Origin of the sequence: uncultured Desulfovibrio sp. (assembly GCF_949282365.1) — a bacterium.
GTDB lineage: Bacteria > Desulfobacterota > Desulfovibrionia > Desulfovibrionales > Desulfovibrionaceae > Desulfovibrio.
Window position 1 is genome coordinate 1 of the sequence record NZ_CASDOY010000002.1, and the last position, 113,810, is coordinate 113,810.

At 66.2% G+C, this 113,810-nt stretch carries 95 protein-coding genes and 12 tRNA genes (1 of these 107 running past the window's edge); 38 read left to right on the top strand and 69 right to left on the bottom strand.

Annotated elements, in window-relative coordinates:
• Positions 1–648: 648 nt before the first annotated feature.
• From Q1X76_RS01045 to Q1X76_RS01060, 4 genes are read right to left on the bottom strand one after another with little or no spacing between them, the layout of a single operon-like run.
• A complete protein-coding gene (locus tag Q1X76_RS01045; RefSeq protein WP_300717519.1) occupies positions 649–1,842 on the bottom strand; it encodes a hypothetical protein in 1,194 nt (397 codons plus the stop codon).
• Positions 1,843–1,895: 53 nt separating this feature from the next.
• Positions 1,896–5,243: a VWA domain-containing protein gene (locus Q1X76_RS01050; RefSeq protein ID WP_300717520.1), complete on the bottom strand. Its 3,348-nt coding sequence runs from the start codon at positions 5,241–5,243 to the stop codon at positions 1,896–1,898.
• Entirely contained in the window at positions 5,221–5,889 is a 669-nt protein-coding gene (locus Q1X76_RS01055) for a VCBS domain-containing protein (protein WP_300717521.1), read from the bottom strand. Before Q1X76_RS01055 ends, Q1X76_RS01050 begins: the two co-directional genes overlap by 23 nt.
• Positions 5,890–5,899: 10 nt before the next feature.
• Positions 5,900–7,561, bottom strand: coding sequence for a VCBS domain-containing protein (locus Q1X76_RS01060; protein ID WP_300717522.1), 1,662 nt, complete (start codon positions 7,559–7,561; stop codon positions 5,900–5,902).
• Between the two features lie 838 nt (positions 7,562–8,399).
• Here Q1X76_RS01060 and Q1X76_RS01065 point away from each other — a divergent pair.
• The 6 genes from Q1X76_RS01065 to Q1X76_RS01090 all read left to right on the top strand — a co-directional run bounded on the left by Q1X76_RS01065 (position 8,400) and on the right by Q1X76_RS01090 (position 16,665).
• Positions 8,400–8,543 (top strand): hypothetical protein, encoded by a 144-nt coding sequence (locus Q1X76_RS01065; protein WP_300717523.1) that lies wholly within the window; start codon positions 8,400–8,402, stop codon positions 8,541–8,543.
• A gap of 145 nt (positions 8,544–8,688) precedes the next feature.
• On the top strand, positions 8,689–9,966 hold the full coding sequence (locus tag Q1X76_RS01070; protein ID WP_300717524.1) for an ADP-ribosylglycohydrolase family protein: 1,278 nt from the start codon (positions 8,689–8,691) through the stop codon (positions 9,964–9,966).
• 97 nt (positions 9,967–10,063) lie between these two features.
• Positions 10,064–10,519, top strand: coding sequence for a hypothetical protein (locus Q1X76_RS01075; RefSeq protein WP_300717525.1), 456 nt, complete (start codon positions 10,064–10,066; stop codon positions 10,517–10,519).
• Positions 10,520–10,909: 390 nt separating this feature from the next.
• A complete protein-coding gene (gene ilvA / locus Q1X76_RS01080; protein ID WP_300717526.1) occupies positions 10,910–12,451 on the top strand; it encodes a threonine ammonia-lyase, biosynthetic in 1,542 nt (513 codons plus the stop codon).
• A gap of 644 nt (positions 12,452–13,095) precedes the next feature.
• Positions 13,096–15,255, top strand: coding sequence for a bifunctional (p)ppGpp synthetase/guanosine-3',5'-bis(diphosphate) 3'-pyrophosphohydrolase (locus Q1X76_RS01085; RefSeq protein WP_300717527.1), 2,160 nt, complete (start codon positions 13,096–13,098; stop codon positions 15,253–15,255).
• A gap of 651 nt (positions 15,256–15,906) precedes the next feature.
• On the top strand, positions 15,907–16,665 hold the full coding sequence (locus Q1X76_RS01090) for a carboxymuconolactone decarboxylase family protein (protein WP_300717528.1): 759 nt from the start codon (positions 15,907–15,909) through the stop codon (positions 16,663–16,665).
• Between the two features lie 101 nt (positions 16,666–16,766).
• On the opposite strand, the gene Q1X76_RS01095 is transcribed toward Q1X76_RS01090, so the two are convergent.
• Positions 16,767–17,702, bottom strand: coding sequence for an AraC family transcriptional regulator (locus Q1X76_RS01095; protein ID WP_300717529.1), 936 nt, complete (start codon positions 17,700–17,702; stop codon positions 16,767–16,769).
• A gap of 638 nt (positions 17,703–18,340) precedes the next feature.
• Here Q1X76_RS01095 and Q1X76_RS01100 point away from each other — a divergent pair.
• The gene (locus tag Q1X76_RS01100; RefSeq protein WP_300717530.1) at positions 18,341–18,751 is read left to right on the top strand and encodes a cupin domain-containing protein; all 411 of its coding nucleotides are present in this window, start codon (positions 18,341–18,343) and stop codon (positions 18,749–18,751) included.
• 380 nt (positions 18,752–19,131) lie between these two features.
• On the opposite strand, the gene Q1X76_RS01105 is transcribed toward Q1X76_RS01100, so the two are convergent.
• Positions 19,132–20,652, bottom strand: a complete 1,521-nt coding sequence (locus tag Q1X76_RS01105; protein ID WP_300717531.1) for an outer membrane homotrimeric porin — start codon at positions 20,650–20,652, stop codon at positions 19,132–19,134.
• Positions 20,653–20,693: 41 nt separating this feature from the next.
• A complete protein-coding gene (locus tag Q1X76_RS01110; protein WP_300717532.1) occupies positions 20,694–21,131 on the bottom strand; it encodes a squalene cyclase in 438 nt (145 codons plus the stop codon).
• Between the two features lie 547 nt (positions 21,132–21,678).
• Here Q1X76_RS01110 and Q1X76_RS01115 point away from each other — a divergent pair.
• The 3 genes from Q1X76_RS01115 to Q1X76_RS01125 all read left to right on the top strand — a co-directional run bounded on the left by Q1X76_RS01115 (position 21,679) and on the right by Q1X76_RS01125 (position 25,573).
• The gene (locus Q1X76_RS01115; protein WP_300717533.1) at positions 21,679–22,683 is read left to right on the top strand and encodes a DMT family transporter; all 1,005 of its coding nucleotides are present in this window, start codon (positions 21,679–21,681) and stop codon (positions 22,681–22,683) included.
• Positions 22,684–22,716: 33 nt separating this feature from the next.
• A complete protein-coding gene (locus Q1X76_RS01120) occupies positions 22,717–24,354 on the top strand; it encodes a hypothetical protein (RefSeq protein ID WP_300717534.1) in 1,638 nt (545 codons plus the stop codon).
• A 73-nt stretch (positions 24,355–24,427) separates the two neighbouring features.
• Positions 24,428–25,573 carry a glycosyltransferase family 2 protein gene (locus Q1X76_RS01125; protein WP_300717535.1) on the top strand — a complete coding sequence of 382 codons (1,146 nt, stop codon included), beginning with the start codon at positions 24,428–24,430 and terminating at the stop codon, positions 25,571–25,573.
• Here Q1X76_RS01125 and Q1X76_RS01130 read toward each other — a convergent pair.
• Complete coding sequence (locus Q1X76_RS01130; protein WP_300717536.1) at positions 25,570–25,962, bottom strand: GtrA family protein; 393 nt, start codon at positions 25,960–25,962, stop codon at positions 25,570–25,572. The genes Q1X76_RS01125 and Q1X76_RS01130 overlap by 4 nt on opposite strands.
• 185 nt (positions 25,963–26,147) lie before the next feature.
• On the opposite strand from Q1X76_RS01130, the gene Q1X76_RS01135 reads away from it, so the two are divergent.
• Positions 26,148–27,233: a glycosyltransferase family protein gene (locus Q1X76_RS01135; protein WP_300717537.1), complete on the top strand. Its 1,086-nt coding sequence runs from the start codon at positions 26,148–26,150 to the stop codon at positions 27,231–27,233.
• Between the two features lie 120 nt (positions 27,234–27,353).
• Here Q1X76_RS01135 and Q1X76_RS01140 read toward each other — a convergent pair whose 3' ends face one another.
• The 17 genes from Q1X76_RS01140 to Q1X76_RS01220 all read right to left on the bottom strand — a co-directional run bounded on the left by Q1X76_RS01140 (position 27,354) and on the right by Q1X76_RS01220 (position 45,323).
• Positions 27,354–28,013, bottom strand: a complete 660-nt coding sequence (locus tag Q1X76_RS01140) for a hypothetical protein (RefSeq protein ID WP_300717538.1) — start codon at positions 28,011–28,013, stop codon at positions 27,354–27,356.
• Between the two features lie 253 nt (positions 28,014–28,266).
• Complete coding sequence (locus Q1X76_RS01145; protein WP_300717539.1) at positions 28,267–28,971, bottom strand: ABC transporter ATP-binding protein; 705 nt, start codon at positions 28,969–28,971, stop codon at positions 28,267–28,269.
• A complete protein-coding gene (locus Q1X76_RS01150) occupies positions 28,964–29,752 on the bottom strand; it encodes an ABC transporter ATP-binding protein (protein ID WP_300717540.1) in 789 nt (262 codons plus the stop codon). The genes Q1X76_RS01145 and Q1X76_RS01150 overlap by 8 nt, the downstream gene beginning before the upstream one ends.
• Positions 29,749–30,981, bottom strand: coding sequence for a branched-chain amino acid ABC transporter permease (locus Q1X76_RS01155; protein WP_300717609.1), 1,233 nt, complete (start codon positions 30,979–30,981; stop codon positions 29,749–29,751). The genes Q1X76_RS01150 and Q1X76_RS01155 overlap by 4 nt, the downstream gene beginning before the upstream one ends.
• A gap of 9 nt (positions 30,982–30,990) precedes the next feature.
• Complete coding sequence (locus tag Q1X76_RS01160; RefSeq protein ID WP_300717541.1) at positions 30,991–31,899, bottom strand: branched-chain amino acid ABC transporter permease LivH; 909 nt, start codon at positions 31,897–31,899, stop codon at positions 30,991–30,993.
• Positions 31,900–31,985: 86 nt separating this feature from the next.
• Positions 31,986–33,116 carry a branched-chain amino acid ABC transporter substrate-binding protein gene (locus Q1X76_RS01165; protein WP_300717542.1) on the bottom strand — a complete coding sequence of 377 codons (1,131 nt, stop codon included), beginning with the start codon at positions 33,114–33,116 and terminating at the stop codon, positions 31,986–31,988.
• Positions 33,117–33,336: 220 nt separating this feature from the next.
• Positions 33,337–34,692: a ribosome biogenesis GTPase Der gene (gene der / locus Q1X76_RS01170; protein WP_300717543.1), complete on the bottom strand. Its 1,356-nt coding sequence runs from the start codon at positions 34,690–34,692 to the stop codon at positions 33,337–33,339.
• 410 nt (positions 34,693–35,102) lie between these two features.
• Positions 35,103–36,245 (bottom strand): response regulator, encoded by a 1,143-nt coding sequence (locus Q1X76_RS01175; protein ID WP_300717544.1) that lies wholly within the window; start codon positions 36,243–36,245, stop codon positions 35,103–35,105.
• Positions 36,246–36,355: 110 nt separating this feature from the next.
• Positions 36,356–36,829 carry a response regulator gene (locus Q1X76_RS01180; RefSeq protein WP_300717545.1) on the bottom strand — a complete coding sequence of 158 codons (474 nt, stop codon included), beginning with the start codon at positions 36,827–36,829 and terminating at the stop codon, positions 36,356–36,358.
• Positions 36,830–36,870: 41 nt separating this feature from the next.
• Complete coding sequence (locus tag Q1X76_RS01185) at positions 36,871–37,527, bottom strand: sensor histidine kinase (RefSeq protein WP_300717546.1); 657 nt, start codon at positions 37,525–37,527, stop codon at positions 36,871–36,873.
• 2 nt (positions 37,528–37,529) lie between these two features.
• Positions 37,530–37,940 carry a response regulator gene (locus Q1X76_RS01190; protein WP_300717547.1) on the bottom strand — a complete coding sequence of 137 codons (411 nt, stop codon included), beginning with the start codon at positions 37,938–37,940 and terminating at the stop codon, positions 37,530–37,532.
• A 1-nt stretch (position 37,941) separates the two neighbouring features.
• Positions 37,942–39,663, bottom strand: coding sequence for a PAS domain-containing sensor histidine kinase (locus Q1X76_RS01195; RefSeq protein ID WP_300717548.1), 1,722 nt, complete (start codon positions 39,661–39,663; stop codon positions 37,942–37,944).
• A 40-nt stretch (positions 39,664–39,703) separates the two neighbouring features.
• Positions 39,704–40,123: a DUF1634 domain-containing protein gene (locus Q1X76_RS01200; protein ID WP_300717549.1), complete on the bottom strand. Its 420-nt coding sequence runs from the start codon at positions 40,121–40,123 to the stop codon at positions 39,704–39,706.
• Positions 40,124–40,150: 27 nt separating this feature from the next.
• Positions 40,151–41,239 carry a sulfite exporter TauE/SafE family protein gene (locus tag Q1X76_RS01205; protein WP_300717550.1) on the bottom strand — a complete coding sequence of 363 codons (1,089 nt, stop codon included), beginning with the start codon at positions 41,237–41,239 and terminating at the stop codon, positions 40,151–40,153.
• Between the two features lie 741 nt (positions 41,240–41,980).
• The gene (locus Q1X76_RS01210) at positions 41,981–43,333 is read right to left on the bottom strand and encodes a sodium:alanine symporter family protein (protein WP_300717551.1); all 1,353 of its coding nucleotides are present in this window, start codon (positions 43,331–43,333) and stop codon (positions 41,981–41,983) included.
• Between the two features lie 562 nt (positions 43,334–43,895).
• On the bottom strand, positions 43,896–45,152 hold the full coding sequence (locus Q1X76_RS01215; RefSeq protein WP_300717552.1) for a competence/damage-inducible protein A: 1,257 nt from the start codon (positions 45,150–45,152) through the stop codon (positions 43,896–43,898).
• Between the two features lie 30 nt (positions 45,153–45,182).
• Entirely contained in the window at positions 45,183–45,323 is a 141-nt protein-coding gene (locus tag Q1X76_RS01220) for a hypothetical protein (RefSeq protein ID WP_300717553.1), read from the bottom strand.
• 292 nt (positions 45,324–45,615) lie between these two features.
• Here Q1X76_RS01220 and Q1X76_RS01225 point away from each other — a divergent pair, with 292 nt between their 5' ends.
• Both Q1X76_RS01225 and Q1X76_RS01230 read left to right on the top strand, forming a co-directional pair.
• Positions 45,616–47,307, top strand: coding sequence for a sensor domain-containing diguanylate cyclase (locus tag Q1X76_RS01225; protein ID WP_300717554.1), 1,692 nt, complete (start codon positions 45,616–45,618; stop codon positions 47,305–47,307).
• Positions 47,297–48,307: an RluA family pseudouridine synthase gene (locus Q1X76_RS01230; RefSeq protein WP_300717555.1), complete on the top strand. Its 1,011-nt coding sequence runs from the start codon at positions 47,297–47,299 to the stop codon at positions 48,305–48,307. The genes Q1X76_RS01225 and Q1X76_RS01230 overlap by 11 nt, the downstream gene beginning before the upstream one ends.
• 343 nt (positions 48,308–48,650) lie before the next feature.
• Here the strand turns inward: Q1X76_RS01230 and Q1X76_RS01235 are convergent, their stop codons facing one another.
• From Q1X76_RS01235 to Q1X76_RS01260, 6 genes are all read right to left on the bottom strand, one after another.
• Positions 48,651–49,046 (bottom strand): PaaI family thioesterase, encoded by a 396-nt coding sequence (locus tag Q1X76_RS01235; protein ID WP_300717556.1) that lies wholly within the window; start codon positions 49,044–49,046, stop codon positions 48,651–48,653.
• Positions 49,047–49,132: 86 nt separating this feature from the next.
• The gene (locus Q1X76_RS01240; protein WP_300717557.1) at positions 49,133–50,029 is read right to left on the bottom strand and encodes a Tim44-like domain-containing protein; all 897 of its coding nucleotides are present in this window, start codon (positions 50,027–50,029) and stop codon (positions 49,133–49,135) included.
• A gap of 158 nt (positions 50,030–50,187) precedes the next feature.
• Positions 50,188–51,252, bottom strand: coding sequence for a DUF4198 domain-containing protein (locus Q1X76_RS01245; RefSeq protein ID WP_300717558.1), 1,065 nt, complete (start codon positions 51,250–51,252; stop codon positions 50,188–50,190).
• Positions 51,253–51,565: 313 nt separating this feature from the next.
• Positions 51,566–52,393 (bottom strand): ComF family protein, encoded by an 828-nt coding sequence (locus tag Q1X76_RS01250; protein WP_300717559.1) that lies wholly within the window; start codon positions 52,391–52,393, stop codon positions 51,566–51,568.
• Positions 52,380–52,979, bottom strand: a complete 600-nt coding sequence (locus Q1X76_RS01255) for a flavodoxin family protein (RefSeq protein ID WP_300717560.1) — start codon at positions 52,977–52,979, stop codon at positions 52,380–52,382. The genes Q1X76_RS01250 and Q1X76_RS01255 overlap by 14 nt, the downstream gene beginning before the upstream one ends.
• On the bottom strand, positions 52,979–53,602 hold the full coding sequence (locus Q1X76_RS01260; RefSeq protein WP_300717561.1) for an MBL fold metallo-hydrolase: 624 nt from the start codon (positions 53,600–53,602) through the stop codon (positions 52,979–52,981). The genes Q1X76_RS01255 and Q1X76_RS01260 overlap by 1 nt, the downstream gene beginning before the upstream one ends.
• Positions 53,603–53,805: 203 nt before the next feature.
• Here Q1X76_RS01260 and Q1X76_RS01265 point away from each other — a divergent pair, with 203 nt between their 5' ends.
• The gene (locus Q1X76_RS01265; protein ID WP_300717562.1) at positions 53,806–56,259 is read left to right on the top strand and encodes a diguanylate cyclase; all 2,454 of its coding nucleotides are present in this window, start codon (positions 53,806–53,808) and stop codon (positions 56,257–56,259) included.
• A gap of 738 nt (positions 56,260–56,997) precedes the next feature.
• Here Q1X76_RS01265 and Q1X76_RS01270 read toward each other — a convergent pair.
• Both Q1X76_RS01270 and Q1X76_RS01275 read right to left on the bottom strand, forming a co-directional pair.
• Entirely contained in the window at positions 56,998–57,492 is a 495-nt protein-coding gene (locus tag Q1X76_RS01270) for a protoporphyrinogen oxidase (RefSeq protein ID WP_300717563.1), read from the bottom strand.
• Between the two features lie 68 nt (positions 57,493–57,560).
• The gene (locus Q1X76_RS01275) at positions 57,561–58,496 is read right to left on the bottom strand and encodes a hypothetical protein (RefSeq protein ID WP_300717564.1); all 936 of its coding nucleotides are present in this window, start codon (positions 58,494–58,496) and stop codon (positions 57,561–57,563) included.
• Between the two features lie 477 nt (positions 58,497–58,973).
• On the opposite strand from Q1X76_RS01275, the gene Q1X76_RS01280 reads away from it, so the two are divergent.
• The 3 genes from Q1X76_RS01280 (at position 58,974) to queE (ending at position 60,849) form a co-directional block, all read left to right on the top strand.
• The gene (locus Q1X76_RS01280; RefSeq protein WP_300717565.1) at positions 58,974–59,555 is read left to right on the top strand and encodes a manganese efflux pump MntP family protein; all 582 of its coding nucleotides are present in this window, start codon (positions 58,974–58,976) and stop codon (positions 59,553–59,555) included.
• 200 nt (positions 59,556–59,755) lie between these two features.
• Complete coding sequence (locus Q1X76_RS01285) at positions 59,756–60,172, top strand: 6-carboxytetrahydropterin synthase (protein WP_300717566.1); 417 nt, start codon at positions 59,756–59,758, stop codon at positions 60,170–60,172.
• Positions 60,172–60,849, top strand: a complete 678-nt coding sequence (gene queE / locus Q1X76_RS01290; protein WP_300717567.1) for a 7-carboxy-7-deazaguanine synthase QueE — start codon at positions 60,172–60,174, stop codon at positions 60,847–60,849. The genes Q1X76_RS01285 and queE overlap by 1 nt, the downstream gene beginning before the upstream one ends.
• Positions 60,850–61,297: 448 nt before the next feature.
• On the opposite strand, the gene Q1X76_RS01295 is transcribed toward queE, so the two are convergent.
• The 9 genes from Q1X76_RS01295 to Q1X76_RS01335 form a co-directional block, all read right to left on the bottom strand.
• On the bottom strand, positions 61,298–61,951 hold the full coding sequence (locus Q1X76_RS01295) for a GntR family transcriptional regulator (RefSeq protein ID WP_300717568.1): 654 nt from the start codon (positions 61,949–61,951) through the stop codon (positions 61,298–61,300).
• Between the two features lie 229 nt (positions 61,952–62,180).
• Positions 62,181–62,255 (bottom strand) — tRNA-Gly (locus Q1X76_RS01300).
• A gap of 56 nt (positions 62,256–62,311) precedes the next feature.
• Positions 62,312–62,386: transfer RNA gene (locus Q1X76_RS01305), tRNA-Gly, on the bottom strand.
• Positions 62,387–62,403: 17 nt separating this feature from the next.
• A tRNA-Gly gene (locus tag Q1X76_RS01310) sits at positions 62,404–62,478 on the bottom strand.
• 31 nt (positions 62,479–62,509) lie between these two features.
• A tRNA-Cys gene (locus Q1X76_RS01315) sits at positions 62,510–62,584 on the bottom strand.
• Positions 62,585–62,592: 8 nt separating this feature from the next.
• Positions 62,593–62,667 (bottom strand) — tRNA-Gly (locus Q1X76_RS01320).
• A gap of 33 nt (positions 62,668–62,700) precedes the next feature.
• Positions 62,701–62,775 (bottom strand) — tRNA-Cys (locus tag Q1X76_RS01325).
• 9 nt (positions 62,776–62,784) lie between these two features.
• Positions 62,785–62,859: transfer RNA gene (locus Q1X76_RS01330), tRNA-Gly, on the bottom strand.
• Positions 62,860–62,966: 107 nt separating this feature from the next.
• Positions 62,967–64,271 (bottom strand): phenylacetate--CoA ligase, encoded by a 1,305-nt coding sequence (locus Q1X76_RS01335; protein WP_300717569.1) that lies wholly within the window; start codon positions 64,269–64,271, stop codon positions 62,967–62,969.
• A 188-nt stretch (positions 64,272–64,459) separates the two neighbouring features.
• Here Q1X76_RS01335 and rsfS point away from each other — a divergent pair, with 188 nt between their 5' ends.
• The 4 genes from rsfS (at position 64,460) to Q1X76_RS01355 (ending at position 68,138) form a co-directional block, all read left to right on the top strand.
• Positions 64,460–64,852: a ribosome silencing factor gene (rsfS, locus tag Q1X76_RS01340; RefSeq protein WP_300717570.1), complete on the top strand. Its 393-nt coding sequence runs from the start codon at positions 64,460–64,462 to the stop codon at positions 64,850–64,852.
• Positions 64,849–66,384: a 2,3-bisphosphoglycerate-independent phosphoglycerate mutase gene (gpmI, locus tag Q1X76_RS01345; protein WP_300717571.1), complete on the top strand. Its 1,536-nt coding sequence runs from the start codon at positions 64,849–64,851 to the stop codon at positions 66,382–66,384. The genes rsfS and gpmI overlap by 4 nt, the downstream gene beginning before the upstream one ends.
• Complete coding sequence (locus Q1X76_RS01350; protein ID WP_300717572.1) at positions 66,374–66,616, top strand: hypothetical protein; 243 nt, start codon at positions 66,374–66,376, stop codon at positions 66,614–66,616. The genes gpmI and Q1X76_RS01350 overlap by 11 nt, the downstream gene beginning before the upstream one ends.
• A 106-nt stretch (positions 66,617–66,722) precedes the next feature.
• Positions 66,723–68,138, top strand: a complete 1,416-nt coding sequence (locus Q1X76_RS01355) for a mannose-1-phosphate guanylyltransferase/mannose-6-phosphate isomerase (RefSeq protein WP_300717573.1) — start codon at positions 66,723–66,725, stop codon at positions 68,136–68,138.
• Between the two features lie 453 nt (positions 68,139–68,591).
• Here Q1X76_RS01355 and rpoC read toward each other — a convergent pair whose 3' ends face one another.
• Positions 68,592–72,761, bottom strand: coding sequence for a DNA-directed RNA polymerase subunit beta' (gene rpoC, locus Q1X76_RS01360; protein ID WP_300717574.1), 4,170 nt, complete (start codon positions 72,759–72,761; stop codon positions 68,592–68,594).
• Positions 72,762–72,875: 114 nt separating this feature from the next.
• The gene (gene rpoB, locus Q1X76_RS01365) at positions 72,876–77,012 is read right to left on the bottom strand and encodes a DNA-directed RNA polymerase subunit beta (protein WP_300717575.1); all 4,137 of its coding nucleotides are present in this window, start codon (positions 77,010–77,012) and stop codon (positions 72,876–72,878) included.
• A 252-nt stretch (positions 77,013–77,264) separates the two neighbouring features.
• Here rpoB and Q1X76_RS01370 point away from each other — a divergent pair, with 252 nt between their 5' ends.
• Positions 77,265–77,537 (top strand): hypothetical protein, encoded by a 273-nt coding sequence (locus Q1X76_RS01370; protein ID WP_300717576.1) that lies wholly within the window; start codon positions 77,265–77,267, stop codon positions 77,535–77,537.
• A 521-nt stretch (positions 77,538–78,058) separates the two neighbouring features.
• Here the strand turns inward: Q1X76_RS01370 and rplL are convergent.
• The 13 genes from rplL to Q1X76_RS01435 form a co-directional block, all read right to left on the bottom strand.
• Positions 78,059–78,445, bottom strand: a complete 387-nt coding sequence (gene rplL / locus Q1X76_RS01375) for a 50S ribosomal protein L7/L12 (protein WP_006003610.1) — start codon at positions 78,443–78,445, stop codon at positions 78,059–78,061.
• Between the two features lie 60 nt (positions 78,446–78,505).
• On the bottom strand, positions 78,506–79,030 hold the full coding sequence (gene rplJ / locus Q1X76_RS01380) for a 50S ribosomal protein L10 (protein WP_072334092.1): 525 nt from the start codon (positions 79,028–79,030) through the stop codon (positions 78,506–78,508).
• A gap of 187 nt (positions 79,031–79,217) precedes the next feature.
• Entirely contained in the window at positions 79,218–79,925 is a 708-nt protein-coding gene (gene rplA, locus Q1X76_RS01385; RefSeq protein ID WP_072334089.1) for a 50S ribosomal protein L1, read from the bottom strand.
• Positions 79,926–80,035: 110 nt separating this feature from the next.
• Entirely contained in the window at positions 80,036–80,458 is a 423-nt protein-coding gene (gene rplK / locus Q1X76_RS01390) for a 50S ribosomal protein L11 (RefSeq protein WP_300717577.1), read from the bottom strand.
• A gap of 50 nt (positions 80,459–80,508) precedes the next feature.
• The gene (gene nusG / locus Q1X76_RS01395; protein WP_300717578.1) at positions 80,509–81,084 is read right to left on the bottom strand and encodes a transcription termination/antitermination protein NusG; all 576 of its coding nucleotides are present in this window, start codon (positions 81,082–81,084) and stop codon (positions 80,509–80,511) included.
• Between the two features lie 8 nt (positions 81,085–81,092).
• Positions 81,093–81,329, bottom strand: a complete 237-nt coding sequence (gene secE, locus Q1X76_RS01400; RefSeq protein WP_300717579.1) for a preprotein translocase subunit SecE — start codon at positions 81,327–81,329, stop codon at positions 81,093–81,095.
• Positions 81,330–81,352: 23 nt separating this feature from the next.
• A tRNA-Trp gene (locus Q1X76_RS01405) sits at positions 81,353–81,429 on the bottom strand.
• Between the two features lie 45 nt (positions 81,430–81,474).
• Positions 81,475–81,624 (bottom strand): 50S ribosomal protein L33, encoded by a 150-nt coding sequence (rpmG, locus tag Q1X76_RS01410; protein WP_072334080.1) that lies wholly within the window; start codon positions 81,622–81,624, stop codon positions 81,475–81,477.
• 4 nt (positions 81,625–81,628) lie between these two features.
• Complete coding sequence (tuf, locus tag Q1X76_RS01415; RefSeq protein ID WP_300717580.1) at positions 81,629–82,822, bottom strand: elongation factor Tu; 1,194 nt, start codon at positions 82,820–82,822, stop codon at positions 81,629–81,631.
• Between the two features lie 172 nt (positions 82,823–82,994).
• Positions 82,995–83,070 (bottom strand) — tRNA-Gly (locus tag Q1X76_RS01420).
• 142 nt (positions 83,071–83,212) lie between these two features.
• Positions 83,213–83,298 (bottom strand) — tRNA-Tyr (locus Q1X76_RS01425).
• Positions 83,299–83,522: 224 nt separating this feature from the next.
• On the bottom strand, positions 83,523–85,043 hold the full coding sequence (locus tag Q1X76_RS01430) for a PqqD family peptide modification chaperone (protein ID WP_300717581.1): 1,521 nt from the start codon (positions 85,041–85,043) through the stop codon (positions 83,523–83,525).
• Between the two features lie 258 nt (positions 85,044–85,301).
• A complete protein-coding gene (locus tag Q1X76_RS01435) occupies positions 85,302–85,700 on the bottom strand; it encodes a hypothetical protein (RefSeq protein WP_300717582.1) in 399 nt (132 codons plus the stop codon).
• A gap of 658 nt (positions 85,701–86,358) precedes the next feature.
• On the opposite strand from Q1X76_RS01435, the gene Q1X76_RS01440 reads away from it, so the two are divergent.
• The 11 genes from Q1X76_RS01440 (at position 86,359) to mutM (ending at position 96,617) form a co-directional block, all read left to right on the top strand.
• A tRNA-Thr gene (locus Q1X76_RS01440) sits at positions 86,359–86,434 on the top strand.
• Between the two features lie 65 nt (positions 86,435–86,499).
• Positions 86,500–88,836: a primosomal protein N' gene (gene priA / locus Q1X76_RS01445; RefSeq protein WP_300717583.1), complete on the top strand. Its 2,337-nt coding sequence runs from the start codon at positions 86,500–86,502 to the stop codon at positions 88,834–88,836.
• Between the two features lie 195 nt (positions 88,837–89,031).
• Positions 89,032–90,291, top strand: a complete 1,260-nt coding sequence (locus Q1X76_RS01450) for an outer membrane protein transport protein (RefSeq protein ID WP_300717584.1) — start codon at positions 89,032–89,034, stop codon at positions 90,289–90,291.
• A 181-nt stretch (positions 90,292–90,472) separates the two neighbouring features.
• Positions 90,473–91,129, top strand: coding sequence for an outer membrane beta-barrel protein (locus Q1X76_RS01455; protein WP_300717585.1), 657 nt, complete (start codon positions 90,473–90,475; stop codon positions 91,127–91,129).
• 51 nt (positions 91,130–91,180) lie between these two features.
• Positions 91,181–91,474, top strand: a complete 294-nt coding sequence (locus Q1X76_RS01460) for a hypothetical protein (protein ID WP_300717586.1) — start codon at positions 91,181–91,183, stop codon at positions 91,472–91,474.
• Between the two features lie 156 nt (positions 91,475–91,630).
• On the top strand, positions 91,631–92,281 hold the full coding sequence (locus Q1X76_RS01465; RefSeq protein WP_300717587.1) for an outer membrane beta-barrel protein: 651 nt from the start codon (positions 91,631–91,633) through the stop codon (positions 92,279–92,281).
• A gap of 269 nt (positions 92,282–92,550) precedes the next feature.
• On the top strand, positions 92,551–94,059 hold the full coding sequence (ffh, locus tag Q1X76_RS01470; RefSeq protein WP_300717588.1) for a signal recognition particle protein: 1,509 nt from the start codon (positions 92,551–92,553) through the stop codon (positions 94,057–94,059).
• A gap of 202 nt (positions 94,060–94,261) precedes the next feature.
• The gene (gene rpsP / locus Q1X76_RS01475) at positions 94,262–94,498 is read left to right on the top strand and encodes a 30S ribosomal protein S16 (RefSeq protein WP_006006425.1); all 237 of its coding nucleotides are present in this window, start codon (positions 94,262–94,264) and stop codon (positions 94,496–94,498) included.
• A 199-nt stretch (positions 94,499–94,697) separates the two neighbouring features.
• Positions 94,698–94,928: a KH domain-containing protein gene (locus Q1X76_RS01480; RefSeq protein ID WP_300717589.1), complete on the top strand. Its 231-nt coding sequence runs from the start codon at positions 94,698–94,700 to the stop codon at positions 94,926–94,928.
• Between the two features lie 6 nt (positions 94,929–94,934).
• On the top strand, positions 94,935–95,468 hold the full coding sequence (gene rimM / locus Q1X76_RS01485) for a ribosome maturation factor RimM (RefSeq protein WP_300717590.1): 534 nt from the start codon (positions 94,935–94,937) through the stop codon (positions 95,466–95,468).
• Between the two features lie 273 nt (positions 95,469–95,741).
• Positions 95,742–96,617 (top strand): bifunctional DNA-formamidopyrimidine glycosylase/DNA-(apurinic or apyrimidinic site) lyase, encoded by an 876-nt coding sequence (gene mutM / locus Q1X76_RS01490; protein ID WP_300717591.1) that lies wholly within the window; start codon positions 95,742–95,744, stop codon positions 96,615–96,617.
• Positions 96,618–97,164: 547 nt separating this feature from the next.
• Here the strand turns inward: mutM and Q1X76_RS01495 are convergent.
• The 12 genes from Q1X76_RS01495 to Q1X76_RS01550 form a co-directional block, all read right to left on the bottom strand.
• Positions 97,165–99,891 (bottom strand): ComEC/Rec2 family competence protein, encoded by a 2,727-nt coding sequence (locus tag Q1X76_RS01495; protein ID WP_300717592.1) that lies wholly within the window; start codon positions 99,889–99,891, stop codon positions 97,165–97,167.
• A gap of 4 nt (positions 99,892–99,895) precedes the next feature.
• Positions 99,896–100,351, bottom strand: a complete 456-nt coding sequence (gene smpB, locus Q1X76_RS01500) for an SsrA-binding protein SmpB (protein WP_300717593.1) — start codon at positions 100,349–100,351, stop codon at positions 99,896–99,898.
• A gap of 3 nt (positions 100,352–100,354) precedes the next feature.
• On the bottom strand, positions 100,355–102,118 hold the full coding sequence (gene ptsP, locus Q1X76_RS01505; protein WP_300717594.1) for a phosphoenolpyruvate--protein phosphotransferase: 1,764 nt from the start codon (positions 102,116–102,118) through the stop codon (positions 100,355–100,357).
• Between the two features lies 1 nt (position 102,119).
• Entirely contained in the window at positions 102,120–102,407 is a 288-nt protein-coding gene (locus Q1X76_RS01510; protein WP_300717595.1) for an HPr family phosphocarrier protein, read from the bottom strand.
• A 238-nt stretch (positions 102,408–102,645) separates the two neighbouring features.
• Complete coding sequence (locus Q1X76_RS01515) at positions 102,646–103,395, bottom strand: PTS system mannose/fructose/sorbose family transporter subunit IID (RefSeq protein WP_300717596.1); 750 nt, start codon at positions 103,393–103,395, stop codon at positions 102,646–102,648.
• 40 nt (positions 103,396–103,435) lie between these two features.
• Complete coding sequence (gene rsmI / locus Q1X76_RS01520; protein WP_300717597.1) at positions 103,436–104,284, bottom strand: 16S rRNA (cytidine(1402)-2'-O)-methyltransferase; 849 nt, start codon at positions 104,282–104,284, stop codon at positions 103,436–103,438.
• The gene (locus tag Q1X76_RS01525) at positions 104,217–104,636 is read right to left on the bottom strand and encodes a YraN family protein (protein WP_300717610.1); all 420 of its coding nucleotides are present in this window, start codon (positions 104,634–104,636) and stop codon (positions 104,217–104,219) included. The genes rsmI and Q1X76_RS01525 overlap by 68 nt, the downstream gene beginning before the upstream one ends.
• Positions 104,637–104,701: 65 nt before the next feature.
• The gene (locus Q1X76_RS01530; protein ID WP_300717598.1) at positions 104,702–105,421 is read right to left on the bottom strand and encodes a ribonuclease HII; all 720 of its coding nucleotides are present in this window, start codon (positions 105,419–105,421) and stop codon (positions 104,702–104,704) included.
• A 143-nt stretch (positions 105,422–105,564) separates the two neighbouring features.
• Positions 105,565–105,912, bottom strand: coding sequence for a 50S ribosomal protein L19 (rplS, locus tag Q1X76_RS01535; RefSeq protein ID WP_006006452.1), 348 nt, complete (start codon positions 105,910–105,912; stop codon positions 105,565–105,567).
• Between the two features lie 61 nt (positions 105,913–105,973).
• Positions 105,974–107,269: a tRNA (guanosine(37)-N1)-methyltransferase TrmD gene (trmD, locus tag Q1X76_RS01540; protein WP_300717599.1), complete on the bottom strand. Its 1,296-nt coding sequence runs from the start codon at positions 107,267–107,269 to the stop codon at positions 105,974–105,976.
• A 193-nt stretch (positions 107,270–107,462) separates the two neighbouring features.
• Positions 107,463–108,062, bottom strand: a complete 600-nt coding sequence (locus Q1X76_RS01545; RefSeq protein WP_300717600.1) for a 4'-phosphopantetheinyl transferase superfamily protein — start codon at positions 108,060–108,062, stop codon at positions 107,463–107,465.
• Between the two features lie 315 nt (positions 108,063–108,377).
• Positions 108,378–108,471 (bottom strand) — tRNA-Sec (locus Q1X76_RS01550).
• Between the two features lie 325 nt (positions 108,472–108,796).
• On the opposite strand from Q1X76_RS01550, the gene ftsH reads away from it, so the two are divergent.
• The 5 genes from ftsH to glmM form a co-directional block, all read left to right on the top strand.
• Positions 108,797–110,761 (top strand): ATP-dependent zinc metalloprotease FtsH, encoded by a 1,965-nt coding sequence (gene ftsH, locus Q1X76_RS01555; RefSeq protein ID WP_300717611.1) that lies wholly within the window; start codon positions 108,797–108,799, stop codon positions 110,759–110,761.
• Positions 110,762–110,849: 88 nt separating this feature from the next.
• Positions 110,850–111,650, top strand: coding sequence for a dihydropteroate synthase (folP, locus tag Q1X76_RS01560; protein WP_300717612.1), 801 nt, complete (start codon positions 110,850–110,852; stop codon positions 111,648–111,650).
• A 162-nt stretch (positions 111,651–111,812) separates the two neighbouring features.
• Positions 111,813–112,547 (top strand): diadenylate cyclase CdaA, encoded by a 735-nt coding sequence (cdaA, locus tag Q1X76_RS01565; protein WP_300717601.1) that lies wholly within the window; start codon positions 111,813–111,815, stop codon positions 112,545–112,547.
• Positions 112,534–113,463, top strand: a complete 930-nt coding sequence (locus Q1X76_RS01570; RefSeq protein ID WP_300717602.1) for a CdaR family protein — start codon at positions 112,534–112,536, stop codon at positions 113,461–113,463. The genes cdaA and Q1X76_RS01570 overlap by 14 nt, the downstream gene beginning before the upstream one ends.
• Before the next feature lie 32 nt (positions 113,464–113,495).
• Positions 113,496–113,810 carry the start of a phosphoglucosamine mutase gene (glmM, locus tag Q1X76_RS01575; RefSeq protein ID WP_300717603.1) on the top strand. 1,038 nt of this gene lie beyond the right edge of the window, so the window shows 315 of its 1,353 coding nt (coding positions 1–315); the start codon lies at positions 113,496–113,498; the stop codon falls past the right edge of the window.

Sequence of the window (113,810 nt, forward strand, 5' to 3'; positions counted from 1 at the left end):
CCGCGACCTTTTGCGCAACGTGCCCGCCATGCTGCCTGCGCAATACGCGCGTCGCGTCCCCGGGCAACGTCCCTGCCGCTTTTGCGCCCCTGCGCCGTCTTGCCGCCGGGAGCGGACGGGCCCGCCGGCCCCTGTTGCCGGGAAGGCGGCGTTTGCGGCATGGCGGCGCGCCCGGCAGGCTGCCGGGCTGGCCGGACGCTCCGGGACAGGGGGCCGGGCCGCAGCTGCTCCATCCCGCCGCGTATGCCATCATTGTTGGCTGATCCTGCCGCGACAGTGTCACCGTTGTTGTCATCAGCTCTGGTCGTCCGGCCTGGTGTGGCGGTCTTTGTGCTGGTGCGGCAGGGGCTTGCGCCCCGGACGGCGGCAGTCCTGATATGGTATATGCAATATCCGTTCCGCACACCGGGGCGTCGCCTTGCGGCGCGGGGCATGGGCCCCTGCCGTCAGGCTGTTCGCCGGTGCCGGGCATGGGGCAGGCTGTCCGTTCCGCAGGGGAAGGCGCGCAGCTTGCCGGATGCGTCCGTCAGGTCCACGGGGTTCGTGCGGCCTGTGCCATGCCCGGGCGCCCGTGGCGTCCGCGCATGGACGCCGGGAAATATGCCTTGTCCCGCATCCGCATCCGGGCTTCGGCCGGCCGCAGGGGCGTCACTCCGCGTCATCATGCGGCGCGGCCGGGGCGGCCTGCCCCTGTTCCCGCTGCCAGGCGGCATGGGCTTGCCGCAACAGCCGCACATGCTGCGGCAGGACGATCTTTCTGTCAAAGCTGTCCAGCACGGTCTGCCGGGCATGCTTGCCGACAGCCTCCAGCAGCGGAGCCTGCGCCAGCAGGGCGGCCTCGGGATGCGGGCCCTGCGCCAGCAGCATGTCCCGGCCCGGCCGCAGCAGGGGGGAGGGCGGCATGTCCGCGGGCAGGAGCACGGCCGTGCCGCAGCTCATGGCTTCCAGCAGGGGAGCCGGGGGCACGTCGCCCCGATGCGGGAAGACCACCAGCCGCGCGGTGCGCAGCAGGGCCCGGTATTCCGCCAGGGAAAGGCCGCCGGGCAGGTGCAGGCGCTCCCGGTGCGGCAGGGCGGCGCAGGCCTCCGCCCAGAGCGGGGCCGGCGTCAGGCTGCCGCAGAGCAAAAAGATGTGGCAGTGCGGCCGCGCTTCCAGCAGTGCCGCCAGCCTGCCGGGCAGCCCGGCATGGGCCAGACTGTGGCTGCCCACGCAAAAAAGCACGCATTCCGCCACCGCTGTGCCCGCGCGCAGGGTCTCCGGCGGCGTAGCCGCCCCCGGGCAGAAAAAGACCGTATCCACGGCATGGGGCAGGTCGGCCCCGCCCGTGAGGCGCAGGCCGGTCAGGCTGGGCTGCCCGGCCGTCAGACTGACGCACAGGTCGCTGTCCAGGGCCTGGCGGCAGTGCAGCAGATGCCGGGCCAGACTGGCCCCCTGGGCCGTGCGGCCCGGCTGTGCCGGCTCCCCGTCGCTCCAGCAGACCCGGAACGCGCGGGGGAAGGCCTCCTGCCAGAACAGGGCCGAGGCCTCCCCGGCGAAGGAGAGCACCATGTCCGGCACAAAGCCGCTTTCGCGCAGGCGGCGGAAGGCCTGCAGGGCCTGCCTGCCCGTCTGCAGGGCCAGGGTCAGGGCCATGCCCGCATCGTTGAAGGCATTTTTGCCCGCCCGCCCGGCGCGGTCGCCCCTGACCGGGGGCAGGACCATATGCCGCACCCCGGGGATGGCGAAATCGCGCTTGCTGTGGATGGAAGCGAAGATCACGTCATTGCCGGGATCGCTTGCCAGCGCGGCGGCCAGGGGCCCGAAGATGCCGGGAAAGACATGGTTGATGAACAGGATGCGCATGACGGCTCCACCGGGAAAAAGCGGAGCGGCCCGGGGACCGCTCCGCTGCAAGGTTACCCGTTGCTGTTTTCCATTTCCGCCTTTGCCACGGCTTCGGCTATGCCATCGGCGCTATCCAGGCTGACACCCACGTCGGCCACCTGCAGGTGCAGGTCGGCGCCGTTGTTGCGGAAGGTGTAGCCGTTGCCGTCTGCATCCTCGCTCCACAGCGCCTGATCCAGCAGGAGGCTTTCCTGCCCATTCGTGCCGGTGCTGATGTGTATGCCGTAGCTCTCGGCCAGCTGGTCGATGCTGGTCAGGCTCAGGGCATCCTTGCCGGTGATGAGCACTTCCACGCCCTTTACGATGGGGCCTTCGCCTTCGCCGGTAGAGTTGCTCAACAGCTTATCCAGCGACAGATTTTCCTGCGTGGACACCATGAAGTCGATGCCGTTGCCGCCGCTGACCAGGTAGTCGGCGCTGTCGTAGACGATGATGTCGTTGCCGGCACCGCCGAAGATGGCATCCACGCCCGCGCCGCCGTCCAGGTAGTCATCACCGCCCATGCCCAGCAGCACGTCGTTGCCGGCGCCGCCGAAGAGCTGGTCGTTGCCGTCGGCATCCGTGCCTTCCACGGATTTGATGAAGGCGTCCAAAGCCGTGCCGGTACCCAGGTCCTTGATGCTCTCGACCGTGACGTCGTCCAGACCTTCAGGCTTGTCATCACCCACCAGCAGGTCGTTGCCCGTACCGCCGTAGATGGTGTCGTTGCCTTCCTGACCGTAGATGGTGTCGTTGCCTTCCTGACCGTAGATGGTATCGGAGGCTTCGCTGCCGGTGATGACGTCATCGCCGCCGCCGCGCCCGGTGAGGCTGTCCAGAGCGACAGTAGCTTCCGAGCCGTCCATGTTCAACACGGTGCCGTCGGCATTCACAAGGTAGAAGCCACCGTTGTCAACGCGGGTCTCGTAGCCCAGCTCCTCGGCATGCTGTATCATGTACTTCACACTATCGTCATGGGTCCAGCCTGCGTAGTCCGTGCCGGTGAGCTTGTCACCGTTCTCTTCCAGCCACTGGAACACTTCCATGCCGGAGCCGTAACCAATGCCCGCTGCCACCAGGGCGGCGTCAATGTTCGAGTTTTGCCTCAGTTCATACTGCAGCCGGTCGGTGTTCAGCACGTCGCCGTAGACGATGACGGACGAGGTGGAATTTTCCGCCGTGATGGAGTCGTTGCCGGTATCGGCCAGATCCGTGGAGGTGATCTCGCTTCCGCCGACAAGCGCCGCCGTCAGATCTTCTTTGTCATTGACCAGATCGCTGTCGCCTTCGACAAGAGACTGATCTCCATACCATCCTGCATCCTTCCAGGCGTTGTCACTGTCTCTCGTCTGATACGGATACATCTCGACGGTCTGGCCGGAGCCGCCCGTATTGTCGATGAGGTCCAGAATGGTCTGTGGATTTTCTTTCAGCGATTCGCTCGTACCTATACCGATGGCATTGACCTTCACGCCGCCTCCGGCCTTCTGAAGGTTCTGAGCCGCTTCAAGCGTTTGCCTGACAGTCTCCTGGTCGCTGTAATTGCTTTCTCCTGCAACCACTGGATTCCCAAACCAGCCCGTCCCATTATAATAGGTCGGCTGACCGTCGGAAATGAAGAAGGCCAGGTTTTCACCGCCGTTGTCGGCATGATCATTGAACCACGCCGTGGCCTTTTCCATGGCGGCTTCGTAGTTGGTACCCTGGTTGTACACAAGCTGGCCGTTGACCCAATCCCAGCCTTCGCTATTCCACGTGAACATCTCGTGCTGCCACTTTTCCAGAATCTGAGCAAAGTTGTCATATACGGCCTGACGCTGCTCATCATTCATATCGGCAGTAATTTGAAGAGTGTCCGATCCTGTCCAAAGCTTGGTTCCGAAGCCCACCAGCTGGATATTCACCGTACCGTCATGGCCCTGAATGGAATTCTGGAAGAAGCTCTCCAGCGCGTCCACCGCCATTTCCATGCGGGAACCTTCCGGATTGATAGAAGCCGTATTTCCCTCACCTGTCTCACGGTCATACTTCATCGAACCCGACAGGTCGAGCATGATGGAGATGTTGTAGCTCTCCCCGGGCTGCACGGTGGTCTGCACGTCCACGCCGCCGCTGTCGCCCGCAGCCACGGTGCCGGCAACGCCCTCGCCGTCGGTGATGACTATGGTGTCGTTGCCGTTATCAATGGAGGAATCGATCGGCGTCTGGTCCATCACTTCCAGAGGCACGTTGACCGTAGTACTGGCAATATCGCCGTCGGCGTCTTCGGTCTTGAAGGCCAGCTCGAACTGGTTGGAAGCGCCAGCATCAGTCTGCACCTGGAACTGTTCATACTGTTCCATGGTCCAGTTGCCGTCCTTGTCCAGCGTGGCGGTAAAGAGCTGCTCGCCGTCCGTCGTCGTGCCGGTCAGGATGGAATCACCGGAAGAACCGGTGCTGAGCGTCAGCGTCACATCTTGCGACTGACCATCCACCAGTACCGTGATGGTGCCGGAGGTGCCGTCTTCACTCAGAGTGTCCACCATGCTGCCGAGGTCGAACTTGGCATGAATGTCCGTATAGGCGGCTGCAAAGCCGTCCGCACCGGACTCAGCCGTCACCGTGCCTTCACTGACGATGAAGGGGTCGTCGCGCTTGGTGATGAAGTCGATGCCCTGGATGGTGAAGTCGCTCTGCTCAGTTGGGAACGCCTCCGTCCTGTTGTCCACCGCGGAGATGACCACCTTGTCGAAGCCGCCCAGCACCACGTCCGAAGAATTGAGGGTGAACTTGCCGTCCGACGAATTGCCCTCCACCAGCGTGCTGCCCACGATCTGACCGTCACGGTAGAAGGTGACCAGAGCCTTTTCAGAGACATGGTCATATTCGGCTTCTTCACCGCCAAGATAGAATGCCCCGAAGTCGATGGTCACGCCGTAGGCCAGCTTGCCGCCGAGGTCGAACACCACGGCTTCACTGGTTGCACCATCCTTGGAAACATTGATTTCCCATTGCTGCTCATCACTGGGACTGCTGACCATGAGTCCCCAGTCCGATGAGGGCTTTTCATGGTTTGGATAAGTGCTGTACTGCAACCAATAGCCAGCATCGGTCTCAAGGCCATTTTCTCCGATTACAGTATTCCCGTTGGCATCTTCGGTATAGGTCACCTTTCCGGCATACATGGTCACGCCGTCCCAGCCCGGAAGATTGGCTCCCTGGTCAATTCTCTGACCTGCATCCGCCTTATCTGTGAATGAGGCCTTCTCACCGTCTTCCAGATTGCCTGCGCCGCTGCCGGGAACCAGCGTGGTAGTACCGGAAGCGGAGATGGTGGGCACGTCGTCCACGATAGTTATGGTCAGGTTGCCGCTGGCCTCATCGCCCGTCGCATCCTTCACGTTGATGGCGATCTCGTCCGTCAGCGTGTTGTTGCCCTGTCCGCGTATAGGTGTAGCTCACCTTGCCGCCGCTGATGTCGGTGATGACCAGGGTCCCTTCACCCGTGTCGATGGACTCTCCGTCTGCCGCGATGTTCGCGTTGCCGTCGGCATCCACCGCAAACTCGTGTCCGCCGATGGTCACCGTCGCCGCTTCGCCGTTCAGCGTCAGCGAGATCTCGCCGCTCGTCGTTTCCTTATCCGTCGAGGCTTCGCTGCCGCCCTCGTCAAGACCGGACTCGTACACCGTGGCCGAGGCATCGCCAGCGCCGGGCACGCTGATGCTCGGCGTGCGCTCATCGCCCGTGATGGTGATGGTCAGCGTCGCTTCCGACGTATCCCCGTCCGTATCCGTGATGGTGTAGGTAAAGGTTTCCGTAACGGTCTCGCCCTTCGGCACGTTCACGCCGGGGGTCAGCTGATAGGTATAGCTGCCGTCCGCCTTCAGCGTCAGCTCGCCGTAGTGGCCCTGCACAGGCTGTCCCAGCACGCCGTCTTCGATGGACGTCACCGTCTTCGTGCCCGGTTCATCCGCGCCGAACAGGTCGTTGGTCAGCACATTACCGTTGTCCGTCGCCCCATTCTGCGCCGCAGCTTCCGTCAGCATGAAGCTGTCGTCATGCGCCGTGGGCACGTCTGATGGTGCCGCTGGCCGGGGTGCCGTCCACGTCCGTCACGGTCACGGCAAGGTCATGGGAAACCTGCGTGTCCGTGGCCTCGGTATTGTGTTCCAGGGTATTGTCGTTCAGCGTGTAGGTAAACTTCAGCTCGCCCGTGGCCGCGTCGAAGCCCGTCACCGTCAGGACGCCTTCATCCGTGGGAACCGTGTTGCTGGTAAGCGCGCCGTTTTCAAACACGGTCACGCCGCCGATGACGATGCTGGCCACGCCGTCAGGCGCGTCGATGTTCATCGAACCTTCGGCCGTGGTGGGCTTCTCGCCGGGGGTGGAGCCGTCCGCAAGGCCGGATTCGTAGACCGTCAAAGTCTCGGAACCGGCTTCGGGGTCACTCGGCGTCACCACAACGCCGTTGTCCACGCCGTTGATGGTGATGGTCACCTTGCCTTCGGCAACGTCGCCATCCGCGTCCGTGTAGGTGTAGGTGAATTCTTCCGTCAGCGTTTCACCGTCGGAAAGGGCCTTTACAGCCTCATTGTCGTTGTCGAGCGTGTAAATATAGGTGCCGTCGGGATTCAGCGTGATGTTACCGTACTGACCGCTCAGGTTCGCATCCCACGCGAAGTCCGCGCCGTCCGCACCGGCCACGGCGTCTGTAAGCGCGTTGCCGAAAACGGGGATAACCTCTCCCCCTTCCGTCAGTTCGTGCTCAAAGCTCTTGATGGTGGGCACGTCGTCGGTGATCTCGACACGGATCACGGCCGAGCCGCTGTCGCCGTCCCTGTCCGTCACCACCACTTCCATTTCGTGGGCGATGGCGTCGTCTTCGCCGCCGGCGTTCTGCTTCGTATGCTCCCGGGTGGGATCCGTCAGCGTATAGGTATAGGTCAGATTCGTGCCGTCGAAGCCCGTCACGTTCAGATGGCCTTCGTCCGTGTTTACGGGGGTGCCCGTGAGCGCGCCGTTCTGCCAGACGACGTCGCCGCCGATGGTGATGGTGGCCACGCCGTCAGGGGCGGAGACGCTCATGCTGCCGGCGGCCGTCGCTTTGCCCCCGCCGCTGCCGTCCGGCAGGGCGGATTCGTCCACCCGCAGCACATCGTGCGGCATGGTCGGCGGAAAATTTTCCCCTCCCTGGACGGGGATGTCCAGATCATCGGGGTCCTGGGCAGGATTGGTGGGCGTCACGGTCACGCCGTGGTCCACGCGGCCGCCGTCGTCATCATACCAGGCGCTGGGGTCCACCATGTCCGTGGCCAGCTGCACGCCGCCGTCAAAGCCGATATCCAGGCGGCCCAGATGGTCGATGCCGTCCAGCAGGCTGCCGTCGCCGTATTCATTGTAACGGCCGCTGCGGGCGGCGCTGCTGGAGGCGGGACCGGCGGCGGGCATCAGGTCTTCGCCCAGAGCGGCGAAGAAGTCCGCACCGGCGATCTCCACGCCGTCCACCTGGAAGGAGGGCATCTCTTCCTTGGAATAGGTGGTGTAGAAATCCTGCAGCTGGATGGATGCGCCGTCCTCGAAGGTCAGCACGAGATTGTCGCCGCTGCGGCTCAGGGTCGCGGCATCGGCCGGGAATTCAAAGACGAAGCGTCCCTCGGGCGCGCTGGGGACGGTCTGGGTGGTACCGGCGGCAGGCTTGGCAAGGCGGATGTCGGCCATGACATGTTCTCCTGGAAAGAGGATGGGAATACACGGGGAAGGCACGCGGTTGATACGGCGACGGGGAACGGGACATACTGTCCCGGGGCTGCCGGATGCGGCGGCTACAGAACGCGCAAGACCCCGTACCGGCAGGGCGCCGGAGTGGGGTCTTGAAGATGCGGAAAGCCGCCACGGCCGGGACGGGCGCAGGGCTCATGGATGCAGCCGGAGAAAGAAGGCATAAAAAATCCCGCTTTTGGATCAGGTTGCGTGCACAAGGCAGATAATGGCATCATCACGCAAGTCCCCGATCCCTGGCAGGAACTCTGCGAACGCTCCCATCTACGAGCGCTCGTTACGACTACCTATAGCCTGTCTTTGCCGGCCTGTCAATGCGTGGATGGCAGGGACGGTGTTGGCGGGGTCGGGGAGCGCTGCCGGCAGGGGCGGTGGACGCTGGGAACGCGCCTCACGCCGCATCACCATCGCGCCCGCTGCCGGCAGGGAGAGAAGTTCATGGCGTTCGGGGCATACTCCACGCCATCGTTGCGTCCGCTGCCGGCAGGGAGAGAAGGGCACGGCGCGCGACAGTGGCCGGGCAAAGGGGCGGGGCCTTGGGAGGGCCGGGCGATGAAGAAGGGCGGCGCGGGGCCTCCTGAAAAACGTGCGTGCGGGCCGAATGGGGCCGGCCGGATGCGGGCGGCGCGGGACAGTGCCGTGCGGCGACCAGGCGGCGGCCCTGCTGCCGCGCATCCCCGGGGCGGCCGGGAAAGTGCGCCCATCCGGCAGGCTCTGGCGGGGACGGGGAGCGCCTGCCCGGCGCGGGATCGTGCGGCATGCGTCCAGGCGATACCGCATGGACAAGAAAAAAATGCTCTTGCCGGACCATGACCAGGATCTGGAACGATGTCCGGCCATCATGGAAGCGTGGCTGCGCGGCAGCCTGTCCATAGCCAGGGCCCATGACCAGGAGGTCGTGCGCTGGCTGTTGGGCCCGTAGGCGCTTTTCCGTGAACCCTCCGCCGGTGTGACCTGCGCGGCGATGGCCGCCGCAGGGGGCACACGGCCGTGCAGCCCGGGCAGCGCGGGCGGTGCCGGGCGCACCGTCCCTGTCATAAACACGTCAAACCGTGAGGAGATGCATCATGCTGGGAGCCATCATCGGTGATATGGTGGGCAGTCCGTACGAGTTCCATCCCTGGCGGGGGGCTGCCGATGCCTTCCCCCTCTTTGTTCCCCGATCCCGCTTCACCGACGATACGGTGATGACCGTGGCCGTGTCCCGTGCCCTGATGGAGCATTACGGCGACGAGGCCGCCTTCCGAGAAGCCTGCATCGACAGTATGCACGACTACGGTCGCGCTTACGGCAAGGCGGGCTACGGGCAGCGCTTTTTCCGCTGGATCCTCACGCGCAGCCGCGAGCCCTACAACAGTTTCGGCAACGGCTCGGCCATGCGCGTCTCGTGCGTGGGCTGGGCCTGCGACACGCTGGAGGAGACGGAGCGCTACGCCACCCTGAGCGCCGCCGTGACGCACGACCATCCCGAAGGCATCAAGGGCGCCCGCGCCACGGCCGCGGCCATCTTCCTGGCCCGCGACGGCGCCAGCCGGGAGGATATCCGCACCTATCTTTCCTGCTGTTGCGGCTATGACATGGACCGTTCGCTGGCCGGAATCAGGGCCGGCTACCGGCATCAGGAAAGCTGCCAGGGATCGGTGCCCGAGGCCGTCATCGCCTTTCTGGAGAGCCACTCCTTCGAGGAGGCCGTACGCAATGCCGTCTGGCTGGGCGGGGACAGCGACACCCAGGCCGCCATCGCGGGCAGCATCGCCGAAGCCTTTTACGGCGGCGTGCCGGAAGATCTGAAGCAGCAGGCCCTGGCCCGTCTCGATGACCGCCTGCGCCTCAATGTGCTCGAGTGGTACCGCTGGCTGGCGGAGCAGCGGGGCATCCGCCTTGACAGCCGGACCGTTCCCGTTCAGGAAGAACGGAGCCCCGTGCACGGGGCAGGGAGGACAGACATGGGAACAGGGCTTCGTGCGGGGCTGCGGGGAGCATGGGAGACCACGGTGACGGAAAGCCTGCTGGCCGCCGGGGTGGGCAGCGGCGAGGTGCGCGTGCTGGCCACGCCCGTGATGATCATGGGCATGGAACGGGCCGCCATGGAGGCGGTGCGCTCCTGCCTGCCCGAAGGCATGACCAGCGTGGGCACCCGTGTGGACGTGAGGCATCTGGCCGCCACGCCCTGCGGCATGAAGGTGCGCTTCGAGGCGCGCCTGACCGGGGTCTCGGCCAACGGACGCGGGCTGCGCTTCGAGGTGGCGGCCTTCGACGAGGCCGGTCCCGTCGGCGAGGGCAGCCACGAGCGCGTGGTGGTGGACAGGGAAAAATTCCAGGCCCGGGCAGAGGCCCGAAGCTGACGGGCTGACGGCCGCCGCCACGCGACGGCGTACGGGAGCGGCGACCGGCAGCGGCCGCCTGCCCCGGGAACACGATCTTTTTTTGCCGAGGTATCTCATGAAATGCTGCGCGGCCCTGCTGGGCTGTTTCCTCCTCCTGCTGGCCCTGCCCGTGGCGGCCTCCCCGCTGGACGGGCACAGTTTCTTCACCGTGGACATCCCCGAGGGCTGGACCGTCGAGGCGCAGAGCAAGGGCTCCGTGACCCTGCTCTCGCCCGATGCCACGGTCATGCTCAGTCTGGTCACGGGCCTCAATGGCACGCGCAGCCGGGCCGATATCGTGGAGGAGTACCGCAAGATGCTGGACGCGGCCGATGTGCGCCCCCGGGCCGATGATGTCTACGAGCTGCGGGGCCATGCCGGGAGCATCCCCATGCGCGGCGTGCTGGCCCTGGGGGCCGACCGGCATGTGCTGGTCCTGCTGGCCGGGCAGGTGGACGATGCCCGGGCGCAGGCCGTGGTGGATTCCCTGGCCCTGAAGGAACAGGCCAAGGCCCCGAAAGCGGGGCAGTGACCGGGCCGGTGCCTGGAGATGGAAGGACCGTCTTTCCTGAGGGGAAGCGGTCTTTTTTATTGTGCGCAGGCGGCGGATGCGGTGCGGATCGCCTTTGCGCTGGCAATGGCCGCCCGGCGCGGACACCGCCGCGGGCCTGCGGCGCCCGTCGCGCCGGGGCCGGAAGCCGGGCAGGGGCGCATCCTGTTGCGGACGGGGTGCCGTATCCGTCCCGGGGACTTTCCCCGGGGGATGTGCGTCCGCCCCGGGGACGGACGCCGCGCCCTTCCTCCCGTCGTGACGGGCCAGGGCGCTCCGCCCTTGTGGGGCGCGTGCAATGGGTATATGCTGACCTGATTCCGCCTGCCTCTGGCGTGGACAGGCGCACCGTTTTTACAAGGGATGTTTTCCATGTCGAATCATAGCGAGTACCTGAACAAGGTGTTGTTGAGCCGGGTCTACGACGTGGCCGTCGAGACCCCGCTGGATGAGGCCGTGAGCCTTTCCCGCCGCCTGGGCAACCGCGTGCTGCTCAAACGGGACGACCTGCAGCCTGTGTTTTCCTTCAAGCTGCGCGGCGCCTACAACAAGATGGCCCGGCTTTCGCCCGAGGAACTGCGCCGCGGCGTCATCGCCGCCTCGGCCGGCAACCACGCCCAGGGCGTGGCCCTGGCCGCCCGCCGTCTGGGCTGCGAAGCCGTCATCGTCATGCCCGTGACCACGCCCGCCATCAAGGTGGATGCCGTGCGCCGTCTGGGCGGGCAGGTGGTGCTTTCCGGCGAGTCCTTCAGCGATGCCTGGCGCCACACCCTGGATCTCATCAAGGAGACCGGCTACGTCTTCATCCCGCCTTTTGACGATCCCGACGTCATTGCCGGGCAGGGCACCATCGGCATGGAAATCCTGCGCCAGCATCCCGATCCCATCCACGCCATCTTCGTGCCCATCGGCGGGGGCGGTCTGGCCGCCGGCGTGGCCGCCTATGTCAAAAACCTGCGCCCCGAGATCCGCGTCATCGGCGTGGAGCCCGTGGATTCCGACGCCATGCGCCGTTCCATCATGGCCGGGCATCGCGTGGAGCTCAAGGACGTGGGCCTGTTCGCCGACGGCGTGGCCGTGAAGCTGGTGGGCGAGGAGACCTTCGCCCTTTGCCGCGACCTGCTGGACGACATCATCACCGTGGAGACGGACGCCATCTGCGGCGCCATCAAGGACATCTTCGAGGATACCCGCGTGGTGGCCGAACCGGCCGGTGCGCTGGCCCTGGCCGGGCTGCGCGCCTACGCCCGCGCGGGCAACCTGCGCGACACCACCCTGGTGGCCGTGGTCAGCGGCGCCAACATGAATTTCGACCGCCTGAGCCATGTGGCCGAGCGCGCCCGCTTCGGGGCCAACCGCGAGGCCCTGCTGGGCGTGACCATCCCCGAGAAGGCGGGCAGCTTCCGCCATCTGGTGCAGACCATCGGCAACCGCAACATCACCGAGCTCTGCACCCGCTTCGCGGACCCGGTCAACGCCCATGTGCTGGTGGGCATCGACATCAAGAACAGCGACGAGGTGGCCGCCGTGGTGGCCGACCTGCAGGCCGAAGGCTTCGGGGCCTGCGACCTCACGGACAACGAACTGGCCAAGCTGCACCTGCGCCACATGGTGGGCGGCAACGCGCCCCAGGTGCAGAACGAGCGCCTGATCCGCTTCTTCTTCCCCGAGCGTCCCGGCGCGCTGCTCAACTTCATGGACGCCATGCGCGTGACCTTCAACTTCACCCTGTTCCAGTACCGTTATCACGGGGCGGACTTCGGCCGCGTGCTGCTGGGCGTGGAAGTGCCGGAGGAATGCCGCGATGACTTCGAGGACTTCCTGATCCGCGTGGAGCGCATGGGCTATCCGCATGTGGACGAGACCGACAACCCGGCCTACAAGATGTTCCTGGGCTGGCATAACGAAAAGTGATGCCGCGTCCGCGTGAGGCGGACCGTACGCTCTTGCCGGGAGGCCGTTCCGCGGGGACGGCCTCCTGCCGTTTCCGGGCCCTGGAGGGCCGTGAAGAAGTCCGGGCGCGGGCCGGGCCCTCTCCGGGAGGGGACGCAGGCCCTTGGGTCGTGGGCGGCTTTCCTGCCGGCTCTGCCGTCCTGACCTGCTGGCGGGCATCGTCCGCACGACAGGGGCCGGAGGCGGCGGCCCTTTCCTGTTGCCCGCATCCGGGCGCGGACGACGCGGCAGGGCGAAGCGCACCGGCCGGTGGCACGAAGGGGGGCCGCGTCCTTTGTTCCCGGCGCGGAGCCCCGCTGCGCAGAGACGGCATGGCCGTCGTCCTTGCGGGTCTTTCCGCGCGGGAGCGGGGCCCGGGATCAGGTGGAGCCGCCCCTGCATCATCGCGGAGGCCGTTCCGCGCGGCGGTGGGGCCCCGGGACGGAAAGGTCCGGGCACAGCTCGCCGGCCTTGCCACAGCGGGCGGTATTTTTCGGGCGGACGGCTTCGCGGCCTTGGGCAACGGCTTTCCGCGCGGGAGCGGGCCGCCGTCATTGACAAGGCGGCGCAGTTGGCCGAACATGAAAAACCGGTATGGTCAACTTTTATCCGTCTGGCAGGGCGCTATGATTCGTATTCAGGAAATTCTCGACAAGGTGGCGGCCAACAACCATGATGCCAATCTGGAGCTGATCCAGAAGGCCTATGTCTTCGCCGCCACAGCCCACGCGGGGCAGACGCGCCTTTCGGGCGAGCCCTATCTGTCCCACCCCTTGGCCGTGGCCTACACCCTGGCCGACATGGGTTTTGACGAGCCGACGGTGGCCGCGGGCCTGCTGCACGATACGGTGGAGGACACCGGCACCACCATCGAGGACATCGACGAAAATTTCGGCGAGGACGTGGCCGACATCGTGGACGGTGTCACCAAGATCAGCATGATCGTCTTCGACAACAAGGAAGAGGCCCAGGCCGAGAACATCCGCAAGATGATCCTGGCCATGAGCCACGACATGCGCGTGCTGATGGTCAAACTGGCCGACCGTCTGCACAACATGAGCACCCTTGATTTCCAGAAGGCCCACAAGCAGCGCCGTATCGCCCAGGAGACCATGGACATCTACGCGCCGCTGGCCAACCGTCTGGGCCTGTACCTGCTCAAGCGGCAGCTGGAAGACCTGAGCTTCAAGTATCTGCGGCCCGACATCTTCAACCAGATCGACCACTGGCTGGATACGCATCAGGTGGTGGAAAAGCAGATCATCGAAAAGGTGGTCTCCCTCATCCGGGACCTGCTGGCCTCCAACGGCCTGGAAGGGGAGGTCTACGGGCGCATCAAGCACAAGTACAGCATCTACAAGAAGATGCAGTCCCAGTCCCTGACCCTGGACGAGATGCACGACATCATGGCCTTCCGCGTGCTGGTCAAGGACATCCGCGACTGTTACGCCGTGCTGGGCCTGGTGCATTCGCAGTGGAAGCCGGTGCACGGGCGCTTCAAGGACTATATCTCCATGCCCAAGGCCAACGGCTACCAGAGCCTGCATACCACGGTCATCGGGCCCGAGGGAGAGCGCATCGAGATCCAGATCCGCACCGAGGAGATGCACCGCCAGGCCGAACACGGCGTGGCCGCGCACTGGCTGTACAAGGAAAAGGGCCGGGTCAATTCCAAGGACCTGGAGCAGTTCTCCTGGCTGCGCGAGATCTTCGAACGCCAGGGCGACGAGGCGGACTCGCGCGAGTTCATGCACTCGCTCAAGCTGGACCTGTTCAAGGACGAGGTCTACGTCTACACCCCGGCCGGCGACGTCAAGGAACTGCCCGAAGGCGCCACCCCCCTGGACTTCGCCTTCCACATCCACAGCAAGGTGGGCCACCATTGCGCCGGGGCCAAGATCAACGGCCGCCTCATGCCGCTGGGCACGCCGCTCAAGAACGGCGATATCGTGGAGATCATCACCGATCCCTCGCGCAACCCCAACCGCGACTGGCTCAAGATCGTCAAGACGGCCCGCGCCCGCAGCCGCATCCAGCGCTATCTGCGCACCGAGGAACGCGCCCACGCCCTGACCCTGGGCCGCGACATGCTGGAAAAGGAAGGCCGCAAGGTCAACCTCAATGTGGGCCGCGCCCTCAAGGAAGGCCAGCTGGCCATCGTGGCCCAGGAAATGAATTTCGAGAACGTGGACGAGCTGGTGGCCGCCGTGGGCTATGCCCACCTCACGCCGCGCCGCGTGCTCAACAAGCTCTACGCCGTGCTGCATCCCGACAATGCCGCCGCGGCGGAACCGGCGCCGCCCACCATCAAGGAAAGCAAGGAAGCGGCCAAGCGCAAGAGCGACGGCGTGGGCATCTCCGGCTGCGACGGGGTGCTCATGCGCTTCGCCAAGTGCTGCAACCCGGTGCCCGGGGACCCCATCATCGGCTATATCAGCCGTGGCATGGGCGTCACCGTCCATCGTGCGGACTGTCCCAACGTGGCCAACATGGAGCCGGAGCGCCTGATCTCCGTGCACTGGGACGGGCAGGAAGAAAAGCCCTACGAGGCCGGCATCTTCATCCTGGCCCAGAACCGCAGCGGCGTGCTGGCCGGTATCGCCCAGCTGCTGGCCCAGCAGGGCATCAACATCACGGCCCTGACCTCGCGGGCCCTGGTGGACGGGCGCGCCGAGCTGCGCCTGACCGTGGAAGTGCGCAATGCCACCCAGCTCTACGAGGTCATCGAGGCCATCCGCGGCCAGGCCGCCATCCTGGAAGTGGTGCGCGATACGGAAGAAGCCTAGCCCTCCTGCCGCGCGCCCCGCGCCTCGCTCCCGGACGCCGGCGCGGGGAAAAACCGGGGCCTCCGGGGCCGGAAGCCCGGCAGGATGGGCTCCGCCGCGGTCGTGGGGAAACATGCGCCGCAGGGCGCGGCAGCCTCCGCGTCTGTACGTCGGTCCTCCCTCGGGACGGGCCGGGGCGAGCCGGGACGAAAAAAAGCAAGGGGACACCGCACGGTGTCCCCTTTGTCATGGGCGCTGGACCGGCTGCCGGGCAGGAGCCGCGGCTCGCCCGGAAGGGCGCCCCGTTGCCGGCACAGGACGGGCAGGGCGCATGCCCCTCGTCCTCCCGTTCCCTGCCCGGGACGGGAGGAGCGTACGGGCCGCGCAGGGCACAGGCCCCTCCGGTGTCCCTTGCCAGATTCGGGCAAGATTTTGCCAGAAAGATGGCTGTTCTTCCCTGCCGTCGCGGCGTATGCCTGTGGATGGAGGGACCGCCCGTGGACAGTGAGCGGGCGGGCCGTGAGCCGGCCGCGCCGCCTGCCGCCAGCCGCAGGGCACCATGCCGCGGCCCGAGGTGCCGGGAGCGGCTGTCCGGCGGGTCATGCCGCCCGGCTGCCCTGCACCGGGAAAGGGCAGGGCGGCCACCCAAAAAACGCTTGATACGAGGTCATCATGGATAGACGGCAGATAGCGGAAGGATACAGGGCACAGCTGGGCCTGCGGGGACCGTCGGACCTGGCCGGGACGGACCCGGAACTGGCGGCCATCCGTGACCGCCTGGTCTACGGCGAGATCGCCGTGCGCGGCAGCCTGGACCAGCGCCAGCGCCGGCTGGTCACCCTGGTGGCGCTGGCCGCGCTCCAGGCCGTGGAGGAGATCGGGGCGGAAACGCGGGCGGCCCTGCGGCAGGGGGTGGGCCCGCAGGAGATACGGGAGGCTCTCTACCAGTGCGCGCCCTATCTGGGTTTTCCCCGCACCGAGGCGGCCCTGCGCCGTGCTGACGAGGCTCTGGCCGGGGCGGGCATCGCCCTGCCCCTGCCTGATGGCGGTACCGTGACGGAAGAAGACCGCTTCGACAAGGGGCTGGCCGTGCAGACGGCCATTTTCGGGGACGCCATCGCCAAACTGCACGCCTCGGCCCCGGAAGGGCAGGAGGACATCCTGGTCCGGCATCTTTCCGCCTTCTGCTTCGGCGATATCTATACGCGCTCGGGGCTCGACCTGAAGCTGCGCGAACTGCTGACCTTCGTCTGCCTCAGCGCCCTGGGGGGCTGTGAGGCCCAGGTGCGGGCCCACGCCCAGGGCAACCTCGCCGTGGGCAACAGCCGCCAGCTGCTGGTGGACGCCCTGACCCAGGTCCTGCCCCTGATGGGCTTCCCGCGCACGCTCAATGCCCTGGCCTGCGTCAACGCCCTGCCGGAGGATGCCTAGGCGCGGACGCCGCATCCGTCGGGGAAGGCCGCCCGGGAGAGCCGCACGGGAGCGGGCGCGCGTGGCCGTCAGGCGGTGCCGGTCCCGGACCTGGCCGCCGCTCAGGCGCCGCAGGCTCCGGCGTCCGCCGGGGCAAGGCCGCGCTTGCGCTGGATGTCCCGGTGCGGCGGTTCGCCGAACAGGCGTTTGTATTCCCTGGTGAACTGGGTCACGCTCTCATAGCCCACGGACAGGGCCGCCGAGGCCGCGCGCATGTCCTCCACCAGCATCAGGCGCTGGGCCTCGTGCAGGCGCAGCTGCTTGTGATACTGCAGGGGGCTGAAACCGGTGATGGTCTTGAAATGGCGGTGCAGCGTCGAAAGGGACATGCCCACCTGCCGGGCCAGTTCCTCCATGCGCACGGGGACGCCCACGTTGCGGCGCAGGATGGCGATGGCCCGCAGGATCTGGCTGTTTTGCGAGCCCTGGGTGTAGAGGTCGCGCAGGACCGGGCCCAGAGGGCCGATGAGCAGCAGATAGTGGAGTTCCCGCAGGATCATGGGCGCGCGGATGGCGATCTGTTCCGGCTTGTCCAGCAGTTCCGCCAGGCGCAGCATGGCTTCCAGGAATTCCGGCCCGGCGTCCGTCACGGTCACGGCGGGATCGTCCGCCTGCGCGCGTTTGCCCGCGGGCGGCATCCTGAGCAGCAGGTCCGTCATGATCTGCCGGTCCAGATAAAAGAACAGGGAAAGGAAGGGCCGCTCCGGGCTGGCGTCGAGGAAGGAGGACAGGCTGGGCATGTCGATGCCGGAGACCAGGCACTGCCCCCGGTGGAAGATATATTCCTCCCTGCCGATGAGCAGGCGCTTGCTGCCCTGCACGATGACGGAAGCCAGGGGCTTTTCGAAGCAGCGGTCAGTGGTGTCCGTTTCTTCCCGCCGGACGAGCATCAGGCCGTCGATGGCGCTGGGCAGGATGCCCTGGCTGGGGATATGGCGCAGCAGGATGTCCTGCAGCGCGTCGAGGACAGTTTCCGGGGGCATCTGTGCTTGGGTCATGGGGATCTCTCCGGTACGGGTCTGCTGCTTCCAGTGTAGCCGAAAGCGGCCGCGGAGAGAAGCCCGTACCGGGCGGGAGAGCCGCCCCGTGACCGCAAGGAACGGCATGGGCGGTCACAGGGCGCGGGTCGGTGAGCGGGGCGCCCGGGAAGCTGACGCCACCGGGTCCCGGCGCCTTTGCCGGGCTTCCCGGAGCGGCAGGTCCATGGACAGTCCGCCGGCAGCCCCGCCCACGATGCGATATCCCGGAAAGGCGGCCGCCACCAGCGGCAGGCCGTTCCCGGGGAAGGACATCCCCGCGCGTGCGGGCAGTTGGTTGATGGTGACGTGACTTCGACACCACGATGAAGAAATGCCCCGCGTGTGCAGGCAGTCGGCGCACGTCGCCGTTGCAGGCGCAATACGGCCCCTGCGGTGCGGGCCGGGCCGCGTCGATCCTGCCGTGCGCCGATGCGTGGCCGCCACGGCCTCCCGGCGCTTCGCGAAGGCGCCATAAGGGGCGGCAGGGCGCTGGCGGCACAGGATCGCGGACGATCTTTCCATCACGACACGACGGCGCGGCCTTCGGCAGCCGGGAGCTGCCTTCCGTCGGCGAGCGCTTCCGGGGCCGCGACCGGAACCGCTGAAGGAGCATGACCATGCAGGAAGAACAGAGGGGCCCCTTTGCCCGGGGCGAGGCCAATACGGCCTATGCGCGCTATTTCGTGGGCAACAGTTATCTGAACATGCTGTCCACGCAGGGGGTGGTCATCGGCAATGTGACGTTCGAGCCGGGCTGCCGCAACAACTGGCACATCCACCACGCGGCCCGGGGCGGCGGGCAGATATTGCTCTGTACGGCCGGGCGCGGCTGGTATCAGGAATGGGGCCGGCCCGCGCGTGAGCTGCATGCCGGCGACGTGATCCACATCCCCGCCGGGGTCAGACACTGGCACGGCGCGGCCAGGGACAGCTGGTTCGTCCATCTGGCGGTGGAGGTCCCGGGCGAGGAAGCCCGCACCCAGTGGCTGGAAGCCGTCAGCGACGAGGATTACGCCCGCCTGCCCTAGACGTGCGGGAGAGGAGCGCGCCATTCCCCGCCTGTGCGGGGCGCGTCCCCTCCGTGAGGCCCCTCCCGCTGCGGGTGGTCCGCAGCAGGGGGGTGCCGGACGGAGGGCCGCTTCGGAAAGGGGCGGCCGGAAAGCCTCCCCGCAGGCAGGCTGGCCGGAGGACAGACCGTCGTGCTGGCGGGGCTCGCCATGGTCGCGACAGGCCGCCGTGCGGGCGCCCGGACAGCGGCGATGCGGTGCCCGTTCCTGTCAGGTGCCCGCATGCCTGCCCGTGAAAAAGGCCGCCGCTGTTCCTGCAAAAACAGCGGCGGCGGGGTGCGCGCGGGAAGGAGAAGCACGCGCAAGGGATGTTGTGGCGGAGGGGAGCCGCCAGCGGAGGACTAGAAGGTGTAGGCGAAGATCAGCTGGGCTTTCCAGGCATCCTGTTTGGACCAGTTGCGGTCAGCCACATAGCTCTTGTCCCAGGTGTCCCGGTCCATCATGTTGATGATGTAGCCGAGCTCGAGGTTGGCTTCCAGGTTCTCGTAGATCTGCCAGGAGTTGACCAGGTTGAATTCCAGCAGGCCGTCCCTGGTGGTCAGGTAGGGGCCGTCCTGGGCGGCGGTGGTATCGTCCCAGGCTGTGGCGGAACCCAGGTACTTGACCATGGACGGGCTGTTGGTGCCGCCCCAGTAGGCCACGCGGAAGGTGTGCTTGAGGTCTTCCACGAAGCTCACGTCGGCGATCTGCAGGCCCACGCCCCAGGTGCCGGCATAGGTCAGGTTGTTGTCGTAGAAGTTGTAGCCCGTGCCCCAGGCCAGGTTGCCGTCGCCCATGAAGGAGGTGAAGTTGCCCGCGCCGGCGATGGAGGGCAGGCGCTCGGAGCCGTTCTTGACGTTGCCGTCATCGCCCGAGGCGTACCAGCCGAAGATGCCGGGGGTGCCCCAGTCCATCTTGTATTCGATCAGGGCTTTGACCAGCCAGCCCTCGCGCTTGCTGTTGCCGCGCACCCAGTTCGTGTCGCGCTTGAGCACGTCGTAGCGGCCCATGGCTTCCACATAGCCGTAATTGATGTCGAACTCGATATTCAGGGGATCGAAGGCCGTGATGGCCACGGGCAGGCCGGCCCAGAACATGGAACCGTAGGCCTTGCCGGTATCACCGAGGGCCAGGCCGTTCATGCCGGGCAGGTAGCCGGGCAGGGTCACGTCCAGCGCGCCGTCGGCAGTCTCCACGCCGCCTTCATTGAAGCGGGTGTTCTTGCCCTGCATGCCGTACATGGCCCAGGGGGTCAGCTCCACGCCGTCGAACTTCAGGGGCAGCATGAGGGCGAAGAGGTCCATGTTGTCCAGATAGTCGTTGTGGCCATTGCCGTAGGGAGTGCCGTCAGCTTTGGCGCCATTGTAGTTGTCATTGAGCGGGCGCATCCAGAGGGCGGTCAGACCCACGTTCTCGTTGAACTGGTAGCTGGCCACCACGGCCGCGGCGTCGCCGTCCATGATGGCCGAGCCGCCGGCCACGTTGGGCAGGGCCACGGCCTGCAGGCCCATACGGAGCTTGAGGTCGGTATTGGGCACCATCCAGTCGATGTAGGCGTTCTTGAGCTTCACGATCTGGCCGTCGGCGCCCAGGGCCGCGCCTTCACCGGCATTGCCCCAGGGCTGGTCGCCGATTTCAAAAAAGACCGTGCCGGACAGGGCTTCGGAAGCCACGGCATCCAGCTGCAGACGCACACGCTGGCCGGCGCTGAAGGTGTCTTCATGATGACGTTTGTGGTCGTTGACATCCTTGATGAGGCTGCCGTCACCGACGCCGAAGCCCACCAGCCATTCCCCGGAGGCCTTGAAGTCGATGGCCCTGGCGCCTGTGGCCGCTCCGAAGAGCATACCGGCCGCCAGCATGAGGGTAAGAATTTTTTTCATGACCTTCTTCCTTCTTCCTTACTGTTAGAGGTTCACATCCATCAGGCGACGGCGGCGCCCCCCGACGCCGTGCCCGTCGCCCGGGCCGTAGCCCGCGCCTTGGCGCGGGCTTTTTTATCCTTGCAACGGCAGTTGGGGCAGGTGCCCGAGCAGACATGCTTCGCCTTTTCAGGAACGATGAGGACCTTGTTGCCGCTCGACGCCAGCTCGAAGCCGCGGGAGCCTTTGTAATGGATGCGCTGCGGTGCGATGGCGGGCAGGGACGCGCCGCGCAGGGCCGTCACGGCCGCGGGCTGGATATGGGTCACCCGGCGCACGTCGATGAAGAACTTGTTGCAGTCGGCGCTGTGGCAGCGCATGAGGTTCAGGATGGCACGGGCCTGTTCCAGATCCAGATCCTCACCGGCGGCGATGTGCAGGTTGTCGGCGCTGCGGCGGAAGGCGATCCGGGCCCGGGGATGGGATTCCATGGTCGGCATAGTGGCTCCTGTGAAGATGTTTTTGTTGGAGCCAACATGGCATAATTGAAAACAGATGTCAATGAAATTGAAAATTGTTTTCATAATATCGTATGCAGTGCATGGCGTGCGGACAGGACATGGCCGCCGTGACATGCATAACATAGTGCTTTTACAGAAAGTTTGACGCTGCGAATCGCAGGGTGCCCGCGACACGCGTCGCCATGCGTGGACGGCTGACCTGCACCGAAGATCCGTATGAAGCGCCAGACCGATGCCCCGAAGCCAGGCTGCGGGCACCTGCGGACCGGGATCGCCGGAAGATGCCGCTGGCAAGGCGGCATCTTCCGGCAGGTCTTCCCCGACTGCCGGGGAGAAGACAGGGGCGCATGCATCGTGTTATTTTTGATAAAAACGTGTTACACATTTCTAGCTGTCCCGCGCCGTCCTGTCAAGGGGGAAACCTGAAAAACGGCGTGCCGGGCTCCTGGCCTGCGGGAGCCTCGAAAATTGTTCCGCTTTGCGCTATGGTGCGCCCCGGGAAGGCCCCAGGCCCCCGGAGATCGTCATGACTACCGCCACACACCGCTCCTTCGCCCTGCTGGCCCTGACGGCCGCCCTGTGGGGCGCGCAGCCCCTGCTGGTCAAGATCACCATGCGCGAGCTGGATCCCACCACCATGACCGCACTGCGCTATCTGCTCATGAGCGTCACCTTCTTCGTGCTCATGCGCTGGCGCGGTCTGCCCCTGCTGCCGCCGCCGCGCCTGCTGCCGGCCCTGCTGTTCATGGGCATGACCGGCGTGGCGCTCAACAATATCGCCCAGTTCACCGGCCTGCAGCTCTCCACCGTGAGCAATGCCACGCTCATCGCCACCACCACGCCGGCCGTGACGGCCCTGGTGGCCCTGATCTTCCTGCGCGAACGCCTGCTGCCCATCGAAGGGCTGGGCATCCTGCTGTCCGTGGCCGGGGCGCTTTTCCTCGTCAGCAAGGGACGGCTGGAGGTGCTGCTGCACATCTCCTTCAATACGGGGGATGTGCTCTTCTTCATCGCCCAGCTGGGCTGGGCCGTCTATTCCCTGACAGGCTTCCGCGTCATGCGCCACCTGCCGCCCCTGACGACCACGGCCTGGGCGGGGCTGTTCGGCACGCTGGCGACCTTCGGCTACGCCGTGCTGACCGGGCAGCTGCATGTGCACGCCGTGAGCGGCACCACCCTGGCCTGCATGGTCTACATCATCTGGATCGGCGGGGTCTGCGCCATGGTCCTCTGGAACATGGGCGTCAAGATCGTGGGTGCGGGCCAGGCGGCCATCTTCCTCAATATCATGCCGCTGGTGGGCGTGGGACTGGGAGTGGGCGTGCTGGGTGAGGAATTCGCCCTGCGCGAGGCCTTTGGCGCTGTGGGCATCCTGGGCGGCGTCTATATCCTGACGCACAGCCGCCAGATCATGCGGCGCATGGATCAGCGCCTGATCCGGCGCGCCCGCGAGCTGGCCGCCCGGCACCAGGCCGCGACCAGCGAGGCCCGTCAGGCGGAAGAAACGCCGACGGCCCGGAAAAAGGGGTGACAGCCGCCCCCCGGCGCGCGTATGCTCTTGCTTATGAAAGGCATTGATATCGGGAAGTTCCGCAGGGCTGACCTGCTGCTGGCCCTGCTGGCCGCCCTGTTCTGCTGGTGCTCCCTGCAGGGCACGCTGCAGCTCAATCCCCGGGGCATCGGCATGGACAGCGACCTGCAGAACTACGCGCAGATCCTGGAAGTGGCGAAAGCCCCTGCGGATTTTGCCGCAGATCCCGTGGCCGCCTTCTTCCCGCTGGATCCGGGCGTGCCCAATCTGCTGACCACCCTGGCCGGGTGTTTCCCCGCCTCCGACGGCAGCGCGGTCAGCATGCTGCGCATCGGGGCGCTGGGGGTCTTCCTGCATTTCCTCGCCTATTACGTCCTGGGGCGCTGGCTGTTCCGCAGCCCGTCCCTGGCGGCCCTGCTCTCGCTCCTGATGAGCGTCGCCGTGCACTGGGCCTTCGGCACCTTCTGGGGCAGCATGCGCTCTGATCCGGTGCCGCGCATCTTTTATGCCGATCTCTGGCCCTTTCTGCTGATGCTGGCCTGCACGGCCGTCAAAAAGCCTGTCCTGCAGCCGCTGGTGCTGCTGCTGGGGGGCTGCGCCATGCTGGTGCATACCGTCAGTGCCCTGATGGGCGGGGCCATGTTCTTCATGGGCTTTTTCCTGTGCCGTCAGGGCAGGAGTCTGTGGCGCCATGCGGGCCTGAGCGCGCTGAACCTGGTCTGCTTCGCCGTGCCTGTGGCGCTCTATGCGCTATTTTTCCTGTCGGACACACCGGCTCCGCCGGCCGGGCATGCAGCCCTTTTCGCCGACGTGCGCGCCCTGCGTTTCAGCCGTGACTGGCACGATGTCTGGCAGAGCCTGGGCGGCATCCTGGCCTATTATACCTTCCCGGTGCCCCTGTTCCCGGCGGCGGCTCTGGCGGGGCTGGTCCTGTTCCGGCAATGGCGGCGGACGGAAGGTCCGCTGCGCTCCCTGCTGCGGCTCATGCCGGGCATGCTGCTGGGCATCGCGGGCGGCTGCCTGCTGTGCGCGCTGGAAATGGAACTGGCCCGCCGGCTGGGACGGCAGAACCTGAGCCAGGAGGTCCTGCGCGGCACCCGCTTCCTCGTGCCGCTGGCCTGGCTGCTGCTGACGGCGGCCCTGTCCCTGTACTGGCACAAGCTGTCCGCGCCGCTGCGCGGGGGGCTGGTCGTCCTGCTGGTATTGGCCCTGCTGGGCGCGGGGCAGGGCAAGCAGGTGGTGGCGGCCCGCCACGCGCTGGCGCAGGCCTCCGGCTGGAGCTGGCTGGATACCGCCGAGGCGCGCCGGATCGGGGCCCAGGCCCTGAAGCAGCAGGAGGCCCTGCTGGCCCTGCAGGAACATGCGGCGGCAGGGGAGCTGCTGTTTTGTGACAGGGACTGCATGGCGGCGCGCTATGTGGCCCATGTGCCCGTGCTGCCCCTGCACAAGGACGGGAACATCATCTATTATGCCGGGGACCCGGTCCTGGCCGGACGCTGGCTGCGCATGCAGCGGCGCATGGCCGGCGGGGAGGACGGCTATGTGGACGTCTGGCTCCGGGAAGAGGCCCCCCTGCTGCTGACCCGGCATGTGGAGCACAGACAGCAGCTTTTGCGCTGCGGCAGCCTGCTGTTCGAAAACGGGGACTGGCTGCTGCTGCGCCGCCATTGACGGAAAGGACACGATCTTCTGAAAGGACGCGGGCGGTATCGCTCCGGTCAATGATCTGTGAGGAGAAGCTGGAATGAGTTGTGAATTGACGATTCTGATGCCATGTCTGAACGAGTCGGAGACCCTGGCGACGTGCATCATGAAAGCCCAGGGCTATCTTGAGCGGGCGGGGATCGACGGCGAGGTCCTCATCGCGGATAACGGCAGTACCGACGGCTCCCAGGAGATCGCCAGACAGCTTGGCGCCCGCGTGGTGGACGTGCCGGAAAAAGGCTATGGCGCGGCACTGCTTGGCGGGATCGCCGCGGCGCAGGGGAAATACATCATCATGGGCGATGCCGATGACAGCTATGATTTCTCGAATCTGCAGTTGTTCCTCGACAAGCTGCGGCAGGGCATGGATCTGGTCATGGGCAACCGCTTCAAGGGGGGGATCGCTCCCGGGGCCATGCCGCCCTTGCACAAGTATCTCGGCAACCCTGTCCTGAGCTGGATAGGACGCCTGTTTTTCCATATCACGATAGGTGATTTCCACTGCGGGCTGCGCGGCTTCAACACGGAGGCCATCCGCCGTTGCCATCTGAAAACGTCGGGCATGGAATTCGCTTCTGAAATGGTGGTCAAGGCTTCCCTGTACGGACTGAGCATGGCTGAAGTGCCGACGACCCTGGCCAAGGACGGTCGCAGCCGCCCGCCCCATCTGCGCACATGGCGCGACGGGTGGCGGCATCTGTGCTTCCTGCTGACCTATGCTCCCCACTGGCTCTATGTTTATCCCGCCCTGGCGCTCATGGGCATCGGTCTCCTCGGCTGCCTCTGCCTGCTGCCCGGGCCTCTGTCCCTGGGGGGGATCACGCTGGCCACCAAGGCATTCATGACGTTCTGCATGTTCCTGTTGCTGGGGATGCAGATCATGGGGCTGGGGATCGTCGCTGCGGGGCTCGCGGGCGTCAACTTGCCTGACAGGCGGATGAGCCTGCTGGGGAGGCTGGCTTCGCGGGATCGGCTTGCCCTGATAGCGCTGCTCTTTCTGGGCTTGTTCGCGCTGACGTATGGCTCATGCTTCTATGCCTGGTCCTGTGTGGGCTATGGCGACATGTCGTCAGCCTTTGTGGACAATCTTGTCATCCTGTCCATCCTGTTCGCCGCCATGGCCGTTTTCTCGTTCATGCTGGCCTTCATCACCGCGGTCTGCAAGGAGTTCGTGCTGAAAAACTAGCCGAGTCGCCCGGTGAGGGCCATGCGCTTCATGACGTAGTTCCAGACCATGACGACGCCTGTGGCCACGATCTTGGCCAGCATGTAGTGCAGGGCCAGCTTGTCCACCAGCAGCCACATGCAGAGCTGGTTGATGCCCAGACCGGCCAGGCTGGAGCCCACGAAGACCAGCTGCCGGGCGAAACTGCGCGCCGCCCGGCGGAAGACGAAGAACACGCACAGATAGTAATTGACGATGACGGCCACCGTGAAGGCCCAGGCGGAAGACCAGAGGTAGTGGACGCCCAGCACGTCGGTCAGCAGGAACAGCAGGCCGTAGTCCACCAGAAACGTCAGGCCGCCCACGATGCAGAAGCGGAAGAATTCCGCGCCGCGGCTGGCAAGGGACATGGGAACTCCTTTGGTTGGGGGTGCACAGGCTTACCCTGTTCCCCGGCGGAGCGCAAGCCGGGAGCCCGGGGCCGCAGCGTGGCGGGGAAGGGCGGCCCACGCCCGTGGTGGCCGTGCCGGTCAGGCGCGGTTGACGCTGCCAAAGCCCGTTGGTATGACTAACGATCATACCACAGGGGGAGAACATGGCGCGAATTCTTTACGGTATCCACGGGACCGGACACGGGCATGCCATGCGCGGGCTGACCATCGCCCGCCGTCTGCGCGCGCACGAATTCCTGTTCGTGGCCAATGACGACGCCCCCAGGATCCTGGAGCCGGAATTCCGGGTCTACCGCCTCCCCAATCTGGGGACCGTGTTCCGCAACTATCAGGTGGACGTGCCTGCCACGGTGCGCAAGGCCCTGCCCCTGCTCTGGCACCGGCAGCGCTATGTGGATGAGGTCTTGCGGCTCATCCACCGCTTCAAGCCCGATGTCTGCATGACGGATCTGGAATACTTCGTGCCGCGCGCGGCCGAAAGGGCCGGTCTGCCCTGCCTGACCCTCGATCATCAGCACGTCATCACCTGCTGCCGCCACGGCTGGCTGCCGCCGCGCATGTGGTGGGACCATTTCCTGCAGGGCATCACGCCCCGTTACCTGTTCCGGCCCACAAAGCAGAACCTGCTGGTCTCCTTCTACGCGCCGCAGGTGCAGCCCCGGTACCACGCGCGCGTGGTGCCGCCCATCCTGCGCGACAGCGTCCTGCGCCTCACGCCCCGGGACGACGGCCATGTGGTGGTCTACCAGAGCAATTCCACGCATCGCAAGCTGGTGGATTTCCTGCTCCAGGCCACGGACCGGCCCTGCTATGTCTTCGGCTACGACAGGACAGAAGGCCGCGAGGGCAATGTCATCTTCATGAAGAAGAGCGAGGAGGGCTTCCTCAAGCTGCTGGAAGGCTGCTCCTACGTCATCCAGGGCGGCGGGCATACGCTCATGACCGAGGCCCTGTATCTGGGCAAGCCCATCCTGAGCCTGCCGCTCAAGGCCATGGTGGAGCAGTGCTTCAACGCCCTGTACCTGGAGCGCCTGAACTACGGCATGCAGGCCGACATGCTGACCCTGGAGCCTGACCTGCTGCGCCGCTTCGAGGCGCGCCTGCCCGAATTCCGGGCCTCCATCGCCCGGGGACAGTTCTGCGGCAACGAGCTGGTCTTCGGCCTGGTGGACAGCTTCATCCGTACCGGCAGCCTGCCGGTCTCCGGCACGCCCAAGGTGGTGGAATAGAGGAGAAGACGCATATCGGCAGGGCCCCTATTCTTGTGTGCCATGACAGCAAAAAGCCTCTTCCGTATCATGCGGGAGAGGCTTTTCTGCATGAAGCGCTACTCCCTGTCGAATTTCTTGTTATAACCCTCTATCTTGTAATATTTTTCGTAATATCTTCACCCACAAGCAGCGTGGGGAGGGACCTTTGTTGTAGCTCCAGCGGCGTTCCGCACGATTCCAGCCGTATAGCTTGCCCTCAAAGTAGAGGTTCACCCACCCTGAACGAACGAAGTTGCGTGTATCCACGATGTAGACAGCCCCCTCAAACTCGCCATAGTCTTTCCTGTTATACGGCATACCTGTGCCTGTTTGGCTTTGTGTGTCGATGATGGCACGCCATGGTTGCAGGGATGCTGGCAGCTTGTCATGGTGTTCGGCGTATGCGCCTGCCAGATGTTTGCAAATACGCGCTGGGTGCAAGTCGTTTCCAATATTGCGGCGTTTTATCCAGTCCTGGCAAGAGCAGCGTACCCTGCGTAGGTTGCATGTGTATATAGTGCCCGTTTCGCTGTATGACGGAATTTTCAGGACCATCCCGTCAGTCTGGTCTTCGGCATCCTCCTTGGCCCAGATTCTGGCTTCCATCGGGGATGGTTTTATTATCACATCCTCATCGTCGGTCAAAATGATGGAATTTTTTTGGGGGGGTGTTTGTTGGTGGTCTTCGGGACGTGGACGGAAAAAAAGAACCAGGGCCACAATGGCAGCAATGAATATGATAAGAGCGAAGATGTTCATGGTTCCGGTTAGCATGGACATCGGCCTGTCCATATCTTTGTCGCGTCACTGCAGTTCATTCCCGCGCATATGGGAATACTCTTCAATAAGATGCAAAAGATGACAGGCACCAGCAGACTGTCTGTATACTACCGAATGTGCATGCTGCACGCCTGCTCCAATGACGATAAAAAAGGGAAGGGGCACTTTGTCCACAAAGCGGCCCCTTCCCCTCGCACGACACTGCCCGTCAGGGTAGCCATGAGATGCTGTCCTACATGCCCAGATAGGCGGAGCGCACGTCCTCGCTCTGGAGCAGGTTCTCGGCGCTGTCGCTGGTGACGATGCGGCCGTTTTCCATGACGTAGCCGCGGTGGGCGATGCGCAGGGCCTGGTTGGCGTTCTGTTCCACCAGGAAGACCGTGGTGCCGTTGGCGTTGACGCGCTGGATGATCTGGAAGATCTGCTGGATGATAATGGGAGCGAGGCCCAGGGAGGGCTCGTCCAGCAGGAGCAGTTTGGGCCGGGCCATGAGGGCGCGGCTGATGGCCAGCATCTGCTGCTCGCCGCCGGAAAGGGTGCCGCCGGTCTGCCTGCGGCGCTGGGCGAGGATGGGGAAGAGGTCGAAGACGTAGTCCATGTCTTCCTTGATGCCCTGCACGTCGTTGCGCAGGAAGGCGCCCAGGTCGAGGTTCTCGCGCACGCTGAGGTCCGGGAAGATGAGGCGGCCTTCGGGCACCTGCGAGATGCCCAGGCGGACGATCTCGTGCGGGGGCAGCTCGTGGATGGGCATGCCGTCCCAGAGGATCTCGCCCTTGCGCGGCCGGTTGATGCCGCAGATGGTCATGAGCGTGGTGGACTTGCCGGCGCCGTTGGCGCCGATGAGGGTCACGATCTCGCCGTCATCCACGCGCAGGGAAACGTCGCGCAGGGCCTGGATGTTGCCGTAATAGGTATCAATGCCCTTGACTTCAAGCATCTTCGCTTTCTCCCAGATAGGCCTGAATGACGCGCGGGTTGCTGCGCACTTCCGCAGGGGTGCCGGCAGCGATGCGCGAGCCGTATTCCATGACGTAGATGCGGTCGGACAGGGACATGACCATGCTCATGTCGTGTTCGATGAGCAGGATGGACAGTTCCTTGTCCGCGCGGATCTGGAGCACCAGTTCCTTGAGTTCGTTGGTCTCCTGCGGGTTCATGCCGGCGGCGGGTTCGTCCAGCAGCAGCATGCGCGGTTCGGTGGCCAGGGCGCGGGCGATCTCCAGACGGCGCTGGGCGCCGTAGGCCAGGTTGCAGGCTTTTTCGTTCCACAGGTCCTGCAGGTGCACGGTCTCCAGCAGGCTGTAGGAAATGTCGATGGATTCCTGTTCCTCGCGGCGGGTGCGGGCATTGCGGGTCAGCGCGCCCCAGATGCCCGCCCTGGTGCGGCAGTGGCGGCCGATCATGACGTTCTCCAGCACGGTCATGTCGCTGAACAGGCGGATGTTCTGGAAGGTGCGGGCCATGCCCAGGGCCGTGATCAGATGGGGCTTGCGGCCGTTGAGCAGATATCGTTCGCCGTCGGCGCCGTAGAGGTGGACCGTGCCTTCGGTGGGCTTGTAGATGCCGGTGACGCAGTTGAAGAAGGTGGTCTTGCCGGCGCCGTTGGGGCCGATGAGGGCCACGATCTCGCCTTCGTTGACGGTCAGGTCCAGATCGTTGAGGGCGCGCAGACCGCCGAAGTCGCGCGTCAGTCCCTTGACTTCAAGAACGGGTCTCATGCGCGTCCTCCTTTGTCGCCGCCCTGCAGGGCAGTGATGCGGTAACGGCGGCGCTCGCCGGTGACAAGGCCCTGGGGCCGGAAGATCATCATGATGACCATGATGGCGCCGAAGAGCAGCATGCGGTACTCGGAGAAGGCCCGCAGGTATTCGGGCGCCAGGATGAGGATGGTGGCGGCGATGACCACGCCCACGATGGAGCCCATGCCGCCCAGCACCACCATGGACAGGATCATGGCCGATTCCATGAAGGTGAAGCTGGCGGGGTTGATGAAGGTGGTCTTGGCCGCGAAGATGACCCCGGCGAAACCGGCCCAGCAGGAGCTCAGGGCAAAGGCCGAGAGCTTGACGCGGGCCAGGTCGATGCCCATGGCTTCACAGGCGATCTCGTCTTCACGCAGGGCCTGCAGGGCCAGGCCCACGCGGGAGTTCTTGAGGCGGCTGATGACGATGATGGTCAGGATGACGGCCAGCAGCACCAGATAGTAGATGAAGATGGTGTTCTCGGCGATCTCCAGGTTCTGGCCGAAGAAGGAGGGGCCGGGGATGTTCTTGATGCCGCCGGAACCGCCGGTGAGACTGGTCCAGTTGAGCAGCACCAGGCGCACGATCTCGCCGAAGCCCAGGGTGACGATGGCCAGATAGTCGCCGCGCAGGCGCAGCACCGGGAAGCCCAGGGCCAGACCGAAGACGATGGCCATGAAGCCGCCCACGGGCAGACAGGCCCAGAAGCCCAGGCCGAAGGCCTGGTTGAGCAGGGCGTAAGTATAGGCGCCCACGGCGTAGAAGGCCACATAGCCCAGCACCAGCTGGCCGGCGATGCCCACGGCGATGTTCAGGCCCAGGGCCAGGATGACGTAGAGCATGGCCGAGATCATAATGTTGGTCTGGTAGAAGGAGCTCACCAGGGGCATGACGATCATGACGGCCAGCAGCAGGCCCAGGCTGGTCAGTTTGGTGGTGGCGTTGCGTCCGGGCAGGGTGAACAGGGCATGCAGGCCCTTGCCCAGGCCTTCGGGCAGGCGGATCAGGGGGATGCCGCGCGCCTTGCGGCTGAAACACCAGTGCCAGAGCATGGAAAGGAAGAAGATGGCCACACCCAGGAGCAGGACCCGGTGGAACTGCCATTCCACGGTATGGTCGACGCTGTTGAGCTTGATGCCCATGACCGGGAAGGTCAGGAGCATGAACCAGCAGGCAGCCACAAGGGCTTTTGTGAGATATTGCATCATGATGGGCTACACCTTCTGCACTTTCGCTTTGCCGAGGATGCCGTCGGGCCGGAAGATGAGGATCAGGATCAGCAGGGCGAAGGCCAGGGCATCCTCATAGTTGCCCGACAGGTAACCGGTGGTCATGCTCTCGGCGATGCCCAGCACGAGGCCGCCCACCATGGCCCCGGGGATGGAGCCGATACCGCCGAGCACGGCGGCGGTGAAGGCCTTGAGGCCCGCCAGGAAGCCGATGCCGAAGTTGACCTGCCCCATGTGGGAGGCGATGAGCACGCCGCCCAGGGCCGCCAGGGCCGAGCCGACGATGAAGGTGAGCGAGATGATGCGGTCGGCGTTGATGCCCAGCAGCAGGGCCATCTTGCGGTTCTGGGCGGTGGCGCGCATGGCCTTGCCCATGCGGGTGTAACGGATGAACAGGCTCAGGGAGACCATGGCCAGCGTGCTGGTGACGAGGATCAGGAAATCACTGGGGCCCATGATGTTGCCCAGGTAGTCCAGGAACTCCATATCCGGCAGCAGGCGGGGGAAGGGGACGTAATCGGAGGTCTGCGCCAGCAGCACATAGTTCTGCAGGAAGATGGACATGCCGATGGCCGAGATGAGGGGCGACAGGCGCGGAGCGCCGCGCAGGGGTTTGTAGGCCACTTTTTCCAGCGTATAGCCGTAGGCCGCGCTCCAGACCACGGCCGCCAGGGCCGCCACGATGAGGATGCCTCCGGCGGGGAAACCGGCGATGCCCAGCACGCCGGCCACCAGCAGGGCGGTGAAGGCGCCCAGCATGTAGATCTCGCCGTGTGCGAAGTTGATCAGTTCGATGATGCCGTACACCAGCGTGTAGCCCAGGGCGATGAGGGCATAGATGCTGCCGCGTGTGAGGCCGCCGAAGAAAAGTTCGATAAAGTACTGGAAGTCCATGCCGTTACAGGGGCTGCGGTTTACCCGGGCGCAGGCGGGCAAGAGGGCGCGGAGGCCGTGCCTCCGCGCCCGTGCGCCAGTCGGTCTTAATGCAGGGTGATGCTGTGGTCGCTTTCGACGAACTTGCCGTCCTTGACCACATACACGGACAGGCCCAGACCGGTGGCGTCGCCGGCCTTGTTGAAGGAGAGCTTGCCGAGGGGGGTGTCCACTTCGGTGCTCTTGAGGGCCGCCATGATCTTGTCGGTATCGGTGCTGCCGGCCGTTTCGATGGCCTTGATGAGGGCCTGGGTGGCGGCGTAGGCATTGTAGTAGCCGAAGCCGGGCTCGCTGCCGAACTGCTTGACGTGGGCTTCGCGGGCGTGCTTGTACATGGCCAGGGTACTGGTGTCCTTGGGATAGGAGGCCATGACGCCTTCGCTGTCCTTGCCGGTCATCTTGAGGAAGGTCTCGTCCTTCACGCCGTCAGGGCCGATGAGGGGGGTCTTGACGCGGTCGCGGCGCATCTGCTGCACCAGCTTGGAGGCGGTGTTCTGGTAGCCGCCGAAGACCAGCACGTCGGCCTTGACGCGGCGCAGCTTGCGCACCACGGCGGAGAAGTCCACGGCGTCGGGGGTCACGGCTTCAAAAAGCACGGTCTCGGCACCGGCTTTTTCCAGATTGTTGCGGTTCTGCTGGGCGAAGCCCTTGCCGTATTCGCCGTTGTCGTGCAGATAGGCGACCTTCTTGGCCTTGAGCACTTCGGTGATGTAGCTGCTGGTCAGCTGGGCCTGGGCGTTGTCGTTGGCCACGGTGCGCAGGAAGAGGGGATGCTTGCCTTCCAGGGTCAGGGCAGGCGTGGTGGCCGTGGGGGAGATGCTGATGATGTTGGCGCTTTCATACATGGGCAGGGAGGCGTTGGTGGCGCCGGAACAGATGGGGCCCATGATGGCCACGACCTTGTCGGAGATCAGCTTGGTGGCGGCGTTGGTGGCCAGCTCGGGTTTGCACTGGTCGTCCTGGGCCACCAGTTCGATCTGCTTGCCCAGCACGCCGCCCTTGGCGTTGGCTTCTTCGATGACGATCTTGGCAGCATTGAGGCTGGGGACGCCGTAGGACGCCAGGTCGCCGGAATGGGCGCCCTGCACGCCGATCTTGATGGTGTCGGCGGCCATGGCGGGAGCCGCCACGGCAACGCTGCACAGCGCGGCCATGAGCCAGGTCATGCACTTTTTCATTTTCTCCCTCCTTGAGAGACTCCGTGGACTGCCGCGCGCCGCACAACAGCAAAGCGGCGTCTACCTTGCGGCAGTATAAGCCCTTTCTATTGCATCTTTGACGGATTCCTGTCAATGCGGCCCGCCGGATGGGCAGGCACATCCGCGCGCCCGGGGCGGGCCGGAAGGGCGTGGGACCGGGGCGGCGGACCATCCCGGCCCGTCCGCGTCCGGGCGGCGCCTACTGCGCTTTCTTGTGGCTGGAGCGCAGGTGCAGGCGCATGGGCGCGTGCGTGATGCCGAAGATGCGGCGCAGGGCGCGTTCCAGGTAGCGGGCGTAGCTTTCCGGCACGCGGTCGGCGTCGCTGACGAAGAAGACGAAGGTCGGCGGCTGGGACTCGGCCTGGGTCAGATAGAAGAACTTGGCCCGCACGCGCTTGACCACCGGGGGCTGGTGGCGGGCCAGCACTTCTTCCATGGCCCGGTTGAGCTGGCCGGTGGGCACGCGGATGGCGCACTCCTCGTGGATCTTGCGCGCCAGGGGCAGGATCTTGTTCAGGCCCGTGCCCTTGAGGGCCGAGACCGTGAGGATGGGCACATGCTTGCAGAAGGCCAGCATCTCGCTCACGTTCTGCAGCAGCTGCCTGAGCTGCCCGGCGGGCACCAGGTCGCACTTGTTGACCAGCACCATGAAGGGGATCTTGCGCGTGTCCAGCAGGTCCATGAGGCGCTTGTCCTGCTGGCTCACGCCTTCGGTGGCGTCCAGGGTCAGCAGGGTCACGTCGGCCTTGGTGGTGGATTTGAGGGCCGCGTTGACGGAATACTTCTCCACGATGTCCGTGATCTTCGTGCGGCGGCGGATGCCGGCCGTATCCACGAAGACATAGTCCCGGCCGTCGCGCGCGAAGCGCACGTCCACGCTGTCGCGGGTGGTGCCGGCCACGTCGGAGACGATCATGCGTTCCTCGCCGGCCAGGGCGTTGATCAGGGAGGATTTGCCCGCGTTGGGACGGCCCAGCATGGCCAGGCGCAGGGCCGGGGGCTCGTGCACGGCCTCATGGCCCTCGGGCAGCAGGCCGGCCAGCTCCTCGGTGAGGGCGCGGATGTTGTGCCCGTGCTCGGCCGAGACGGGCAGCAGCGGGAAGCCCAGGCTGTGGAACTCGGCCAGCAGCTCGTCTTCCTTTTCCAGACCGTCCACCTTGTTGACCACGCAGAGGGTGGGAAGGCCCATGCGGCGGATGTGGGCGGCCAGATATTCGTCCAGGGGCAGCAGCCCGTCACGGCCGTCCACCACGAAGGCCACGGCGCAGGCGTCCTTCATGGCGGCCTCGGCCTGGCGCAGGATGTCGGCCTCGAAACCGCGGATGCCTTCGGGCCCTTCGGTGACCATGGCGTGGGCGTCCAGGGTGATGCCGCCGGTGTCCACGATGCCGAAATCGGGGTGGCCCTTGCGGCGGACCACGCCTTCCATGCGGTCGCGGGTCACGCCGGGCCGGTCATGGGTGATGGCGCGGTTGCTGCGGATCAGGCGGTTGAACAGGGTGGACTTGCCCACGTTGGGCCGTCCCACCAGAACGATGCAGGGTAATGAGGACATGGGTCTCCCTTCGGCCGCGGCGGGCCGTTGTTGCGAACATGGGGCCGCCAGGGGCGGCAGGCGCGGCGCGGGAATCTGGAGGGAAAAAGCCCCGGCAAACGGCGGGGTGAGCGCCACACGCTGCGCTTGTGTAGCATCCGCGCCGCCGTTTGAAAAGCGAAAAATGCCGTGCGGCCGCACTGGGGGAACGGGCCCGGAAGATGCCGCGCAAGGCGGTGGTATGGCAGGGATTTTTGCGCAGTCGCCGGACGGCGGACGGTCATGGCCGGAGCGGGGAGCAAGGACGGCCCGCGAAAAAACAGCCCCTGCAGGTCCAAAGGGCCTGCAGGGACCGCGTGGGTGTGGCTGTTCGCGCTGCCGCCGTGGCGGCTGGGGGCGGGAGGAACCCCCGGGATGGCCGGCGTGCGGCCTTACTCGCCGTCCCCGTTCCGGCCCTCCGCCGCGGGCATGGGCAGCAGCAGGCGGAACAGGGCCCCGCCTTCGGGGCGGTTGGCGGCCGTGATGCTGCCGCCGCGACCGTGGGCCAGGCCCGTGGCCACGGACAGGCCCAGACCGGCGGCCCGGCCCGCCTGGCGGTGGGTGGTGAAGAACGGCTCGAAAATATGGGGCATGATCTCGTCGGCGATGCCGCCGCCGCTGTCGGCCACGGAAAGTTCGTACCAGACCGTGCCGTCGTCGGCGGGGGGCAGCAGGCGCGCGCCGATGTCCAGGGTGCCGCCCCCGGGCATGGCGTCCAGGGCGTTCTCCATCAGGTGCAGGCAGATCTGCTCCAGCTCCAGCGCGGAGCCCAGCGGACGGGGCGCGTCCTCTCCCCATTCCGGCGGGAAGTGCAGGCGGCAGTCCACATGCAGGCTGTCCATGCGGCCCTGCAGCAGGGTCCGCACACGGGCGACCACGGCCTGCACGTCCATGGGCGCGCTGCGCGGGTCGAGGCCCACGCCGGCCATGAGCAGCTTGCGGGTGATCTCGCGCACGCGCATGCTCTGGGTCACGATGGCCTTGAGGGAGTCGCGCAGGTCGGCGATGTCGGGCAGGGCCTCGGCTTCGGGGCTGTCCAGGCTGTCGGCCATGAGGCCTGCGGCCTGGACGATGATGTTCAGGGGGTTGTTGACTTCATGGGCCACGCCCTCGGCGATGCGGCCCAGGCTGCGCAGGCGGGCCTCCTCGGCCAGACGCCGGGCCTGGCGGCGGGATTCGGCCCGTTCGCGGGCCTTGCGGCATTCCTCCAGCACGGCATTCAGGGAGACCGGTTTGGCCAGCCAGTTGAGCGCGCCGCGCCGCATGGCCTTGACGGCCTGGCTCATCTCCGTGGCCCCGGAGAGCATGACCACGTCGGGGCGCGGTTCATGCGTCTGCAGGACCTTGAGCAGGGAGACGCCGTCCATGCCCGGCAGGCAGACATCCAGAAAGACCAGATCCCAGTCCTTTTGCCGCAGCATGTCCAGGGCGCTTTCCGCGTCACCGGCCACGGCGGCTTCGATGCCGCGCAGCTCCAGACGCTGGGCCAGCGGTTCGGCAAAGCCCTGTTCGTCATCGACGATGAGTACGTGCATGACGTTCCCCCCTTTACGCACTACGGAAACGATACGGCGGACGGCCCCCGGCGGCTGCCGGGCCTTTTTCCTGTCCGGCGGACCGGCCGCCGGACAGGGGCAATGGCGGCCTAGAGCTTGTGCTCGGCCAGGATGTCTTTTTCGTTGAGGACGTCCTGGGCGGATTCGAAATCGCCGCCCTCGGCCAGGCTGACAGCCACCATGGCGTTTTCCACCTTGTCACGGTAGGCCATGCGGATGCTGCTCAGCAGCTCGTCGATGTCCATGGGCTTCTTGAGGAAGTTGTAGGCTCCCATGCGGTAGGCGGTCTGTTCTTCGGCATCGCCGCCATGACCGGTCAGGATGATGACCTGCACCTGGGGGTTGCTCTTCTTGACGCTGCGCAGCACTTCGAAACCGTCCATGCCGGGCATGCGCAGGTCCAGGACGATGACGTCGGTGGGATCCTCGACAGCCTTGAGGGCCTGCGGGCCGTCATAGGCCACGCGCGCTGCGAAACCGCGCATGGCAAGGCGTTCGGCAAGCGTGTCCACAAACTGTTTTTCGTCGTCTACCAGCAGAATCTTGATCTCTTCCTTGCTCATGCCATTCTCCTTCACCCGGTGATGCCGGGAAAAATATCGTTCTAGTCCTCATCCCCGCAGGCGGAGATGGAGAGGAAAAAGCGCTGTGCCGGATCACGCCAGGGCATCAGCAGGGCCTGCCAGCCGGGCCGGGGCCGGGCATTGAGCAGGGGGCTGCCCGTCAGGGCCGCCAGGGCCATGTCGCGATTGGCGCCATCGCAGACTTCGATGATGATGCCTTCCGCCTTGTTCTGGCGACCGGCGGAAAAGCGCAGCCGCACCTGGCCGCCCACGGAGGCGCATAGGTCGAAGATGTCCAGCAGGGCGCGCATGACGGCCAGCGGAGGCACGGCCGACCAGACCGGCTCCTCGCTGTCGGCGCATTCCAGCACCATCTGCACGGCGCGGGCCCGGCGGGCCGCCATCAGGCAGAAGGTGCGCGCCACGCGGGCCAGGTCGCAGGGCGCGTTCTCGTTGTCGCTGTGGCTGACCTGGGCCATGTATTCCATGCACTCGGCCAGGGCAGCGCCGCGCAGGATCTGCTGCTGGACCTCCTTGAGCGCCTTGACCACGCGCGGGTCGGCGGCCTTGTCCGAGGCGGCGGCCAGCTGCACCATGTCCTGGGCCAGGCCGGCGGATTCGCGGATCACGGCCAGGACGTTGCGCATGTCGTGCGTGGCCGAAGCCAGCAGACGCCCCATGCATTGCGAATCGGTCATGTTCACGCCCCCTTGCCCGGATTGTCGGCAGCGCCGCCGGAACGGGCCGCGGCTTCCAGCGTTTCCAGAAACATGCCCAGGCTCAGCGGCTTGGTCAGGCAGGCGAAGGCCCGGGCCACGGGACTGTCGCCGGAATCGTCCACCGAATCGTGCCCGGTGAGCACGATGACCGGCAGGCCGGGGTATTTCCGGCAGACCTGCTGCAGGACCTGATCGCCGGGCAGCCCCGGCATGAACAGATCCACCACCATGACGTCGGGCAGGGCCCCGCCGGCGGCCATCTCGTCCAGGGCGCCCAGGGCCGCCTTGCCGTCCAGGGCCACGCGCACCTCGATGCCGCGCAGGTCCAGACGTTCGGCCAGGGTCTCCACAAACTCTTTCTCGTCATCGGCCAGCAATACACGCATTGCCATCTTATGCCTCCACAGGACGTTCCGGCGGTGTAAGCGGCAGCGTGATGCTGACCGTCGTGCCCTTGCCTTCGGTGCTGTCCACGGTGATCTCGCCGCCCAGGCGACGCACGATACCGTAGGTGATGAACATGCCCAGACCGTTGCCCTTCTCCTTCTTGGTGGAATAGAAGGGCTCGAAGATGTGCTTGAGCACGTCCGGGCCCATACCCTTGCCGTTGTCCGCGATGCGCACCTGCACCATGCCGTCCGCCCGGACGGAGCAGGCGATGTCCACCCTGCCGCCGTCGGGGACCGCATCCAGGGCGTTGCCCATGATGTTGAGGAAGACCTGCTGCAGCTGGCCGCGGTCGGACACGATGTCCGGCAGGCCCTCGGCGAAGTCCGTGGCGATGGTCACGCCGCGGTTCTTGGCGCCGCGTTCCAGGAAGCCCATGGTCTCGGTCAGCACTTCGGGCAGGCTCAGGTCCTGGCGGTTGGCCTCCATGCGGCGGGCGAAGCCCAGCAGGCGGTGGGTGATGCCGCGGGCGCGCTCCACCGTGCTCTCGATGGCTTCCAGCAGGCTGATGAGCCTGTCCTTGCGCTCGAAGTTGCCGCTCATGTGCAACAGGTCGAGACCGAGGCCGGCCTTCTCGTTGATGACGGCCAGGGGGTTGTTGACCTCATGCGCCACCCCGGCCGCCAGACGGCCGATGGACGAGAGCTTCTGGTTGTGTTCCATCTGGGCGAAGACCGCCACGCGCCGCTCGTCGCTGGCCTGCAGGCGGCCCACCAGATGCTTGATGAGCAGGTGCGAGACCAGGACGATGATCACGATGCCGCCGCAGAAGACCAGCAGCAGCTCGCTGCGCAGGGCCGTCCAGGGCTTGTAGATGTCCAGGGTGGGCTTGACCGCCATGAGCATGAAGTCCGTGCCCGCCAGGCTGGTGTAGGCCACCATGAGATCCCGCCCGCTGTCGTCCTTCCAGGAACGCACCGTGGTCTCGAAGGAGGTGGGCGGCAGGGTCAGGGGCAGCTTGTCCAGCACCTTGCCGTAAAAGCGCGAGTTGGTCTGCAGCACGCCCTCGCTGTCGCAGAGAAAGGCGTCGGTATCCTGCATCAGGCCCACGGCCGCCACCAGCCGTTCCAGGCGGGAGGTGTCGATGGTCACGCGCAGGGTCCATTCCCGGCCGCTTTCCTCCATGCGGTGCACGGCGATGACCATGTGCGGGAAACCGCGCAACCCCAGGAACACGTCGCTGATGTACCGGCCCTTGACTTGGGTCTCGGTCAGCCAGGGCTGCCCGGCGTAGTCCGCGTCCTTGAGCTTGTAGGGGCCCACATAGGCCACCTGCCGCCCGTTCACATCCACCAGGCCCATGTCCACGAAGCCCTGGAACTCGCTCTTGAGCGCCAGGAAGACGCGGTTGAGGGTCTGTTCGTTGGTCAGGTCGTCAAAGCTGTAGGCATGGGCGATCAGACTGACGGTGGAGGCCCGTTCGCCGAGGAAGAGCTCCAGCGAAGCCTGGGACTTGCGTACCATGGCGTAGAGCGGGTTCTCCATCTCCTGTTCCAGGGTGCTCATGTACTGGGCATGGTTGATGCCGGTGAGGATCAGCAGCGGCGTCACCGAGACCGTGACCATCAGGATGGTCATGATGCGTCGCAGCGAGCGGTAACGCGCCGGCGACACGGCATCCGGCACTTCCAGCAGGTGCCCGAAATAGGCTTTGATTGCAGATAACATGCGACCTCCCGCGCAAAACGGCGCGGCCTGATCCGTCGGCCTAATGCCCGCCGCCCACCAGGACGCCGGAGGCGGCCAGCACCAGCACCAGCACTTCGAGCACGGCGATGACGCACAGCAGCCACTGCTTGCGGCGCGCCAGCGAAAGCGCCAGCTGGGCGAAACAGATGATGGTCAGACCGGCCAGGATGATGATGCCCACGAAGTTGCAGATATCGCCCTTGCCGATGAGGGCCAGCCAGCCCCAGCCCTGGGGGATGCTGCCGGCGGCGCGGTAATCGGCGGCGTTGCCGGTCCACAGGTGCGGCAGCTGGTCAAGGGGGATCTGCGGCGTGAGGATGCCCGTCACATACAGCACATAGGTGACCAGCATGATCACGAAACCCACAAGGGAACCATAGAACAGAGTGTCGGCATAGCGCAATTGCGCGGGCGAAGCCTGGATGTCATTCTTGTTCATTTTCTGTCTCCTTAGATGCCCGTCGGCTTACCAGCCCAGGCCCTTGAGCAGCGCCTTGGCGCCAGAGAAAAACAGCACGGCGATGACCATGATACGGATGAACTTGGGCTTGGCCTTGGCCAGCAGGCGCACGCCCACCACGGAACCCAGCATCAGGCCCACGATGGACGGGATGGCCATCAGCGGGATCACGCAGCCCTGGTTCAGATAGACCCAGGCGGCGGAGGTGTCGGTGATGGAGAGCAGGAACTTGGAGGTACCCACGCTGACCTTCAGCGGCACGCCCATGAGCAGGTTGAGCACGGGCACGTTGGCCCAGCCGGCGCCCAGGCCGAACATGCCGGCCATGATGCCGATGAGGATGAAGAGCAGCAGACCGGCCAGGGTGCGGTGGGTCTTCCATTCCACCACTTCACCGGTGCTGGGCTCGAGGAAGACGCCGTTCATGCCCAGGGCGATGCCCACGGCGTCCTGCTTCGTGACTTCGGGACGCACGGAGTTCTTGGAGAAGAAGAGCAGCACGGCGATGCCCAGAATGGTCAGGCCCAGACAGGTCTGGAGGATGTTGGTGGGCAGGGCCAGGCCCAGCATGGCGCCCAGGATGGAGCAGGCCGAGGCGATGAGGGCCACGGGCAGGGCCAGGCGCAGGTTGGCGAAGTTACGGCGCAGCAGACCGGGACCGGCGGCCAGGGCACCGGCCAGGGCCACCAGCAGGCCCGCGCCTCGCACGAAGTCCAGGTGGAAGGGGAAGAAGCCCGAGACCAGCGGCACGAAGAGCACGCCGCCGCCCACACCGGCCATGACGGCGATGATGCCGAGGATGAAGCAGAAGAAGAGCAGGGTCACGGGCCAGAACCACCAGGGGTGGTTGTCCACCACCGGAGCGGCCTGCACGTCGCCCGTGGAAGGTGCCACCGGCGAAGGCGTCACGGCCGCGTCCTGGGCCGGAGCGTCGGCGGCGGCCAGGCTGACCTGGGCGGCGGGCGCCGGAGCGTCATCGGCCGCCATGGAGATGGCCGGAGAGGCCAGGACGAAGATCAGGAAAAACAGAACGAGCCACTGCCCGGCAGCGGCTTTGACGGTACGGGCCGTCGTTGCAAGTGCGTTGCGCGCCATGTGATCCCCCTTTACTTTCTGGTGGGGCAGGGCCCCACATGCATTCGTAGCGGATGGTCAGAGACTACGCGCACAGGGGGGCGTGCGGTATCAGGAGAATCCTGAAATCGCGTCCTTCGGCGGCGATCACGCGGCGCTTTGTGTATAATCTATTGTTTTTACATGGCATATTTGCTGCAAAATCATTATGGACGGCGGCGTGGCCGCAGGTCACGCTCCCTGCGGCAGGGACGGGCCTGGGGGATTTCCCCATGCGGCGGGAGAAAACTCCAGGGGGGCATCGGATGTACACCCTTCCAGGGATCTCCCCATGCGGAGGGAGAAAACGCGACGGATATCCCCGGTACACGGCCCTGTCCCGTGCCTCGGGAGAGGGCGGGGAAGCAGCGCACGCACCGGGGCGGGCTCCGGCGCGCGGGCCGGGGCGGCGGCCCTGCCGGAATCCCGGCCCGGTCCGGCGTGCTCCCTTGCGGGGGGGCTGGCGGCATCGCCATGCCGGGGCGGCGTGCGGCTCTTCCCTTGCCCGTGGCGCGCAGGACGGGCTCCTTACCGTGGACGCATGCGGGCCACGGCGGGGCAGGGGGAAAGGGCCTGCGGCGCTTGTGCGCAGGCTGCGGCCGCAGGCGGTTGCGCCCGGCAGGCAGACGAAAGCCCCGCACTGGCGGGGGCTTCGCATCTCTGGCAGACAGGGCGCTGCGCCCGGGCGGACGATCCCGGCCCGGGGCGCAGGTGTCCGCCGGTCTAGCTTTCCGTACCGGCGTCTCCCCTCAGGGAGCGCAGATAGGCCATGGTCTCGGCCTTGACCACGGGTGTCAGCATGATGAGGCCTATGAGGTTGGGGAAGGCCATGAGGGCGTTGAAGATGTCGGACAGAACCCAGACCAGGTCCAGCTTCATGGACGCGCCCAGACCCACGGAGATGATGAAGGCCCAGCGGTAGGGGATGATGGCCTTGCTGCCCAGCAGGTATTCGATGGCCTTTTCACCGTAATAGCTCCAGCCAAGGATGGTGGAGTAGGCGAAGAGGATGATGCCGATGGTCACGATGAGGCCGCCCAGTTCGCCGGGCAGGCCCGTCTCGAAGGCGTAGGAGGTGAGGGGAGCGCCGTTCTTGCCGGAGGTCCAGACGCCGGTGACGAGGATGACCAGGCCGGTCATGGAGCAGACCACCAGGGTGTCGATGAAGGTCTGGGTCATGGAGATCAGGGCCTGGACCACGGGCTGGCTGGTGCGGGCGGCAGCGGCGGCGATGGGGGCCGAACCCAGGCCGGATTCGTTGGAGAACAGGCCGCGGGCCACGCCCAGACGGATGGCCATCATCACCGTGGCGCCGGCGAAGCCGCCGGTGGCCGCCACAGGCTGGAAGGCGCTGGACACGACCATGCCCAGGACGCCGGGGATCTCGGCGGCGTGCATGATGAGCACCACCAGGGCGCCCAGCACATAGAGGGCGATCATGACGGGCACCAGCAGGGCGGTCACGCGGCCGATGCTGCGCACACCGCCGATGATGACGGCGGCGGTCAGGCCCATGAGTACGATGCCGGTGATGCCGGGAGCGATGGAGAAGCTGTGGTTGAGGGCGTCAGCCACGGAATTGGACTGCACCATGCTGCCGATGCCGAAGGTGGCGATGGCCGCGAAGAAGGCGAAGAGCGTGGCCAGCCATTTCCAGCCCAGCCCGCGCGAGATGTAGTACATGGGGCCGCCGCTGAAGGTGCCGTTCTCGTTCTGCACGCGGTATTTCACGGCCAGCACGGCCTCGGCGTACTTGGTGGCCATGCCCACGAGGCCGGTCATCCACATCCAGAACAGCGCGCCGGGGCCGCCGATATAGATGGCCGTGGCCACGCCGGCGATATTGCCCGTGCCCACCGTGGCGGAAAGGGCCACCATCAGGGCCTGGAAATTGGAGATGTCGCCTTGGGCCTTGCGGTCCGGCGTCTTGCGCACGATGAGGGTGAAGGCGTGCACCAGGTGGCTGAATTGCAGCGCGCGCAGGGAAAGGGTCAGCCACAGGCCCGTACCCACCAGCAGGATCATCAGGGGCAGGCCCCAGACATAACCAGCGACGACATTCAAGAAATCCAGCATGTTCCCTCCCGGTAAAGGGGCAGCCCCCGGCAGCCCCCGGCGCTTCTCGGATTAATTCCATTGCGCCGTAGTTTACAACGATTCAACCATGCTATAAAAATTCCAGACGGCTGCAAAGGGGTTTCGGCCGCAAAAGCTCACATCTTCCACATTTCATCGAGCCCGCTGCCGGAGATCCCCGGGCGGACAGAGGGGGTGTCATGATCCGTTCCCTGTTGTCCTGCCTGCGGCTGGTGCAGGTACTGTTCTTTTCCCTTCAGGCCGCAACGGTCCATGCGCGCGCGGATGTCCCTCCATCGCGCTGAAAGGCCCGGTACGCCATAGAGGGACCATTTCGCCCGCCATGTCCCGCATGCTCCTGCGGCCCATTGGCGTCATGTCCTTCCTGATGGAAGCGCGCCGGGGAAAGGATGGGGGGCTTCCCTTTCCCCCCAACAAGCTGCGGATGGTCTCAGCCCATGCTCAAGGGGGCCTCCCCCGGACAAACGCCCCTGCCTCCTGACTTCGGCCCGGCGCGCGCAGGGCCGGAGAGGGCCTTCCCGCCAGCAGCGGCCAACGGCTGTCAGGCCTCCATCTCCACGGGCAGGCCGAGCATGGCCCGGCGCAGCATGTCCAGGGCATGGCTGGCGGCGCGCTGGCGGGTCCAGGCGCGGCCCATGTAGCGGCCGTGGGGGCGCATGACGCGCAACCAGGTGCGCTGCCCGTCGCTGAGGGCGATATGGACCAGCCCCACGGGCTTGGTGTCCGTGCCGCCGCCGGGTCCCGCAATGCCGGAGATGCCGATGCCCCAGGTGCTGCCGTAGCGCCTGAGGGCCTGCTCCGCCATGCAGCGGGCCACTTCGGGACTGACCGCGCCCACCCGGGCCAGCAGGTCTTCGGGGACGCCCAGCAGGCAGGTTTTGGCTTCGTTGGCGTAGGTCACGAGCCCCTGGCGGAAGACGGCCGAAGCGCCGGCCACGTCGGTGATGCGTTTGGCCAGCAGGCCGCCGGTGCAGGATTCGGCCGTGGTCAGGGTCTCGCCGCGCTGCAGGAGCAGGGGCACGACCACGCTTTCCAGGTCGTCCACGTCCACGCCGTAGACCCGGTCGCCCAGACGGCGGCAGACAGCCTCGCGCACGGGCGCGAGCAGGGCCTCGGCCTCCTGCGGGCCGGCGGCCTTGGCCGTGATGCGCACGAACATCTCGCCGTCGGTGGCGTAGGTGGCCACGGTGGGATTGGCCGCGGCGGTCAGGTCGCGCAGGCGCAGTTCGGCGTCGCCCTCGCCCAGGGCGAAGGTGCGCACCATGCTGGAGCGGATGCAGGCCCCTGTCCGCTGCGCGAGCCAGGGCACGACCTCGTCATGCAGCATGGGCAGGAGCTCGGAAGGCGGGCCGGGCAGCATGATGACCAGCCCGCCCCCCGCCGCCGGCGCGGCGCAGCCCGGGGCGGTGCCCACCCTGTTGACGAAGGCGCGGCTGCCGCGCGGCAGCCAGGCCTGCTTGTACTGGTTCTCGCCCACAGGTCGGTCGCCGAAATATTCCCTGAGGCGGCGCAGGCTGTCGGCATCCTCCTCCAGGGGCAGGCCCAGGACGCGGGCCACGGTCTCCTTGGTCAGATCGTCATTGGTGGGCCCCAGGCCGCCGGTGGTGATGACCCAGGCGCTGCGCTGCAGCGCGGCGCGCAGGCATTCCTCCAGACGGGCGGCGTTGTCGCCCACCACGCAGGCATGGTGCAGGTCGGCACCCAGGCCGGAAAGGGCGCGGGCCACATGGGCCGCGTCGGTATTGACGGTGTGGCCGAGCAGAAGCTCGGTCCCTACGGCGATGATCTCGGCTTTCATGATGTTCCCTCGTGCGGGCCGCAGGCGGGCTCAGGCGGTGAAGATGCCGTCCGGCCAGCGGCGAAAAAAGTCCTGTCCGGCGGCAGCGGTGCGCCCGCTCAGGATGCTGGCGTCCTCGCGTATGGCCGCCACGCCCAGCCGGGCGGAGGCCAGTTTGCAGGCATGGTCCATAAGCCGGCGCTCCATGCGGGCGGCGTCGGCCCCGGCGTGGAAGTGCAGGGCCAGTTGCCCCGCTCCTGCCCGGAAGGCCTGGTGGGCGTGATGTCCGTGGAGGCCAGCAGGACGGCGTCGGGCGGCAGGTCGTGTCGTCGTGCCGGTGCGGCGCAGGCGTCCCGTCCAGGGCCTCCGGGGGAGGCGGCGCTCTCCGTTGCTCCTGTCATACACGCGGAAGACCTGGAGGGAAAGACTTGCTCCTCCTGTATGCTTTTGCTAGTAGCTATATATTATGCCCGGGATGGACACTATGAGCGATGTACCGTTACCTGCTGATTTGCCCGAACTCCGGTTGGAAGAGACCGGGGACGCCCTGTGGCAGTGGAACGTCCTTGACGACGTCCTCGTCCTGAGCCCTCAGGCCGCCTCTCTGCTGGGCCGGGAGGAGCCGGGCCTTTTCAGGGGCAGTTTCCGGGAGCTGTGTGAAAGCCTGCCCGTCGCACGGCGGGAAGGGACACGCCAGCTGCTCCGCAGCGTGAGCGATCTGTCGTCGGAAGCGGCCACGGAGGTCCTCCAGACCATCGCCGAGGACATCGTCTGCTGCCGCTGTATCGTGCTGGAGCGTTTCCCCACGGGAAAGCCCCGCAGCCTGGTGGGCATGCTGACCCGCATGGACGGCCGGAGACGCCTGTACGCGGCCTGCGGCGACGGCAACTGGGTCTATGATCTTGCCCGGCAGGAATTCTCCCTGGACAGGAGCTGCGCCCGCCTGCTCCAGCGCTCCGAAGACGGCCCGCTGCGCGCCCCCCTCCAGACGGTGCTGGACATGCTGACGCCCGAATCGGCCCGGCTGCTGCTGGACCGCTTCGCCCAGCGTTTCGCATCCGATCTTTCCAACAACAGTTTCGTGGAACGCCTGCTCCTGGATCTGCCGGACGGCAGCCGGAAGCGCTTTCTCGTCTGTGGTGCCCTGGTAGGACGCGGGGAGTACGGCAGGCCGGCCTACATGACGGGCAATCTTGTCTGCGAGGACAGGGACGAGCTCCCGGACTCGGCCTCGGGCAAGAACAACGAGATCTCCCTCATGGCCCTGTTCGACGGCGGCGACGGCCTGTGGGACTGGAACATAGAAAAGGATACCATCTACTACAGCCCCCGCTACATCACCATGCTGGGCTATGATGAGGGCAGCTTCGGCTATACCTTCGCGAGCTGGCGGGACAAGCTGCATCCTGACGAAAAAACGAGCATCCTGAAACAGCAGATGGACGTCATCATGTCGCCCCGCTACGGCGACAGCTACGAGCAGTCCTTCCGCATGCGCAGGGCGGACGGCTCCTACTGCTGGATCCTGAGCCGCGCCCGCGTGCTGCGGCGCAACAGCCACGGCCGCGCCATGCGCCTCATCGGCCTGCATACGGACATCACCACCACCCAGGGGGAACGCGATCGCCTGGCGGAAATGATCGAATACGACCCTCTGACCGATGCCCACAGCCTGGTCTATTTTTACCATGAGCTGGACCGCCTGTCCCGGCTGGCGGACATGAAGGTCTGCATCATCAGCTGTGACGTCAACGGCCTGAAACTGGTCAACGACTACCTGGGCCACGAGACCGGCAACGACATGCTGCAGTCCGCGGTCCGTCTGCTGCGCACGTCCGTCCGTTCCTCGGACTGTGTGGCGCGGCTGGGCGGCGACGAGTTCGCCGTGCTGCTGCCCCAGTGCGACCTGCGCAACGCCACGCGGATCCTGGAAAAGATCCGGGGCGTGTTCATGCACTACAACGAGCATTCCGGCAATGTGCCGGTCATCATGTCCTTCGGCCTTTCCGGTACCGAGGAGGCCGCCTCGCTGCGGGAGGCCCTGGCCCTGGCCGACCGGCGCATGCTCCATGAAAAGCACTCCAGTCGCCTGGATTCCGGTCATGCCATCAAGGCCTGGATAGAAAAGAGCAAGGATTGCGTGGTCTCACTGGAGGATACACGTTATGACGGCTGAAACGCCCGATCCCAATACGGTCGTTGTGGATCCCCGCGAAGGCGGGCAGAAACTCCTGCAGTTTTTGCAGCGCCGCCTGGAGCTGCCCCCGTCGCTGCTGCATCGCTGGATCCGCACGGGACAGGTGCGCCTCAACGGCTGCCGCGCCCGGCCCTTCTGCCTGGTGGCCGCAGGCGACAGCGTGCGCCTGCCGCCCTTCGCGCTGGGCATGAGCCGCCAGAGCAAGGCCCCCGGCAGCGGACGGCCGCAGGAGCAGGGCGGCGACAGGCCCCGGCCTCCGGCCCTGCCGTCCGCACCGCGCCCCTTGCAGAAGGACGGCGACCTCTGGGTCTTCTGCAAGCCCGCCGGGCTGCCCACCCATCCCGGCACCGGCCATGCGGACAGCCTGTCCAGCCGTCTGGCGGCCCAGGCCGGGGACGCGCCCTTCAAGCCCACGCCTGTGCATCGTCTGGACAAGGACACCTCCGGCATCCTGCTGGTGGCGGCCAGCTTCGGGGTCCTGCGCGAACTGACCACGGCCCTGCGCGAACGGCGCATGAAGAAGGAATATCTGGCCTGGGTGGAAGGTCGCTGGCCGTACGGCGGCGTGCGCCTGTTCCGGCACTGGCTGCGCAAGGACAAGGAGAGCGCGGGCGGACGCCAGCAGATGCGTGTGCGCCGGCAGGGCGCGGGCGGTGGCGCCCCCGGGGAGGCGGAGGCCCTGCTCCTGGTGCGGCCCCTGTGCGTGGAGAGCGGCCGCAGTCTGCTGCTGGTGCGGCTGCTGACCGGCCGTACCCACCAGATCCGGGCCCAGCTGGCCGCCCTGGGCCATCCCATCGAGGGCGATGTCAAATACGGGGCCCGCGGACGGGCCGCCGGGAGCCCCATGTATCTGCACGCCATGCGCGTCATCCTGCCGGACGGGCGGCGCTTCTCCTGCCTGCCCGACTGGCCCGCCGACCGGCTGCCGCCGGCCCTGCCCGACGAGATCGAGGAGGCGCCGGGCCGGGCGGCTGGATGACGCGCTCCCGGGCGATATGACAGGGGACGGTCACGGACCGTCCCTTTTCCCTTGCCACGGGCGGGGCCCCGTGCGGCGGCAGCCGGTCGGCGGGCCGCCATGCGCTGCCCTGTCCCGGCCTGCGTCGCCGGACAGCAGCGGCACGACAGAAGAACGCCTGTCGCGCAGGTGGTCGCTGTTGCCCTGTATGGTCCGTTGTCCCCTGCCGTGCGGACGGTCGCCATTGTCCGATCGAACGGATCTCCTGCTGTCGCCCCCGGCAGCGGGGAACAAAAAACCACCCGTCATGCGGGTGGTCATCGTGTGTCCTGCGTCCGTGCCCGCTCAGGGGCGGGGGGACCGGCTAGCGGGGCAGGGGGGTGTTGGTCTGGAAACCGGTGGCCATGCACCGGGCCACATGGGCGCCGCTGCCGTCGTAGACATTGACGTCATAGGTGAGCACATGCGCGCCGTTGCGCACCAGGCGGGCCTCGGCCCTGAGGGGGCTGACCAGGCCGGGGCGCAGGTATTCGATGGTGGTGGAGAGGCTGACCACGGCGTATTCGTTATCGGCATTGGCGGCGGAACCGAAGGCCACGTCGGCCAGGGAGAAGATGGCGCCGCCGTGGGCGACGCCCATGCCGTTTTTGTGGTTCTCTGTGATGGGCATGGTCACACGGGAATATTCCCGGGTGGCTTCTTCGATATCCATATCAAGATAACGCACGAGCTTGTCGTGCTTGCGGACATAGCTTTCCATAAAGGCTCCTTGTCCCCTGTACGGGGCATGAAAAAAGGCCGGAAGAACTCCGGCCTTCTGTTGGTGCTTGTTCTCCATTGGAGAGCTTACGCTACTTGCTGGATGCCGTCCAGTTTCCAGGTGCCTCCGTCGAGGATCCTGACGAAGTGCCAGATCTCGCGCACATTGGACGGCGTGGTCTGTTCGGGGCGTTCGCGCATCAGCACGTCGAAATAGACCTGGGCGCGCTGTTCGGCGCCTTCGTTGACCACGCTCAGCAGCTGGGCGTTGACCAGCAGGATCTCGGTCTTGCTGGGGTCGGTCTCTTCGGCCAGCTGCTGGCGCACGGCTTCCATGACGGCCGGGCTGGCGAACTGGGCGATATCGTTGAGGTCGCGGCTGTCCCAGGCGGCCTGCAGGCGGTTGTAGGCCATTTTCGCGCCGCGCAGGAACTCGTCGGCATCGAAATCCGCCGGCATGGGGATGACGGCTTCGGGCTGGGCCGCGCTGTTCTGGCCGCTCAGGCTGTCCCAGCCGGTGGCGGCGCCGTCGTCGCGCTGCATGGGCGCATCCATGCCGCCCAGGGGCGAGCCGCCGGCAGAAGCCGGCGCGGGACTGGCCTTGCCGCGGGCACGGGCAAAGAGCTTCAGGCCCACGAACAGCAGGATGCCGAGCAGCAGGATGTCCATGATGCCGCCGCCGGAGAAGCCGCCGCCGAAGAGCAGGGAGCCGATGAGCGAACCGGCCAGAAGACCGCCCAGAAGGCCGCCCATGCCGCCGAGGAAGCCTTTTTTCTGGGGCTGCTGTGCCTGGGCCGCCTGCTGGCGCTGCTGCGTGCTCTGGCGCTGCATGGCGGAGGGAGCCGGGGCGGGCTGGGACATGGAGGGACGGCTGCCGAAGGAGCGGCCCCCGCCCAGACGGGCCGCGTCGGCCGTATCGGGCAGGGCGTAGATACAGGCGCCGGCCAGCATGATGAGCATGGTCAGGATGGCTTTGATTTTCATTCGTGTCTCCGTATGTGTGAAAAAATGCACAGATGCCTCTTTTTCAGTACCATCTACTATAACGGCCTTGGGCAAAAAGGCAAGGCCTGCCGGGCCCGCATGACCGTCCACCGTGCTTTACCTGACTTTAACAGTCGGGAATAGCTGTTGAAAAATTCTTATTTCGCCGCGGCCTTGGCCGGTTTTTCCGGCAGGTCCTGGGCGTCCACATAGAGCCAGAGGACGCTGCCCACGGTCAGGGGGGTCGGCTGGCCGTCGGGGCCCTTGAGCGGCTGCCCGGGGACCTCCACCACGCAGCACCACCAGCCGGGCGCGTTGGGAATGAAGACGAAACGGCCGCCGTCGTCGGTGCGGGCTTCCAGATCATGCTGCCAGGACGGGCGCGCGGGCTTTTTCTCGGTGCGGATGCGGTCCATGTAGACGCGGGCATGGTCCAGGGGGCCTTCGGGGCCCACGGCCATACCGGCAAAGCAGCTGCCCGGGACAAGGCCGAAAGGACGGGTCAGGGGCAGGATCTCCAGACGCAGGCCCGCCCGGCGGTCCCAGCCTTCCTCCTCGCCGCAGACCGGCAGGATGCTCTTGACATACTGCTGTTCGAAGCAGCGGCGCTCCGCATTGTAGCGCGGGCGGGTCTCGGTGATGAACTGATAGAGACCGGCTTTGTCGATGGCCACATTGGCGCCCCAGGCCCTGACATCCAGATAGAGGCTTTCTTCCATGTCGCCCAGCAGGTCGCGGCGCTCGGGCTGGGGATTGCCGTTGACGGCACGGGTCTGGGCGTCATAGCGCAGCGCGGCGAAAAGCTGGGGCATGTCCATGGGCAGGGCGGCATGCTCCCGGGGGCGCATCAGGCTGATGAGCATGTCCACTTCCTCATCGAGCGGCGCGGGCTGCGGTCCCTCCGTGGCGCCGCTGTCGGTGGCGGTGGCGCCTTCGGCGGGCGTTTGCCCGTCGGTCTCCGCCGTGGCCTTGCCGTCCTTCCCGGCAGGGGCGGCCTTGCGCTCCTGACTGTCCTTGTGTTCGGCGTTTTTGCCTTCCCGGGCCTGTTTGCGCGCCTGCCCGTCAGGGCGCGCGGCCTGCGCGTCCTTTTTGTCCGCAGGGGCGTCGATGCTGGTCCGGCTGGGGATGAGCAGGGTCACTTCGGCGCGGGCAGGGGCAGTGGCGAGCAGGAAGACGGCCAGGGACAGGGTACAGGCCAGCAGGGCGGCGCGTGGCAATGGCATGCTTTTGTCCTTGTTTTTTAGGGGAAAGATGCAAGAGATGTAGCAATATTCGCCGGTTTTGTCATGCGTCATTTCCACCGCCTTCCGTGGGCGGGGAGGGCGAAGTTGAAGTGGCGGGCCAGCCTGATGCGCCCGCTGAGAGAGCCCGCGCGGGGACGGGGCCTGCCGGGCCGGCGTGCCATCCTCTCCGCCGGGGCCGCGTTGGTTCCCGGCATCCGCCGCCGGCTGCGGTCCGGGGCGCGGCGCCTCTTCCTTTTTGATGCTGCGGTCCCGGCGCTTGGGAGCGGCGACATCGATGGGCCCTCGTCGCCGCTTAGGGCAGGGGCGTGCGTGCCAGGGCCAGGACGTCCACGCGCCGGGCCCCTGCCGCGCGCAGCGCTTCGGCGGCGGTCCGCAGGGTGCTGCCGGTGGTGATGATGTCGTCCACCAGCCAGAGATGCAGGCCTTCGAGCGCGGGCGCGCAAAAGCTCCCCACAGGGTTGCGCCGTCGCAGGGCCGCGGGCAGGCCGGTCTGCGGCGGGACCTCCTTCGTGCGACGCAGCAGGGGCCGCACGGGCAGGTCCAGCTGCAGCCCCAGGGCCACGGCCAGTTCGTGGGCCTGATTGTAGCCGCGCCGGAAAAGGTGTTTGGGATGCTGGGGAACAGGCACGATGACGTCGGGCAGGGGCAGACAGGCGGCGGCTTCCAGCAGCATCCCTGCCAGCAGGAAGGCCAGGGCGGGGCGGCCGCCGTGCTTGAAGCGCAGGATGAGCTGGCGCAGGCGTCCTCCGTAGTCGCCGCAGAGGGCCAGGGCCTGCCAAGGGGGCGGACGGTGCAGGCAGTCACCACACAGCTGCCGTCCGCCGGCCGGCCCGGGCAGGGACAGGCCGCAACTGCGGCAGCGGGCCCCGGAGAGCGGGGGCAGGGCGCGGGCGCAGTCGGCGCACAGGCCGCAGGCCCGCATGCGCGCCCGCAGAAGGGGCTCCGCCGTCTTCGCGCAGTCCGCTCCGCTGACAGGCATGCCGCAGGCCGGGCAACGGTGTTCGTCCAGTCCCAGCAGGATGGTCAGGGCCTGAAGCAGACGGGACGGCCGCCCGGGGACAGCGGCCCCGGACAGGCCGGGAGCGTCCGCCGGGACGTCCGTGATCTCAGGGACGCGCATGGGGGGTCGTGTGCCAGCGCCCGGCCCAGTCCCGGCCCCAGTGGCGCAGTCCGTCGCAGAGCTCTGGACGGGCGAGCAGGTCCCCTGGCGCAGCCAGTCCGCGCAGGGTGCGGGTGTCGGCCAGAGAGGAGCCGAAACAGGCGAAGAAATATTTGAGCCCCAGCAGGCTGCCGCTGAAGAGCTGCTCCCCGCGCGGACGGGCCGCCGCCAGCGCCGCCAGCACCACGGGGCCCCGGACCGCGCCCCCGCCGCTCTCCCGGACGGACCAGAGGCGCTGGCCACGATCCACCAGGGCCTTGGCCTGGGCGGGCAGACCGTAGAAATAGACGGGCGAGGTCCAGAGCACGAGATCCGCGGCGGCGATGGCCGCGAAGACGGCTTCCGTGTCATCGTCCGGGGACAGCGGGCAGGCGTGGGGCGGCCGGGCGCAGCTCTGGCAGCCGCGGCAGGGGCGGATGCGCTTTTCCTGCAGGGCGATCTCCTCCACGGCCGCGCCGCTGCCGGACAGTCCCTCCAGTATCAGGCGCGCCATGGTCCGTGTGGTGCCGTTGGCGCGGGGACTGCCCAGCAGGGAAAGGATGCGCATCAGCGGAAATCCCCGCAGAAGGGATTGTTGCGGCGTTCGTCGCCGATGCTGGTGGCCGGGCCGTGGCCGGGCAGGACGCCGGTCTCGTCCGGAAGGGCAAAGAGCACCTGACGGATGGAGCGCAACAGGGTGTCATGATCGCCGCCGGGGAAGTCCGTGCGGCCCAGGGAGCGGTAGAAGAGGGCGTCCCCGGTGAAGACGGCCTTTTCCTCCGGGAAGTAATAGGAGACGCCGCCGGGCGTGTGTCCGGGCGTGTCCAGCACCGTGCAGGCCATGCCGCCGAAGACCTGCTCGCCCATGGGCAGGTCCCGGCTCTCGAAGGGGGGCACCGGCGGGAAGCCCCAGATGCCGCCGTCGGAGGATTCCGTGCCCGCCAGGCAGGCATCGTTGGCCGGGGAATAGACGGGCGCGCCGGTCTCGCGCACCAGGGTGGCCACGCCGTACATGTGGTCGAAGTGACGGTGCGTGAGGCAGATGGCGGCCAGGGTCAGGCCCTTGGCGCGCAGGTCGTGCAGGATGGGGGCGGGATCGCCGCCCGCGTCGATGACCACGGCCTGGCCCTCCTTGTAGACAAGGTAGCTGTTGGTCTCCAGCGGGCCCAGAGCATAGACGGAATAGGGCATGGTTGTTTCCTTTGTGAAAGGGGATTTCCCTCTTGGTAGCGCAGGAGGGCGCGGGGGGCAAGTTCCGTGCTTTGCCGTCGCCTGCGTCCGCCCGGCGCGGCGGCAGGGATTCTTGAATTTTTCTAGACAACAGCCGGGGCGCTCACTACACTGCCGCTATGAATACCGCACCCGCCGCCTGCGATCTGAGCCGCAGGGATCTGATGGATATGGATGCCCTCCTGATGCAGGAACTGGGCAGATTCGTCCCCTGCTCCCACCACGCCCTCTACTTCCCCACCGACCACGCCCCCCGGCGGCCGGAGCTGCTGCCCCGGGAGCATCGCCTGCTGCTGCCGCTGCACCGGCACGGGGCCCTGCTGGGCGTGCTCATGCTGCACGGGGTCAGGGTCAGGCAGACCCGCAGCCTGCTGCCGCAGCTGCCGGCCATCGCCGGGCTCTGTCTGGAAGTCCTGGCCCGGGTCAAGGCCACGCGCATGGACGCCGTGACCGGACTGGCCACGGAGCAGGTGCTCTATGACGCCATGGAGGACGAGGCCGCCCGGGTGCGCGGCATCTTTGCCGATCCCTCGTGCGGCGACGGTCAGAACGCCCCCCTGCACCGCCTGTGCATGGGCCTGGTCCTGCTCCACTTTTCCAACGGGCGCGAGCTGGTGGGCCGCATGGGTTTTCGCTTCGTCGATGAACTCATGCGCCGGGCCGCCGCGGCCCTGCGTCAGGAGCTGCCCTCCGATGTGGTGGCCGCCCGCGTGGGCCGTTTCGGCATGGCCCTGCTGCTGCCTTCGGTGAGCGGTCGCGGCGCCTGCCAGAAGATGGCCGAAGCCGCCCTGGCCCGCATGGCCGGGGCCGCCATGCCCGCCCCGCTCACGGGCAGGACGGTGCGTCCCCACCTGAGCGCCGGGCATGCCGTCTATCCGCAGGACATGGCCGGGGCCGAACTGCGCCTGCCCATGTTCGAGCAGGCCCGCATGCTCATGGAGCGGGCCCGGCTCGCGGCCCGCATGACCTCCCGGCCCGGTGCGCCGCATGTGATGCCCTTTGCCCGCATCCTGCAGGACGGTGGCACGGTGCTCAGGGCCCTGTCGCAGGGGCGGGTCCGCGTGGGCCTGGGGGCCCAGACCAAGGCCCGGGAAGGCATGCGCTTCGCCGTCTGGGGGCCGTCGGCCCAGGATCAGGACGGGGCCAGCAACCAGTATAAGGGCGAGATCGTGCTTTTGCAGGTGCGGGAACTGTATTCCGTGGCCGAGACCGTGCATCTGGCGGACGCCACGGCGCCGCTGGAAGCCGGTGACCGCCTCAGCCTGCTGGAAGTGCCGTCCCTGTCGTCCTTCCCGGGCGGGAAAAGTACCGGGCCCGCCGCCACCGGGCAGGGGGCGGGGGACGCCGGCGCAACGGGAGACGCGACGGCGGACAGGGCACCGGCCGCCGGCAGCGTGCGCGAGCTGCGGGCCCGGGTGCCCGTGCTGGAGGGCGGTGCGTGCGCGGGCATCTACGGCCACGGGGATTTCCTGCACCTCTTCGCCCAGGAGAAGGAACGCAGCGGCCGTTTCGCCCTGGTCATCGTGCGTGTGGAGGCCGCCCATGACGAGGAGCAGGAAGCGGCGCTGGGCCGCTGCCTCGGGCTCTGGCGCCAGAGCCCCGACCTGTGCGCCGCTGAGCCCCTCGCGGGCCTGTACGGCAGCAATGCCCTGATCTTTTTCCATGCGGACAGCGCCGCCGAGGCCCTGCTGCCCCGCTACGCGGCCCTCTGCGCCCGGCTGGAGCAGGACGGGCTCTCGGTCTCGGCGGGCATAGCCGGTTATCCTTTCCTGCATTACCGCAAGGGCGAACTGCCCGACTGCGCCCTGAAAGCCCTGGAATACGCCCAGCTGCTGCCGTCGCCGCGCGCGGGCCTGTGCAATTCCCTGGCCCTGAACATCAGCGCCGACCGGCGCTACTCCCTGGGCGACGTCTTCGGCGCCATCGACGAATACAAGCTGGCCCTGCTGGCCGATGCGGAAAACGTGCTGGCCCGCAATTCCCTGGGCGTCTGCATGGCCGCGCTGGGCCGCTACCACGAAGCCCGACGGCATTTCCTGGAGGCCCTGCGCTACAAGGGCGACGCCGGGCCGGAACGGCAGGCACGCATCGCCCAGACCCACTACAATCTTGGTACCGTCTGCCAGCAGCTGGGCGAGCGCCGCGCCGCGGCCCGCTATTACCGCGAATGCATCAAGGATGCCCCGGAGCATGTCTATGCCCACCTGCGCCTGGGGCAGCTCTGCGAGGAGAGCGGCCGCCGCAACGAGGCCCGGCGTTTTTACGAGCTGGCCGCCGCCATCGAGGACAGGCAGGCGGAGCAGAGCGAACAGCACGCTCCCGGTCTGGCCCGGCGCTATCTGGCCCGGCTGGCGGCCCGGCAACGCCACGGCGGCGAAGCCCGCGAGCTGCTGCATGACACCCTGTTGCGCAATCCCTTTGACGCGGCGGCCATGCTCCTGCTGGCCCGCCTCTATCTCGACGGCAACGAGGACCCGGCCATGGCCGAGCTGCTGGCCCGCAAGAGCGTGGGCCTGCGCGACACCTCCGAAGGCTGGCAGGTGCTGGCCCGTGCCCTGCGCGCCCTGGGCCGTGAAGAGGAAGCCAGTCTGGCCGAGGCCCACGCGGCGGTGCGCTAGGCTCAGGCCGCATGACGTTTTGTGCTGGGGGGCGGACGCCTTTGCGTTGCTGTCGATGCCCGTAAGGCCTGCGGCCAACGGGCACGGCCCTGCGGGCCGCCGTCCGGTCGCGCGTTGCTGTCGATGCCCGTAAGGCCCTGAGGCCTAACGGCACGGCCTGCGGGCCCCCTTGGGGGCGCTGCTTGCGGCAAAAAGGGCTTTTCCCTCCGCAACGCCATCCCTCCCCAGCACGCTTTCTTCAGGTGGATGCGGGTCCGGGCCGGCACGGCCGCTTTCCATCCCCCGCTGATCCCACGGAACGTCCTCTCCGCCCGGGACGCTCCCTCGCTGCTCCCCAGAAAGGCGCAGGGAAGGACAGGAGCCGCCCGACGCTGTTGCCGCATGGGCGCTTTTTTGTTCCCGGCAGCGGGCCGGGCAGGTCTCTCGCCGCCCGGCCTTTGTTGTCCGTCCTTTCGGGCAGGGAAGAAGGAATGCGTCAAGCTTCGTAGGGCCTCCCGCCCAGCGGGAGGGTTTCGTTTCATACAAAAAGGCCATCCGTTGATGCGGATGGCCTTTGGCGTTCAGGGGGATGGCGGAAAGCGGCGTGATGGCCGTCCGGCGTCTGTCCTGTGCGTGCGCAGTCGTGGGCGAGGCATGGTCCCACGGATAGAAGCGGCGCCGTAGCCGTGCGAGGCCCCGGGGCGGCGCTGCGCCCCGGACGAGGTGCGGCCCGGGCAGGGCGGCGCGTTCGCGTCCTGCCTAGCGGCCCAGCAGGGCCTTGCTGGCGGGGGTCAGGCCGCGCAGGCTCCTGACGACCTTGTCCGTGCCCAGGCCGGCCGGGTCCTGTTCCATGATGATGAGGATCCGGGCGTCATCGGCATTGACGCGCGTCAGGGTCTCCATGGCCAGGGCGCGGCTGCGCGGGGTGCCGCGAAAGGTCCACATGCCGTCTTCCTGCTGCAGCTCGCTGGGGGCGTCCTGCAGCTCGCGCATGCGGGCGGCGAAGGTCCTGGCATCCATCTTGTCCTGGTTGGGCAGGATGAAGATGGTGATGTGGGCCTCCACGGTCTCCTCACCGCGTTTGCCCAGCAGGAGCATATATTCGTCCGGGTGGCCGCTCTGGAAACCGGGGCGTTCGTCGCTGGTCCAGCCGTCGGGCAGGTCCACGGCGAACTGGCTGAAGGTCTGTTCGGCGGCCGGAACGGCGGCGGCCGTCAGCAACAGGAGCAGGAGGGCAAGAAAGATCGGGCGCATGGGATATCCTTGGGTTGAATGGGGGACCGGGCAGAGCATAGCCCGTGGCGCGGCCGGGAGCAAGGGCTTCAGGCCCGGGGCAGCTGCAACTGGCTGAACGACACGCCCAGGCGCAGGAGGAGGAAGCACCAGGGCAAAAGCTGCAGGATCAGGCTGCGGGCCTTCTGGGGCCGGAACAGGAAGACGCTCCAGCTGATGATGGCCAGGGCCGCCAGCACTGACAGGATCAGGGCGGGCATCTGGGACATGATATCGAAGGAGACGCCGCTGCCCAGGCTGCGCAGCAGGACGGCCAGCAGGGTGCTCCAGAGGTCGATGATGGAGGGCAGATAGCCCACGACGGCCCAGACGGCGCACCAGCGGACGGCCAGGGCGAACTGCGTGTCGTCCGTCATGGGCGGCCTGTGGCGCAGGTACCAGAGCAGGAGCAGGGCCGCGCCGCCCGCCAGCGACAGGTAACGGAAGAGCAGATGCAGGCCCTGGCGGATCTGGAGCAGGATGAAGTCGCTGCGCTCCATGCCCTGCGGCGGCGTGAGCAGCAGGCCCGTGGACAGCAGACTGCCCAGCAGGAAGAGCAGCACGGCCAGCAGGCAGCCCCAGAGCGTCAGGCGCAGGTCGCTCGTACGGTAGGCCGTGACGGACGGGGCCGCAACATCGGGCCAGTGTCGGGAGGCGCGCAACAGGCCCCAGAGCAGCAGGGTGGCGGGCAGCCAGGCCAGCAGGGCCACGCTGGCGGGCCGGGCCAGGAGCTCGGCAAGGGCGGGCGTCTGCGCCTGCCGCAGGGCGTCCAGCAGGGTCATGAGCGGGAACAGGGGCAGGGAGATGGCGGCACAGAACAGGGCTAGGCGCAGGAGCTGGCGGCCGCCCCACAGGCACAGGGCCGCATTGCCCCTGCGCCCGGCCAGCAGGGTCATGAGGATGACGAGCGGCAGGGCCTGGGCCGTCTGCGCGAGCATGGCCTGCAGGTTGCCCAGCCAGTATATGAAGATGAAGGTGCTTTGCATGGTCAGTCTCCTGCCCGCTATATAAGCGTTGCCGGTACGCCCCGCAAGGGGAGGGGCGGCGTGGCCCCGCGTCAGATCAGGCCTTGTCCGCCGCAGCCAGACGGACAGGGCTGCGTTTTGGCCATTGCCGCTTCGCCGGGGCCGCCTGGCCGGTGCCCGTGTCGGCGTGGCCATGCGCAGGCTGGGGCTGTGTGGGACGGGCTGGCGCTCTGCGCTGCTCCCCGTCAGGAGGGCCCCCGTCCGCCGCCGCGCAGGGGAGGCTTGCCGTGCTGTGGGTGCGCGGAGGGAGGTGCCGGGGCTCGCCGATGCGCCCGGGTGCGTGGTTGCCGTCCGTCGCGCGCGGGGCCTGCCGCTCCCTGGCGTCTGCCCGCCGGGGCCCGACGCCGTGCCGGGGCCCGTACGGCGCGGCGCTTGCCGCCGCCGTGAGCTTGCGTTATGTGTCGTCTGTTTCACCTCCGTCAACTTGCGGGATACTCCATGTCATTTTTTACCGTCTTCCTGCTGGCCGTGGCCCTGTCCATGGATGCCTTTGCCGTGGCCCTGGCCTCGGGCTGCGCCATCCGTGAGGTGCGTCCGGGCCAGTATCTGCGGGTCAGCCTGGCTTTTGGCTTCTTCCAGTTTTTCATGCCCCTGCTGGGCTGGTTCCTGGGCCAGTCGGTCCATCATTTCATCGAGGCCTGGGACCACTGGCTGGCCTTCGCGCTGCTGGCCTGGATCGGCGGCAACATGCTGCGTTCCGGCATCGGCGGCCTGCGCAGAGGCGAAGGGCCTTCCTGTCCCAAGAGCGATCCCACCCGGGGCTGGAACCTGCTCCTGCTGGCCGTGGCCACCAGCATCGACGCCCTGGCCGTGGGCCTGACCTTCGCCATGACGGGCACGGCGGCCCTGCTGCCCTCCTGCCTCATCGGCATGGTCTGCGCCTGCATCTCGGCCTGTGGTCTGTTCCTGGGCAAGAAGCTGGCCTCCCTGCCCATGCTCAACGGCTGGGCCGAGGTCCTGGGCGGGCTGGTGCTCGTGGGCATCGGCCTGAACATCCTGCGCGAGAGCGGCGTCATCTAGGCCCCGCGCGGCGGAGGGACGGAGGAGGTGAAAGACCTTCCGCAGCGAACGGCACCTTTCCGCTCCGGTCCCTTCCTCCCGGCCTGCCGCTTGCCGGGCCGTGCCGGGATGCCCTATAGTGCCACAGGCCGGAGGGCCGGAAGGGCCCCTGCCGCGGACGGCCGGGAGCAGCCGCCATGCCCGAGTTTTGAGAGGAGACGATGATCAGCATCTGCCGTTATCATGATATTTCCGTGGGGCACCGCATCTGCGGGCACGAATCCCACTGCGCCCGGCTGCACGGGCACAATTACCGCATCCATTTCACCTGCAGCGCCGACGAGCTGGACGCCCTGGGGCGTGTGCTGGACTTTCAGGTACTCAAGGAACGCCTCTGCCGGTGGCTGGAAGATCACTGGGATCACCGTTTCCTGGTCTGGGAGCAGGACCCCCTGCTGGAAGGCCTGCGGGCCCTGGATCCCTCGGTGGCGGTCCTGCCCTGCAATCCTTCCGCCGAGAACATGGCCCGCTATCTGGGCGAGGTGGTGGGCCCGGCGCAGCTGGCCGGGACCGGGGCGCGTCTGGTGGCCGTGGAAGTGGAGGAGACCGCCAAGTGCAGGGCGCGCTGGAGCCTGTGATGCGGACCTTCGCGGTCAACGAGTTTTTCGTCACCCTGCAGGGCGAGGCTTTTTTCGCGGGCACGCCCGCGGTCTTCGTGCGTTTCCAGGGCTGCCCCGTGGGTTGCCCCTGGTGCGATACGCGCTACGCGGCGCATCTGGACGGCGCGACGCTGGACTTTGCCGCCATCCGCGCCAAGCAGGGAGCGGACGCGGGCTATGCCGACGTGGATCTGCCCGCCCTGCTGGCGGCCATCCGTCAGGCCGGGCCCCGGCATGTGGTCCTGACCGGCGGCGAGCCCTGCCGCCATGACCTGACGGAACTGACGACCCTGCTGGCGGCGGACGGCTTCCGGGTCCAGATCGAGACCAGCGGCACGCTGCCCGTCCGTTGTCACGAGGATGTCTGGCTGACCTTGAGCCCCAAGCTGGACATGCCCGGCGGCCTGCGCGTGCGGCAGGATGTCTGGGAGCGGGCCGGAGAGATCAAGTTCCCGGTGGAGAGTGCCGCGGATATCGGCCGCTTCGAACGGGCGCTGGACGCGGCCCGCGCGGCGGCCGCCCGCCCGCTGACGGAGCTGGTCTGGCTGCAGCCCGTCAGCCAGGGGCGGGAAGCCACGCGCCTGTGCGTGGCGGCGGCCTTTGCCCATCAGTGGCGCGTCAGCGTGCAGGTGCACAAATATCTGGATCTGCGCTGAGGTACGGGTGGCGGGCAGCTATCGGGACCAGGCCGGGGCGCGGACTTACGGTGGCTGTATATCGGGTCTGCGCCGGAGCACGGACCGTGACGGTTCCATATCAGGGCCTGCGCCGGGCGCGGGCTGTGAGGTGACAAGAAAGGCGGCATGCGTTGCATGCCGCCTTTGTCGTATGGCCTTGGGGTTGCCGCGCGCCTGAGCGGCGCAGCAAAAGAACACCCGCTTTGCGGGTGGTTCCCGGTGGGAGCGGATCTGCGGGAAAAAGCGGGGCTCGCCCGGGAAATGTCCGGGAAGCCCGGGAACTGGCGGGGAAGAGGCCGGAAAGCACGGCACCGGGAGCGTCCGGCGACGTATCCGGCGGGAGACGTATCCCCAAAGGGCAGGGCGCTGGCCGGGAGGACCGCCGCCGATGCGTCCCGGACGCGGGACCTGCGGCCCGTACCGCGAGCTAGCGGCGCTTCAGGCGCTGCATCTCGTCCTGCATCAGTTCCAGACCCACCAGGATGTTGCGGCGCATGGCCTCCATGAGCCGGGCCTCGTCCCTGGCCCGGATGGCCGCGAGGATGTCCTTGTGCTGCTGGATGAAGAGCGCGATGTCTTCGGGGGAATAGCGGCGGGTGTTGAGGAAACCTTCCACATAATCCAGCAGATGGCTGTCCACGGCCAGCAGGTGGTTCATGCGTGAAAGGGAGTACAGCTGCAGATGGAAGTCCCTGTCCTTGTGGAAGAAAAAGTCGGCGTCGCGGGTATCGGCCAGATCGCCGGCCAGCTGTTCCAGCTTGTCGATATCTTCAGCGGTGGCCTGCTGCATGGCTTCCCTGGCCAGGGCGCATTCCACCTGTATGCGCAGGTTGAAGATATGTTCGATCTCCTTGGAAGAGGGCGGCATCATGACGATGGCCCCCTTGTAGGGGATGTTCTGCACGAGCCCGGACCTGTCCAGGCGCATGAGGGCATCCCGGATGGGACCGCGGCCCACACCGAGCTTTTTTTCCAGATCCACCAGGACCAGACGGGTGCCGGGCAGGGCCTCGCCGGACAGGATCATGTCGCGGATCAAATCGTAGGCCGCCAGCGATTTGATGGTAGAAGCAGTACTCATGGAAACTCCTTCTGTAAGCTGTATAAAATTGATAAATAATTTATGAAATCATGTCAAATGCACCTCTTGCAACGGGAAAGGGGGAAAAAGCGTGCACTGCCAAAGCCCTATTGCGGCCGAGGAAAAGCGGCCGCCGTGCGCGCGGCGGAATGCAACGTATTGTAACAGCCCGGGCAGGCCGACGTCGGATACAAAAAAAGGGCTTTCCCTGTGGAAAGCCCGAAAATGCTGGAGCGGGAGACGGGATTTGAACCCGCGACTTCAACCTTGGCAAGGTTGCACTCTACCACTGAGTTACTCCCGCGCGGGGTGCGGCATGACCGCTATGGCAAGGACTCGCATGAAGTCCGTATCGGCTTGTGGAGCGGGAAACGGGACTTGAACCCGCAACCTTCAGCTTGGGAAGCTGACACTCTACCGTTGAGTTATTCCCGCCCGAAAGGGCAGTTTTGTGGAGCGGGAGACGGGATTTGAACCCGCGACTTCAACCTTGGCAAGGTTGCACTCTACCACTGAGTTACTCCCGCATCTGGGACTGTATGGTCTCGATCGTTTTTATGGAGGCGACATCCAGATTTGAACTGGAGAATGGAGGTTTTGCAGACCTCTGCCTTACCACTTGGCTATGTCGCCTCATTTTGTGGAGCGGGAGACGGGATTTGAACCCGCGACTTCAACCTTGGCAAGGTTGCACTCTACCACTGAGTTACTCCCGCGCATATGCACGGCATATCCACCGATCGTTTTTATGGAGGCGACATCCAGATTTGAACTGGAGCATGGAGGTTTTGCAGACCTCTGCCTTACCGCTTGGCTATGTCGCCTCATTGTGCTGGAGCGGGAGACGGGATTTGAACCCGCGACTTCAACCTTGGCAAGGTTGCACTCTACCACTGAGTTACTCCCGCTCAACGAAAGAGGGTTCTACGCTAGAGACCCCCTTTCTGTCAAGCAGCTTTTCCAAATTTTGGGAGAAATAAAAAACAGGCTCCCAAGCCGCTGTTTTCCAAACGGATCACTCCGTGGGACGCTTGTCGATGATGCGCTTGGCCTTGCCTTCGGAACGCTGGATGGAATGCGGTTCCATGAGGCGCACCTTGGTGGTGACGCCCAGGAATTCCTTGATGCTCTTCTGGATGGAGCTTTCCAGGCTCTGCAGCTTGCGGATCTCGTCGGCGAAGAGGGTGTCGTTCATCTCCACCTGGACTTCCAGGGTGTCCAGGTTGTTCACGCGGTCCACGATGATCTGATAGTTGGGGCTCAGGCTCTGGTTTTCCATGAGCAGGGCCTCGATCTGCTGCGGGAAGACGTTGACGCCGCGGATGATGAGCATGTCGTCGCTGCGGCCGCGCAGACGGGTCAGGCGCACATGGGTGCGGCCGCAACGACAGGGCGTGTAGTCCAGGCTGGTCAGGTCGCGGGTGCGGTAGCGGATCAGCGGGATGCCTTCCTTGGTGAGCGTGGTGATGACCAGCTCGCCCGTTTCGCCTTCCGGCAGCTGCTCGCCGGTGACGGGGTCGATGATCTCGGGCAGGAAGTGGTCCTCCCAGAGGTGCATGCCGCACTTGGCATCCACGCATTCCATGGCCACGCCGGGGCCCATGACTTCGGAAAGGCCGTAGATGTTCAGGGCGTTGATGCCCATTTTTTGTTCCATGTCCTGGCGCATCTCCTCGGTCCAGGGTTCGGCGCCGAAAACGCCGGTGCGCAGGGGCAGGTCGCGGAAGTCGATGCCCACTTCCTGGCCGGCTTCCCACAGGTGCAGGGCGTAGGAAGGCGTGCAGCAGAGGGTGGTGGCGCCGAAATCGCGCAGGAGATAGGCCTGGCGGCGGGTGGCGCCGCCCGAGGCCGGGACCACCGTGGCGCCGATGCGTTCGGCCCCGCCGTGGGCCCCCAGACCGCCGGTGAACAGGCCGTAGCCGTAGGCCACATGCACGATGTCCGTCTGGTTGACGCCGGCGGCGGAGAGGCTGCGCCCGGCCAGTTCGGCCCAGTTGTGCAGGTCGCGGGCGGTATAGCCCACCACCACGGCCTTGCCGGTGGTGCCGCTGGAGGCGTGCAGGCGGACGATATTGTCGCGGGGCACGGCGAACAGGCCGAAGGGATAGTAATTGCGCAGGTCCTGCTTTTCGGTGAAGGGCAGGTTCTTCAGATCGGCCAGGCTCTTGATGTCGCCGGGCTTGATGCCGCTCTCGTCGAAGCGTTTGCGGTAGAAGGGCACATTGGCATATACGCGGGAGCAAAGATCCTGCAGACGGCGCAGTTGCAGGGCCTCGAGGTCCTCGCGGGGCAGCGTTTCTTTCTCGATATTGAAAATCACGGCGTTTCTCCTTGAATCCTGAGTAGTCTATGGATGACGCAAAAGCTGCCCAAGGTCAAGATATCTGCTTGAAAAACATGGATAACATATTGCAATGCAATGTCTTTTTTTATGCCCGGCAAGGGCCGTCCGGGGCGGGGCCGGGCGGGATTATTGCCCTCGGATACGCTTTGAGGTATGGGAGGGGCATGCAAGACCTCATCTCTACCCCCAAAAAATATTCGGAACTGCCCACGGCGGAAAAAATGTCCGTCATCAGGGCATGGCTTGAGGAACACAAGGCCGTCGACGTGGCCGGGATCGACCTTGCCGGACAGGGGGCCTTCACGGACGCCCTGCTGGTGGTCACCGCCACTTCCGTGCGTCACGCCCAGAGCCTGGCGGACGGCATCGCGGCCCTGTGCCACGAACAGAATTTTGAATACCTGCGCATGGAAGGCTACACCACCGGCCAGTGGATCCTGGTGGACTGCAACGACATCGTGGTCAATATCTTCCAGCAGTCCGTGCGCGACCTCTACCAGCTGGAAAACCTGTGGGGCGCGGCCGCCGCGGCCCTCAGCAAGGAGCCCCGTGCATGACGCCCGCCCTGTTGCTCATCCTTGACGGCTGGGGCCTGGCGGAAAAAGGGCGGGGCAACGCCCCCTGGGTCGCGCCCACGCCCCATCTGGATGCCCTGCTGGCGCGCTGTCCGCACAGCCGTCTTGCCGCCTCCGGGCGCGAGGTGGGCCTGCCTGCCGGTTACATGGGCAACTCCGAGGTGGGACACCTCAATATCGGCGCGGGACGCATCGTCTACCAGGACATGACGCGCATCGACGTGGCCCTGGAGGACGGCTCCCTGTTCAGCAATCCCGTGCTGCAGGACGTGCTGGACAAGACGCGCCGGAGCGGCGGCCGCCTGCATCTGGCGGGCCTGCTTTCCGACGGTGGCGTCCACAGCCACATCAACCATCTGGTGGCCCTGTGCGCCATGGCTTCCGCCGCCGGCGTGCCGGTGCGCATCCACTGCTTCATGGACGGGCGCGACACCCCGCCCCGCAGCGGTGCGGGCTATGTGGCCAGCCTGCTGGAACAGATCGTGCCCATGCGCGACGTGCGCGTGGCCAGCCTGGCGGGGCGCTTCTACGCCATGGACCGCGACAAGCGCTGGGAGCGCGTGGCCGAGGTCTGGGACATGCTGGTCCACGGCAAGGGCCCCAGGGCCAGGGATGCCGTGGAGGCCGTGGAAGCCTCCTACGCCGCGGGCATCGGCGACGAATTCATCAAGCCCGTGCTGCTGGAAGGGGAGGACGCCTCCACCCTGCAGGACGGGGACGGCCTGTTCTTCTACAATTTCCGCGCCGACCGCATGCGTGAGCTTTCCCAGGCCTTCGTGGACACGGCCTTCACGGGCTTCGAGCGCGGCCGTGTGCCGCAGCTGGCGGCCGTGGCTTCCATGACCGCCTATGACGCGCATTTCCCCCTGCCGGTGGCCTTCCCCAAGGAATCCGTGACCATGGGCTTGGGCGAAGTGGTCTCGCGCCGGGGCATGCACCAGCTGCGTCTGGCCGAGACGGAAAAGTACGCGCACGTCACCTATTTCTTCAACGGCGGCGTGGAAGAGCCCCTGCCCCTGGAAGACCGCATCCTGGTGCCGTCGCCGCGCGATGTGGAGACCTATGACCAGAAGCCTGCCATGAGCGCCCGCGAGGTCACGGACAAATTCGTGGCGGCCTGGGAGAGCGGCCAGTACGATCTGGTGGTCTGCAACCTGGCCAATGGGGACATGGTGGGCCATACGGGCGTACTCTCCGCCGCCGTGGAAGCCTGTACCGTGGTGGACGAATGCGTGGGCCGCATGGTGGCGGCCGTGGAGGCCCGCAAGGGCCGGATGCTGCTCATCGCCGACCACGGCAACTGCGAGGTCATGCTGGATGCCCAGGGCAAACCCCAGACGGCCCACACCACCAATCTGGTGCCCTGCATCCTGCTGGACGCCTCGGGCAGGAAGTGGCGTCTGCATGACGGCAAGCTGGCCGATGTGGCGCCCACCCTGCTGCGCATGTGGGACATGGACAAGCCCGAAGCCATGACGGGCGTGCCGCTGGTGGAGGAAGACCATGCCAGCTAGCCAGAAACCGCTGGAGCCCGTGGCCCCGGACGGCATGGAGCTGCTGTTCTTCTACCGCTGCCCCCACTGCCTGCGCCATGTGCCCCTGGTCAACCCGGTGGAGCCGCGCAATGTGCGCTGCGACGGCTGCGGCAAGCAGTTCCCCATCGTCCCGGTGGACGAGCACGGCCTGCACTATGTGCGCATCATGCTGGCCAACGGCAAGGCGGCCACCAACCCCGACTATCTCTAGCAGATATCTGTCCGGCCGGAGGGCTTCGGCTTTCCGGCCGCTTCGCTTTCCGTCTCCCGGCGGGCCTGTCCCGGGATGCCGGTCCTGAAACGCAACGAGCAACACCATGAAGATTTGTCCCATCATCCTGTGTGGCGGCGCGGGCACGCGCCTCTGGCCCCTTTCGCGGCGCAAGTATCCCAAGCAGTTCATGGACATGGGCGGCCATACCCTGTTCGAAGACACCCTGCGGCGTCTTGCCGCCGTGCCCGGCCTTGCCGCGCCCGTGGTCATCTGCAACGAGGAGCAGCGCTTCCTGGCCGCCGCGGCCCTGCAGCGTCAGGGCATGGACGGCCGGATCCTGCTGGAGCCGGAACCGCGCAATACCGCCCCGGCCATCGCCGCTGCCGCTCTGGCCGTGACGGCCGCCTGTGACGTGGAGGACGGGGACCCGCTCCTCCTGGTGCTGCCCTCGGACCATGTGCTGGAAGATCTGCCCGTCTTTGCCGCGGCCGTGGCGCAGGCGGCGGAATGCGCCCGCGAGGGCGCCCTGGTCACCTTCGGGGTCACGCCGGACCATGCCGAAACGGGCTACGGCTATCTGGAAAAGGGCGAGGCCTTCGCGGCCGGTTTCAAGGTCAGCCGTTTCGTGGAAAAGCCCGGGCAGGCGGAGGCCGAAGCCATGCTGGCCAACGGCGGCTATTTCTGGAACAGCGGCATGTTCGTCTTCCGCGCCTCCCAGTATCTGGCCGAACTGGAGGCCCAGGCTCCGGCCATCATGGCCGCCGTGCGCACGGCCTGGGCCCGGCGGCGGGCCGATTACGATTTCATCCGCCTGCACCGCGAGGCCTTCGCCGCCTGTCCCGCGGATTCCGTGGATTATGCCCTGATGGAAAAAAGCGCCCATGTGGCCATGGTGCCGCTGCCCTGCCACTGGAGCGATCTGGGCTCGTGGGAGGCCGTGTACGAGAACAGCGAGCGCGATGCCGAGGGCAATGCCTGCGTGGGCGACGTGCTGGCCCAGGACAGCCGGGGCTGTTACCTCCATGCCGCCAGCCGTCTGGTGGCCACGCTGGGCGTGCGGGATCTGGTGGTGGTGGAGACCGGCGATGCCGTGCTGGTGGCGGACAGGAGCCGCAGCCAGGACGTCAAGGCCGTGGTGGCGCGGCTGGTGGCCGGGGAGCGGCGCGAGCAGGACATCCATCTGCGCGTCTACCGCCCCTGGGGCTGGTACGAGACCCTGGCCCTGGGCCAGCGCTTCCAGGTCAAGCGCATCCAGATCGATCCCGGCGCGGCCCTCTCGCTGCAGCGGCACCAGCACCGGGCCGAACACTGGGTGGTCATCGCCGGGGAAGGCCTGGTGCGCGTGGGGGACGAAGAGATGCACCTGCATGTGGACGAATCCGTCTATATCCCGCAGAAGACCATGCACCGCCTGAGCAATGTCTCCACGCAGCCGCTGGAGATCGTGGAGGTGCAGACCGGCGACTATCTGGGCGAGGACGATATCGAACGCTTTGAAGACAGCTACGGGCGGGACTAGCACCGCCTTCCTCCATGGAGCGCGCCCGGCGCTGCTCTTGTCCTTCTGGGGCCGCGGGAGAGATCCCGCGGCCCCTTTTGCGTCCGCGGATCCCGGAGCCGGGCTGCGATGAAGATGCGCCAGCCCGGCGTCCGTGCCCTCTCCGGGCCTGCCGCCCATACGGCCGCAGACAGGGGACGGCGTTTCCTGCAAAGACGGCGGCACAGGCGGTGTCCTGCGGTCGCCTGCTGCGCGCCCCGGCATCCGGCAGCATGTCCGGGCGTGGCGGAGGAGGCCAGGGCCGGGCTCCCCCGTTAGGGAAGAAGGGCGAGCGGCAAGGCTGGCGGGGACGAAGGCCAGGATACCGCGCATGCCTCCGGCGATCCTTGCCCGCTGCGGCCGCTGGCAAACGAAAAGGGCGACCGCCGTGTGCGGTCGCCCTGATGCATGCTGAGAGCGTGCGGGGGAGCGGGCCTACTGGCCCAGGTCCACCAGCACCGGGTTCTCTTCCAGGTCTTCCAGGAACTTGTCCGGGCGTTCCTTCTGGTCGGGCACGGTGATGTCGCCGTGGACATATTCGCGGTAGCCCGTACCGGCCGGGATGAGACGGCCCACGATGACGTTTTCCTTGAGGCCGCGCAGGTAGTCCATCTTGCCCTTGAGGGCCGCCTCGGTGAGCACCTTGGTGGTTTCCTGGAAGGAAGCCGCCGAGATGAAGGACGAGGTGGTCAGCGAGGCCTGGGTGATGCCCAGCACCAGCGGTTCGGCGGTGGCGGGCTGGCGGCCTTCGGCGATGGCCTTGTGGTTCTCGGCGCGGAACTCGGCCTTGTCCACCTGTTCGCCCACCAGGAAGCTGGTGCCGCCGGAATCCAGGATGGTCACCTTCTTGAGCATCTGGCGCACGATGACTTCGATGTGCTTGTCGTCGATGCCCACGCCCTGGAAGCGGTAGACTTCCTGGATCTCGTCCACCAGATAGCGGGCCAGGTACTTTTCGCCGCGGGTGCGCAGGATGTCGTGCAGTTCGGGCGAGCCTTCGGTCAGCGGGTCGCCGGCTTCCACGAAGTCGCCGTCGGCCACGGTGATGTGCTTGCCCTTGGGCACCAGGTATTCCTTGGCGTCGCCGATCTCGGGGGTCACCACCAGCTTGCGCTTGCCCTTGGATTCGCCGGCGTAGGACACGGTGCCGGAGATCTCGGAGACCACGGCCATGTCCTTGGGCTTGCGCACTTCAAAGAGCTCGGCCACGCGGGGAAGACCACCCACGATGTCCTTGGTCTTGGAGGTCTCGCGGGGCTTGCGGGCGATGATGTCGCCGGCCTGGATGGCCTCGCCGTCCTTGACCATGATGATGGAGCCCACGGGCAGGCTGTACACGGCGGACGCCGCGCTGTGCGGGCGCTGCTTGACGTTGCCGTTCTCATCGCAGACCGAGATGGAGGGCCGGTAGTTGGTGGTGCGGTATTCCATGATGGTCAGGGAGGCCTGACGCGTCACGTCGTCCACCTTTTCCTGCACGGTCTTGCCGTCCACGATGTCGGTGAAGCGGATGATGCCCTCTTCTTCGGACACGAAGGGTTCGTTGAAGGGGTCCCATTCGGCCAGCACGGTGCCCTTGGTCACTTCCTGGCCGTCATGCACATGCAGGCGGGCGCCGTTGGGCAGGATGTACTTCTCGCGTTCGCGGCCCTGCGGATCCACGATGGTCAGCTGGCCGCTCTTGCCCAGCACCAGCTGGACGCCGTCGCGGTTGGTGACGGCGCGCACGCGGTTGAGGATGACGCGGCCGGTGTTCTGGGCCTCGAACTTGTTCTTTTCGATGGTGCTGGATGCGGTACCGCCGATGTGGAAGGTACGCATGGTCAGCTGGGTGCCGGGTTCACCGATGGACTGGGCGGCGATGATGCCCACGGTCTCGCCGGTGTTGACCAGATGCCCGCGGGCCAGGTCGCGGCCGTAGCACAGGGCGCAGATGCCGCGCTCGGCCTGGCAGGTCAGGGGCGAACGCACCGTGACGGAGCTGACGCCGTGTTCACGCAGCACGGCGGCCTCGGCCTCGTCGATGAGGGTGTTCTCGGGCAGCAGCACCTTTTCCGCGTTTTCGGGATCGTACACGGGGTAGAGCAGCACACGGCCCATGGCGCGTTCCCAGACTGGCGTCTTGATGTCGCCGCCTTCACGCAGGTGGGCCAGCTCGATGCCGTCCACCGTGCCGCAGTCGTGTTCGGAAACGATCACGTCCTGCACCACGTCCACCAGACGGCGGGTCAGGTAACCGGAGTTGGCCGTCTTGAGGGCCGTGTCGGCCAGCCCCTTGCGCGCGCCGTGGGTGGAGGTGAAGTACTGCAGCACCGACAGGCCTTCGCGGAAGGACGAGGTGATGGGCGTTTCGATGATCTCGCCGGAAGGCTTGGCCATCAGGCCGCGCATGCCGGCCAGCTGGCGCATCTGGTCCTGGTTGCCTCGGGCGCCGGAGGTGGACATCATGAAGATGGAGTTGAAGCTCTGGTTCTTCTCCTCGCGGCCGGTCTTGGGATCCTTCAGGATATCGTAGGAGATCTCCTTGATCATTTCCGTGGAGACATCCTGGGTGGCCTTGGTCCAGACATCGACGACCTTATTGTACTTTTCGGTGCGGGTGATGATACCGTCGCGGTACTGGTGTTCGATGTCGTCCACCTCGGCCTGGGACGCGGCCAGGATGTCCTTCTTGCGGGCCGGGATGATGAGGTCCTTCACGCCGATACTGACACCGGCGCGGGTGGCGAACTCATAGCCCATGTTCTTCAGGTTGTCGCAGAGGATGACCGTGGCCTTGATGCCGCACTGGCGGTAGCAGTTTTCCACCAGCTTGGCGATCATCTTCTTGGACAGGACCTTGTTGACATGCTCGAAGGACATTTCCTTGGGCAGGATGTTGCTCACCAGCACGCGGCCGGGCGTGGTCTTGTACTTTTTGCCGTCGGGCATGCGTACCTCGATGCGGGCGTGCAGGGAGACGGCATCGGCATCATAGGCGGCTTCCACTTCCCAGGGGCCGCAGAAGGTCATGCCCTCGCCCTTCTCGAAGCTGCGCTCGGAGGTCATGTAGTACAGGCCCAGCACGATGTCCTGGGACGGCACGATGACAGGACCGCCGTTGGCCGGCGAGAGGATGTTGTTGGTGCTCATCATGAGCACGCGGCATTCGATCTGCGCTTCCACGGACAGCGGGATGTGCACGGCCATCTGGTCGCCGTCGAAGTCCGCGTTGTAGGCCGAGCAGACCAGGGGATGCAGACGGATGGCCTTGCCTTCCACCAGCAGGGGCTCGAAGGCCTGGATGCCCAGACGGTGCAGGGTGGGGGCGCGGTTGAGCATGATGGGGTATTCGCGCACCACTTCCGAAAGGATGTCCCAGACCACCAGCTCTTCGCGTTCCACCATCTTCTTGGCGCTCTTGATGGTGGAGGCGTAGCCGCGCTTTTCCAGCTCCGAGTAGATGAAGGGCTTGAACAGCTCCAGGGCCATCTTCTTGGGCAGGCCGCACTGGTGCAGCTTGAGGTAGGGGCCCACGGTGATGACCGAACGGCCGGAGTAGTCCACGCGCTTGCCCAGCAGGTTCTGGCGGAAGCGGCCCTGCTTGCCCTTGATCATGTCGGACAGGGACTTGAGCGGACGACCGTTGGTGCCGGCGATGGCGCGACCGCGGCGGCCGTTGTCGAACAGGGCGTCCACGGCTTCCTGCAGCATGCGCTTTTCGTTGCGGATGATGATGTCGGGAGCGCCCAGTTCGATGAGGCGCTTCAGACGGTTGTTGCGGTTGATGACGCGGCGGTAGAGGTCGTTGAGGTCCGAGGTGGCGAAGCGGCCGCCGTCCAGGGGCACCAGGGGACGCAGCTCCGGCGGGATGACGGGGATGACTTCCAGGATCATCCATTCGGGCTTGTTGTTGGACTCCAGGAAGGCCTCGACGATCTTCAGGCGCTTGGTGAGCTTTTTCTTCTTGGTCTGGCTCTTGGTGGTCTCGCTTTCCTCGCGCAGTTCGGTGCGCAGCTTCTCCAGATCCAGCTCTTCCAGCAGGGAGCGCACGGCCTCGGCGCCCATGCCCACGGTGAGGGCGTCTTCGCTGCCGTAGTGGTCCAGGATCTGCAGGTACTGGTCTTCGGAGATGACCTGGCGGCGCTGCAAATTGGTCTGGCCGGGATCGAGCACGATGTAGGAATCGAAGTAGAGCACCTTTTCCAGATCGGCCATGGTCATGTCCAGCAGGGTGCCGATCTTGGAAGGCAGGGTCTTGAGGAACCAGATGTGGGCCACGGGCGCGGCCAGCTCGATGTGGCCCATGCGTTCGCGGCGCACCTTGGAGGCAATGACTTCAACGCCGCACTTTTCGCAGACGATGCCGCGGTGCTTCATGCGCTTGTACTTGCCGCAGTTGCATTCGTAGTCCTTCACGGGGCCGAAGATTTTGGCGCAGAACAGGCCGTCGCGCTCCGGCTTGAAGGTACGGTAGTTGATGGTTTCCGGTTTCTTGACCTCGCCGTAGGACCATTCGCGGATGGCTTCGGGCGAGGCGATGGAAATCTGGATGGCTTTCAGGTTGCGGATGTTGGTCACGTTGGCCGACGTGCCGCGTGCAGTGAAGAGATCGTCCAGGCTCATATATCTACCTTGCTTGTCAAAAGCTCGTTACAGTCATTGTGGCGTACGGGTGACGCTCCGTCCCGGGGAGTGCCGCCGGGCATCGCACAGCAGGCGACGCCCGGCGCGGGCAAACTATTCCTCGGGTTCCTGGTCGCGCATGAAGCCGATGCGCCTGGGCTTTTTCTTGCCGTCTTCCTGATGCAGGGTCACGTCGAGGCCCAGGCTCATGAGTTCCTTGACCAGGACGTTGAAGGACTCGGGCAGACCGGCTTCCAGGAAGTTGTCGCCCTTGACGATCTTCTCGTACATCTTCACACGACCGGTCACGTCGTCGGACTTGACGGTGAGGAATTCCTGCAGGAGATAGGCGGCGCCGTAGGCTTCCAGAGCCCAGACTTCCATTTCACCCAGACGCTGGCCACCGAACTGCGCCTTGCCGCCCAGCGGCTGCTGGGTCACCAGGCTGTAGGGGCCGGTGGAGCGGGCGTGGATCTTTTCGTCGACCAGGTGGTGCAGCTTGAGCATGTACATGACGCCGGTGGTCACGCGGTTCTTGAAGGGCACGCCGGTGCGGCCGTCATAGAGCACGGTCTTGCCGTCGCTGTCCTTGCCGGCCTTTTCCATCCAGCCCCAGATCTCTTCTTCGGTGGCGCCGTCGAAGACCGGGGTCTTGGTCACGATGCCGTTGCGCAGCTTCTTGACCGAGGCGATGAACTCCTCGTCGTCCATGCCGTCCACCAGGTCGCTGATGGACTGGGAGGCGAAGACGTCCTTGACCTCGTCGCGCACCACCTGCAGGGCCGCGCCGGAGTCCAGCAGCTCGGCCAGCTGGCGGCCCAGCTCCTTGGCACCCCAGCCCAGATGGGTCTCCATGATCTGGCCGATGTTCATGCGCGAAGGCACGCCCAGGGGGTTGAGTACGATGTCCACGGGACGGCCGTCGGCGAAGAAGGGCATGTCTTCTTCGGGCAGGATGCAGGAGACCACGCCCTTGTTCCCGTGACGGCCGGCCATCTTGTCGCCCACCGAGAGCTTGCGCTTGATGGCGATGTGCACCTTGACCATCTTGATGACGCCGGGAGGCAGGTCGTCACCTTCGGTGACCTTCTCGCGCTTGGAGTCATAGATGGCGTGCAGGTAGTCCACCTGATGGTCGTAATCGGCCAGATGTTCCTCGACGATGTCGTTGACTTCCTTGCTCTGGAACAGGCCCTGCAGCTTCTTGACCGGCAGTTCGTCCAGCTGTTCGCGGCTCAGGGCCACGCCGGCTTCCACCAGCACTTCGCCCTTTTTCTTGCCCGGGACGCTGACGGCGGTCAGCTTGCCCAGCACATGGGGGGCCAGCACCTGGCGCAGACGGTTGCCCAGGGAGCGCATGTGGTCGGCTTCCTTCTGGTCCAGCACGGCGATGTCATGGGCCTCGATGGCCAGGGTGCGGTCGTCCTTTTCACCGGAACGGCGGTTGAAGACCTTGACGTCGATGACCGTGCCTTCCACTCCCGGGGGCACCTTGAGGGAGGTGTTCTTCACGTCGCGGGCCTTCTCGCCGAAGATGGCGCGCAGCAGCTTCTCTTCCGGGGTGAGCTGGGTCTCGCCTTTGGGGGTGATCTTGCCCACCAGGATGTCGTCGGGCTTCACGGCCGCGCCGATGCGGATGATGCCGCTGTCGTCCAGGTTGCGCAGCATGTCCTCGCTGACGTTGGGGATGTCGCGGGTGATCTCTTCGGGTCCGAGCTTGGTGTCGCGGGCCACCACTTCGAATTCTTCGATGTGGATGGAGGTGAAGATGTCCTCTTTCACCGTCCGTTCGGAAATGAGGATGGAGTCTTCGTAGTTGTAACCGCACCAGGGCATGAAGGCCACCACCAGGTTCTTGCCCAGGGCCAGCTGGCCTTCGTCGATGCCGGGGCCGTCGGCCAGGATCTCGCCTTTTTTGAAGACCTGGCCGGGATAGCAGGTGGGCTTCTGGCCGAAGCAGGAGTTCTGGTTGGACTTGTGGAACTTCAGCAGGTCATAGGCGCGCACGCCGCCCTGTTTCTTGTACAGGTCGCCTTCGTAGGAGACCACGATGCGGTCGGCGTCGGCATATTCCACCTTGCCGTCGGCCTGGGCCACGATGCAGGCGCCGGAGTCGCGGGCCACATCGATCTCCATGCCGGTGCCCACCAGGGGCTTTTCGCTGCGCAGCAGGGGCACGGCCTGACGCTGCATGTTGGAACCCATGAGGGCGCGGTTGGCGTCGTCGTGTTCCAGGAAGGGGATGAGCGCGGCCGAGATGGAGACCATCTGGCTGGGCGAGATGTCCATCAGGGTCACTTCGTCACGGGAACGCATCTCCACTTCGCCCTTGACGCGCACGGTCACGAACTCGTCCAGGAAGTTGCCCTCGGCGTCCACGCGGGCGTTGGCCTGGGCCACCACCTGGTCGCCTTCGCGGGAGGCGTCCAGATGCACGATCTCGTCGGTCATGCGGCCGTTGCGCACCACGCGGTAGGGGGTCTCGATGAAGCCGAAGTCGTTGACCTTGGCGAAGGTGGTCAGGGACACGATCAGGCCGATGTTGGGACCTTCGGGCGTTTCGATGGGGCAGATGCGGCCGTAGTGGGAGGTGTGCACGTCGCGCACTTCGAAGCCGGCGCGCTCACGGGTCAGACCGCCGGGGCCCAGGGCCGACAGGCGGCGCTTGTGGGTCACTTCGGACAGGGAGTTGGTCTGGTCCATGAACTGCGAGAGCTGGGACGTGCCGAAGAATTCCTTGAGCACCGCGGCCACGGGCTTGGGATTGATCAGGTCGTGGGGCATGAGCGTGGAGATCTCCTGGATGCTCATGCGCTCCTTGATGGCGCGTTCCATGCGCACCAGACCGATGCGGTACTGGTTCTCCACTAGTTCGCCCACCAGGCGCACGCGGCGGTTGCCCAGATGGTCGATATCGTCGGCCGGGCCGTGGCTGTCCTTCAACTGCACCAGCACCTTGATGGCGGTGAGGATGTCGTTGTCGGTCAGGGTGCGGGAGTCTTCGCTGTCGGGCAGGCCCAGGCGCTGGTTGAGCTTGTAGCGGCCCACCGGCGACAGGTCGTAGTAGTCCGGGCTGCGGAACAGGTTGTCGAAGAAGCTGGCGGCGATCTCGGCGGTGGGCGGGCTGGAAGGACGCAGACGACGGTAGATCTCCTCCTGCGCCTTTTCCTGATCGGGGATGCGGTCCTGCATCAGGGTGTCGCGGATGGAGGAGGAGGTGTCGGTGCCCTTGGTGTGCAGCACGGCGATGCGCTCGATGCCGGCCTCGCGCATGCGCTCCAGCAGGCCGGGGGTGATCTCGTCGGCGGCTTCGGCCAGCACTTCGCCGCTGCCCGGGGCCACCACGTCCTCGGCCAGGAACATGCCGTCCAGGGTGTCGGGACGCACTTCGATGGCCGGGATGCCGGCTTCGCAGATCTGGCGCCAGCCGCGCTTGGTGATGGGCTTGCCGGCCTTGATGAGCACATGCCCGTCAGCGGTCATGATGTCGGAATAGGCGTTGTCCTTGCGGTACAGGGACTTTTCCACTTCCCACATCAGGGTGTTCTGGGGCTTCAGCAGATAGTGCTCGCGGGTGTAGAAATACTCCAGGATGTCCATCTTGCTCATGCCCATGGCCTTGAACAGGATGGTGGCGGGCATCTTGCGGCGACGGTCGATGCGGACGTAAAGGATGTCCTTGTGGTCGAAGTCGAAATCCAGCCAGGAGCCACGCATGGGGATGACTCGGCAGGAATAGAGCACCTTGCGGCTGGTGTGGGTCTTGCCGCCGTCGTGTTCAAAGATGATGCCGGGAGAACGCTGCAGCTGGTTGACGATGACGCGCTCGGTACCGTTGATGATGAAGGTGCCCTTCTCGGTCATCAGGGGCAGGGTGCCGAAGTAGATGCCCTGTTCCTTGATGTCGCGGATGGTGCGGTTGCCCGTGGCTTCATCGGTGTCATAGACCACCAGGCGCACCTTGATGTGCACCGGGGCTTCGTAGGTCAGGCCCTTGGAGATGCATTCGGCCTGGTCGTACTTGGGTTCGCGGATTTCGTAGCTGACGAATTCCAGACTGGCGGTCTTGTTGAAATCCTCGATGGGGAAGACGGTGTGGAACACGCCTTCCAGCCCTTCCTCCTTGTTGCGATCGGCTTCGGCCACGCCTTCCTGCAGGAACTTGCTGTAGGAGTCGATCTGAAGATTGAGGAGGTGCGGAATGGGGAGAGTAACGTTGATTTTGCCGAACTGTTTGGTAAGCTGGCCCATGCGATACCTCAAGGTAGGTAGCGGTTGCGCTTCGGCTGCCGGCGCTGCACCGGGATGTCCGGTCGGCATCCTGCCCAGCAGACCTCTGTGGACAGACTGCCAAAACGCCAGTCATGCCGCGATCCGAAGCGTACGATCTATATCTCTCAGTGGGATCCGGTTTTCACGACGCGCAAAAAGGACAAACGACACTCCCCCGCCATCCGGCAGGGGCAAGGCCGCTTGTCTCTGAAAAAAGGCTAGGCGCGTCGGGTGCTGTTTACCAGAAAAACCAGATACTTCTCCCACAACAGTTTTGGAACGAAGAGAGATACCGCAAACGCATGGTTTTTGCAACAACTTTTTCCGCAGCCGGAGCGTCCGCAGGAACGGACGCGGCCAGCGGACAGGGGGCCGGAAGACGGCGCGGGCGGTATCCGCCATGACCGGGCCGCCGGGGCAGGGCGAAAAAAAGATCCCCTTCTTTTGTGTATGGAAAACGGCCGCACGTCAATGGAAAAAACGGGCCAGGGCAAAAGCGCCTGAGGACGCGGCGAACGGCCCGATGCGGGGGCAAGGAGATCGTGCCGTGCGGCCGGCGGGGGAAAGAAGCGCTGATGGCCGGCCCCGCTGCCGTCGCCGACAGGGACGGGCCTGACAGCACCGGGGCCGCCAGGCGGCGGAGACGACGGCCGCCGCTGGGAGCAGGAGACGATCCCGGACGAAGGGCAGGCAGGGAAGGGCCCCTTGTTGCCGGGCACGACTTTTCCCGGCAACGGCACGCGGAAAGGAAAGTCAACGGGGCGTCCGGCTGTCCTCAGCCCGCAGGGACGGCGCCGAGGGCGGAGACGACGGACGTCATGGAGCGGGAGGCCGCGCCGTCGGGCGACGGGGAAAGGCCGGGAAGGCGTCCCGCGCTGCACGGCATCATTCTTGCTCCGGGACTGGCAAGGGCGCACAGGCAGGGCAGCCCCGCTTCCGCCGGCAGGGATCCGGGCGGCGGAGAAAGGGCAACAAAAAAAGGCGGGGTTCGCACCCCGCCTTCACAACGATCGGAAAAACCGAACTTACTTCACTTCGACGACAGCGCCGGCTTCGGTCAGCTGCTTCTTGGCTTCTTCGGCTTCTTCCTTGCTCACGCCTTCCTTCAGGGTGGAGGGGCAGCCGTCGACCTTTTCCTTGGCTTCCTTCAGGCCCAGGCTGGTCAGGGCGCGCACGACCTTGATGACGCCGATCTTGTTGGCGCCGGCTTCCTTCAGGATGACGTCGAATTCGGTCTTTTCTTCGGCAGCGGCAGCGGCGCCACCGTCAGCGGGGGCGGCCATCACCATGGCAGCGGCGGGGGCGGCGGCGGACACGCCGAACTTTTCTTCCAGTTCCTTGATGAATTCGGACAGTTCGAGGACGGTCATGTTGGAGATGAACTCAACAACCTGTTCTTTGGTCACGGACATGGTAAACTCCTAGCTCTTTGGCTGAAATTTGGTTGATTGCTTTTTTCTGCTGCGAGGGCCCTAAGCGGCCTCGCCCTTTTTTTCTTCAATGGCCTTGAGCGCATAGAGCAGGCCGCGAAGAACGTTGGCGAACAGCGAAACAAAATTGGTGGGCACGGCGTTCATGGTGCCGAGCAGCTGGCCAAGGAGCTGTTCCTTGGACGGCAGCTTGGCCAGGGCTTCGACCTGTTCGGCAGACATTTCCTTGCCTTCCAGGCTGCCGCAGCGCAGCTGGAACAGCTTGCTCTGCTTGGCGAAATCACTCAACGCCTTGGCCACCGCCACGGGGTCGTCGAAACCAAGGGCAATGGCGCTGTTGTCATGGAACTTGTCCTTGACGACGTCATGCGTGCCACCGGTAAAAGCGATACGGGCCAACGTGTTCTTGACGACGTAGAATTCGCCGCCAGCCTTGCGCAGGTTCACACGGAGGTTCGTCAGCTCTTCCACCGTCATGCCCTTGAACTCGGTCAGCACCGCAAAGGAAGCGCGCTCAGCATTGGCTTTGATCGCTTCGATGACGGCTGCTTTTTCAGACCTGGTCACGTGATACCTCTCACGTTCGGGGTTGCCGGGTGGAATGCCGAGCCAAAGATAAGTCTGGACAGGATGATTAAGGGCCCTGCGGTCCGCCTGCCGTCTTCGACTCGAATTCCCTTGCCTTAGCCAGTAAATATAAATGCGGGGATTGCTATTACTGCAATCCCCGCACGATGTCAACTAAAAATCAGGCTTAGCCTTCCAGGAATTTTTTCACCTGGGACATGTCGATCTTGAAGCCGGGGCCCATGGTGGTGGACACAGCCATGGAGAGCATGTAGGTGCCCTTGGCGCCGGAGGGCTTCAGACGATTCACGGTTTCCAGCAGGGCCTTGAGGTTACCCAGGATCTTTTCGGGACCGAAGGAAACCTTGCCCAGAGGAGCGTGCAGAACACCAGCCTTGTCGACCTTGAAGTCCACGCGACCGGCCTTCAGTTCGTTGACGGCCTTGGTCACGTCGAAGGTCACGGAACCGGTCTTGGCGTTGGGCATCAGGCCGCGGGGGCCGAGCAGACGGCCGATCTGGCCCACCAGGGCCATGACGTCAGGGGTGGCCACGGCGGCGTCGAAGTCCAGCCAGCCTTCCTTGATCTTGGCCACCAGGTCTTCAGCGCCCACGAAGTCGGCGCCGGCGGCGGTGGCTTCGGCCTGCTTTTCACCCTTGCAGAACACGGCCACGCGGACGGTCTTGCCCAGGCCGTGAGGCAGGGTCACGGCGCCGCGCACCATCTGGTCGGAGTACTTGGGGTCAACACCCAGGCGGATGGCCACGTCGACGGTTTCGTCGAACTTGGCGAAAGAGGCGCCCAGGGATTTGCTCACAGCGTCTTCAACGCTCAGGCGTTCCTGCAGGTTCACGCCTTCGAGAGCTTTGCGAAAATTTTTGCCATGCTTGGGCATGTTTGTATCCTTTCGTTTTATCTCCTGCCACACACGGACTTGCGCCGTGCCTGGCAGTACAATTGATCAACGAGGGGCAGCCAGGCTGCCGTCATCCGGTAAACCGGTCCCTACTTGATTTCGATGCCCATGCTGCGGGCGGTGCCGGCGATGGACTTCACCGCGGATTCCAGGGTGGCGGCGTTGAGGTCGGGCAGCTTCAGCTTGGCGATCTCTTCCACCTGGGCCATGGTCAGGCTGCCCACCTTGTTGCGGTTGGGTTCGCCGGAGCCCTTTTCGATCTTGGCGGCCTTCATGATCAGCACCGCGGCCGGGGGGGTCTTGGTGACGAAGGTGAAGGAGCGGTCAGCGTAGACCGTGATGACCACGGGGATGATCATGCCCTTCTGGTCCTGGGTACGGGCATTGAATTCCTTGCAGAAGCCCATGATGTTCAGGCCATGCTGACCCAGGGCGGGGCCCACCGGCGGGGAGGGGTTGGCGGCGCCGGCCGGGATCTGCAGTTTGATTTTGGCAACTTCTTTTTTGGCCATGATGTTCTATCCTTATGACTGGAACAGCGCCCTGCGGCGCTGCTCCGATGCTAGCCCTTGGAAACCTGCACGAAATCCAGTTCCACCGGGGTCTGTCTGCCGAAGATGGAAACGGACACGCGCAGCTTGCCCTTTTCGTAGTTGACATCGTCCACGACGCCATTGAAACCCTCGAAGGGACCCTCGATAACCCGTACGTCGTCGCCGCGTTCAAAGTTGAACTTGGGCCGGGGGGTTTCCTGGCGACTTTCCATCAGCGAGAGGATGCGCGTGGCGTCGCTTTCGCTCATGGGCGTGGGGCGGTTCTTCCCCCCCACAAAACCGGTGACCTTGGGGATGGACTGCACCAGATGGCAGGAAAGATCCGTCATGATCATGCGGATCATCACATAGCCGGGGTAGAATTTGCGGGTGCTGGTACGAGGCTGCGAACCATTCTTGGAAGGTTCGATCACCTTTTCGGTCGGCACGACCACTTCCTGGATAAGGCCGTTGTCCTCGCCGGAGTCCATCATCGCCTTGATGGTCTTCTGCACGCGCTGCTCGAAACCAGAGTAGGTGTGCACGATGTACCAGCGAGACTTCTTTCCCAGTTCGGAGTTCTCGTCGATAACGGGAGTGTTCATATGAGCCTTCAGGAGAGGATGGACTTGATGATGGCCGAAAGCCCCAGATCCACGAGGCCAAGCACGATCGCCATGACGGCAACAAAGCCCAGAACCGCGAACGTCGCTTTGCGCGTTTCCTTGAGCGTGGGCCACGTAACCTTACGCAGTTCGCCGCGAGAATCTTCGATGTAGCGTCCCAGGCGGGAAATGGGGTTGGGGGTCTGTTCGGTCTTGGAGTCGGCTTGCGCGGATTTCTTTGCCATGGTGCTTCCCACAAGATAAAAAATGGCAGGGCAGGAGGGATTCGAACCCCCAACTTGCGGTTTTGGAGACCGCCGCTCTAGCCGTTAGAGCTACTGCCCTGCGTACCGTCCGGGGGGAGGGGTGCTCCCCCCGGCGGAAGTATTGTTACCTGGTTTCTCTGTGAAGCGTGTGCTTCTTGTCCCAGGGACAATATTTTTTCATTTCCAGACGCCCGGTGGTGTTCTTCTTGTTCTTCCGGGTGCTGTAGTTGCGACGCTTGCACTCAGTGCAGGCAAGGATGATGTTCACTCTCATGGTACTACTCGATGATTTCGGTCACCACGCCGGAGCCCACGGTACGGCCGCCTTCACGGATGGCGAAGCGCAGACCGGCTTCCATGGCGATGGGGGCGATCAGTTCCACCAGGAACTGGCTGTTATCGCCGGGCATGACCATTTCCACGCCTTCGGGCAGGTTGATCACGCCGGTGATGTCAGTGGTGCGGAAGTAGAACTGAGGACGATAGCCGGAGAAGAACGGGGTGTGACGGCCACCTTCTTCCTTGGACAGGACGTACACTTCAGCCTTGAACTTCTTGTGGGGCGTGATGGACTTGGGAGCAGCGAGCACCTGGCCGCGTTCCACTTCGTCACGCTTGGTGCCGCGCAGCAGCACGCCGATGTTGTCGCCGGCTTCGCCCTGGTCCAGCAGCTTGCGGAACATTTCCACGCCGGTGCAGGTGGTCTGGGCGGTGGGCTTGATACCCACGATTTCCACCACGTCGCCGACCTTGATCACGCCGCGTTCCACACGACCGGTGACCACGGTACCGCGGCCGGAGATGGAGAACACGTCTTCGATGGGCATCAGGAAGGGCTTGTCGATGTCGCGTTCGGGATCGGGGATGAAGTCGTCGCAGGCCTGCAGCAGGTCGATGATGCACTTGGCTTCAGGAGCGTCGGGGCTGTCGCATTCCAGGGCCTTCAGGGCGGAACCGCGGATGACGGGCACGTCGTCGCCGGGGAAGTCGTAGGAAGACAGCAGTTCGCGCACTTCCAGTTCCACCAGTTCCAGCAGTTCTTCGTCGTCCACCAGGTCGCACTTGTTCAGGAAGACGACCAGCTGGGGCACGCCGACCTGACGGGCGAGCAGGATGTGCTCACGGGTCTGGGGCATGGGACCGTCGGTGGCGGCCACCACCAGGATACCGCCGTCCATCTGGGCGGCGCCGGTGATCATGTTCTTGATGTAGTCGGCGTGGCCGGGGCAGTCCACATGAGCGTAGTGACGCTTTTCGGTTTCATATTCCACATGGGCGGTGGCGATGGTGATGCCGCGTTCCTTTTCTTCGGGAGCCTTGTCGATCTCGTCGTAAGAAACGAAGCTGCCTTCGCCCTTCAGACCGGCGATCTTGGTGATGGCGGCGGTCAGAGTGGTCTTACCATGGTCGATGTGGCCGATGGTACCGATGTTGACATGGGGCTTTTTGCGTTCGTATTTTTCCTTGCCCATTGTACGTCTCCCTGAGGATAAAATTTGTTGCGGTTACTGTACTTTCAACCTTGAGCACGGTTTCGAACGCCTGCTCCCGGTTTCTTGCCACTGCCCGCATAAGTCCCTGTGTTTTTGCCCAGGGAACGTGCTTTGACAGGAAAAGGATGACGAGAGGGGAAAAATGCAGGAATGGAGCGGGAAACGGGATTCGAACCCGCAACCCTCAGCTTGGAAGGCTGATGCTCTAGCCGTTGAGCTATTCCCGCACTTTCGAGGCGCGTTGTTGCAGGCCAGCCTTGCTGACCCCCGGGCATCGGCATGCCCGGTACTGCACCGTAGTTCCCGACAGTCAACCTGTCTCCTACAGCCAAGGCAGTTGTTAGCATGTGCCGCACTTCTTTGCAGAAGTGGTGGAGGGGGGTGGATTTGAACCACCGAAGTCTTACGACGACAGATTTACAGTCTGTTCCCTTTGGCCACTCGGGAACCCCTCCACTCTGAGTTGCAAGCGATGTGGGCTTGCAAGATTTTCAGTCTGGCGTGGGCTTGTCCGGCGTATCTTCCGGTGCCCTGCTGCCCCGTCCGGCTTGCGCTTTCGTGAGGCATTCGTCAGCAGCAAGGTTGTGTTTACGGAAAAGCCGTCCCTTTGGCAAGCACTTTTTTGCGTTTTTTTGATTTTTTTCACAGGTCGATAAAATATATAATAAAAACAATAAGTTCAAAGGATGCACGGCGGATTTTCGATCAGGCGGGCAGCGGCCAGGTCCGCAAAGAGTCGTTCCAGATCCCTGCGGATGCGTACCTCGGGGATGTCCGGGAATGTCTCGGCCAGCAGGGCACAGGCCTCCCGGCGCGAGAGCGGCTCGGCCAGCAGTTGCCAGATGACGGCGGCGGTGCCGTCCAGGCGGAAGATGCGCCTGCCCTGGCTGTCGCTGAGGAAAAGGCAGCCCCCGGCGGATTCCACGTCCAGGCCCGGGGCCTGCCGCCAGAGGCGCAGCGCGTCGTCTGTCCCGGCAACCATGCGGCGGGGCCTGCACGCTCGCAAGGGCCGGGCGGCAGTGCGTGCTGCTGCGCTGCGTGCTGGGGGGACGGGGCAGGGATCAGGCCCAGGGATGGCAGGAGCAGGGACAGGCGCAGCGACCGGGGCCACGGCAGGGACGGCGGCGGAGGCAGCCGTCTGGACAGCGGCCGGATCAGCAGCAGGGACGGCGAGCGGAGCAGGGACGGTGGCAGAGGCGTGAACAGCGACCTGAACAGCGCTGGGCCCCGGCGCAGGGCTGGCGACAGGGGCCGTCACGGGCGTGCAGGCGGCGGATGTCTCCGCCGGCTCCCCGGCCGGCGGCAGGGCGGCGGCCCAGTCGTGCAGCAGGGCCGTGGCGCTGTCCAGATCATCATAACGGAGGATGCGGCAGGGCAGATGTTCCAGCCAATGCTTCACCAGCCGGAGGATGGCGGGAGCATCGCCGTCGCGGATCAGGAAGCGGGCCAGGATGCCTTCCATGCCGGCGGCAGCCGTTGCGGGCCGCAGGGAGGCCGTACTGCCGGGGACACGCTCCAGCAGGATGACGGCATGGGCGCGGCCGGCCTCGCCCCAGGGGGCCACCATGTCCGCGCAGGCCGCCAGATAGCCGTAATGGCGGTCCGCCACGGCGGCGTGCCGCTCCGCGAAGCGCCGCAGGCAGGGCGAGGCGGGCAGGGGCAGGCGCAGGCGCGGAGCCACGCCGAAGGAAAGGAGGCGCCCCCGGTACAGGCCCAGCATGTCATCCCCGAAACTGCGGGCCCCGTCGGCCATGAGCCGGGCGACGAGGGTGCTCTTGCCCGCGCGGTTGTCACCGCAGAAGAGCAGGCCGCGACCGTGCAGCCGTACCGCGGCGGCATGCAGGGAGAGCAGCTCCGGGCAGGCGTGGCAGCAGGACGTGACCAGTTCGATGGCCAGACTGCAGAGCAGGCAGGCTGGGCCGGGTTCCCGCCGGGGGCCGGGCAGCCAGGGGGAATGCAGACGGAACTCCCCGTCCCGGGCGACCACCCGCAGCAGGGGAGGCGTATCGGCAGGAGGCTGCGGGGGCATGGCCGCAGAGGGCGGGGGGAAGGGCAGCTGGCCGGCGGCAGGGAGCTGTCCCGGCCGGCGGGCATGGGGCCAGAGCCGGAAGAAGTCCTCCAGCGCGGGCAGCAGGGCCGCGCATCCCTGCAGGCGCAGCGGCCCGGGGACCCCGGCGAAAAAGATATCCTCGCAGCTCATGCTCTTGCCTCGCAGCGGCCCCCCGCACGCCGGGCCTTCGGCAAAGCGGTGGCGGGACCGTCGCCACAGCCGTCGCTACGGCAGGCGGGGGCCGTCTCCCCGGCTGCCGTAGACGTGGCCGGACCTAGGGCCGTCGCAGGGCCTCCCGGACGGGGCCGCGGCACAGGGAGGGCGTGCATCGCGGATCCTTGCCGGCAGCGCCCCGGCGGCGGAGAGCAGGACACGGCGGAGAGAGGCCGCGTCAAAGAGCGCCGAAGATCAGGGACGGAAGCCGCCCAGCGATTCCTGGACGGTGTCGCGCAGGCGGTCGCCCGCCTCGCGCCCCCAGTCGCCGGGGCGTCCGTCATAGCGTCCGTCGTAGCCGTCATGGCGTCCGTCATAGCCGTTGTACGAACGGGAATAGCGGGAATAGCGGGAAGGCCGCGACGGGCGTGAAGGGCGGCTGCGCCGTGACGGCCGGCTGCGGCGACTGGGGCGGCTGCGGTAGGAGCCGTGGCCGTGCCGCCGGTGCGACGGCCGGGAATGGGCTTCGGCCTCATTGACACACAGCAGGGCGGGGGTGGCGTAGATCAGGCCTGTGGCGGCCAGACCGGCCAGGAAAGCGCGACGTCTGCGACGCAGTCTTTTAGCGGAAGGGGATGACGATACAGTCTTCATGGCGTCCTCGGGCCCGGGAACGGGCAGGTAAAACCATCCTGGGAAGCGGAAGATGACCGCTTTGCCGGCGGGATGCATCCAGAAAAACAGAAAGCCGCCGCCGATGCAAGCAAAAGCCGCGCACTTGCAAAAACAGCCTGCCGTGGCAGCCATGAGCGCGGCCCCGGACCGCACCGGAGCGCGGCAGGCTGCGTCCTCCAAGCTGTGTCCCTCATGCCGCATGCCGGAAATACACCCGCAGCGGGAGCGGCGGGATCGTCGTCCGGGCGCTCCTGCCCGGGGCATCGGTCCGGGCGCATCTGCCCGACCGCATCTGTCTGGCCGCATCAGTCCGGGCGCATCAGTCCGGGCGCATCAGTCCGGGCGCACGGGCGGCAGGCCGCGGCCTGCGGAAGACCGGCCCGGACGAGACGATGGCCCCGGCCGGGCAGGAGGGCCGCGGGCCATGTCCTGCCAAAGCGCCGGTGGCGTCCTGGCGGATGGGGCGGCGGTCCGCCCGGAAGGCCGGTGGCGTGATGCCCGCGCGGTGGCTGCGGGACGGCGAGGCCCTGTCCCGTGCAGGGCGCCCCGCCTTCTCCTGCGTCCGCAGCCCTGCCTCTCCCGTCCCTGCCGCAAAGTCCTTGCCAAGCGTCCATGATTCATCTAAAAGAGGAGAGATGCTGGTGTGGCTCAATCGGTAGAGCAGCTGATTTGTAATCTGCAGGTTATGGGTTCAAGTCCCTTCACCAGCTCCAGCGAACGCAAGCGGCCCTTACGGAATTTCCGTAGGGGCTTTTCCTTGTCGCGCTCTCGAGGTCCCATGTTCGCCCGTATCGCCCTGCTTTCTTCCCCCTACAGCACGCTGACCTACGCCCTGCCGGACATCTTCCCCCGGGAGCTCTGGCAGGAGGGCCTGCGCGTGGCCGTCCCGCTGGGGCGCGGGGCCCTGCGGGCAGGTGTCGTGCTGCGCTGTCTGGAGCAGAGCGACCTGCCGGAAGGCGTGGCCTGCAAGGAGGTCTTCTGGCCGCTGGAGACCACGCCCCTGCTTTCGGAAGAGATCCGCGCCCTGGCGCAGGACCTGGCCGTGCGTCAGGGGCTCGAACCCGGCTGCGTGCTGGGGCATGTGCTGCCCCAGGGCCTGCGGCAGGTGGATCTGCGCATCCGCTGGCTGGCCGCGGACCGGGATCTTTCCTGCAGCGTGAAGCAGACCGGGGCGCTGGAAGCCGGATCGCGGCAGGCCCTGGCCCTGGCCCTTTGGCGGGGCGAGGCCCGTCTGCTCCCTCCGGGCCGGGACGCTGCCGGGGAAGAAATGTGTCTGCTGCGGGTGGACCCGCCCTGGCCGGTACGGCCGCAGGCCGTGCGCCAGCGCGCCATCCTGGACCACCTCCATGACAGGGGGCAGGTCAGCCGACGCGAGCTGACGCGCGCCCTGGGCGAAGGCTGTGCCGCGGCCCTGCGCTCCCTGATCCGGGCCGGTCATGTGGCCCTGCGCCATGCCGACGCCGGGGAGCCGGACGACAGCCTGCTGCCGCCCTCGCCACGGCCTTTCGCGCTCAGCGGGGACCAGCAGCGGGTCCTGGAGGAGCTCTGCACGGCCCTGGACGCGGGCCGGGCCGGATCGTCCCTCCTGTTCGGCGTGACCGGCAGTGGCAAGACGGCAGTCTATCTGGAGCTGGTGCGCCATTGTCTGGCCCGGGGGCAAAGCGTCCTTTTGCTGGCGCCCGAGGTGGCCCTGGCCTGCAAGCTGCGCCGGGACGCATCCTGCGTCCTGCCCCATGTCCCCCTGTTTTTCCATCACGGTTACCAGACGCCCGCCCGGCGTGAGGAGACCTTCCGCCGTCTGGCGGCCCGGCAGGACGCCTGTCTGGTGGTGGGCACCCGCTCGGCGCTCTTCCTGCCCGTGCCGCGTCTGGGCTGCGTCATCCTGGACGAGGAACACGACAGTTCCTTCAAGCAGGACGAGTCCCTGCCGTATCAGGCCAAGGAGCTGGCCTGGTCCCGCATCGCGCGGCGGCACGGCCTGCTGGTCCTTGGTTCGGCCACGCCGGACATCAAGACCTTTTACGCCGCAAGCCAGGGCCATGTGGGGCTGCTGCGGCTGCCGGAACGGGTGGGGGGCCGTCCCCTGCCGCCCGTGGAACTGGTGGATACCGGCGGCCTGACGGGGGAGGGGCTGCTGGCGCCGCGCAGCGAAGATGCCCTGCGCGAGGTGCTGCGGCGCGGCGAACAGGCCGTGGTCCTGCTCAACCGCCGGGGCTATGCGCCCCTGCTGTACTGCCTGGACTGCAAGGAGACCGTCAGCTGCCCGCACTGCCACATCGCCCTGACCTATCACAAGGGGCGTGGCCGTCTGGTCTGCCACTACTGTGGCTATGCCGTGTCCTTTCCCAGCCCCTGTCCGCACTGCCGCAGCATGAACTTTTTGCCCATGGGCGAAGGCACCGAGCGTCTGGAGGAATACCTGTCCACCCTGGCCGGGCAGCCGGTGCTGCGCCTTGACCGGGACAGTACCCGGCGGCCCGGGCGCATGGAGGAGATACTGGCAGCCTTTGCCCGGCACGAGTCGCCCGTCCTGGTAGGGACGCAGATGCTTTCCAAGGGCCATCATTTCCCGGACGTGACCCTGGTCATCGTGGCGGACGGGGACCTGGGCCTCAACCTGCCGGACTACCGGGCCGCGGAGCGCTCCTTCCAGCTGCTGGTCCAGTCCGCGGGCAGGGCGGGGCGTGGGGACAAGCCGGGGCGGGTGCTGATACAGACCCGCAATACCGGGCATTACTGCTGGGAATACGTCCGCACGGCAGATTACGAGGGTTTTTATGCCGCGGAACTGGAGCGGCGGCGCAAGTATGCCTACCCGCCCTTCGTCCGTCTGGCCCTGCTGCGCATCTCCTTCCCGGTGGAGGATGCCCGGGGGGCGGCGGCGCTGGGCGAACTGGCCGGTATCCTGCAGCAGAAGGCCCGCGAGCTGGGCCTGCGCCTGCTGGGCCCCATCCCCGCGCCCCTGTCCGTGCTGCGCGGCAGACGTCGCTTCGCCTGCCTGGTCAAGAGCGCGGACTGGCAGTCCGTCCGCGCCCTGTACCATCAGGCCGCCCGGCAGCGTTGTGCCGCCCATTTGCGTCTTTTTCTTGACCTTGACCCTGTCAATATGCTCTAACTTTCAGGTTTGTTTTGCCCATCACGGGATTTGACGGGGGAAAGCCCCGTCGTGCCCGCACGCGCCGTCGCGGTCTTGGACCGGCCGGGATGGCGGCGCGGGCGGCTGTTGTCCACGAACAGCCGGTCACGACGGGGGAGGAGCCGGCACGGGGGAGGAGGAGCCCGCCCGTGCCCCATGGTCAAGGGAGGAAGAATGAAAGTTTTGCGTGTGGCGGGCCTGTGGATGGCCCTGGTTCTGGGGGTGGCGTCGTCCGCCATGGCTGAAGGTTTTGCGCTGACCGAATGGAGCGCCCGCGGGCTGGGTCTGGCCAGCGGTATGGTGGGGCGCGCCGACGACGTTTCGGCCATCGCCTACAACGCGGCCGGCATCACCCAGCTGCCCGGCGTCCAGGTCATGGGCGGCATGGGCCTGATCGCCCCCATGGGCACGCTTTCGCTGGATACGGTCGGTGGCGGCAAGGCCGAGACCACCACCAAGCCCGCCGTCTGGGCCGCGCCGCATGCCTATGCCAGCTGGCAGCTCAACGACAGCCTGTGGCTGGGCCTGGGCGTGTTCTCGCGCTTCGGCCTGGGCAACAGCTACGACCAGAACTGGACCGGCCGCTACAACCTGTACAGCGTCAATCTGCAGACCGTTTCCGCCGTGCCCACCCTGGCCTGGAAGATCAACGACATCCTCTCCGTGTCCGCCGGTCTGGAGATCATGAACGTCAACCTGACCACGGAACAGAAGATCCCTTCCCCGTTTGGTGTGCCGAATCCGGCCACTGACAGCGATATCGAAGTCCAGGCCTCGGGCTGGGGCGTGGGCGGCCATTTCGGCCTGCATGCCCGCCTGAACGATGAATGGTCCATCGGCCTGGCCTACAAGACCCAGGTCACGGTCAATGCCTACGGTGAAGCCAAGCATGACGGTGCGCTGAAAGATGCGGGCATGCTCAGGGACTGCGATGCCCACGGCACCGTGCAGCTGCCCGACTCCCTGGCCCTGGGCGTGGCCTACAAGCCCCTGGACAACCTGAGCTTCGAAGTGGGCGCTGTCTGGACGCGCTGGTCCACCTACAATTCCCTGAACATCTATATGGACAACGGGAACCAGTCCATCAGCCACAAGAACTGGAACGACGGCTGGAACTTCAATGCCAGTGTGGAATACAAGCCTCTGGACTGGTGGAGCCTGCGCGCCGGCTTCTGGTACGAGACCCCGGTCATCAACGAGGACCATTCCGACTTCATGGTGCCTTCCAACGGCCGCACGGCCCTGACCCTGGGCACCGGCGTGGAGTGGAACGACTTCACCATCGACTTCGCCTACTGCCACATGTGGATCAACCCCACCAGCTATGACAGCACGGACGGGCACGGCATCCTGGATTCCAATTACATCACCGGCGGCAATTCCAAGGATACCGTGGCCAACATCTACATGCTGAGCTTCGGCTACAAGTTCTAGGCCCGCTTTTTTCGGCTGTCCAGGCGTCGTCCTTCGGGGCGGCGCCTTTTTTTGTCCCGGGCAGGCAGAGAGTATTTGACCATGCGCTAGAAACTCTCTATAGTCCCGTTTGACAAAGTCTAAACTTTTACCCAGCCTGAACAGGCCCTGCTCTGCAGGAAAACTTTTTTGGAGGAGAGCAATGAAGCGTGGCATTCTCGCACTGGCTCTACTGGTGGCTCTGGTCCTGCCCGGCATGGCCAAGGCCGAAGGTACCGGCATGTACCTGGCCCCCAAGTTCCTGATGACCATCCAGGAAACCGGCACCATCGAACGCTCCGGCATGGGCGGCGTGGACGAATACTCCCAGTTCACCCTGGGCGGTGCCCTGGCCGCCGGTTACGACTTCTGGCCCCAGTATCTGGTGCCCCTGCGTGTGGAACTGGAATACGCCCTGCGCGGCAACAGCGAAAAGAGCTGGGGCGGCCATTGGGGCAGCGTGGACTGCACCTGGAACAGCTCCACCCTGTTCGCCAACCTGTACTATGACTTCCGCAACGATACCGCCTTCGTGCCCTACATCGGCGCCGGTATCGGCATGTCCTTCAACTACATGGGCTTCGACCTGCACCGGGCCGGCAATGCCGTTTCCCGCGACGAAAGCACCACCAACTTCGCCTGGAACGTGGGCGCCGGTGTGGCCTACAATGTGAACGATTCCCTCTACATCGACGCCGCCTACCGCTATGTGGACCTGGGCTACACCGAAGCCAGCGGTACCCTGAACGGTGAGCAGATCAAGGTCGGCAGCCGTCCCTACAACCACGAATTCATGCTCGGCCTGCGCTTCGCCTTCTAGGGCCCGCAGTCCCGGACCTTCAAAAGGCCGCCCTCTGGGCGGCCTTTTTTCGTGCGTGACGCTTCGGGCCGGCTGCCGGAAAAAATGCATCCTCGCGGTGTGGAAAAAGCTCTGTTGTGTAACCGTTCAAATAGCAGTAAAAGCGTATTATTTGCGCTGCCTATATTGCCGGAACAAAAAACAGGCAATAAAAAAGGGCTGTTGGCTGATGATATCGGCCATTTTTCGACTGTAGCCAAAAATCGGCAAAAAAAGCGGGCCATTGTATTATCCGAAATTATCAGTTTGAAATTGTTTTTCCGCATGGCGATGGGGCCAAGCCGGAGCGGACAAAAGAAGTGTTGAACGATAAAACAAATTATATTAATATATTATGAAATATTACAGATAATAATCGTTCTTGAGTATCCCTGCTCTCCATGCTAGGAGGGATGATCCCAAATCCTGCCTGCCATCACGGATCGCGGCAGGCGGACTCCCCCCCAAAAAAAGGAGAGAATCATGAAACGTTGTTTTGCCGTCCTTGCCCTCGTCTGCGTCCTTGCCCTGCCGGGCATGGTCAGGGCCGAAGGGACCGGGCTTTATCTGGCGCCCAAGTTCCTGATGAGCATCCAGAGCAATTATCCTTCGCTGGAGATCGGCCGGGAGAGCCGGGACAAGGGCTACAGCCAGTTCACCCTGGGCGGCGCCCTGGCGCTGGGCTATGACTTCAATGCCCTCTGCGACGTGCCCGTGCGCGCCGAAGTGGAATACGCCCTGCGCGGCAACAGCCAGAAGAGCTGGACCGAAGACGGGCTGGGCATCAAGGGTGCCTGGAACACGTCCACCCTGTTCCTGAACCTGTATTACGACTTCCGCAACAGCACCATCTTCACGCCCTATGTGGGTGCCGGTCTGGGCATGGCCTTCAACTATGCCAACTATACCTTCGCGGCCGGCGATGGCAGCGTCAACTTTGATGATCACGTCACCACCTTCGCCTGGAACGTGGGCGCCGGCATTGCCTGTGACATCACCGACAACCTTGCCGTGGACCTGGGTTACCGCTATGTGGACCTGGGCTACTATGAAGTGGATATCGCCAACGTGGGCAAGGCCAAGAACCAGCCCAGCAATCACGAGGTCCTGCTCGGTCTGCGCTATACCTTCTAGGCCGGATGGAAGCCGTCTGCAGGCCGCCCTTCGGGGCGGCCTTTTTGCGTTATGGCGATCGGACCAGCGGCCCTGCATACGCTTCCGCGCCAGCGGCCTCACCTGGACCGGCAGCCGCCCGCCTGTATGGGCGCTGCGGGCTTTTTCTTGACGAAACGCCGCAAACAGCCTATGAATCACAATTCTGTATGCGCCGGCCGGGCCTGCGTGTCCTGTTGCCGTGCCCTGTGGCGGCACGGTCGCCGGTGTAACCTGATAGCGGGGTCCTCATGTTCGAAAGTCTTTCCGATCGCCTCTCCGGTGTGTTCCGCTCCTTCGGCGGACGCGGCCAGCTGACGGAAGAAAATGTCCAGGCCGGTCTGCGCGAAGTGCGTCTTGCCCTGCTGGAGGCCGACGTCAACTTCAAGGTCGTCAAGGACTTTGTGGAGAACGTCCGCCAGAAATGCCTGGGACAGGAGCTCATCAAGGGCGTCAGCCCGGCGCAGCAGGTCGTCAAGATCGTCCATGAGGAGCTGGTGGGCCTGCTGGGCGGCGAGACCGCCGGGCTCAACCTGCAGGGACAGGAACCGGCCGTCATCATGCTGGTGGGCCTGCAGGGCTCCGGCAAGACCACGTCCGCGGGCAAGATCGCCAATCTGCTGCGCAAGCAGAAGATGCGGCCCTATCTGGTGCCCGCCGACGTCTACCGCCCCGCCGCCATCGACCAGCTGACCGTGCTGGCGCGGCAGCTGGACATGCCCTGCTTCCCCTCCACGGTGGACATGGATCCTGTGGACATCGCCCGCCAGGCCATGGAGGCCGCCCGCGAGCAGCAGGCCACGGTGGTCCTGCTGGACACCGCCGGCCGTCTGCATGTGGACGAACCACTCATGCAGGAGCTGGCCTCCATCAAGGCCGCGGTGGACCCGCAGGAGATCCTCTTCGTGGCCGACGCCATGACCGGTCAGGATGCCGTGACCGTGGCGGAGTCCTTCAACGAACGTCTGGGGCTCACCGGCGTCGTCCTGACCAAGATGGACGGCGATGCCCGCGGTGGCGCGGCCCTGTCCATCCGCGCGGTGACCGGCGCGCCCGTGAAGTTCGTGGGCATGGGCGAAAAGCTTTCCGAGATGGAGGTCTTCCATCCCGACCGCATCGCGGGCCGTATCCTGGGCATGGGCGACGTGCTCACCCTGGTGGAGAAGGCCCAGGCCACCATCGATGCCGACGAGGCCGAAGCCCTTGCCAGGAAGATGCGCAAGGCCAGCTTCGACCTGGAAGATTTTCGCACCCAGATGCGCCGCATCAAGAAGCTCGGTTCTCTGGACAGCATCTTGAAGATGATCCCCGGTCTGGGCGGCCTGCGCGAGAAGCTGGCCGAGGCCAACGGGGCCATGCCCGAAAAGGAAATGGCCCGCACCGAGGCCATCATCAATTCCATGACCATGGCCGAGCGCCGCAATCCCGACATACTCAACGGCAGCCGCCGCGCGCGCATCGCCAGGGGGGCCGGGGTCACGGTGCAGCAGGTCAACCAGCTGGTGCGCCAGTTCGAGCAGATGCGCCAGATGATGAAGGGCATGATGGGCGGCAAGGCCAAGGGCATGCCCGCCATGCCCAGGATGCCCCGGGGCATGAACATGCCTGGCGGCATGGGCGGGATGCCCGGCATGATGCCGGGTATGGGCGGCATGCCCGGTATGCCGCCCATGGGACTGCCGGAAGCCGGAGGGCACGGCAAGCCGGCGGCCAAGAAGCGCAAAAAGCGCGAACGGCCCGCCAAACGCAAGAAAAAGTAGGCCCATCCGCGCGGTCCGGCCGCGCGGGACAGCGCCCGTCCCCGGGTGGAGCATGGCGACACCTCATCGCCAGACGGCTGCAGCGATACCGGGGGACGCGATAAAAAATCGTTGCGGCGCTTCGGGCATTGATATAATGGGGGGAGGGCAAACTTGCTCTTTTGCCCCCGCAACGCTAGCATAGTACAAATAGGAGACAACCATGGCTGTTAAGCTGAAATTGACCCGTCTGGGCAGCAAGAAGCATCCTTTCTACCGCGTCGTGGCCGCCAATGACGAGACCCGTCGTGATGGCCGCCCGCTGGAATTCCTGGGCTATTACAACCCCATGACCGACCCCGCCGAAGTGAAGCTGGACGCCGAAAAGGTGAAGGCGTGGCTGGATCGTGGTGCCGAGCCCACCGACACCGTTCGCGCCCTCATCAAGAAGATGGCCTAGGTATTTCAGGTGCCCGGTCCGGCGGCCGGGGCGGTAGCGCGCGGGAGGCTTCCCGCGCGACCGCATGCTGCCGGCAGGGTATCCGTGTCAGCCTGCGCCGGGTGAGAGGGGCAGGATGGCCCTCTGTGCGGGCATGCCGCAGGGGCCGCCTGCTCACTGCAAGAGGTCCTGCTGCCGCAGGGCTTGCGGGAGGCCAGCAATGAAAGCTTTGATTGAATTTATCGCCAGATCGCTCGTGGACCATCCCGAACAGGTCCAGGTCAGTGAAGTGGAAGGCGAACAGACCACTGTGCTGGAATTGAAGGTCGCCAAGGAAGATCTCGGCAAGGTGATCGGCAAGCAGGGACGTACGGCCCGCGCCATGCGTACCTTGCTCAGCGCCGCTTCCACCAAGGCCCAGAAGCGCGTCGTGCTCGAGATCCTGGAATAGGCTCGCATGGCACGGCGCATCCATATGGGCACGCTCGCGCGCCCGCACGGTATCAAGGGGGAGATCTGCGTCGACTGGTACGCAGACTCCCCTTCGTTGCTGGACGGCCCTTTCTGGCTGCAGGCGGGCGACGCGCCGCCGCGGCCCGCCCGGGCCCGTTCCTGGCGCATGCACAAGGGCCGCCCGCTGCTCCTGCTGGAAGGCATTACCGACCGCGATGCCGTCGAGGCCCTGCGCGGCCAGAAGATCCTGGTGGATCGCGAGCTGCTGCCTCCCGTGGACGAGGATGAAGTCTATGTGGAGGATGTGCTGGGCTTTGCCGTCATCCTGCCCGACGGCTCCCGTCTGGGCGTGCTGGACCATGTGGAATATCCCGCCGGTCTGGAGGTCTGGAGCATCCTCACCGATAACGGCCGCGAAGTACTCTTCCCCGCCGAGGCCTCCTTCATCGAGGGGTTCGACCTGGAAGGGGAGCGTATCCATATCGCACCGCCCGAAGGCCTGCTGGACGTCTATCTGGAAGGCGACAGCCGGGCATAGGCCGCCCTTTCGGGCAGCCCGTCGCGCCTGGTCCCGGCCGGCCTTCCCCGCATCGGGCAGGGCATGGCCTGCGGGCGTGTCCTGCCGCCGTCGTCCGGGAGGGGCATTGCCGTTCTGGCGTTCCGGCGGCCGTGCCCGCCTGTGCCGGGCCGCTGTCCCGCCGTTTTTCGTGCCCGGATGGCGGTGGCCTGCCGCGTCGCTGGCGTCCGTTTTTTCCCTTGTTTGTTGCCTGTCTGACCTGCCTCGGACAGGTTTTTTCGTATGAGGTGGATCATGCCGGAACTGCCGGAAGTGGAGACCGTTGTCCGTACCCTGCGACCGCAGGTGCAGGGATGCCGCATCACGGCCGTGGACGTGCTGCGCGAGCGTTCCCTGCATCCTTCGGGCCTGCCGCCCGAGACCCTGGTCGGCCTGGGCATAGGCGCCGTGCGCCGCCGGGGCAAGCTGGCCCTGCTGGAGCTGGAGGCACCCGCCGCTGCCTGCGCTGCCGCCGCACCGGATGCCGGACAGGGCGGGCCGCGACCTTCGCTGCTGGCCGTGCATCTGCGCATGACGGGGCGCTTCATGGTCCATGCCGAGGGGAGCGCGCCGCTGCGGCATACGCGCATCATTTTCCATCTGCGCCGGCCGGACGGGACCGGTGCACAGCTTTTCTTCGATGACGTGCGCGCCTTCGGCCTAGTGTTCATTGCCACGCCGGAACTGCTGGACGGCTGGGATTTCTGGCGCTCGCTGGGCCCGGAACCGCTGGAGATGCGGCCCGCCGACCTGGGGCCGCGCCTGCGCGGCCGCCGCGCGGTCAAGGCCCTGCTCCTGGACCAGACCGTGCTGGCCGGTGTGGGCAACATCTACGCCGACGAAAGCCTGTTCCGGGCGGGCATCGATCCCCGCAGGCCAGCGCAGTCGCTCACGGCCGCCGAGGCGGAAAGCCTGTGTCTGGCCCTGCAGGATGTCCTGCGGGAGTCCATCGCCCAGTGCGGCAGCTCCATCCGGGACTACCGCGATGCCAACGGCGATGTGGGCGCGTTCCAGAATTCCTTTTTCGTCTACGGGCGCGGCGGCCAGGCTTGCCGGCGCTGCGGCGGCAGACTGGAAAAACATCGCGTGGCCGGACGGGGCACGGTCATCTGCCCGCATTGCCAGCACTGAGGCCGCGGGCGGTGCGGGGAAGCCTCCGTTTCCCGGGCGTGGGGCGCGGTGATGGGCAGGGCCTGGGGGCATTGTCATGCAGCCCGCCTCCCGGTCGTGGGGGCGGAGCCGCTCTTGCGCCGGGGCGCTCAAGGTGCGGCCTTCTTTTGACAGCGCACGGCCCGGGACAGGGCGGCAGGCGCGGACGGTATTTCCAGACGACCCGATGGGAAGGACAGCCGGGGGACCCTTGTGGTCCCTTTTTTTGTGCCTTGTCCGGGCAGTGTCGGCTGCGGGCGGCCTGTCCTGTGACAGCGGCAGCGTGCTCCTCCGCGGGGATGCCATCCTGACCGGGGCCGCTGCGGCGGTCGTGCGGTGCGTTTTTTTCGGGGCAGACGCTTCCTGAGGATCGGATATCCTGTGCGGCGGAGCGTCATCCGTCGCCGGACACGACTGCCGGACGCGACAGCAGGCTGCCTTGCGCGTCAGGTGCCGGTACGGGAGAGGGAAGGCGCGGCACAAGCTCGTGCCGCCGGAACGTCAAACGCCGTCCGTCGTCAGGGGCGAATCAGTGAGGTTCAGATCTTTCAGGGCTGGTCTGGGGACTGTCCGGGTGCCGGCCCGGGCACTGCTTGGGGGGCTGTTCCGGCCGGGCACACCACCAGAGCAGGGGCAGCGCGTCCTGTCCCGTCCCGCCGGGCAGGGGCCGGAAGCCCTCCCGTGTCAGGCCGCAGCCGCGCAGCAGCGGCAGGGGGGCGGGCAGGGGCCAGACCAGACGGACGTGTCCGTGCAGCCCTGTCTGCAACAGGGGGACATGCCGCGCGTCCAGCCACTGCCGCAGTTTGCGGCCGGGATGGCCGAAACGGTTGTGGGCTCCACAGGAGGCCACCACCAGTCGTGGCTGTACGGCGTCCAGGAACTGTGGCAGGAAGGAACCGTCCGAACCGTGGTGCGGGGCCACCAGGACGTCGGCCCGCAGTTCCTGCCCGCTGTCCAGCAGGCGGCGCAGGGCGGCTGCATCCGCGTCGCCGGGCAGGAGGGCCAGCCCCCGGCCGTGCCTGACCAGGCGCAGCACCAGCGAGGCGCTGTTCCCCTGCCATTTCTGGCGGCCCGCTTCCGGCCGGGGAGGGTGCAGGACCTGGAGCAAAAGCCCGTCACCGGGATCGCCCAGCCGGATCACGTCCCCGGTATGGAGCGCGTTCCGGGCCTGCCGGAGCGGAAGCGCCTGCCAGATGTCCGCCATGCGTCCCGTGCCCGGCTGGCCGTTGTGCAGCAGCGGCGCATGGGGAAAAGCCGCCAGCAGGGGCGGGAGGCCGCCCGCGTGGTCGATGTCGGGATGGCTGAGGATGACGGCATCCAGTCCGGGCCGCCGGTTGTCGGCCAGCAGGGGCAGGAGGATCTCGCGGCCGGGGTTCCAGCGCCGGGAGGTGCTGCCCGCGGCATCGATGAGCAGGGTCCGGCCGTGCGGCGGCCGCAGCAGCAGGGCCTGGGCCTGCCCGGTATCGGGGATGGAAAGTTCCAGACGCGGGCCCAGGCTCTCCTGCAGGCGCAGGGCGGGCCCCACGCAGGTCAGCAGCAGACCGCAGGCCAGCAGGCGTTTGCCCGCCGGCGGCAGGGCCGGGCGGCCGGCTTTCAGGGCCGCGGCCAGGAACAGACAGGCCATGGCGGGCAGGGCCGTCCAGTGGGGCCGCAGCACGGGCAGGGCCTCCAGCCAGCCGTGCTCCTGCAGGAAGAGCAGGCCGTCCACCAGCCACTGGCAGGGCAGGGCGGCGGCCTCCAGCACCGGCACCGCCAGCTGGGGCAGGCCGCACAGGCTGAGGCCAAGGCCCAGGAAGGCTCCCGGCAGGACGAGGCTGCCCAGCACGGGCAGCCAGAGCACATTGAGCATGAACCAGAGCCCGCTGTTGTTGAACAGCAGCAGCGAGAGCGGCAGCAGGGCCAGCTGGATCAGGAAGGAGACCAGCAGGATGCCGGCCAGCGGCCGCAGCACGCGACGGCAGAAGGGCCGTTCCCGCGGGATGCGTCGCAGTATCCGTCCCATGAGCGGCGTGGCGCAGCAGATGACGGCCACGCAGAGGGCGGAGAGCTGCAGGCCGGTGTCGAAGACGGCCAGCGGGGAAAGGAGCGTGATGCAGAGCAGGGTGGCGCACAGGATGTCCAGGCCTCCGGCCGGGAGGCGCTCCCGCAGTCCCCGGGGCAGCGGGGCGCAGCGCAGGTGGGCCAGCGTCAGGCCCAGGGCCAGCAGCAGGAGCATGCCGGCCGCGCGCAGCAGGGAGGGCGGGGCATTGCCCAGCCAGAGATAGGCCAGGGCCGCCGGACAGGCCGCCAGCGGGATGAGCGCATGACGGGGCCGCCAGAGGTAGAGGCCCGGATGCAGGCGGGCCGCCAGCCAGACGAGGAACATCCCCGCCAGCCCCGCCACCAGCAGATGCTGGCCGGAAAGCGCCAGACTGTGCGACAGGTTGCCGGCGTTGAAGGCCTGTACGGTGGCCGTATCCAGCAGGAAGCGCTCGCCGAAGAGCAGGGCCAGCAAGATGGCCTTGCCCTGGGGCACAGGCGCGGGCGTCGGGAGCTGGGCGTCGGCCGCCGCAGCTTGCGGACCGGCCCCGGCGGCGGGCGGCAGCGGGCAGGCCCTGTCCGGCAGCAGCACGCCGAGGAAACGCCGCATCAGCTCCAGCCGTTGCAGGGCGGCAGCGGAAGGCTGTCCGCTGACGACGGGCCCCCCGTCGTCGCTCCGGCTCCAGAGGCGCCAGCCGGTGCCGTGGCTGCGCCACCAGAAGCCCCAGTCCGTGAGGCCCGCGTTGCGCTGGCCGTCCAGCGGCAGCAGTTTGCGCTGCAGCCGCACGGTCTGGCCCGGCAGGGGGAAGGCTTGCGGCTCTTCCCAGGTCCAGGAGGCTTTGCCGGGCAGGCGGACCAGGGGCTGCCCGTCGGCCCGCAGCAGGCGCAGGTCCGTCAGGCTGATGCGCAGGCGCTGGTCCGGCAGGGTGCGCACGTCGGCGATCCCGGCTTCGAGCACGGGCCAGCGGCGGGTGGGGATGCGTCCTTCCAGCAAAGTTTCCAGGGCGGGCGGCGGGGAAAGATCGGGCAGCAGTGCTTGGGCGGCAAGACAGCCCAGCAGGGCGATGCCCGCGCCCAGCAGCAGGCGCGGCAGCCGCCACAGGCGACTGTCCGCTACCAGGACGCAAAGACCCGCGCAGAGCGCGGGTCCGGGCCAGCGTGCCGCCAGCAGGCCCAGCAGCCAGCACAACAGCCAGCTTTGCCAGAGCAGGCCCGGGGCCAGCGGCGGTCGCCACATGCCGTCAGGCCATGTCGCGGGCGGCGTCGCGTTCTTCGGCGCGGCGCTTGAGCGTTTCGCGATGGTCAAAGAGTTTCTTGCCGCGTCCCAGGGCGATCTCCAGCTTGACCTTGCCCTGCTTGAAATACAGGCGCACGGGCACCACGGTCAGGCCCTTCTGCTCCACGCGGGCGCTCATCTGGCGGATCTCGGCGGCGTGCAGCAGCAGGCGGCGGGGACGGTCCGGGTCCTGCGCCACATAACCGGCATTGTCATAGGGCGCGATGTGCATGGACAGCACGAAGGCCTCGCCGTCGCGGAAATCCACATAGCTGTCCAGGAAGTTGACCTTGCCTGCGCGGATGCTCTTGACCTCGGGGCCGGTCAGGCTGATGCCCGCCTCCACGAAGTCCGAGAGTTCGTAGAGGTGGCGCGCCTTCTTGTTGACGGCGATGGTGGACGGGGATGTCTTTTTGCTCATATCCTAACTGTTCGTCATGATGCTTGTGGTATGGAAGGCCAGCTCCGAGCCCAGGCTTTCCTGCAGGCGTTCGCGCAGCATGCGCTGGGAGGCGGTCACGTCGGTGCTCATGAGCACGCTGTGGGCCATGTCCATGCAGGTCCGGGCGTCCAGGCGGCGGATCATGTGCTTCATGCCCGGCACGAAGCGCGGCGAGGCCGAGAGCGTGTCCACCCCCATGCCCAGCAGCAGGGCCAGCCCGTAGGGATCGGCGGCCAGCTCGCCGCAGACCGAGACCCCGATGCCCTCGCGGTGGGCGGAGTCGATGATGCGTTTCAGGGAGCGCACCACCGCCGGGTGCAGGGCCTCGTTGAGATAGGCCACATGCAGGTTGTTGCGGTCGATGGCCATCAGGTAATGGATCAGGTCGTTGGTGCCGATGCTGAAAAAGTCGCATTCACGGGCCAGGGCGTCGGCGATGAGCACGGCCGCCGGGGTCTCCACCATGATGCCCAGGGGCAGGTCGGCGGCGTGGGGCAGGCCGGCGGCCCGCAGTTCCTGCTGCAGCTCCTGCATGATGCGGCGCACGCTCTGGACCTCGGCCAGACCGGAGATCATGGGCAGCAGCAGGGAGATGTTGCCTTCCACGCCAGCGCGCATGAGGGCGCGCAGCTGGCTGCGGAAGATCTTCTGATGCCGCAGGCAGAAGCGGATACCGCGCAGGCCCAGGGCCGGGTTGGGTTCCTTGAGGGCCTCCTGGGCGCGCAGCATCTTGTCCGCGCCGGCGTCCAGGGTGCGGAAGACCACCTGCGCGGGCGCGGCCTTGCGGGCCACGGCGCTGTATTCGGCATAGAGCTCTTCCTCGCTGGGCAGATGCTCCCGCAGGAAGGAGAATTCCGTACGGTACAGGCCCACGCCCTCGGCGCCGCTGGCCTGCAGTTCGTCCATCTCCTCCAGGCGCTCCAGGTTGGCATGCACGGCCACGCGCACGCCGTCGCGCATCTCCGCGGGCCAGTGGGATTCGCTGCGGGTGCGGGCCTCCCAGTCCTGATAGGCGCGCAGGCGCTCCTCATAGGCGGCCAGGTCCTCACTGTCGGGGCCCAGCAGCAGGCAGCCGTTGAGGCCGTCCACGATGACCTGCTCGCCGGGACGGCCGGTCTCCAGCAGGCCGGTGACGCCCACCAGGGCCGGGATGTGCAGGCCGCGCGACAGGATGGCCGTATGCGAGGTGGGCCCGCCTTCCGCCGTGATGACGGCGCGTACGTCCTTGAAATCCAGCTCCATGACGTCGGCGGGCGAAAGGTCCTGGGCCGCCAGGATGCTCGATCCGGCCGGGAGGGGCAGGGCGCAGCTGCCGGCCAGGCATTCGCGCAGGCGCAGGCCCACGGCGCGGATATCCTGCGCCCGGTCGCGCAGGTAGGGATCGTCCATGTTGCGGAAGATGCTGCACAGCTGTTCCACCGTGCTGTCCAGGGCCCAGGCGGCGCAGACCAGTTCCTTCTCGATGCGGGCAAGGGCGCTGCCCACCAGTTTGGGATCGCGTGCCAGCTCGATCTGGGCGGCGATGACCTCGCGGTATTCGGAAAGGTCTTCCGGGACCTTGGCCATGGCGTCCTGCAGGGCGGCGCGCACATTGGTCACGGCGGCGCGCAGCTGCTCCTGCTCGCCTTCCACTTCGCGCGGACTGATGCGGCGCATCTCCACGGTCTGGACATTGTGGGCGAAACGCAAGGCCCCGATGGCGATGCCGGGGGAAACAGCGGTACCGAAAAGAAGAGCGCGTGCCATATCAGTCCTGCAAATTTTCCAGATAGTCCGCCAGGGCGGTCAGCGCCGTGCGGGCATCGTCGCCCCTGGCCAGCAGGGTCAGGGAGCAACCCGTCGCGATGGCAAGGGAGAGGATGTCCAGCATGCTCTTGGCGTCGGCCGTGCCGTGCTCGCTCTTGATCTGGATGTCGGAGGAAAAGCGCTGGGCCTCCTGCGCCAGACGGGCAGCAGGCCGCGCGTGCAGCCCGCCACGCGTGTGCAGCGTGACGGGCAGGATGAGCCCTTCGGGCGTTTCCTGAACTTCAGCCATGATAGAGTCTCCCTGGTCGCCTCCCGGGCGACCGATACGATCCTTTTCCTGACGGCGGGGCCGCCGGCACAAGCGGCTCCGGCGCATGGCCGGGGCAGCCTCCGTCTTGCCGCCTCCAGCGGCGGTCCTGCACGGCGGCAGGCCCTTTCCTCCGGCCGGGGACGCCCTGACGTCGCGTCGCGGCCGCTGTCGCGCCCTGGCCCGGCGCTGGCCGGGTGCCTCGCCCCGCGCGGGCTGGCTACAGGCCCACCAGCCCCGTCTCCATGAGCACGAGGAAGGTCAGCAGCACAAGCCAGAGGATGATGCGGGGCAGGTGCAGGCGTCCTATGATCCAGGCGGCGGCCAGGACTGCGCCGCCGCCGCCCATACACCACAGCAGGGTGTGCCGGTCACCGCCGAGAGGCAGCAGCATAAGGCCCGCCACGGTCAGCAGGCAGGCGTTGACGATCTTGATGCGTCCGGTCCAGTTGATGAGCCCCAGGCGCTTGAGCCAGGTCAGCGCGGCCAGGCCGTGGCGCAGGGCGAAAAAAAACGTGCCGATGCGGAAGGCCAGCAGGGCCAGGGCCAGCAGCAGGGTCAGCACCATGGCCGGCACGGTCTGCCCGGCCAGCAGCAGGCAGATGCAGGTCAGGGACCAGCAGGGGAAGACCCCGCCCTCGAAAAAACCGTCCCCCACGGCGGAAAGCGTCGTGCCCAGGGTGCGCCGCACCATGTCCAGGGCGTTGGAAGGCAGCTTGCCGCCGGCCACCTGGTCCTCGATGTTCAGCAGCAGCCCGATATAGAGGGGGAGCATGTAGGGATGGGTATTGCTGTGGGCGCTGTAGTGGGCGGTCGCCTGCGCCCTGGCCTCCACGTCGGGATAGAGATGCCGCAAGGCCGGTTCCAGCGCGAACACCAGCCCCAGCTGCTGCATGCTGCGCGCCGTGACGGCGGCATTGATGCAGCAGCTGCGCGCAAGGCAGGCAAGGGCTGTGCGGGTGGGCAACATGGCGGGCTCGCTTGGGTTCGCTGGTTCGTGCCGGCAAGGCTCAGGAGCGCGTCAGGAGGTCGTAGAGTTCCTTGGCGCTCCAGCCGCCGGCCATCTCCTGGGCCCGGCGGGCCACTTCCTTGGGCTTGAGACGTCCGTCGGCCCCGGCCATGACGGCTTCCAGGGCCCGGCGCGCGGCGGCTTCGTCCACGCGCTCTTGCTGCTCCGGCGGGCCGATGATGACGGTGATCTCGCCCAGCAGTTCCTGCGGCAGTTCCTGCCACGTCTCCAGCCGTCCGAGTATAAATTCCTCGTGGGTCTTGGTCAATTCCCGGCACACGGCCAGAGCGCGCGGCCCCAGCAGTTCCGCAGCCTGGGCCAGGCTCTCGCGCAGGCGGTCCTTGCGTTCGAAAAAGATGAGCGAGCCCGGCGTGCGCGCAAAGGCCGAGAGCGTGGCCCGGCGGCCTGCGGCGTCGCGCGGCAGGAAACCCAGGAAGGTGTAGGGCAGGGGCGGGATGCCCGCGGCGGAAAGGGCCGTCACCGGCGCCGACGGGCCGGGCACGGGCGAGACGGGCAGGCCTTCGGCCCGGCAGGCGCGCACCAGACGGTAGCCGGGATCGGCCAGCAGGGGCGTGCCCGCGTCCGAGACCAGGGCCAGGTTCCGGCCTTGCCGCAGGAGGCGCAGGACCTCCTCCTGCCGTTCGCTCTCGTTGTGGTCATGGAAACTCAGGAAACGGCGGGCGGGGATGCCGCACTGGCTGCAGAGCAGCCCGGCGCGGCGGGTATCCTCGGCCAGGATGAGGTCGGCGGCGGCGAGGACCTCGCGGGCGCGGGGCGAAAAGTCACCAGGGTTGCCAAGAGGCGTGGCCACGATCCACAGATGGCCCGGAGCCGGAGAGGTCGAAGGCATGGCGGATATGCTCCAAGTGCGGGCCCGCGGGCCCCTGTTCGATACAGACAACGTCAAAACGGCAGGACAGCTGCCACTGGTCGTGCGCGGCCAGCCAGGCGCGGGCGGCACGGATCAGGGTGCGGCGCTTGCGCGGCCCGATGGCGTCCAGGGCGCTGCCCAGACTGCCCGGCCCGCGCGTTTTGACTTCCACGAAGACCAGAGTGTCCCCTTCCCGGCAGACAAGGTCAAGTTCCAGCGGGCCGCTGCGCCAGTTGCGGGCCAGGATGCGCAGGCCCCGGGAGCGCAGCAGGTCTGCGGCGGCTTCTTCCCCGGCCCGGCCCAGGGCGGCCCTGCGGGCACCGTCAGTCAGGGAGGGCGCGTCGTCCGCCCCTGCGGTAGCGGGCGCGGCAGAAGGGAAGAAGCGGGAGAGCAGCTTCACAGCAGGCTCCCCTGCCGGGCCCCGGGCCGTTCCTCCCCGTCGGGCAGCACGCCGCGAAAGGTCAGGCGGTGCTGGGGGCAGGGCCCCAGACGCCGCAGGGCCGCGTAATGCTCGGCCGTGCCGTAGCCCTTGTGCCGTGCCAGACCGTAGCCGGGATAGCGTTTGTCCAGATGCTCCATGAGCAGGTCACGGTAGGTCTTGGCCAGGATGGAGGCCGCGGAGATGGCGGGCACGGCGCTGTCCCCGCCCACCACGGCCTGCTGGCGGGGCAGGGCGGGGGCTTTGGCGCCGGCCTTGCGCCAGTGCGGCAGCAGCACGGGCTCCGGTATGGTCTTGTTGCCGTCCACCCGCAAAAAGTCCGGCCTGCGGCGCAGGCAGCGGACGGCCCGGCTCATGGCTTCGAAGGTGGCCTGCAGGATGTTGATGCGGTCGATGGTCCCGGGCCAGACCACGCCCAGGCCCCAGGCCAGGGCGCAACGGCGGATCAGGGGGGCCAGCTCCTCCCGCCGGGCCGCGCTCAGGGCCTTGGAATCCGTCAGGCCCGGCAGGTCGTACGCTTCCGGCAGGATGACGGCGGCGGCCACCACCGGTCCGGCCAGGCAGCCCCGGCCCGCTTCGTCGATGCCCGCCGCGAGCAGGGGCCTGGCGGGCAGGCGGCAGAGCAGGCCCTGCCGGGGGGCGGAAGCTGCGGGATGCTGTGTGCGCCGGACGGTCATCGCTGTGCCATGTGATCGCTGATCATGAAAACGCCAAAGACCTCACCCCGCGCAAGGCAGGGTGAGGTTCGTTCCATCGGTCGGCTGCCCGGGCATGTTCACAGGACCTTCAGGCCGCCATGGACATTCCGCAGGGCTGCGGATCAGAAGCGGCCGCGGGGCTTGATGCGGGCGGCTTTGCCCTTGAGGGCGCGCAGGTAGTACAGACGGCTGCGGCGCACGCGGCCCTGGCTCACCACTTCCACATGGTCGATGAAGGGGGAGTGCAGGGGGAAGATACGTTCCACGCCCACGCCGTCGGAGATCTTGCGCACGGTGAAGGTGGCGTCGGTGGTGCCGCGCTGGATGCGGATCACGTTGCCCTGGAACACCTGAATACGCTCTTTTTCGCCTTCCACAATGCGCAGATGCACTTTCACCGTGTCGCCGGAACGAAACACGGGCATATCCATACGCATGTTTTCACGTTCGATTTTTTTGATGATATCCATGCCCTACTCCTTGAATACGCAGCTTGGCAAAAGCTGTCGTCGTGAAGAAAAACTGTGGCGCTTAGTTGTAATCGCCCAAAATTCTGTCGGCCAGGATAGCGGCCGCGCTCCGCACCGAAAGGTGATTGTAGCCCAGATAGCGTATGGGCCGGATCACCCCGTCACACCGGGCGAGCACCTCAGGGGCCAGCCCCTGGGCCGTACCCAGCAACAGCAGCACAGGGCCGTCTTCGCACATGCGGCACACATCCGCCGGACAAAGCGGCGGGGGCGCGTGCTTGTGAGCGGGCCAGGAGGCGGAACTGGCCACCACTCTGGGCCGCGTGCCCGTGCGCTCCGTAAGATGCTCCACAGCGGCATCCACGGATCCGGCGGGACAAACCGTCGCGAGCGCCTGCGCCCGGTCCGGGTTGCCCCTGCTCCCCGCGCCCTGCGTCCAGTGCCGGACTATGGCCTGAAGCAGACGCTGCTGGTCCTCCAGCGGGGTCACGGCATAGAACGGTCCCATCGCATAGCTGCGGGAAATCCGGGCTATATCGTGAATATCCAAATTTGTCAAAGAGGAAACGCCGGAATTTTTCCGGCCCAGCAGGACAGGGTGATGGACGAGGCAGAACGAAAGGTTCCTCCCGGCCCTCGTGCGGGGCAATGCGGCCAGATAGCGGGCATCTTCCGCCACCAGGGGCGCGCTGTCCAGCAGGTCGGGCCGCACGCGCAGGGTGGTGGCCAGGGACTGCTCACGCCGCCAGCGCGCCACGGCGCCGTGGTCCCCGCCGCGCAGCACCTCCGGCACCTCGCGGCCTTCCAGCACGTCGGGCCGCGTATAGTGCGGATACTCCAGCAGGCCGTGGGAAAAGCTCTCGTCGTCCCCGGATTCCTCCTTGCCCATGAAACCGGGCACCAGCCGCGCCACCGATTCGATGACGGCCAGGGCCGCCGTCTCGCCGCCGTTGAGCACGGCTTCGCCCACGCTCACGGGCTCCAGGGGAAAGATGTCCAGCAGGCGGGCATCCAGCCCCTCGTAACGTCCGCAGACCAGGGTCAGATCATCTGCCAGGGCCAGCTCCCGGGCCAGGGCGTCATTGAGGGGGCGTCCGCTGGGGGCCAGCAGGATCATGCGTCCCGGCGTTTCGATGGAACGCAGCGCCGCGGCCAGAGGCTCGCCCTGCATGACCATGCCCGGGCCGCCGCCGTAGGGACGATCGTCCACATGCTGGTGGCGGCTGGTGCTGAAGCTGCGCGGATCGTGGAAGGAAAAATCCACGATGCCGGCCTCGCGGGCGCGGCCCAGCAATGCCGTCTCCAGCGGCGAGCGGAAAAACTCCGGGAAAAGGCTGACCAGATGAAAGCGAAGCATGGGCGCACAGTGACCCAAAAGCGGGCATAAGGCAAGCGGATGTTTGCGGCGGACAGGAGCGGGCGGACGGGAGGGGAAACGCGGGACAGGCCGCGGACAGGAGGGGAGAGGGCCCCCCTCCTGCTCTCCCGTCTGCCTCCGAAAACTTTTGTCCAGGTCCTTGAAGGGAAGCCGGACTGTCCGCAGGCGGCCGTCACCTCCGGTCCCGCAGTGCCACGCACAGCCAGTGGCCGGGGCAGGGCAGCAGCCGCCAGCGGTACGGGAGCGCATCCAGCGTCAGGCAGCCGCTGCGCTGGCCGCTGTGGCCGCTGTCCAGCAGGCGCGGGGGCCGGTCGCAGCCCGTGGCGGCCGCCTTGAAGACCGCTTCCTTGATGGTCCAGCGGCGCAGGCAGTCGCGCTGCCGGGCGGCGGGGACGAGGCCGGCGGGGAGCTCGCGGGCGGCAAAGGCCGACAGCGGCGGCGCCGGGCTCGTCAGGGCCTCGGCATCCACGCCGGGACTGTCCTGCGGACCGGACAGCAGACAGAACACGGCCCGCTCGCTGTAACTGAAGCTGATGCCGAACCCCTCCAGCCGGGGCTGTCCCGACGGCAGGCGCTGCAGGCGCGGGCAGGCGTGAGCGGAGAAAAAGCCTTTGGCCGCGCGCAGATGCTCCACCAGCCGGGGCGGCGGATACCAGTGGAGGACGGGGGCGGCAGGCAGGCCAAAGGACAGCGCGCGGTGCAGCAGCACCGCCAGCAGCAGCCGTGCCAGATGGCGTTTGTCACGCTCGGACGGAAGGTGGAAAGCCTTCATGTGAACCTGGTCTTCCGCCGCCGACAGCCCCCCAGGCAGCTCTGGCAACTGCATGGCAGGAGACTGGCCGGAGCAGGACGGCAAAGGACAGGCCGCCAGCAGCAGGGGCGGTAACGGGGAAGACGATAGGGGCCTGGACATGGTATGATGATGCCCGGCAGGCAGACAAAAGGCAATGCGCCGACGGTATCCCGGCGCGCCGTCTGCTGCGGGACAGAGGCTTTTTGCCGTTCTCCCGTCCCCGGCAGGAGGAGCGGGGGAACGGGCACAAAAAAGTCCGCAGGCACGAGGCTTGCGGACGGGATGTTCGCGGGATGGCGGAGACGTATAGGAGTCGAACCTACCGCAGACGGTTAAGCCTGCCACCGGTTTTGAAGACCGGGCGCCACACCGGTGACGACACGCCTCCCCACGTTTTTTTGTCTGCCACAAAGCCCGACGGAAAGCAAGCCTGCCGCGCGGGACGGCATCCGGGATGGCGACCATGCCCGTCCGCGCCTGAAGGAGAGCCTGCCCGCGCGGCGGCCGGGAGGACTTTTTCCCGCCGTCCTCCCGTCCGGCCATTGCCAGACGGGAAAATAGACTTACCATATCCCTGACTCCCGGGCGGCTCGATTGACACCGCACCACCGCTCAGAGTACCGTGACTCCTTGGCGCAGGCCGCTGCGCCATCAGCGAAACGCTTTACCGCTCTACAGTGGAGGCCGATTTGAATCAGTTTAGTCGCAACCTGATGCTCTGGGCTGCCATAGTCCTTGCGATGGTCATGCTTTTCAATATGTTCCAGCAGCCGCAAAGCTCGGCCCAGAAAGTGTCCTACACGGATTTCATCGGCCGTGTGGACGGCGGGCAGATCAGCTCGGTGGAGATCCAGGGCAACACCCTCATCGGGCGCGGCCCGGACGGGGTGTCCGTCCAGACCTATGCGCCGCGTGACAACGAGCTGGTGTCCCGTCTGCTGGACAAGAAGGTCGAGGTCAAGGCCCAGCCGCCGGAAGAACAGCCCTGGTACATGACCCTGCTGGTGTCGTGGTTCCCCATGCTGCTGCTCATCGGCGTCTGGATCTTCTTCATGCGCCAGATGCAGGGGGGCGGCGGCAAGGCCATGAGTTTCGGCCGTTCCCGCGCGCGCCTGCTCAACCAGGATTCGGCCCGGGTGACCTTCGCCGACGTGGCCGGTGTGGACGAAGCCAAGGATGAACTTTCCGAAGTGGTGGAGTTCCTTTCCAATCCCAAAAAATTCACCCGTCTGGGCGGCCGCATCCCCAAGGGCGTGCTGCTGGTGGGGCCTCCAGGCACCGGCAAGACCCTGCTGGCCCGCGCCGTGGCCGGTGAGGCCGGCGTGCCCTTCTTCTCCATCTCCGGTTCGGATTTCGTGGAAATGTTCGTGGGCGTGGGCGCCTCGCGCGTGCGTGACCTGTTCGTGCAGGGCAAGAAGAACGCCCCCTGCCTCATCTTCATCGACGAGATCGACGCCGTGGGCCGCAAGCGTGGCGCGGGCCTGGGCGGCGGTCATGACGAACGCGAACAGACCCTGAACCAGCTGCTGGTGGAGATGGACGGCTTCGAGAGCAACGAGGGCGTCATCCTGCTGGCCGCCACCAACCGTCCCGACGTGCTGGACCCGGCCCTGCTGCGCCCCGGCCGCTTCGACCGCCAGGTGGTGGTGCCCACCCCTGACCTGCGCGGCCGTCGCCGCATCCTCGAGGTGCATACCAAGCGCACGCCGCTGGCTCCCGACGTGGACCTGGACACCCTGGCCCGCGGCACGCCGGGCTTTTCCGGCGCCGATCTGGAGAACCTGGTCAACGAGGCCGCCCTGCAGGCCGCCAAGCTCAACGCCAGCAAGGTGGACATGCACGACTTTGAATACGCCAAGGACAAGGTCCTCATGGGCCGCGAGCGCCGCAGCCTGATCCTTTCCGACGAGGAAAAGCGCATCACGGCCTACCACGAGGGCGGTCACGCCCTGGCGGCCCGCCTGCTGCCCGGTTCCGACCCGGTGCACAAGGTCACCATCATCCCGCGCGGCCGCGCCCTGGGCCTGACCATGCAGCTGCCCGAGGAAGACCGTCACGGCTATTCGCGCAATTATCTGCGCAACAATCTGGTGGTGCTGCTGGGTGGCCGCGTGGCCGAGGAGATCGTCTTCGACGACATCACCACCGGCGCGTCCAACGATATCGAGCGCGTGACCCGCATGGCCCGCAAGATGGTCTGCGAATGGGGCATGAGCGAAGCCATCGGCACCCTGTCCATCGGCGAGACCGGTGAAGAGGTCTTCATCGGCCGCGAATGGGTGCAGAACAAGAACTACAGCGAAGAGACCGCGCGTCTGGTGGATGCCGAGGTCAAGCGCATCGTGGAAGACGCCCACGCCCGCTGCCTGACCCTGCTGCGGGACAACCGCGCCATCCTGGACCGCATCGCCCAGGCCCTGCTGGAGCGCGAGACCATCACCGGCGACGAGCTGGACCTGCTCATGGAAGGCAAGCCCCTGCCGCCGCTGGACGCCAACGGCAAGCCCGTGAAGCAGGCTCCTGCCGGGGATTTCGTGCTGGAGGCCGACGACGCGGACGACTCCGTCGCTGCTGCCGATGGCTCCGGGGACGGCAAAGCCGCGGAAGCTCCCGAAACGACTCCCGATGACAGCAAGGATGTGCGGACCCCTGATGAAAACGAACAGCGCAAGCAATAACATGCCGGAAAAGGAGCCGTCCCGCCGGGGCGGCTCCTGGCTGTGTCTTGGGGGCGGGGCGGTGACGACTCCTGCCCCCTTCGGCGTTATGGGCATCGTCAACCTGACGCCGGATTCCTTCTATGACGGCGGCACGCACGATTCCGCCGATCTGGGCCTGGCCCATGCCGTGCGCCTGCACGCGGAAGGGGCCGACATCCTCGATCTGGGCGCGGAATCCTCCCGGCCCGGAGCGCGGGCCCTGACGCCGGAACAGGAGCTGCTGCGCCTGATGCCCGTGCTGCGCGAGCTGCGGCGGGAGATCCCGGACGCCGCGCTCTCCGTGGACACCTACCATGCCGCCACGGCCGCCGCAGTGCTGGAGGAGGGCGCGCAGATCATCAACGACATCTCGGCCTGCACCTTCGATCCCGGCCTGCTGGACGTGCTCGTCCAGTACAGGCCCGGCTATGTGCTCATGCACAGCCAGGGCCGCCCGGACGTCATGCAGGACGCGCCCCGCTACGACGATGTGCGCAGCGAGGTCATGGCCTTTTTCGAGCGCGGGCTGCGCCGCCTGACCGCCGCCGGTCTGCCGGAAGAGCATATCGTGCTGGACCCGGGCATCGGCTTTGGCAAGACCCTGCGCCACAATCTGGAGCTGCTGTCCCATGCGGAGGACTGGCTGGCCTTCGGCCGTCCGGTGCTCATGGGCCTTTCCATGAAGTCCCTGTTCGGGCATCTGCTGGGACTGGCCACGCATGAGCGGGGCGACGCCACCCAGGTGGCCACGGCCCTGCTCTGGGAAAAGGGCCTGTTCTGGCACCGGGTGCATGATGTGGCCGCCACGCGCCGGACCCTGACCCTGGCGGCGGCCCTTCGGGATCCGGGCTTGGCCTGCGGGGCCTGATACGGCCGCCGGCCGCGCTGACGGCGCATTTTGCCTGTTGCGCCGGCGTGCGCTTGTTTTTATACTGCGCGCCGTCTGTCCCGGCTGTCTGTGCGGCGGGGCGGACGACGGGGGCTGCGTCGTCTTCGCGGCGAGGATCTTCTGATTCCCAAGGATGGGACCGTGCTGGAACATGTGGTTTTTGAATGGCGCGACGCGCTGGACATCCTGCTGGTAGCGCTTTTGCTCTATCAGGTCATCCAGCTGTTGCGGGGCTCGCGCGCCCTGACGGTGCTGACCGGTCTGGGCCTGCTGACCCTGCTGTACTTCATTTCGCGCAGCATGGCGCTCTATACGCTGACCTGGCTGCTGCAGCATGTCTTCGGTTCCCTCTTCCTGCTGATCGTCGTCATCTTCCAGAGCGACATCCGGCAGGCGCTGGGCGAGATCGGTACCAACAACCTTTTCCGCAAGCGGACCCTGCAGCATTCGGCCGTGGAAGAAGTGGTCATGGCCTGCGTGGAGATGGCCCGCCTGCGCATCGGTGCGCTCATCGTCATCGAGCGCGGCACCCGGCTGGACGACATGATCAAGCGCGAGGGCGTGCGCGTGGACGCGCTGCTGTCGCGGCAGCTGCTCATGAACATTTTTTATCCCAAGGCCCCGCTGCATGACGGCGCGGTGCTCATCAGCAAGGGCCGCATCACGGCCGCCGCCTGCATCCTGCCCCTGGCCGAAGCCAAGGGGCAGTCCTTCGGCACCCGGCACCGCGCCGCGCTGGGCATGACGCAGGAATGCGACGCCGTGGTGGTCGTGGTCTCGGAAGAACGCGGCGAGATCTCCGTGGCCATGAAGGGCGAGCTGGTCCGCAGCCTGGATGCCACGCGGTTGAGGCAGGTGCTCAATGATATTCTCTAAAAACGGCCGCAGGGCGCCCCATCTCCTTTCCCTGCTCGTGGCCTTTGCCGTTTCGGTGGGCATGTGGTATGTGGTCAGTGTGCGCGACCGTCTGGAAGTGCAGCTGGAAGTGGGCATCGAGTACAACGGCATCCCCTCCGGCCTGGTGGTGACGGACGGTCTGGTCAACAAGGTGCAGGTACGCCTGCGCGGGCCCGAGATCCTGTTGCGCTCCATCTCCTCGCGCAGCCTGACGGAAGCCATCAACCTGTCCAACATCAAGAAGGGCACCACCATCGTGCCCCTGACGGCGGACAATATGGGGCCGAGCCTGCGGGCCTTCGAACTGGTGGACGTGCAGCCGCCCCGCATCGTCATCACGGCGGATACCCTGGCCGAGCGCAGCGTGCCCATCCGGGCCGTGCTGGAATCGCCCCTGCGCAGCGGCGCCCTGACCGTGGAGAACGTGACGGTCTCGCCCGCATCCGTGACGCTGCGCGGGCCTGAGAGCGTCATCTCCTCCATCAACAACCTGCCCCTGAGCATTCGCCTGGATCCCAAGGCTGCCGGCACCACGGTGGAGCAGACCCTGCTGCTGGACACGCCCAGCCTGGTCACCTCCAATCCCGCTTCGGTGAAGGTGCAATACACCATCACCAGCGGGCGCACGGTGGTGTCGCGCCGTTGCCGGGTCTCCGTCGAGGCGCAGAACGCCGCGCAGTTCACGGTGGAGCCGGCCTATGTCGAGGTCATGGTGGAAGTGCCCGAGGCCCTGGCCCGCAATGCCTCCTATCTCAAGCGGCTGGAAGTGATGGTGGTGCCCCCGGCCCTGGAACCGGGACAAAAAGGCACGGCGGAGCCCCGAATCCAGTTGCCGGAAGGCATGACCATCTTGAATCCCTCTTTCGACAGCGTTACTATTACCCGCAAGAAGTAGCCTCCGGCGCGTGGCACCGGCAAGGAGATCCCATGGCAGAACGTCTTTTCGGCACCGATGGCCTGCGCGGCCCTGTCAATATCTATCCCATGACCGTGGATGTGGCCCTGCGTCTGGGCCTGGCCGCCGGGGTGCGCTTCCGCAAGGGATCGCACCAGCACCGCGTGGTCATCGGCAAGGATACCCGCCTGTCCGGCTACATGTTCGAGTCCGCCCTCACGGCGGGCCTGTGCGCCGCGGGCATGCACGTCATCATGACAGGCCCCCTGCCCACGCCGGCCATTTCCTTCCTGACGCGCAACATGCGCGCGGATCTGGGCGTGGTCATCTCGGCCTCGCACAATCCC

Coding starts and splice junctions, on each gene's coding strand:
- Q1X76_RS01045 (WP_300717519.1), bottom strand. CDS start 1,842: ATGCGCATCCTGTTCATCAACCATGTCTTTCCCGGCATCTTCGGGCCC.
- Q1X76_RS01055 (WP_300717521.1), bottom strand. CDS start 5,889: ATGCTGACGGAAGCTGCGGCGCAGAATGGGGCGACGGACAACGGTAAT.
- Q1X76_RS01060 (WP_300717522.1), bottom strand. CDS start 7,561: ATGGCCGACATCCGCCTTGCCAAGCCTGCCGCCGGTACCACCCAGACC.
- Q1X76_RS01065 (WP_300717523.1), top strand. CDS start 8,400: ATGGACAAGAAAAAAATGCTCTTGCCGGACCATGACCAGGATCTGGAA.
- Q1X76_RS01070 (WP_300717524.1), top strand. CDS start 8,689: ATGCTGGGAGCCATCATCGGTGATATGGTGGGCAGTCCGTACGAGTTC.
- Q1X76_RS01075 (WP_300717525.1), top strand. CDS start 10,064: ATGAAATGCTGCGCGGCCCTGCTGGGCTGTTTCCTCCTCCTGCTGGCC.
- ilvA (WP_300717526.1), top strand. CDS start 10,910: ATGTCGAATCATAGCGAGTACCTGAACAAGGTGTTGTTGAGCCGGGTC.
- Q1X76_RS01085 (WP_300717527.1), top strand. CDS start 13,096: ATGATTCGTATTCAGGAAATTCTCGACAAGGTGGCGGCCAACAACCAT.
- Q1X76_RS01090 (WP_300717528.1), top strand. CDS start 15,907: ATGGATAGACGGCAGATAGCGGAAGGATACAGGGCACAGCTGGGCCTG.
- Q1X76_RS01095 (WP_300717529.1), bottom strand. CDS start 17,702: ATGACCCAAGCACAGATGCCCCCGGAAACTGTCCTCGACGCGCTGCAG.
- Q1X76_RS01100 (WP_300717530.1), top strand. CDS start 18,341: ATGCAGGAAGAACAGAGGGGCCCCTTTGCCCGGGGCGAGGCCAATACG.
- Q1X76_RS01105 (WP_300717531.1), bottom strand. CDS start 20,652: ATGAAAAAAATTCTTACCCTCATGCTGGCGGCCGGTATGCTCTTCGGA.
- Q1X76_RS01110 (WP_300717532.1), bottom strand. CDS start 21,131: ATGCCGACCATGGAATCCCATCCCCGGGCCCGGATCGCCTTCCGCCGC.
- Q1X76_RS01115 (WP_300717533.1), top strand. CDS start 21,679: ATGACTACCGCCACACACCGCTCCTTCGCCCTGCTGGCCCTGACGGCC.
- Q1X76_RS01120 (WP_300717534.1), top strand. CDS start 22,717: ATGAAAGGCATTGATATCGGGAAGTTCCGCAGGGCTGACCTGCTGCTG.
- Q1X76_RS01125 (WP_300717535.1), top strand. CDS start 24,428: ATGAGTTGTGAATTGACGATTCTGATGCCATGTCTGAACGAGTCGGAG.
- Q1X76_RS01130 (WP_300717536.1), bottom strand. CDS start 25,962: ATGTCCCTTGCCAGCCGCGGCGCGGAATTCTTCCGCTTCTGCATCGTG.
- Q1X76_RS01135 (WP_300717537.1), top strand. CDS start 26,148: ATGGCGCGAATTCTTTACGGTATCCACGGGACCGGACACGGGCATGCC.
- Q1X76_RS01140 (WP_300717538.1), bottom strand. CDS start 28,013: ATGAACATCTTCGCTCTTATCATATTCATTGCTGCCATTGTGGCCCTG.
- Q1X76_RS01145 (WP_300717539.1), bottom strand. CDS start 28,971: ATGCTTGAAGTCAAGGGCATTGATACCTATTACGGCAACATCCAGGCC.
- Q1X76_RS01150 (WP_300717540.1), bottom strand. CDS start 29,752: ATGAGACCCGTTCTTGAAGTCAAGGGACTGACGCGCGACTTCGGCGGT.
- Q1X76_RS01155 (WP_300717609.1), bottom strand. CDS start 30,981: ATGCAATATCTCACAAAAGCCCTTGTGGCTGCCTGCTGGTTCATGCTC.
- Q1X76_RS01160 (WP_300717541.1), bottom strand. CDS start 31,899: ATGGACTTCCAGTACTTTATCGAACTTTTCTTCGGCGGCCTCACACGC.
- Q1X76_RS01165 (WP_300717542.1), bottom strand. CDS start 33,116: ATGAAAAAGTGCATGACCTGGCTCATGGCCGCGCTGTGCAGCGTTGCC.
- der (WP_300717543.1), bottom strand. CDS start 34,692: ATGTCCTCATTACCCTGCATCGTTCTGGTGGGACGGCCCAACGTGGGC.
- Q1X76_RS01175 (WP_300717544.1), bottom strand. CDS start 36,245: ATGCACGTACTCATCGTCGATGACGAACAGGGCTTTGCCGAACCGCTG.
- Q1X76_RS01180 (WP_300717545.1), bottom strand. CDS start 36,829: ATGAGCAAGGAAGAGATCAAGATTCTGCTGGTAGACGACGAAAAACAG.
- Q1X76_RS01185 (WP_300717546.1), bottom strand. CDS start 37,527: ATGACCGATTCGCAATGCATGGGGCGTCTGCTGGCTTCGGCCACGCAC.
- Q1X76_RS01190 (WP_300717547.1), bottom strand. CDS start 37,940: ATGGCAATGCGTGTATTGCTGGCCGATGACGAGAAAGAGTTTGTGGAG.
- Q1X76_RS01195 (WP_300717548.1), bottom strand. CDS start 39,663: ATGTTATCTGCAATCAAAGCCTATTTCGGGCACCTGCTGGAAGTGCCG.
- Q1X76_RS01200 (WP_300717549.1), bottom strand. CDS start 40,123: ATGAACAAGAATGACATCCAGGCTTCGCCCGCGCAATTGCGCTATGCC.
- Q1X76_RS01205 (WP_300717550.1), bottom strand. CDS start 41,239: ATGGCGCGCAACGCACTTGCAACGACGGCCCGTACCGTCAAAGCCGCT.
- Q1X76_RS01210 (WP_300717551.1), bottom strand. CDS start 43,333: ATGCTGGATTTCTTGAATGTCGTCGCTGGTTATGTCTGGGGCCTGCCC.
- Q1X76_RS01215 (WP_300717552.1), bottom strand. CDS start 45,152: ATGAAAGCCGAGATCATCGCCGTAGGGACCGAGCTTCTGCTCGGCCAC.
- Q1X76_RS01220 (WP_300717553.1), bottom strand. CDS start 45,323: ATGGACCATGCCTGCAAACTGGCCTCCGCCCGGCTGGGCGTGGCGGCC.
- Q1X76_RS01225 (WP_300717554.1), top strand. CDS start 45,616: ATGAGCGATGTACCGTTACCTGCTGATTTGCCCGAACTCCGGTTGGAA.
- Q1X76_RS01230 (WP_300717555.1), top strand. CDS start 47,297: ATGACGGCTGAAACGCCCGATCCCAATACGGTCGTTGTGGATCCCCGC.
- Q1X76_RS01235 (WP_300717556.1), bottom strand. CDS start 49,046: ATGGAAAGCTATGTCCGCAAGCACGACAAGCTCGTGCGTTATCTTGAT.
- Q1X76_RS01240 (WP_300717557.1), bottom strand. CDS start 50,029: ATGAAAATCAAAGCCATCCTGACCATGCTCATCATGCTGGCCGGCGCC.
- Q1X76_RS01245 (WP_300717558.1), bottom strand. CDS start 51,252: ATGCCATTGCCACGCGCCGCCCTGCTGGCCTGTACCCTGTCCCTGGCC.
- Q1X76_RS01250 (WP_300717559.1), bottom strand. CDS start 52,393: ATGCGCGTCCCTGAGATCACGGACGTCCCGGCGGACGCTCCCGGCCTG.
- Q1X76_RS01255 (WP_300717560.1), bottom strand. CDS start 52,979: ATGCGCATCCTTTCCCTGCTGGGCAGTCCCCGCGCCAACGGCACCACA.
- Q1X76_RS01260 (WP_300717561.1), bottom strand. CDS start 53,602: ATGCCCTATTCCGTCTATGCTCTGGGCCCGCTGGAGACCAACAGCTAC.
- Q1X76_RS01265 (WP_300717562.1), top strand. CDS start 53,806: ATGGATATGGATGCCCTCCTGATGCAGGAACTGGGCAGATTCGTCCCC.
- Q1X76_RS01270 (WP_300717563.1), bottom strand. CDS start 57,492: ATGCGCCCGATCTTTCTTGCCCTCCTGCTCCTGTTGCTGACGGCCGCC.
- Q1X76_RS01275 (WP_300717564.1), bottom strand. CDS start 58,496: ATGCAAAGCACCTTCATCTTCATATACTGGCTGGGCAACCTGCAGGCC.
- Q1X76_RS01280 (WP_300717565.1), top strand. CDS start 58,974: ATGTCATTTTTTACCGTCTTCCTGCTGGCCGTGGCCCTGTCCATGGAT.
- Q1X76_RS01285 (WP_300717566.1), top strand. CDS start 59,756: ATGATCAGCATCTGCCGTTATCATGATATTTCCGTGGGGCACCGCATC.
- queE (WP_300717567.1), top strand. CDS start 60,172: ATGCGGACCTTCGCGGTCAACGAGTTTTTCGTCACCCTGCAGGGCGAG.
- Q1X76_RS01295 (WP_300717568.1), bottom strand. CDS start 61,951: ATGAGTACTGCTTCTACCATCAAATCGCTGGCGGCCTACGATTTGATC.
- rsfS (WP_300717570.1), top strand. CDS start 64,460: ATGCAAGACCTCATCTCTACCCCCAAAAAATATTCGGAACTGCCCACG.
- gpmI (WP_300717571.1), top strand. CDS start 64,849: ATGACGCCCGCCCTGTTGCTCATCCTTGACGGCTGGGGCCTGGCGGAA.
- Q1X76_RS01350 (WP_300717572.1), top strand. CDS start 66,374: ATGCCAGCTAGCCAGAAACCGCTGGAGCCCGTGGCCCCGGACGGCATG.
- Q1X76_RS01355 (WP_300717573.1), top strand. CDS start 66,723: ATGAAGATTTGTCCCATCATCCTGTGTGGCGGCGCGGGCACGCGCCTC.
- rpoC (WP_300717574.1), bottom strand. CDS start 72,761: ATGAGCCTGGACGATCTCTTCACTGCACGCGGCACGTCGGCCAACGTG.
- rpoB (WP_300717575.1), bottom strand. CDS start 77,012: ATGGGCCAGCTTACCAAACAGTTCGGCAAAATCAACGTTACTCTCCCC.
- rplL (WP_006003610.1), bottom strand. CDS start 78,445: ATGTCCGTGACCAAAGAACAGGTTGTTGAGTTCATCTCCAACATGACC.
- rplA (WP_072334089.1), bottom strand. CDS start 79,925: ATGCCCAAGCATGGCAAAAATTTTCGCAAAGCTCTCGAAGGCGTGAAC.
- rplK (WP_300717577.1), bottom strand. CDS start 80,458: ATGGCCAAAAAAGAAGTTGCCAAAATCAAACTGCAGATCCCGGCCGGC.
- nusG (WP_300717578.1), bottom strand. CDS start 81,084: ATGAACACTCCCGTTATCGACGAGAACTCCGAACTGGGAAAGAAGTCT.
- secE (WP_300717579.1), bottom strand. CDS start 81,329: ATGGCAAAGAAATCCGCGCAAGCCGACTCCAAGACCGAACAGACCCCC.
- rpmG (WP_072334080.1), bottom strand. CDS start 81,624: ATGAGAGTGAACATCATCCTTGCCTGCACTGAGTGCAAGCGTCGCAAC.
- tuf (WP_300717580.1), bottom strand. CDS start 82,822: ATGGGCAAGGAAAAATACGAACGCAAAAAGCCCCATGTCAACATCGGT.
- Q1X76_RS01430 (WP_300717581.1), bottom strand. CDS start 85,043: ATGAGCTGCGAGGATATCTTTTTCGCCGGGGTCCCCGGGCCGCTGCGC.
- Q1X76_RS01435 (WP_300717582.1), bottom strand. CDS start 85,700: ATGAAGACTGTATCGTCATCCCCTTCCGCTAAAAGACTGCGTCGCAGA.
- priA (WP_300717583.1), top strand. CDS start 86,500: ATGTTCGCCCGTATCGCCCTGCTTTCTTCCCCCTACAGCACGCTGACC.
- Q1X76_RS01450 (WP_300717584.1), top strand. CDS start 89,032: ATGAAAGTTTTGCGTGTGGCGGGCCTGTGGATGGCCCTGGTTCTGGGG.
- Q1X76_RS01455 (WP_300717585.1), top strand. CDS start 90,473: ATGAAGCGTGGCATTCTCGCACTGGCTCTACTGGTGGCTCTGGTCCTG.
- Q1X76_RS01465 (WP_300717587.1), top strand. CDS start 91,631: ATGAAACGTTGTTTTGCCGTCCTTGCCCTCGTCTGCGTCCTTGCCCTG.
- ffh (WP_300717588.1), top strand. CDS start 92,551: ATGTTCGAAAGTCTTTCCGATCGCCTCTCCGGTGTGTTCCGCTCCTTC.
- rpsP (WP_006006425.1), top strand. CDS start 94,262: ATGGCTGTTAAGCTGAAATTGACCCGTCTGGGCAGCAAGAAGCATCCT.
- Q1X76_RS01480 (WP_300717589.1), top strand. CDS start 94,698: ATGAAAGCTTTGATTGAATTTATCGCCAGATCGCTCGTGGACCATCCC.
- rimM (WP_300717590.1), top strand. CDS start 94,935: ATGGCACGGCGCATCCATATGGGCACGCTCGCGCGCCCGCACGGTATC.
- mutM (WP_300717591.1), top strand. CDS start 95,742: ATGCCGGAACTGCCGGAAGTGGAGACCGTTGTCCGTACCCTGCGACCG.
- Q1X76_RS01495 (WP_300717592.1), bottom strand. CDS start 99,891: ATGTGGCGACCGCCGCTGGCCCCGGGCCTGCTCTGGCAAAGCTGGCTG.
- smpB (WP_300717593.1), bottom strand. CDS start 100,351: ATGAGCAAAAAGACATCCCCGTCCACCATCGCCGTCAACAAGAAGGCG.
- ptsP (WP_300717594.1), bottom strand. CDS start 102,118: ATGGCACGCGCTCTTCTTTTCGGTACCGCTGTTTCCCCCGGCATCGCC.
- Q1X76_RS01510 (WP_300717595.1), bottom strand. CDS start 102,407: ATGGCTGAAGTTCAGGAAACGCCCGAAGGGCTCATCCTGCCCGTCACG.
- Q1X76_RS01515 (WP_300717596.1), bottom strand. CDS start 103,395: ATGTTGCCCACCCGCACAGCCCTTGCCTGCCTTGCGCGCAGCTGCTGC.
- rsmI (WP_300717597.1), bottom strand. CDS start 104,284: ATGCCTTCGACCTCTCCGGCTCCGGGCCATCTGTGGATCGTGGCCACG.
- Q1X76_RS01530 (WP_300717598.1), bottom strand. CDS start 105,421: ATGACCGTCCGGCGCACACAGCATCCCGCAGCTTCCGCCCCCCGGCAG.
- rplS (WP_006006452.1), bottom strand. CDS start 105,912: ATGGATATCATCAAAAAAATCGAACGTGAAAACATGCGTATGGATATG.
- trmD (WP_300717599.1), bottom strand. CDS start 107,269: ATGCTTCGCTTTCATCTGGTCAGCCTTTTCCCGGAGTTTTTCCGCTCG.
- Q1X76_RS01545 (WP_300717600.1), bottom strand. CDS start 108,062: ATGAAGGCTTTCCACCTTCCGTCCGAGCGTGACAAACGCCATCTGGCA.
- ftsH (WP_300717611.1), top strand. CDS start 108,797: ATGCTCTGGGCTGCCATAGTCCTTGCGATGGTCATGCTTTTCAATATG.
- folP (WP_300717612.1), top strand. CDS start 110,850: ATGGGCATCGTCAACCTGACGCCGGATTCCTTCTATGACGGCGGCACG.
- Q1X76_RS01570 (WP_300717602.1), top strand. CDS start 112,534: ATGATATTCTCTAAAAACGGCCGCAGGGCGCCCCATCTCCTTTCCCTG.